General features: G+C 65.5%; 111 protein-coding genes (1 of these 111 cut by a window edge). 51 read left to right on the top strand and 60 right to left on the bottom strand.

The annotated features are described in order from the left end of the window. From HNE04_RS28535 to HNE04_RS11945, 3 genes are all read right to left on the bottom strand, one after another. The coding region (locus HNE04_RS28535) for a DUF4372 domain-containing protein (protein ID WP_172219104.1) at positions 1–156 on the bottom strand (156 nt) is incomplete at its 3' end. Between the two features lie 158 nt (positions 157–314). Then, complete coding sequence (locus tag HNE04_RS11950; protein WP_328700312.1) at positions 315–608, bottom strand: hypothetical protein; 294 nt, start codon at positions 606–608, stop codon at positions 315–317. A gap of 27 nt (positions 609–635) precedes the next feature. Beyond that, positions 636–1,148 (bottom strand): hypothetical protein, encoded by a 513-nt coding sequence (locus HNE04_RS11945; RefSeq protein WP_172219103.1) that lies wholly within the window; start codon positions 1,146–1,148, stop codon positions 636–638. A 200-nt stretch (positions 1,149–1,348) separates the two neighbouring features. On the opposite strand from HNE04_RS11945, the gene HNE04_RS11940 reads away from it, so the two are divergent. Beyond that, entirely contained in the window at positions 1,349–2,038 is a 690-nt protein-coding gene (locus tag HNE04_RS11940) for a pseudouridine synthase (protein ID WP_172219102.1), read from the top strand. Between the two features lie 14 nt (positions 2,039–2,052). On the opposite strand, the gene HNE04_RS11935 is transcribed toward HNE04_RS11940, so the two are convergent. From HNE04_RS11935 to HNE04_RS11885, 11 genes are all read right to left on the bottom strand, one after another. Then, positions 2,053–2,829: an SDR family NAD(P)-dependent oxidoreductase gene (locus HNE04_RS11935; protein ID WP_172219101.1), complete on the bottom strand. Its 777-nt coding sequence runs from the start codon at positions 2,827–2,829 to the stop codon at positions 2,053–2,055. A gap of 82 nt (positions 2,830–2,911) precedes the next feature. Beyond that, on the bottom strand, positions 2,912–3,133 hold the full coding sequence (locus HNE04_RS11930; RefSeq protein ID WP_172219100.1) for a CsbD family protein: 222 nt from the start codon (positions 3,131–3,133) through the stop codon (positions 2,912–2,914). A gap of 97 nt (positions 3,134–3,230) precedes the next feature. Continuing rightward, positions 3,231–4,715: a sensor histidine kinase gene (locus HNE04_RS11925; RefSeq protein WP_172219098.1), complete on the bottom strand. Its 1,485-nt coding sequence runs from the start codon at positions 4,713–4,715 to the stop codon at positions 3,231–3,233. Positions 4,716–4,720: 5 nt separating this feature from the next. After that, positions 4,721–6,184, bottom strand: a complete 1,464-nt coding sequence (locus tag HNE04_RS11920; RefSeq protein WP_172219085.1) for an ATPase domain-containing protein — start codon at positions 6,182–6,184, stop codon at positions 4,721–4,723. Continuing rightward, complete coding sequence (locus tag HNE04_RS11915; protein ID WP_172219083.1) at positions 6,181–6,585, bottom strand: hypothetical protein; 405 nt, start codon at positions 6,583–6,585, stop codon at positions 6,181–6,183. The genes HNE04_RS11920 and HNE04_RS11915 overlap by 4 nt, the downstream gene beginning before the upstream one ends. A 130-nt stretch (positions 6,586–6,715) precedes the next feature. Continuing rightward, on the bottom strand, positions 6,716–7,414 hold the full coding sequence (locus HNE04_RS11910) for an SOS response-associated peptidase (protein ID WP_172219081.1): 699 nt from the start codon (positions 7,412–7,414) through the stop codon (positions 6,716–6,718). Next, positions 7,411–7,680 (bottom strand): hypothetical protein, encoded by a 270-nt coding sequence (locus HNE04_RS11905; protein ID WP_172219079.1) that lies wholly within the window; start codon positions 7,678–7,680, stop codon positions 7,411–7,413. The genes HNE04_RS11910 and HNE04_RS11905 overlap by 4 nt, the downstream gene beginning before the upstream one ends. Next, positions 7,677–7,934, bottom strand: coding sequence for a DUF3297 family protein (locus HNE04_RS11900; protein WP_172219077.1), 258 nt, complete (start codon positions 7,932–7,934; stop codon positions 7,677–7,679). Before HNE04_RS11900 ends, HNE04_RS11905 begins: the two co-directional genes overlap by 4 nt. Positions 7,935–7,968: 34 nt before the next feature. Beyond that, positions 7,969–10,278, bottom strand: coding sequence for a galactose oxidase-like domain-containing protein (locus HNE04_RS11895; RefSeq protein WP_172219075.1), 2,310 nt, complete (start codon positions 10,276–10,278; stop codon positions 7,969–7,971). Continuing rightward, a complete protein-coding gene (locus tag HNE04_RS11890; protein WP_172219073.1) occupies positions 10,275–11,357 on the bottom strand; it encodes a hypothetical protein in 1,083 nt (360 codons plus the stop codon). The genes HNE04_RS11895 and HNE04_RS11890 overlap by 4 nt, the downstream gene beginning before the upstream one ends. Before the next feature lie 38 nt (positions 11,358–11,395). Further along, entirely contained in the window at positions 11,396–12,157 is a 762-nt protein-coding gene (locus tag HNE04_RS11885) for a response regulator (protein WP_172219071.1), read from the bottom strand. Positions 12,158–12,318: 161 nt separating this feature from the next. On the opposite strand from HNE04_RS11885, the gene HNE04_RS11880 reads away from it, so the two are divergent. Both HNE04_RS11880 and HNE04_RS11875 read left to right on the top strand, forming a co-directional pair. Next, positions 12,319–13,287 (top strand): hypothetical protein, encoded by a 969-nt coding sequence (locus HNE04_RS11880; RefSeq protein ID WP_172219069.1) that lies wholly within the window; start codon positions 12,319–12,321, stop codon positions 13,285–13,287. Positions 13,288–13,304: 17 nt separating this feature from the next. Next, positions 13,305–13,511, top strand: coding sequence for a hypothetical protein (locus tag HNE04_RS11875; RefSeq protein ID WP_172219067.1), 207 nt, complete (start codon positions 13,305–13,307; stop codon positions 13,509–13,511). A 3-nt stretch (positions 13,512–13,514) separates the two neighbouring features. On the opposite strand, the gene HNE04_RS11870 is transcribed toward HNE04_RS11875, so the two are convergent. After that, positions 13,515–17,615 (bottom strand): PAS domain-containing hybrid sensor histidine kinase/response regulator, encoded by a 4,101-nt coding sequence (locus tag HNE04_RS11870; protein WP_172219065.1) that lies wholly within the window; start codon positions 17,613–17,615, stop codon positions 13,515–13,517. 202 nt (positions 17,616–17,817) lie between these two features. Here HNE04_RS11870 and HNE04_RS11865 point away from each other — a divergent pair, with 202 nt between their 5' ends. Continuing rightward, the gene (locus HNE04_RS11865) at positions 17,818–18,594 is read left to right on the top strand and encodes an alpha/beta fold hydrolase (RefSeq protein ID WP_172219063.1); all 777 of its coding nucleotides are present in this window, start codon (positions 17,818–17,820) and stop codon (positions 18,592–18,594) included. A gap of 13 nt (positions 18,595–18,607) precedes the next feature. Here the strand turns inward: HNE04_RS11865 and HNE04_RS11860 are convergent, their stop codons facing one another. Continuing rightward, positions 18,608–19,033, bottom strand: a complete 426-nt coding sequence (locus tag HNE04_RS11860; RefSeq protein WP_172219061.1) for a DUF4124 domain-containing protein — start codon at positions 19,031–19,033, stop codon at positions 18,608–18,610. Between the two features lie 161 nt (positions 19,034–19,194). Beyond that, the gene (locus tag HNE04_RS11855; protein ID WP_172219059.1) at positions 19,195–19,581 is read right to left on the bottom strand and encodes a DUF4148 domain-containing protein; all 387 of its coding nucleotides are present in this window, start codon (positions 19,579–19,581) and stop codon (positions 19,195–19,197) included. Between the two features lie 326 nt (positions 19,582–19,907). Here HNE04_RS11855 and HNE04_RS11850 point away from each other — a divergent pair, with 326 nt between their 5' ends. The 3 genes from HNE04_RS11850 (at position 19,908) to HNE04_RS11840 (ending at position 28,111) form a co-directional block, all read left to right on the top strand. Continuing rightward, positions 19,908–20,555 (top strand): response regulator, encoded by a 648-nt coding sequence (locus HNE04_RS11850; protein WP_172219057.1) that lies wholly within the window; start codon positions 19,908–19,910, stop codon positions 20,553–20,555. 220 nt (positions 20,556–20,775) lie between these two features. Then, entirely contained in the window at positions 20,776–22,362 is a 1,587-nt protein-coding gene (locus HNE04_RS11845; RefSeq protein ID WP_172219055.1) for a hybrid sensor histidine kinase/response regulator, read from the top strand. A 109-nt stretch (positions 22,363–22,471) separates the two neighbouring features. Then, the gene (locus tag HNE04_RS11840) at positions 22,472–28,111 is read left to right on the top strand and encodes an alpha/beta fold hydrolase (RefSeq protein ID WP_172219053.1); all 5,640 of its coding nucleotides are present in this window, start codon (positions 22,472–22,474) and stop codon (positions 28,109–28,111) included. Here HNE04_RS11840 and ylqF read toward each other — a convergent pair. Further along, a complete protein-coding gene (ylqF, locus tag HNE04_RS11835) occupies positions 28,024–28,965 on the bottom strand; it encodes a ribosome biogenesis GTPase YlqF (protein WP_172219051.1) in 942 nt (313 codons plus the stop codon). The genes HNE04_RS11840 and ylqF overlap by 88 nt on opposite strands. A gap of 47 nt (positions 28,966–29,012) precedes the next feature. Between ylqF and HNE04_RS11830 the strand changes: the two genes are divergently transcribed. Further along, complete coding sequence (locus HNE04_RS11830; protein WP_172219049.1) at positions 29,013–29,630, top strand: DUF938 domain-containing protein; 618 nt, start codon at positions 29,013–29,015, stop codon at positions 29,628–29,630. 46 nt (positions 29,631–29,676) lie between these two features. Beyond that, positions 29,677–30,564, top strand: coding sequence for a restriction endonuclease (locus HNE04_RS11825; protein WP_172219047.1), 888 nt, complete (start codon positions 29,677–29,679; stop codon positions 30,562–30,564). A gap of 6 nt (positions 30,565–30,570) precedes the next feature. On the opposite strand, the gene HNE04_RS11820 is transcribed toward HNE04_RS11825, so the two are convergent. Both HNE04_RS11820 and HNE04_RS11815 read right to left on the bottom strand, forming a co-directional pair. After that, complete coding sequence (locus HNE04_RS11820) at positions 30,571–30,954, bottom strand: DUF4148 domain-containing protein (protein ID WP_172219045.1); 384 nt, start codon at positions 30,952–30,954, stop codon at positions 30,571–30,573. 175 nt (positions 30,955–31,129) lie between these two features. After that, positions 31,130–31,546: a VOC family protein gene (locus tag HNE04_RS11815; protein WP_172219043.1), complete on the bottom strand. Its 417-nt coding sequence runs from the start codon at positions 31,544–31,546 to the stop codon at positions 31,130–31,132. A 186-nt stretch (positions 31,547–31,732) separates the two neighbouring features. On the opposite strand from HNE04_RS11815, the gene HNE04_RS11810 reads away from it, so the two are divergent. Beyond that, entirely contained in the window at positions 31,733–31,948 is a 216-nt protein-coding gene (locus HNE04_RS11810) for a hypothetical protein (RefSeq protein ID WP_172219041.1), read from the top strand. A gap of 15 nt (positions 31,949–31,963) precedes the next feature. Here HNE04_RS11810 and HNE04_RS11805 read toward each other — a convergent pair whose 3' ends face one another. From HNE04_RS11805 to HNE04_RS11795, 3 genes are all read right to left on the bottom strand, one after another. Further along, positions 31,964–32,149, bottom strand: coding sequence for a hypothetical protein (locus tag HNE04_RS11805; RefSeq protein ID WP_207717533.1), 186 nt, complete (start codon positions 32,147–32,149; stop codon positions 31,964–31,966). Positions 32,150–32,174: 25 nt separating this feature from the next. After that, on the bottom strand, positions 32,175–32,387 hold the full coding sequence (locus HNE04_RS11800) for a hypothetical protein (protein WP_172219039.1): 213 nt from the start codon (positions 32,385–32,387) through the stop codon (positions 32,175–32,177). A gap of 99 nt (positions 32,388–32,486) precedes the next feature. Continuing rightward, positions 32,487–33,449: an extracellular catalytic domain type 1 short-chain-length polyhydroxyalkanoate depolymerase gene (locus HNE04_RS11795; RefSeq protein WP_172219037.1), complete on the bottom strand. Its 963-nt coding sequence runs from the start codon at positions 33,447–33,449 to the stop codon at positions 32,487–32,489. Between the two features lie 69 nt (positions 33,450–33,518). Between HNE04_RS11795 and HNE04_RS11790 the strand changes: the two genes are divergently transcribed. Continuing rightward, a complete protein-coding gene (locus tag HNE04_RS11790; RefSeq protein WP_207717532.1) occupies positions 33,519–34,313 on the top strand; it encodes an SAM-dependent methyltransferase in 795 nt (264 codons plus the stop codon). Positions 34,314–34,320: 7 nt separating this feature from the next. Here HNE04_RS11790 and HNE04_RS11785 read toward each other — a convergent pair whose 3' ends face one another. Continuing rightward, positions 34,321–34,815, bottom strand: coding sequence for a BON domain-containing protein (locus HNE04_RS11785; protein ID WP_172219033.1), 495 nt, complete (start codon positions 34,813–34,815; stop codon positions 34,321–34,323). A gap of 44 nt (positions 34,816–34,859) precedes the next feature. Here HNE04_RS11785 and dbpA point away from each other — a divergent pair, with 44 nt between their 5' ends. The 8 genes from dbpA to HNE04_RS11745 all read left to right on the top strand — a co-directional run bounded on the left by dbpA (position 34,860) and on the right by HNE04_RS11745 (position 39,652). Then, positions 34,860–36,242: an ATP-dependent RNA helicase DbpA gene (dbpA, locus tag HNE04_RS11780; protein ID WP_172219031.1), complete on the top strand. Its 1,383-nt coding sequence runs from the start codon at positions 34,860–34,862 to the stop codon at positions 36,240–36,242. 53 nt (positions 36,243–36,295) lie between these two features. After that, positions 36,296–36,817: a PAS domain-containing protein gene (locus tag HNE04_RS11775; RefSeq protein ID WP_172219030.1), complete on the top strand. Its 522-nt coding sequence runs from the start codon at positions 36,296–36,298 to the stop codon at positions 36,815–36,817. Then, positions 36,772–36,903, top strand: coding sequence for a PAS domain-containing protein (locus HNE04_RS28530; RefSeq protein ID WP_172219028.1), 132 nt, complete (start codon positions 36,772–36,774; stop codon positions 36,901–36,903). The genes HNE04_RS11775 and HNE04_RS28530 overlap by 46 nt, the downstream gene beginning before the upstream one ends. An 83-nt stretch (positions 36,904–36,986) precedes the next feature. Further along, positions 36,987–37,310, top strand: coding sequence for a hypothetical protein (locus HNE04_RS11765; RefSeq protein ID WP_172219026.1), 324 nt, complete (start codon positions 36,987–36,989; stop codon positions 37,308–37,310). 50 nt (positions 37,311–37,360) lie between these two features. Further along, complete coding sequence (locus HNE04_RS11760; RefSeq protein WP_172219024.1) at positions 37,361–37,588, top strand: hypothetical protein; 228 nt, start codon at positions 37,361–37,363, stop codon at positions 37,586–37,588. Between the two features lie 101 nt (positions 37,589–37,689). Continuing rightward, positions 37,690–38,256, top strand: a complete 567-nt coding sequence (locus HNE04_RS11755; RefSeq protein WP_172219022.1) for a hypothetical protein — start codon at positions 37,690–37,692, stop codon at positions 38,254–38,256. Between the two features lie 66 nt (positions 38,257–38,322). Beyond that, positions 38,323–38,463 (top strand): hypothetical protein, encoded by a 141-nt coding sequence (locus HNE04_RS11750; protein ID WP_172219020.1) that lies wholly within the window; start codon positions 38,323–38,325, stop codon positions 38,461–38,463. 7 nt (positions 38,464–38,470) lie between these two features. Then, complete coding sequence (locus HNE04_RS11745; RefSeq protein WP_235964933.1) at positions 38,471–39,652, top strand: esterase/lipase family protein; 1,182 nt, start codon at positions 38,471–38,473, stop codon at positions 39,650–39,652. Positions 39,653–39,661: 9 nt separating this feature from the next. On the opposite strand, the gene HNE04_RS11740 is transcribed toward HNE04_RS11745, so the two are convergent. The 4 genes from HNE04_RS11740 to gshA all read right to left on the bottom strand — a co-directional run bounded on the left by HNE04_RS11740 (position 39,662) and on the right by gshA (position 42,720). After that, positions 39,662–40,216 carry an RcnB family protein gene (locus HNE04_RS11740; protein WP_172219018.1) on the bottom strand — a complete coding sequence of 185 codons (555 nt, stop codon included), beginning with the start codon at positions 40,214–40,216 and terminating at the stop codon, positions 39,662–39,664. A 109-nt stretch (positions 40,217–40,325) separates the two neighbouring features. Next, positions 40,326–40,577, bottom strand: a complete 252-nt coding sequence (gene infA / locus HNE04_RS11735) for a translation initiation factor IF-1 (protein WP_172219016.1) — start codon at positions 40,575–40,577, stop codon at positions 40,326–40,328. Between the two features lie 23 nt (positions 40,578–40,600). Next, positions 40,601–40,855 carry a hypothetical protein gene (locus tag HNE04_RS11730; RefSeq protein ID WP_172219014.1) on the bottom strand — a complete coding sequence of 85 codons (255 nt, stop codon included), beginning with the start codon at positions 40,853–40,855 and terminating at the stop codon, positions 40,601–40,603. Between the two features lie 311 nt (positions 40,856–41,166). Continuing rightward, positions 41,167–42,720 (bottom strand): glutamate--cysteine ligase, encoded by a 1,554-nt coding sequence (gene gshA / locus HNE04_RS11725; RefSeq protein ID WP_172219012.1) that lies wholly within the window; start codon positions 42,718–42,720, stop codon positions 41,167–41,169. A 197-nt stretch (positions 42,721–42,917) separates the two neighbouring features. Here gshA and HNE04_RS11720 point away from each other — a divergent pair, with 197 nt between their 5' ends. Continuing rightward, complete coding sequence (locus HNE04_RS11720; RefSeq protein ID WP_172219010.1) at positions 42,918–43,256, top strand: hypothetical protein; 339 nt, start codon at positions 42,918–42,920, stop codon at positions 43,254–43,256. A gap of 57 nt (positions 43,257–43,313) precedes the next feature. After that, entirely contained in the window at positions 43,314–43,784 is a 471-nt protein-coding gene (locus HNE04_RS11715) for an SRPBCC family protein (RefSeq protein WP_172219008.1), read from the top strand. Positions 43,785–43,788: 4 nt separating this feature from the next. Here HNE04_RS11715 and HNE04_RS11710 read toward each other — a convergent pair whose 3' ends face one another. After that, a complete protein-coding gene (locus HNE04_RS11710; RefSeq protein WP_172219006.1) occupies positions 43,789–44,460 on the bottom strand; it encodes an alpha/beta hydrolase in 672 nt (223 codons plus the stop codon). Positions 44,461–44,590: 130 nt separating this feature from the next. Between HNE04_RS11710 and HNE04_RS11705 the strand changes: the two genes are divergently transcribed. From HNE04_RS11705 to HNE04_RS11695, 3 genes are all read left to right on the top strand, one after another. Next, positions 44,591–44,953 (top strand): HPF/RaiA family ribosome-associated protein, encoded by a 363-nt coding sequence (locus tag HNE04_RS11705; protein WP_172219004.1) that lies wholly within the window; start codon positions 44,591–44,593, stop codon positions 44,951–44,953. Positions 44,954–45,113: 160 nt separating this feature from the next. Continuing rightward, positions 45,114–45,476 (top strand): PA2779 family protein, encoded by a 363-nt coding sequence (locus tag HNE04_RS11700; RefSeq protein ID WP_172219002.1) that lies wholly within the window; start codon positions 45,114–45,116, stop codon positions 45,474–45,476. 22 nt (positions 45,477–45,498) lie between these two features. Continuing rightward, positions 45,499–46,485: a PA2778 family cysteine peptidase gene (locus tag HNE04_RS11695; RefSeq protein ID WP_172219000.1), complete on the top strand. Its 987-nt coding sequence runs from the start codon at positions 45,499–45,501 to the stop codon at positions 46,483–46,485. A gap of 34 nt (positions 46,486–46,519) precedes the next feature. Here HNE04_RS11695 and HNE04_RS11690 read toward each other — a convergent pair whose 3' ends face one another. Further along, a complete protein-coding gene (locus tag HNE04_RS11690) occupies positions 46,520–46,894 on the bottom strand; it encodes a hypothetical protein (RefSeq protein WP_172218998.1) in 375 nt (124 codons plus the stop codon). 496 nt (positions 46,895–47,390) lie between these two features. Between HNE04_RS11690 and HNE04_RS11685 the strand changes: the two genes are divergently transcribed. Further along, entirely contained in the window at positions 47,391–47,825 is a 435-nt protein-coding gene (locus HNE04_RS11685; protein ID WP_172218996.1) for a DUF4864 domain-containing protein, read from the top strand. A 68-nt stretch (positions 47,826–47,893) separates the two neighbouring features. Here HNE04_RS11685 and HNE04_RS11680 read toward each other — a convergent pair whose 3' ends face one another. From HNE04_RS11680 to HNE04_RS11645, 8 genes are all read right to left on the bottom strand, one after another. Then, positions 47,894–48,271, bottom strand: coding sequence for a proteophosphoglycan ppg4 (locus HNE04_RS11680; protein WP_172218994.1), 378 nt, complete (start codon positions 48,269–48,271; stop codon positions 47,894–47,896). Between the two features lie 163 nt (positions 48,272–48,434). Continuing rightward, a complete protein-coding gene (locus HNE04_RS11675; protein WP_235964932.1) occupies positions 48,435–49,181 on the bottom strand; it encodes a hypothetical protein in 747 nt (248 codons plus the stop codon). Positions 49,182–49,252: 71 nt separating this feature from the next. Further along, on the bottom strand, positions 49,253–49,633 hold the full coding sequence (locus HNE04_RS11670; protein WP_172218992.1) for a hypothetical protein: 381 nt from the start codon (positions 49,631–49,633) through the stop codon (positions 49,253–49,255). Between the two features lie 182 nt (positions 49,634–49,815). Continuing rightward, the gene (locus tag HNE04_RS11665) at positions 49,816–49,995 is read right to left on the bottom strand and encodes a hypothetical protein (protein WP_172218990.1); all 180 of its coding nucleotides are present in this window, start codon (positions 49,993–49,995) and stop codon (positions 49,816–49,818) included. 128 nt (positions 49,996–50,123) lie between these two features. Next, entirely contained in the window at positions 50,124–51,269 is a 1,146-nt protein-coding gene (locus HNE04_RS11660; protein WP_172218988.1) for a methyltransferase, read from the bottom strand. Further along, positions 51,266–52,180: a DUF808 domain-containing protein gene (locus tag HNE04_RS11655; RefSeq protein ID WP_172218986.1), complete on the bottom strand. Its 915-nt coding sequence runs from the start codon at positions 52,178–52,180 to the stop codon at positions 51,266–51,268. Before HNE04_RS11655 ends, HNE04_RS11660 begins: the two co-directional genes overlap by 4 nt. Positions 52,181–52,198: 18 nt before the next feature. Beyond that, positions 52,199–52,714, bottom strand: coding sequence for a GNAT family N-acetyltransferase (locus HNE04_RS11650; RefSeq protein WP_172218984.1), 516 nt, complete (start codon positions 52,712–52,714; stop codon positions 52,199–52,201). Between the two features lie 76 nt (positions 52,715–52,790). Continuing rightward, positions 52,791–52,958: a hypothetical protein gene (locus HNE04_RS11645; RefSeq protein WP_172218982.1), complete on the bottom strand. Its 168-nt coding sequence runs from the start codon at positions 52,956–52,958 to the stop codon at positions 52,791–52,793. A 99-nt stretch (positions 52,959–53,057) separates the two neighbouring features. On the opposite strand from HNE04_RS11645, the gene HNE04_RS11640 reads away from it, so the two are divergent. From HNE04_RS11640 to HNE04_RS11630, 3 genes are read left to right on the top strand one after another with little or no spacing between them, the layout of a single operon-like run. After that, on the top strand, positions 53,058–53,771 hold the full coding sequence (locus tag HNE04_RS11640) for a c-type cytochrome (RefSeq protein ID WP_172218980.1): 714 nt from the start codon (positions 53,058–53,060) through the stop codon (positions 53,769–53,771). After that, the gene (locus tag HNE04_RS11635) at positions 53,768–55,036 is read left to right on the top strand and encodes a cytochrome c (RefSeq protein WP_172218978.1); all 1,269 of its coding nucleotides are present in this window, start codon (positions 53,768–53,770) and stop codon (positions 55,034–55,036) included. Before HNE04_RS11640 ends, HNE04_RS11635 begins: the two co-directional genes overlap by 4 nt. Positions 55,037–55,038: 2 nt before the next feature. Further along, positions 55,039–55,515: a protein-tyrosine phosphatase family protein gene (locus HNE04_RS11630; RefSeq protein ID WP_172218976.1), complete on the top strand. Its 477-nt coding sequence runs from the start codon at positions 55,039–55,041 to the stop codon at positions 55,513–55,515. Positions 55,516–55,522: 7 nt separating this feature from the next. Here the strand turns inward: HNE04_RS11630 and atpE are convergent, their stop codons facing one another. The 7 genes from atpE to HNE04_RS11595 all read right to left on the bottom strand — a co-directional run bounded on the left by atpE (position 55,523) and on the right by HNE04_RS11595 (position 60,763). Beyond that, positions 55,523–55,765: a F0F1 ATP synthase subunit C gene (atpE, locus tag HNE04_RS11625; RefSeq protein WP_172218974.1), complete on the bottom strand. Its 243-nt coding sequence runs from the start codon at positions 55,763–55,765 to the stop codon at positions 55,523–55,525. Between the two features lie 68 nt (positions 55,766–55,833). After that, positions 55,834–56,307, bottom strand: a complete 474-nt coding sequence (gene folK, locus HNE04_RS11620) for a 2-amino-4-hydroxy-6-hydroxymethyldihydropteridine diphosphokinase (protein ID WP_172218972.1) — start codon at positions 56,305–56,307, stop codon at positions 55,834–55,836. A 2-nt stretch (positions 56,308–56,309) separates the two neighbouring features. Next, positions 56,310–56,744 carry a glutaredoxin family protein gene (locus tag HNE04_RS11615; RefSeq protein ID WP_172218970.1) on the bottom strand — a complete coding sequence of 145 codons (435 nt, stop codon included), beginning with the start codon at positions 56,742–56,744 and terminating at the stop codon, positions 56,310–56,312. 2 nt (positions 56,745–56,746) lie between these two features. Then, on the bottom strand, positions 56,747–58,339 hold the full coding sequence (gene pcnB, locus HNE04_RS11610; protein WP_172218968.1) for a polynucleotide adenylyltransferase PcnB: 1,593 nt from the start codon (positions 58,337–58,339) through the stop codon (positions 56,747–56,749). Next, a complete protein-coding gene (locus HNE04_RS11605) occupies positions 58,336–59,022 on the bottom strand; it encodes an HAD family hydrolase (protein ID WP_328700311.1) in 687 nt (228 codons plus the stop codon). Before HNE04_RS11605 ends, pcnB begins: the two co-directional genes overlap by 4 nt. Next, entirely contained in the window at positions 59,019–59,693 is a 675-nt protein-coding gene (gene hda / locus HNE04_RS11600; protein WP_172218966.1) for a DnaA regulatory inactivator Hda, read from the bottom strand. Before hda ends, HNE04_RS11605 begins: the two co-directional genes overlap by 4 nt. After that, positions 59,693–60,763 (bottom strand): AI-2E family transporter, encoded by a 1,071-nt coding sequence (locus tag HNE04_RS11595; RefSeq protein WP_172218963.1) that lies wholly within the window; start codon positions 60,761–60,763, stop codon positions 59,693–59,695. Before HNE04_RS11595 ends, hda begins: the two co-directional genes overlap by 1 nt. A gap of 103 nt (positions 60,764–60,866) precedes the next feature. Between HNE04_RS11595 and HNE04_RS11590 the strand changes: the two genes are divergently transcribed. Together HNE04_RS11590 and HNE04_RS11585 are read left to right on the top strand one after the other, a co-directional pair. Further along, positions 60,867–62,054: an MFS transporter gene (locus tag HNE04_RS11590; RefSeq protein WP_172218961.1), complete on the top strand. Its 1,188-nt coding sequence runs from the start codon at positions 60,867–60,869 to the stop codon at positions 62,052–62,054. Between the two features lie 122 nt (positions 62,055–62,176). Next, entirely contained in the window at positions 62,177–63,001 is an 825-nt protein-coding gene (locus HNE04_RS11585; RefSeq protein ID WP_172218960.1) for a ParA family protein, read from the top strand. Here HNE04_RS11585 and HNE04_RS11580 read toward each other — a convergent pair. Next, positions 62,998–63,849: a SirB1 family protein gene (locus tag HNE04_RS11580; RefSeq protein ID WP_172218958.1), complete on the bottom strand. Its 852-nt coding sequence runs from the start codon at positions 63,847–63,849 to the stop codon at positions 62,998–63,000. The genes HNE04_RS11585 and HNE04_RS11580 overlap by 4 nt on opposite strands. Positions 63,850–63,905: 56 nt before the next feature. After that, on the bottom strand, positions 63,906–65,471 hold the full coding sequence (gene murJ / locus HNE04_RS11575; RefSeq protein WP_172218956.1) for a murein biosynthesis integral membrane protein MurJ: 1,566 nt from the start codon (positions 65,469–65,471) through the stop codon (positions 63,906–63,908). Positions 65,472–65,590: 119 nt separating this feature from the next. Here murJ and rpsT point away from each other — a divergent pair, with 119 nt between their 5' ends. Next, positions 65,591–65,893: a 30S ribosomal protein S20 gene (rpsT, locus tag HNE04_RS11570; RefSeq protein ID WP_172218954.1), complete on the top strand. Its 303-nt coding sequence runs from the start codon at positions 65,591–65,593 to the stop codon at positions 65,891–65,893. A gap of 110 nt (positions 65,894–66,003) precedes the next feature. On the opposite strand, the gene HNE04_RS11565 is transcribed toward rpsT, so the two are convergent. Beyond that, positions 66,004–66,318, bottom strand: a complete 315-nt coding sequence (locus HNE04_RS11565) for a DUF3579 domain-containing protein (protein WP_172218952.1) — start codon at positions 66,316–66,318, stop codon at positions 66,004–66,006. A gap of 218 nt (positions 66,319–66,536) precedes the next feature. On the opposite strand from HNE04_RS11565, the gene HNE04_RS11560 reads away from it, so the two are divergent. Both HNE04_RS11560 and argF read left to right on the top strand, forming a co-directional pair. Beyond that, entirely contained in the window at positions 66,537–67,730 is a 1,194-nt protein-coding gene (locus HNE04_RS11560) for an aspartate aminotransferase family protein (protein WP_172218950.1), read from the top strand. Between the two features lie 2 nt (positions 67,731–67,732). Beyond that, positions 67,733–68,650 (top strand): ornithine carbamoyltransferase, encoded by a 918-nt coding sequence (argF, locus tag HNE04_RS11555; RefSeq protein WP_172218948.1) that lies wholly within the window; start codon positions 67,733–67,735, stop codon positions 68,648–68,650. A gap of 15 nt (positions 68,651–68,665) precedes the next feature. Here argF and HNE04_RS11550 read toward each other — a convergent pair whose 3' ends face one another. Further along, the gene (locus tag HNE04_RS11550) at positions 68,666–69,028 is read right to left on the bottom strand and encodes a hypothetical protein (RefSeq protein WP_172218946.1); all 363 of its coding nucleotides are present in this window, start codon (positions 69,026–69,028) and stop codon (positions 68,666–68,668) included. A 165-nt stretch (positions 69,029–69,193) separates the two neighbouring features. Here HNE04_RS11550 and kynB point away from each other — a divergent pair, with 165 nt between their 5' ends. The 3 genes from kynB to kynA are packed head-to-tail and all read left to right on the top strand — an operon-like array spanning position 69,194 to position 71,935. After that, the gene (gene kynB / locus HNE04_RS11545) at positions 69,194–69,820 is read left to right on the top strand and encodes an arylformamidase (protein ID WP_172218944.1); all 627 of its coding nucleotides are present in this window, start codon (positions 69,194–69,196) and stop codon (positions 69,818–69,820) included. Next, positions 69,817–71,088, top strand: a complete 1,272-nt coding sequence (gene kynU, locus HNE04_RS11540) for a kynureninase (RefSeq protein ID WP_172218942.1) — start codon at positions 69,817–69,819, stop codon at positions 71,086–71,088. The genes kynB and kynU overlap by 4 nt, the downstream gene beginning before the upstream one ends. A 1-nt stretch (position 71,089) precedes the next feature. Next, entirely contained in the window at positions 71,090–71,935 is an 846-nt protein-coding gene (kynA, locus tag HNE04_RS11535) for a tryptophan 2,3-dioxygenase (protein WP_172218940.1), read from the top strand. Here kynA and HNE04_RS11530 read toward each other — a convergent pair whose 3' ends face one another. The 6 genes from HNE04_RS11530 to HNE04_RS11505 form a co-directional block, all read right to left on the bottom strand. Continuing rightward, a complete protein-coding gene (locus HNE04_RS11530; RefSeq protein ID WP_172218938.1) occupies positions 71,936–73,114 on the bottom strand; it encodes an FAD-dependent monooxygenase in 1,179 nt (392 codons plus the stop codon). It lies immediately after the preceding gene. 48 nt (positions 73,115–73,162) lie between these two features. Then, complete coding sequence (locus HNE04_RS11525; RefSeq protein ID WP_172218936.1) at positions 73,163–73,984, bottom strand: phosphate/phosphite/phosphonate ABC transporter substrate-binding protein; 822 nt, start codon at positions 73,982–73,984, stop codon at positions 73,163–73,165. Between the two features lie 125 nt (positions 73,985–74,109). Beyond that, a complete protein-coding gene (locus HNE04_RS11520; RefSeq protein WP_172218934.1) occupies positions 74,110–76,974 on the bottom strand; it encodes an aconitate hydratase in 2,865 nt (954 codons plus the stop codon). Between the two features lie 91 nt (positions 76,975–77,065). Further along, positions 77,066–78,253, bottom strand: coding sequence for a phosphoglycerate dehydrogenase (locus tag HNE04_RS11515; protein WP_172218932.1), 1,188 nt, complete (start codon positions 78,251–78,253; stop codon positions 77,066–77,068). Further along, on the bottom strand, positions 78,246–79,328 hold the full coding sequence (gene serC / locus HNE04_RS11510) for a 3-phosphoserine/phosphohydroxythreonine transaminase (protein WP_172218930.1): 1,083 nt from the start codon (positions 79,326–79,328) through the stop codon (positions 78,246–78,248). Before serC ends, HNE04_RS11515 begins: the two co-directional genes overlap by 8 nt. A gap of 104 nt (positions 79,329–79,432) precedes the next feature. Further along, entirely contained in the window at positions 79,433–79,837 is a 405-nt protein-coding gene (locus tag HNE04_RS11505; protein WP_172218928.1) for a hypothetical protein, read from the bottom strand. Between the two features lie 109 nt (positions 79,838–79,946). Here HNE04_RS11505 and HNE04_RS11500 point away from each other — a divergent pair, with 109 nt between their 5' ends. Continuing rightward, the gene (locus HNE04_RS11500; RefSeq protein ID WP_172218926.1) at positions 79,947–80,771 is read left to right on the top strand and encodes a helix-turn-helix domain-containing protein; all 825 of its coding nucleotides are present in this window, start codon (positions 79,947–79,949) and stop codon (positions 80,769–80,771) included. 50 nt (positions 80,772–80,821) lie between these two features. Continuing rightward, positions 80,822–83,032 (top strand): molybdopterin oxidoreductase family protein, encoded by a 2,211-nt coding sequence (locus HNE04_RS11495; protein ID WP_172218924.1) that lies wholly within the window; start codon positions 80,822–80,824, stop codon positions 83,030–83,032. Here the strand turns inward: HNE04_RS11495 and sbmA are convergent. Further along, complete coding sequence (gene sbmA / locus HNE04_RS11490; RefSeq protein WP_172218922.1) at positions 83,029–84,033, bottom strand: peptide antibiotic transporter SbmA; 1,005 nt, start codon at positions 84,031–84,033, stop codon at positions 83,029–83,031. The genes HNE04_RS11495 and sbmA overlap by 4 nt on opposite strands. A gap of 172 nt (positions 84,034–84,205) precedes the next feature. Between sbmA and HNE04_RS11485 the strand changes: the two genes are divergently transcribed. Next, entirely contained in the window at positions 84,206–85,018 is an 813-nt protein-coding gene (locus HNE04_RS11485; RefSeq protein ID WP_172218505.1) for a hypothetical protein, read from the top strand. Positions 85,019–85,074: 56 nt separating this feature from the next. Here HNE04_RS11485 and acnB read toward each other — a convergent pair whose 3' ends face one another. Genes acnB through HNE04_RS11465 form a run of 4 tightly spaced genes read right to left on the bottom strand, consistent with a single transcriptional unit; the run spans position 85,075 to position 90,273 of the window. Then, a complete protein-coding gene (acnB, locus tag HNE04_RS11480) occupies positions 85,075–87,660 on the bottom strand; it encodes a bifunctional aconitate hydratase 2/2-methylisocitrate dehydratase (protein ID WP_172218920.1) in 2,586 nt (861 codons plus the stop codon). A gap of 30 nt (positions 87,661–87,690) precedes the next feature. Continuing rightward, entirely contained in the window at positions 87,691–88,260 is a 570-nt protein-coding gene (locus HNE04_RS11475; RefSeq protein WP_172218918.1) for a hypothetical protein, read from the bottom strand. 37 nt (positions 88,261–88,297) lie between these two features. After that, positions 88,298–89,272, bottom strand: a complete 975-nt coding sequence (locus HNE04_RS11470; RefSeq protein WP_172218916.1) for an HpcH/HpaI aldolase/citrate lyase family protein — start codon at positions 89,270–89,272, stop codon at positions 88,298–88,300. A gap of 14 nt (positions 89,273–89,286) precedes the next feature. Beyond that, positions 89,287–90,273, bottom strand: a complete 987-nt coding sequence (locus tag HNE04_RS11465; protein ID WP_172218914.1) for a malate dehydrogenase — start codon at positions 90,271–90,273, stop codon at positions 89,287–89,289. Between the two features lie 190 nt (positions 90,274–90,463). Between HNE04_RS11465 and HNE04_RS11460 the strand changes: the two genes are divergently transcribed. The 12 genes from HNE04_RS11460 to leuB form a co-directional block, all read left to right on the top strand. Further along, complete coding sequence (locus HNE04_RS11460) at positions 90,464–91,255, top strand: GntR family transcriptional regulator (RefSeq protein ID WP_172218912.1); 792 nt, start codon at positions 90,464–90,466, stop codon at positions 91,253–91,255. Positions 91,256–91,364: 109 nt separating this feature from the next. After that, on the top strand, positions 91,365–91,799 hold the full coding sequence (sdhC, locus tag HNE04_RS11455; RefSeq protein WP_172218910.1) for a succinate dehydrogenase, cytochrome b556 subunit: 435 nt from the start codon (positions 91,365–91,367) through the stop codon (positions 91,797–91,799). A gap of 21 nt (positions 91,800–91,820) precedes the next feature. Next, positions 91,821–92,186 (top strand): succinate dehydrogenase, hydrophobic membrane anchor protein, encoded by a 366-nt coding sequence (gene sdhD, locus HNE04_RS11450; protein ID WP_172218908.1) that lies wholly within the window; start codon positions 91,821–91,823, stop codon positions 92,184–92,186. 3 nt (positions 92,187–92,189) lie between these two features. After that, the gene (gene sdhA, locus HNE04_RS11445; RefSeq protein ID WP_172218906.1) at positions 92,190–93,998 is read left to right on the top strand and encodes a succinate dehydrogenase flavoprotein subunit; all 1,809 of its coding nucleotides are present in this window, start codon (positions 92,190–92,192) and stop codon (positions 93,996–93,998) included. Positions 93,999–94,003: 5 nt separating this feature from the next. Continuing rightward, entirely contained in the window at positions 94,004–94,708 is a 705-nt protein-coding gene (locus tag HNE04_RS11440; protein WP_172218904.1) for a succinate dehydrogenase iron-sulfur subunit, read from the top strand. An 8-nt stretch (positions 94,709–94,716) separates the two neighbouring features. Next, on the top strand, positions 94,717–94,983 hold the full coding sequence (locus HNE04_RS11435) for an FAD assembly factor SdhE (protein WP_172218902.1): 267 nt from the start codon (positions 94,717–94,719) through the stop codon (positions 94,981–94,983). A 57-nt stretch (positions 94,984–95,040) separates the two neighbouring features. Then, positions 95,041–96,351, top strand: coding sequence for a citrate synthase (gene gltA, locus HNE04_RS11430; protein ID WP_172218900.1), 1,311 nt, complete (start codon positions 95,041–95,043; stop codon positions 96,349–96,351). A 102-nt stretch (positions 96,352–96,453) separates the two neighbouring features. Further along, entirely contained in the window at positions 96,454–97,401 is a 948-nt protein-coding gene (locus HNE04_RS11425; RefSeq protein WP_172218898.1) for a LysR family transcriptional regulator, read from the top strand. 28 nt (positions 97,402–97,429) lie between these two features. Next, the gene (leuC, locus tag HNE04_RS11420; RefSeq protein ID WP_172218897.1) at positions 97,430–98,851 is read left to right on the top strand and encodes a 3-isopropylmalate dehydratase large subunit; all 1,422 of its coding nucleotides are present in this window, start codon (positions 97,430–97,432) and stop codon (positions 98,849–98,851) included. A 14-nt stretch (positions 98,852–98,865) separates the two neighbouring features. Then, the gene (locus HNE04_RS11415; protein ID WP_172218896.1) at positions 98,866–98,997 is read left to right on the top strand and encodes an entericidin A/B family lipoprotein; all 132 of its coding nucleotides are present in this window, start codon (positions 98,866–98,868) and stop codon (positions 98,995–98,997) included. After that, positions 98,997–99,647 carry a 3-isopropylmalate dehydratase small subunit gene (gene leuD, locus HNE04_RS11410; RefSeq protein ID WP_172218895.1) on the top strand — a complete coding sequence of 217 codons (651 nt, stop codon included), beginning with the start codon at positions 98,997–98,999 and terminating at the stop codon, positions 99,645–99,647. The genes HNE04_RS11415 and leuD overlap by 1 nt, the downstream gene beginning before the upstream one ends. Before the next feature lie 13 nt (positions 99,648–99,660). Beyond that, positions 99,661–99,709: the beginning of a 3-isopropylmalate dehydrogenase gene (leuB, locus tag HNE04_RS11405; protein WP_172218894.1), read on the top strand. The gene runs 1,040 nt beyond the window's last position; 49 of the gene's 1,089 nt are visible here — the first part of the coding sequence; the start codon lies at positions 99,661–99,663; its stop codon lies beyond the right edge, outside the window.

Here is a 99,709-nt window from a genome sequence, read left to right as displayed (position 1 = left end):
CGAAGTCAGTTGCGCAAACATCATGCACAGCAACTGATCCCAATGCGAGAACTTCAGCGGCGCGTGCGAGCCCGAGTAACGCGCCACGCACCGATCAAAAACGGACCGCGGCAGATGCTCCTTCAATTGAGCAAATACCAGCTTGCCTTTGTGCATGGCCGCACCCCCGCAAATCCATACGAGTGTGCGGCTTCGGGAAGCTGAAATTCAAATCGACCCGGCCACGCCCGGCCGTTTAAATCAATCAAATCAACGACTTGCGATCCAAATGAGAACGCTTCTCCGGACAGTAGTGGGTCGAGCCCGCAATGACGTTACTTCGACGCCGACCCCATCTTTCCCTGAAGCACAGCCACCAGGTGCTGCTTGGCTTCGGCTAATTGGGCCTTGTCCGCGTCGTGGACTTTGCGAAAGAAGGCCGCGCATTCCGGGGACTTCGCCGCTTCGGCGTCCTTGATGTACTGGTCGTAGGCGAGCAGCGCCTGCGCCTTGTTTTGCATGAGCGTGATCCAGTCATACGCGAGGTCGCTCAGCGGATGCGGATCGGAGGACTTTTCCTGCATGGCAGTGCCTTTCTTGATGGAAGTAAATCGAAGGGGGCGCGTCACCGCGCCCCCTTCATTTAAGACTGGCCCTTAGCGGCCGTCGCGGTCCGAGTCGCCCGGTATCGCCCTTTCGGCGGCGTTGCTCAAGCGGTGCCACGCATCGCGAGTTGCATGCTTGGCATGTTCCCACTCCAGGGAGGAGCGGCCACGCACGTTACCCCAGTCGCGCCCCAGTTCCGGTTCCACCTCGTCGAACGACCGGTCCGGATACTTTGAGTACGCGTCCATGCCGTAGCGGTAGGCGGGTTGGTATTCGTCATAGCTAGCGCCACTCGTAATATACGGACGCGACGAATAGTTGTCGCGCCAGTACGTGTCCTCCAACACCGGGTCGGCCTTCATGCGGCCGGCAACGGCCCCCACCACTGCCCCGACGGCGGCGCCGACCACGGCACCGACTGGACCGGTCATGCCTCCGGCCGCAGCACCCGCGGCTGCTCCACCGGCAATGCCGCCGGCTGCACCGCCGACCACCGCGCCGACGCCGCTCTTGGCCACGGGGCGATCCTTATCCTTTTGCAGGTCAGGTTTGCGATCGTTCATTTAGGAAGTCCTTTCGTGATGCCACGCTCCGCCTAGGGTCTATCGACCCGCGGTTGAGTCATGGCTGGTTGCTAGTGCCCTCACCATAGAACCAGATCGGGGGCACACACCGCGGCGTTCTTCCTCCATCGCCGCAGGTGATGGCCTACGCGGTGTCAGCGAGTACCGACATGCGCGCCGGTTGAGCGTAAGCTCCTTAAATGCCCGACGCGCTTCGCATCCTGCACATCGACACCGATCTTGTCGCCATCGACAAACCCGCCGGGCTGCTGGTGCACCCCAGTTTGCTCGACGCGCACGAGGAGCGCACGGCGCTTCAGCTCCTGCAGCATCAGCTCGATGAGCGGCTCTTCCCGCTGCACCGCCTGGACAAGGCCACCAGTGGCGTGATGCTATTCGCGCGCAACGCGCAGGCGGCGCGTGAGTGGGGCAAGGCTTTCGAGAGCGGTGTGGTGCGCAAGCAGTACCTCGCGCTGGTGCGGGGCTGGCCCGCGGAATCCGGCGAAATCGACTACGCACTCGCGCGCGATCCCGAATTGCCTTCGGCCGGCCAGCAACGCGTGCCGGCCATCACGCGCTTTCGCCGCTTGCAGTGTTTCGAGTGGCCTTTTAGAGTGGACAAAGGCGCCCACCCGAGCAGCCGCTATGCGCTGGTCCAGGTCGAGCCGCTGAGCGGTCGACGCCACCAGATCCGCCGGCATTTCAAGCACATTTCGCATCCCCTCGTGGGCGACACCACCCACGGCAAGAGCGCGCACAACCGCGCCGTGGCGGCGTGGCTCGGTGTGCAGCGGCTCTGGCTGCATGCGGCCAGCGTGGAACTGCCAAACGGCTTGCGCGTGGAAGCCCCTTGCGGGCCGGAGTGGGCGCCTCTGCTCGTGCGCACTTAGACACCCACCCCTGCTCAAAACTTCGTGTAACCGCCGTCAATCAGGAACTGTTCGCCCGTCGCATACGCCGAGGCTTCGCTGGCCAGGTACACCGCGATCCCGCCAAAGTCCTCGATGCGCCCCCACCGGCGCGCGGGAATGCGTGGCAATACGGACTCCGCGAACTTGGGGTTCTGCACCGCCTTCTCTGTCATATCGGTCTCGATCCATCCCGGCAGGATGGAGTTGACCCGGATGCGGTACCGCGCCAGTTCCACCGCCAGCGCCCGCACCATCGATGTCACCGCGCCTTTGGAAGCGCCGTAGTGGCTGTTGCGTGCGGCGCCCTCCACCGCGGCGGTGCTGGCGGTCGCGACGAGGGATCCGCCCTGCCCCTGCTGAATCATCTGGCGGGCGGCGGCGCGGAACGTGAGGAACACGCCCTCGACATTCACCCGCTGCACGCGGCGAAATTCCTCCAGGCTCATGTCCTGCAGCACCGTCCCCTTGCTGGAGACGCCCGCGTTGGCGAAACATGAGTCCACCCGGCCAAGGGCTGAGACGGATTGTGCGAATGCGGCCTCGACCTGCGCCTCGTCGCCCACGTCGCACACGAAGGCATGCACGCGCGATGCATCGCCGCAATCCTGCGCGAGCTGGGCCTTGGCGCGCTGGGTCTTCTCGGGGTTGGAGCCCCAGATGGCCACGGCAGCGCCAGACGCCAATAGAGCACTGGCCATCCCGTAGCCGATGCCGCCGTTGCCCCCGGTGATCACGGCCGTGCGGCCGCGCAAGTCGAATGGTTGATACATGAAAGTCCTTGAGGATAGACACGCAGTATTTCAGCGCTCGCCCACACCTTCAAGCTTGACCTGTCCCGTGCCCGACAGCGGACTAGCTGTGCTTCGAATTCTTCAGCACATCCCTTACCTTGCCACAGGCAGTCAGCAACTTTCCCTGCCCTTGCTTGAGCAGGCCCTTGGCTTTTTGGTCGGCGCTGCCAATCGTCTTGCCAATGTGCTCTTGCACTCTACCCAGCGCACTCCTCCATGCGCCCTTGATTTGGCTTCCATTCATGCTGTCTTTCTGGTTGATGAACAGGCCGAACTGACTCATCCATCCATGCAGGGTGCGCCACTCGTCCGTGCAGAGCTGCCATCAAATCGCCTGAATACGGCGGGCGCGCTGTCCTACGGCGCTTTCGCACCACGTTTCAGGCGACGCGCAGCAAGGGTAGTGTCAAGGTGAAGCGGCTGCCCTGGCCCCGGCCTTTACTTTCGGCGGTCACCTGGCCGCCATGAGCCTGCACCAACTCGCGCACCAGGCTGAGGCCGATCCCCAGGCCGGAGCCGTCGAAAGATGTCGCGCGGTGTTCCTGCATGAAGGGATCGAAGATATGCGGCAGCGCTTTGGCACTGATCCCGATGCCGTTATCGGTGACGCTGATGGCCAGCGTCCCCTCGCTCGCCGTGGCAGAGACTTCGATGCTGCCGCCATGTTGCGTGTATTTGCACGCATTGCTGATCAAGTTCGACATGACCTGGCAGAGGCGGAGCCTGTCCCCATTGACGGTGAGCTCACCAGGCGGGAGTTCGACGTGCAACTGTTGCAAGCGGGCCTCCACGGCCGGACGCAGGTCCGACACCACTTCACTGATCACGCGGGCCATATCCATGCGATGGATATCGAGTCTGAGCTTGCCCGTGCTGACGCGCGTCATGTCCAGCAGATCGCCCACCAGTCTTGTCATGAGCGCCACTTGCCGCTCGATCACGCCCTTGACTATCGGCATCACGGAAGGCTCCGCGGCGCCTTCCGTAGCCAGCATTGATGCGGCCATGGTGATGGGGCCCAGAGGCTGCCGCAACTCATGGGCAACTACGCCCATGAGTTCGGTCTGGCGCCGGTACGCCAATTCAGCGGCGTCCTGCAATTGTTGCGAGCGCAGCGCAGCCAGCAGCAGCTGTTCGTTGGCCTCCCTGCGATGCTCCGCCGTGCCCGGATCCCCATAGGGCGCTACCGATCCGCTGATTCGACGCAGCCACTCCGCGGTCCGCAGCGCCAGGCTGCGCTCTTTGGTGGCCGCCTCATCCCTGAAGAAATAGCTGCCCACGCCGCGCCGCCTGGCGTTGTACATGGCCGCGGTGGCCCGATCGATCAGTGCGTCGCCGTCGTTTCCATCGTCCGGAAAGACGCTGATGCCGATGCTTGCTCTCAAGCTCACTTGCTGGCCGCCCACCTGGCCCGGCAAGGCCATCGCGGCGACGATCGAATCGGCCACCGTCAGGGCATCGCGGGCGTGCGACAGGTCCGTCAACAGGATCAGGAATTCATGGCTTCCCTGCCGGCTGACCGTATCCGAGCCGCGCACGGCCGAAGCCAGCCGCTGCGCCGCCAGCTTGAGCACCTGCTCGCCGCGGGCGTGGCCCAACGTGTTGTTGATGTCCTCGAGGTTGTCCACGCTCACGAACAGCAGGCCCAGCTTGGAGAGCTTTCGCCGTGCGACGGCAAGCGCATGGGCGAGGCGGTCGAACAACAGCGCGCCGTCGGGCTGCTCCGTCAGAGCCTCGATATGCGGCGACCGGGCCAGATCCCGGAGAGCCTGCGCGGCAGCAGCAGCTTCATCCTGCGCGCGAATCACCGCCAGCACCAATTGTTGGTTGGCCTCCAGGAGGTGAGCGGCGCGGGCGGCGTCCATCTTTGCTAACTGGTGGGGGCAGCGCGACCGCTCTTGCGGGTCGGCCGGCCGCCCAACAGGCCTTCTTCACCCGGCAGCATCTCGCCGATGCGGATGCCTTGTGCATCGATGGTGTAGGCCCGCAGTTCGTCCGAATGCCCGCTGTCGCGCACCTTGATCACGGCCATGACGCGGCGCAGCCGGCTATCCACCTCGATATAGCGCTGCACGATGATCGCGTCGGTCAGGAAGGCCGTGCCGTAAGGGCTGAAACGCAGGTCGGTGTAGCGATCCTCCAGCTCCGACGTCAACAGCACCGTCACCCCCTCCTGGGCCAACGCACTCACCAGGCGGAGCATGGATTCACGGAAATCTTCGCGGAAGGTGGGCGCCAGCGCCACTTCGAACGCGGAGAGTGAATCGATCACCACCCGCGTTGCATTGAGGCGCCGGATTTCCTTGATGAGCAGCATCACGATCTCGTCGATCGACAGGTCGGGCGCCCGGCTGTCGACCAGGCTGACCCGCCCGCTCTTGATCAGCTCTTCCAGAACCGGGTTGCGCGACCGGTTGGCGCGCTGTTCGAAAACCGCGATCACGCCGGTTTCACCTTTGCGCGCGCCCTCTTGCAGGAAGCTGGCCGCCAGGATGCTCTTGCCCGACCCGGAGGGGCCGGCCACCAGCAGCGAGTAGCCGCGCGGCAACCCGCCGCCCAGCATCTCGTCCAGGCGATCCACCCCCATGAGCACACGGCCAGAGGCCTGAGGACGCGCTTGGCTGCGCGGGGGTGGGGCCGCAGCACTGGCCGGCGGGAAAACCTCGACGCCGGCACTGCTCAGGCGGAAGGTATGCACGCCCGCCAGGGTGGGCTGGCCGCGCATCTTCATGACCTCGATCTTGCGGACCATGGAGTTGCGCTGAACGCTCTGGTGCAGCCAGATCAGGCCATCGGACACGGTGAACACCGGATTGGTGGCGGTGTCGGCGGCGTATTCGCCAATGAGAAAGGTGGTGGCCTGCCAGCTCGTCATCAGCACGCCCAGCTTCTGCATGAACTGCTGCAAGGTGCTGTCCGTGCCGCCGGCCAGCGCCACCGAGCGGAACGAGTCCACGAAGACGAATGCAGGTGCATGGGACTTGACCTCGGCGGCAATGCGCTCTAGCACCTTGTCGAGGTTGCCTGTCATGGTGTCCGGGCCAAGGTTCACGAAGTGAATGCAACGATTGACCCGCGCCATGTCGAAGAATTCGAATTGCTGCTGGTAGCGCAGCATCTTCAGGGGCGGCTCGCCCAGCACCGTGAGGTAGAGCGCCGGGCGCTCGGGCGTGGCCAGCGCGAACATCATCTGGTGCGCCAGGGTGGTCTTGCCGCAACCGGGCAGGCCGGCAATGAGATTGAACGAAAACTCGGGCAGGCCGCCGCCCAGGACTTCGTCCAGGCCGGGCACGCCCGTTGCGAGGCGATTGATGGTCACTTTTTTGGCCGTCATGATGTTGTTGTGTCCTGTCCAGAGGTGCCGGCTGGCGATGGGGCCCAGAGGGGGCCGAGCAGGCGCTCGGCGAGCGGAGCACCCACCAGGCTGGCGAGCAGTTCCATGAATGTGCGAAGCAAAGTTGCGCTGGCCTCGGGGACTTCAGCGGGGTCCCGGGCGGCCAGCAAGGCCGCCCTGAGCGCGGGCAGGTCCAGCACATCCGGGCTGCGCTGATGGTCCAGCCACGGGTGGGCTTTCAGGCTCAGGAAAAGGCTGCGGTGATAGAGCGCGGCAACCCCAAGGTTGCCGATGATGGGGGCAAGCGCCGCGTCGATAGCCTGCCATTGCGACACGGCTGCATCCGCAAGCCTCGCATTATTTGCACCGTCACCCGAGCGATCCTCGAGGGGCACCACCATCTATCTGCACCCGAACATGTTGCGTCCTACCCTGGGAGCATGAAGAGCCCGATGTTAGCCGCTCAGCTCTGTATTTGTTGTGCGCTACCGCACAAGAATTGCAAAACAATCCGGAATACTGGGGGCGCGCCTAAAACAACCGCCCAGTCTCCGGCGGCTCGGGCTTCCTCGGCTTGGCCGTGCTCACACTGCTCGCCTTGGGTGCCCGCGGCGGTAGCGGCAGCGGCTCGCCTAGCAGCGGTCCCGTCCACTGCTTGAGAAAACGCTTGGCCTCGTCCACAGGGCATGACAGCCACTCCGCATAGTCGCTCGGGTGCAGGATGACCACCATGCGCTTCTCGTCCTCTGGCTTTTGGAAGCGCTTGATGAACGGGTGGTCGTCGGCGTTCACGGTGAGCATCGAGAAACTGTACACATCGCGCCCGGTCTTGAAGTCGCGCCACTGGGTGTAGATGCCGGCGACGCCGAAGGGCACGTAGCCTTCCTGGTAGACGGCCCAGCGCTCGGCCTTGCCGCCTTCATAGTTCGGCTCGTACAGCGCTTCGGCGGGGATGATGCAGCGCTGGCCGTTGGCCCAGGCATCGCGGAAGCTGGGCAGCCGGTCCACGGTTTCGCTGCGGGCGTTGTAGGTGCGGCGGCCAAAGCCCACCTCGCTGGCAAAGTGCGGCAACAACCCGAACAGGCCGTCGTTCACCACGGGCACTCCGCTTTCGCCGTCTTTCGCCAGGCGGATGAAGGGAGCGACGTTGATCGGGAACGTGTCCGCGGGGTTCTCGTCACGGTCGCGCTCCACGCCGAAGTACGAGAGCAGCCGCGCGCGACGGGTCACTGGGACGTAGTTCGCGCACATTTGCAGCCGTCCCTCACCGCACCGACTCCCACCACGCCGTCGACCGCCAGGACCGGCAGCGGTGCCGGAGGCTCGCGCACCTCGTCACCGGAAAACTGGCGCGCCATGTAGTCGCCGAGCGACGCCAGGCTGGTCGGCGTCTCGGGCTCGAGGTTGACGAAGCGGCCATCGCGGTACTGGGGATTGGCCATCGCGCGCTCCAGCCGCGCTCCGCGAACAAACCAGCGTGCAACCCTGGATCTCATCGATAAAACGCCTCCACCTTCCCCTTCAAGGTGATCAACAGCGGCTTGCCCTTGCGGTCCAGCGTCTTGCCCGCCGGCACCTTGACCCAGCCCTCGCTGATGCAGTACTCCTCTACATCGTGGCGCTCTTTGTCGTTCAAGCGGATGCCGATGTCGTGCTCGAACACGGCGGCGATGTGATGGGGGCTGCGCGGGTCCACGGACAGACGGTCGGGCAGCGCGGGGCGGTCTTGGGCAGGAGTGGCTTCGGTCATGGGCGTATTTTGCCCTCCTGCCCAACCTCAGGGCTCAGGGGCATGTGGTGAGGTCCCAGTAGTTGGGGGTCCACTCGGGCGGCGAGTTCACATTCCACACCGAGTCACCCACCACCTTGGCTATGTAGTACTTGCCCAGCCTCGTCACCTTCTCGCCGCCCACATAGCGTATGTTGGGGTTCCACTCGGGATAGGGCACGCAGCTCGTGCCGGATCCGATCGTCGCCGTCACTCCCTTGTTGGCGTCCATCGTCAGCGTGCACGTTGTCGCGGTGCCGGTACACGCGCCGCCCCAGCCGGCAAATACTCCGCCGCTGCTGGTAGAAACGGTCAACGTGACGCTGCTTCCGCCGGCGAACGCGGCACTGCAGGTGGCGCCGCAACTGATGCCGGCCGGGTTGCTTGTGACCGACCCGTTTCCGGACGCAGTGCCGTTCCGGGTGACCGACAGCGTGAAGTTCGTGCTGGACCCACTCGGCGGGCATGTGGTCAGGTCCCAGTAGTTGGGAGTCCACTCCGGAGCCGAGTTCACGTTCCACACCGAGTCGCCCACCACCTTGGCGATGTAGTACTTGCCCAGCCTCGTCACCCTCTCGCCGCCCACATAGCGTATGTTGGGGTCCCACTCGGGATAGGGAACACAGCCCGTCCCGGACCCGGCCGTCACCGTGAATGGCAAGGTGCCCGTCGCGGTGCCCGAAGGATTGATCACCGAGACCTGGGCGGTCCCCGCGGCCGCGATGTCCGCGGCGGGTATGGCGGCTGTCAACCGCAAGGCGCTGACATAGGTGGTCGGGCGGGCGGCGCCATTCCAGCGAACCGCCGCGCCCGAAACGAAGTTGCTGCCATTCACGGTGAGCGTGAAAGCCGGCCCACCTGCCGTCGCGTTGCTCGGCGAGAGCGAGCTCAATGCGGGCGGCGAAGGCGGCGGAGGCGGGGCAGAGCCGCTGATCTGCAGGATGCTGGCGACAGACGGAACACCAGTACCGTTGACGATGAACAGCATGTAGTGCCCGGGCGGCGCCAGGTTGGCATTCGCCGGGGTGGTGATCTCCACCGTGCCTGTGCCGCGCGTGAACTGCAGTGCGTTCAGGCGCTGGTTCATGTCGAACGCATGCGTGGGGGACCCCAGCCGGATCAGCGTTACCTTGCTGATGCTGGCTGCATCCGGGCTCTGCACGGTGAATCGCTGGCCCCACCCGATGGACGCCGGCGCGCCACTCATGGTCGGGCGTGCGCCCTTGAACAGGTACGGCGGGGAGAAGACTTCGATATCCGTATAGCCATCGCCGCCGTTGGTCATCACGCGGCCGTCGGGCAGCAACATGGCCGCAGAGTGGTACAGCCGGGGCACCGATGCGCTGGCCAGCGTGGTCCAGGCCTCGGTGGCAGGGTTCCACAGCTCCGCCGCGAACACGGGGGTCGTCGCATTGTTGTGCCCGGGGCCGGATGTGCCGCCGGTAGCCAGCACCGTGCCGTCCGGCAGCAATGTGGTGTTGAGGTGCCGGCGCGCGAACTTCATCGGCGCGACGGAGCGCCACGCCGGCTTGCCAACGTTCAGGTTGATGACCTCGGCGGTGGCGGTGGGCGGGCTGGAGCCGCCTCCCACCACCAGGATCCGCCCGTCGGCGTACATGGCGGCGGAACCGTAATCGCGCCACCCGAACTTGCGCGTGGCCACCGTGGACCATGAGCCCGTGCCGGTCGTGTCCAGCCAGCGGGTGATGTTCGACGGACCGACGTCGATCACCCTCCCGTTCGGCGCCAGGAACATCATCGGGTACAGGGGCTGGTTCAGCTGCGCGTTCGTCAAATTGCGCCAGCTGTTCGTCGCCGTCTGGTACACCTGCGGAAGCGGATTCACGCCAATGGAGGTGTCGATCTGGCCGGAAACCACCAGCACGTCGCCGTTCGGCAGGGTGGTCAAGGTCGGATACCAGCGCCCGGCATTCATGTCGGGCACGGCAGTCCAGCTATTCGTGGCCGGGTCGTAAATGGTGGTCTTCGCCAGCCCCACGAAGTCCGCTATGTGGCCGCCGGCGATGAGCACCCGTCCGTCGTACAAGAGCGTGTGCCCCGCACAGAACAGGTCATAGCCGACATGGGGCGGAATGGTGATTGCTTGGGTGACCGGGTCCCAGATCCGCTCGACGCTGTCTCGGCCCCATATCAGGACCTTGCCGTTGGGCATCACCACATTGTGTACGGGCGCCTGGGGAAGGTTTTGCAGTTTGGTCCACTGGCCCGTCACGCTGGCTTGCGCATTCGCGGCACTGGGCGACAGGAAACAGGCTGCGCCCAACAGGCCTGAGAGTGCGGCGACAGAACACTTGCGCAAGTTCATAGGCCGCCTCCCGAACGAATGAGCAGGAATACGCGGACTGGAAGATCGTGCTCGTCCTCATGCGAGTGCGGGCCCGCGCCGTGCCCGGCCTCGGCGTCGTGCCCCGTTGCGATGATGGCGCCGGCGTTGTTGATGCCGACTGCCTTGGTCAGCACGAATGTCGACGGCGGGATAAGGCTGTTCAGGTCCTGGATCGCACCGCCGCGCGCCCACAGCACTGCCCGGCTTTCGGAGGTTCCCACGACGTCCCCGGCGCTGTTGGATCCGAAGGCCTGGCTGAAACTACCGCCCGGCAGCGTGCCGAGATCGACGACCCCGCCAGTGCCGGGCCACAAGGTCGCTCGGCGCGCCCCAGGTGCATTTGCCGAGTAGCCGACGACGTCTCCGCGCGCATTGATCGCGCTGGCTTCGCCTGTGCCGTGGCCGGCAAGCAGCAACAGTTCCCTGGGCGCCTGCCCCCTTGGCCACAAGATCGGGCGGTGGCCGGCGGCGGTGCTCGCAACGCCCGCAACCTCCCCGCGCTCATTGATGCCGGTGGCCCGGGTGCTCGAGGAATCTGGCAAGCCGGGCAACGCGATGGGCGTGCCGTTGGCATCCCACATCACGGCGCGTTGGCCGCCCGGCCCGCTGGAAAAGCCGACGGCCTGGCCGAGGTTGTTGATCCCATAGGCCGCGCTGGCGGTGTCGCCGCTGAGCGGCGGCAACTCCCTGGCCGCCCCTGACTGCGTGCTGGTGAATGCACGCAGGGCCGTGTCCGTGTTGGAATTGCCCACCAACCCGCCGTTATCGTTCAGCCCGTAGACGGTCGTGTCGTCGCTCTCGGGCAGCCCGGTGATCTGCCGTGGGGCCCCGGCTCCGAACAGAATCCCTCTTCGCTGGCCGCCCGCGCTGCTGCTTGGCCCGGCCAATGTGCCCCCTCCAACACCCGCGCCCGCCGTGTTGGGCCCGTGGACAACCGCCGCGTTGCCTTGCGCCAACGTGGCAAGGTCAACAACCCTGTATGTTTGAGCAATCGCGCCTGCGCCGAACAGCAGCAGCATCGCGGGAATGAGAAGCGGGTATCTCTTATGCGAATTCATACGCTCTCCTTCCAACTCGGGGCAAACGGAAGACTTCCCTAGCTGGTATTCGGAATGAACATGTAGCCGGCGTTACGCACGGTCCTGATACAGCGCGGCTCGCCGTTCGGATCGGGCTCGATCTTGCGGCGGAGCCGGCCGATCCGGATGTCGATCGAGCGGTCGAACGGCTCCCATTCACGGTTGCGTGTGCGCAGCAACAGCTGGTCGCGCGACAGCACCCGGTTGGGATTGGCCAGGAATGTCGTGAGCAGGTCGTATTCCATCGCCGTGATGGTGACCTCCTCGCCACCGACCTCGAACATGCGACGGGACTCGACATCGATTTCGCAGCGCCCGAACCGCTGGCGCCGAGGTTGCTGTTGCTGTTGTGCCGGTTGCTGCTCCTGCCCTGCCGCGGCCTGCTCCTTGCCCTCTGGGGACGGCTTGACCTGCAGCCTGCGCAACACGCTCTTGAGCCGGGCCAGCAGCTCGCGCAGGTCGAACGGCTTGGCGATGTAGTCGTCCGCACCCAGCTCGAGGCCGACCACCCTGTCCACCAGGTCACCGGATGCCGTCACCATGATGATGCCGACCTCGTAGTGCTCCCGCAGGTACCGCGCAAGGACCAGCCCGTCCTCTCCGGGCAGGCGGATGTCGAGTAGCACGGCATCGGGAAGCTCATGCTCGATCTGCTCGCGCATCTCGGCACCGGTGGCGGCCTCGCCGACCGAGTAGCCGTGTCCTTCGAGGTATTCACGCAGCAGCGAACGCACCGACGCGTCATCGTCGACTACCAGCAGTCGCGTACGTGCATCCATCCGGAAATTTTGCCGCAGCGGATTCGCTATCACCAGCCCCAATACATGGCCGTTACAAAAACCGGCCAAGGTGGCTACACGACGGTGGCTGCCTGACGTGCCGGAGATACCGGCTTTTTCCACACTTCCTTTCTCTCAATCTAAGCGTGGAAAGGACAGCCATGAACACCATCTCTACCACCGAACGCTACGCCCGCGTCATAGAAGTCTCCAAGCGCGTGCGATGGGAAATCGAGCGCGACGTCATCCGAGGCCGCCGTTTCGACTACACCAAAGCCTTCATGCCGAGCGGCCTGTCGCTGGTCAATGAGCTGGCGTTCCTGACACCGGCCGACAAGCGCTTGTTCAGCCAGGTGCAGGGCCGCACCTATGCCTACCTCTTCAGCCTGGTCGAGCGATTCATCAGCGCCAAGGTGCTGGACATCAGCAAGGATCATTGGTTCGGCGACCAGGTGGCGCTGGAAGCTCTGGTGCGCATGACCGACGAAGAGATCAAGCACCAGGAAATGTTCCGCCGCCTGGAAGCGCAGATGATGCTGGACATGCCGGAGGGCTACCGGCTGACAGCCGACCCGAACGCGGTGGCACACGCCGTACTGGGCAAGAGCACCTGGGCCGTGCTGGCCCTGACGCTGCACATCGAGTTGTTCGTGCAGGCCCACTACCGCGCCAGCATCGCGCCGCAGGACAACCTGTCCGAGCTATGGAAAGACGTATTCCTGTTCCACTGGAAGGAAGAGTCCCAGCACGCCATCCTCGACGAGATGGAGCTGATCAAGGAGGACGGCAAGCTCGACGCCGAGCAGCGCTCCGCCGCGGTAGACGACCTGATAGCGCTGGTCGGTGCGGTGGACGGCGTGCTGCAGGCTCAAGCCCAGGCGGACGCCCGCTATTTCGCGCAAGCCGCCAGCATGCGGTACTCCGAGGCGCAGCTCGAGCAGATCAACGAGAAATTCCTCAAGGCCTATCGCTGGCAGTACATCGTCTCCGGCGTCATGGAACCGCGCTTCCAGAAGATCCTGTTCGGCCTGATCGACGAGCCGCAAGGCATCCGGATCAAGAACGCGCTCGCACCGCTGACCTACGCCGTTCCGGATCAGCCTGAAATGCCATTGCCCCTTGCAGCCTGAACCCATGGAGGTGAGCCATGATCTTCTATGTCATCCAGAATTCGGTGCGAGTGCTGATACAGCACCTCGCCGACCGCTGGCACCATGCCGCCGCGCGACGCGAATTCGCGGGCCTGGACGCGTCCACCGTGCGCGACCTCGGGATGAGCCGTTCGGAGTTCGATTCCTACTGGGCCGAGTCCCATGGGTTGGCCGAGCCTACCCGCGTGCGCACGAAGCCCTGACGCTCACGGGCTGGCGGGGACGCGGGGCCCGATCAGCTCGCTGAGCAAGTGGCGCAGCGTGGCGCCGTCGACGGGTTTGCGCAGCAGCGCGCTGGCGCCGCAATCGGCCAGTTCCCGCTGGCCGATTTCCGAGGCATTGCCCGTGTAAACCAGAACCGGCAACGCGGGACGGTACCGCGTTGCCTGCTTCGACAGCGCAAGGCCCGTCATACCCGGCATCGTCTGGTCGGTCAGCAGCAGGTCGAAGTCCTCGTCGCTCGAGGCCAGGCGCTGGGCCGCGGCCCGCGGGTCGTGCTCCAGCACCACCTCGAGTCCCCATCCGGTCATCAGGCTCACCATGTAATCGCTGACGATGGCCTCGTCCTCGACCAGCAGCACCCGCCCGTGAAGCGGCGCAACGGCAGGCGCGGCAGCCGGCGCCGGCGCCACCACGTCATCAGCTTGCTCCGTCTCCTGCGCGGCAGCCGGCAGCAGCACCCGGAATGCCGATCCCTCCCCGGGTGTGGAAATCACCTCGATATGGCCACCGTGGTCATGCACGATCCCATGGACCATCGCCAGGCCCATGCCGGTACCCCGGCCGACCTCCTTGGTCGTGAAGAAGGGCTCGAACATCCGCTCCATCACATCCCGCGCCATGCCGCGGCCGTCGTCTGCGACCTCGACCCAGACCCAGCGCGTGCCCTCCAGCGGCGCGCTGCACGAAGCGCAGTGCCCTGAAGCGGCCGAGTACCCGATGCGCACGCGGATGGTCCCGTGGCCGTGGATCGCGTCGCGCGCGTTGATGCACAGGTTGAACAGCACCTGTTCCAGCTGTACCGGATCCGCCACCACCGGCGGCACCGCCCCTTCGCATCCATCGACCACCTCGGGACATGCCACCGCGATCGAGGAAGGCAGGTTGGGACGCAGCAGCTGCAGGGCCTGCTGGGCCACCGGCCCCGCCGCCAGCAGGCGTCTTTCACCGCGCCGGGGTCGCGAGAACGCCAGCAGTTGCGCCACATGGTCCCGGGCCCGCTCGGCCGCGAGCCGGGCTTGTTCGAGCTGCCGCGCCAGAACCGGGTCTTCGCATGGCTTCGGACGCTCCTGCGCCATGGCGATGTAGCCGAGCACGCTGGTGAGGATGTTGTTGAAATCGTGGGCGATGCCGCCCGTGAGCTGGCCGATCGCCTCCATCTTCTGCGCCTGGCGCAGTTGCCGCTCGAGTTCGCTGCGGCGCTGTTCAGCGGCGTGGCGGTCGGTGATGTCACGCGTGGCATACAGCACATGCGGCCGGCCGCGGTACGTCATCGGCGTGCCGCGCACCTCGCATTGCAAGGTCGAGCCGTCCTTGCGCGTAGCCGTGATCTCGAATCTCAGTTCCTGGCCCGCCACTGCAAGCTCGTGTTGCGCGCGATGGCGGGCCCGCACGGCGGGGTCGGCCTGCGTCAACACGTGGTCGGAGGACATGACCTCCTCGCGGGTGAAGCCGCTCATCGTCGTGTAGGCCGGGTTGACCTCGACAGCGCGGAAATTCCCATCGCGCAGCACCAGCGCGTCGGCCGAAGCATTGAAGATCGCGCGGTACTGTTCTTCACTGGCTCGCAGGGCGTGCTCGGCACGCTTGGCCTGGGTGATGTCGCGGCCGATATACAGCACGTGCGGCTGGCCGCGGTGCAGGATGGGTACGCCGCGCAGTTCCAGGTCGTAGCGCCGGCCATCCCGCCGTATCAGCTCGGTGTCAAGGCCGATCGCCTCGCCGGCAACCGCCTTCTTGTGGAGCGCAAGGATCGTCGGCACCACCGCGGGCGGATTCGCCAGCACGCGGTTCACGCCCAGCACTTCCGCGCGGGAGTAGCCACTCATCGCCTCGTAGGTCGCGTTGACATCGACGATGCTGAAATCGGCGGCGCGCAGCACCAGCGCATCCGCCGAGGCATTGAAGATCGCGCGGTACTGCTCCTCGCTGTCACGCAGCGCCTGGTCCGCGCGCCGCCGTTCGGTGATATCGCGCAGGTGCCCCACGAAGATTTTTCCCTCGGGCACGGCCGCGACGCTGATGGCGACCTCCACCGGAAGTTCGCTGCCGTCCGCGCACAGTGCCGTGGCCTCCACCAACCTTCCGCCCGTGGGCGCGTCGTGCGCGCTGAAAGTCTCCAAGGCGCGGATGTGCGCGGCACGGTGGCGTTTCGGCATAAGCACATCCGCCAGCATCCGGCCGAGCACATCCTCACGGCGGTAGCCGAACACCCGCTCGGCCGCCGCGTTGAATTCGACGATCCGGCCTTCGCTGTCCATGCTGACGACGCAATCGAAGGCGGCCTCGACGGTCGCGCGCAAGCGGGCCTCGCTACGCTGCAGTTCGCGCTCGCGGCGGCGCCTCTCGCTGATGTCGCGCACGACCGTCAGCGCATGCGGCCGGCCGCGGTGCGCGAACGGCATGACCCGCAGGTCGGCGTCGAAGGTGGTGCCGTCCGGCCGCAGCACGACGGTTTCGATGTGGGTGGTCTCGCCCTCCAGTGCGCGCCGCACCAGCCCGAGCCGCTCCCGAACGTACGCATCGGGCAACTTGCGAGGGAAGGTCCGGCCGATGGCGTCCTCGCGGCGGGGAATGCCGTAGAGGGCGAGCCCGGCCGGGTTGACGTCCGCGACGCGCAGGTTTTCGTCCCACAGGAACAGGCCGTCCAGCGAACTTTCGAAGATGGCCCGGTACTGTTCCTCGCGCTGGCGCAGATCTTCCAGTGCCTGCTTCTGCGCCGTGATCTCGCGGGTGAAAGCCAGGATATGCGGCCGGCCGTCGATCATGGCCGGCTTGAGCCGGACCTCGTCCCAATGCAGGGTGCCATCCTTGTTGCGGCGCTGCCATTCGAACGGCGGGTAGCTGCCCTGCTTCGCCATCTGCAAGTGACGCATCGCCTCCTCGGCCGTATACGGAAACATGCCCGAGCTGGTGTCGGCTGCGGAACTGCGGCGCAGCTCGTCATGGGTGTAGCCGTAGATCTCGCAGGCCTTGGCATTGACGTCGAGCACGGCGCCCGTGTCCCAGTCGTGGATGAAGATCGCATCTTCCGATGTTTCGAAGATGGCGCGGTAGCTCGCCTCGGAACGCTGCAGCGCTTCGCTGGCGCCCAGCCGCTCCACCTCCGCCGCGGCGCGGACCGCGAAGATCTTGAGCATGGCTTCCACGCGGTCCACCTGCATCAGCGGGCGCCGCGAAGCCACCGACACCAGGCCCAGCGGCGAGCCGTCGAGCGCGACAAGTGGATGGCCCGCGTAGCTTTCGGTTTGGTGCAAGGCAATGTCCGGATCGTTGGGAAATAGTTGCTGCAGACACGAGGGGTAGGCCTGGAAACGCTGCCCGAGCACGGTCTGACAGGGCGTCCCGGCGAGTTTGTACGTGACGTCCTGCACGATCTCGCCGTCGTTGTACATGGCCAGCACGCGCAGCGAATCCGGCTGCGCCGCTCCGTAGCGCGCAATGAAAGCCACTTCGACATGCAGGATGGTCGCCAGGAGGCGCACGAGCTCCTCGAAGACCGTTCCGCTGCGCGAGGCCGAGACCGCCAGCGCCACCGCGCGCAGGGCCTCGTCGGTGCGCCCGCGCTCGATTTCCGCGGAGGCCCTGCCGGCAACGATCTCGAGCATCGCTTCGGCATGGCCCGCATCGCCTTCGGCAATAGGCTCGGGGTCCATCGCCACCAGCAGACCCAGCGACTCGCCCGCACTGTCGTTGAGCGCAAAGGCAGCGGAGGAGTCCATGCCCTCGCTGGCGAACAGCGAGTCGCGAGCTAGCTGAGTGAGCAGTCCCGATTCAATGAACTGACAGGAGCGCCCAGCCACTGCGGCGAACGGCGAGCCTTGCAGCGGGCAAGAAAAATTGGGCAGCATCTGGCCATGCAGACAGACGGCCAGCGTGCGCATCATGCTGCGCGAGTCGTCGGCGTACACCGCCACGAAGACCATGGCCGCCTGCAGGCTGGCCGCGAGCTCGCGCACGAGGTCCGCGAACAGGTCCGGCCCGGCCGGCCGGGCAACTGCCAGGGCGACCCGGCGCAAGGCCTGCACCTGAGCCTGCGAAATAGCCTCGGCGCCGGCGGGCGCAGGCAGCGACGCGTGCGTGCTCATGGCATCAGTCTACGGCGCGGAGTGCGTGCCTGGGCCGGAATTTCCTGCCGGATACATGGCGGATACACGCCGGTTGCAAACCCAGGTGCGGGTCGCAAACCGGCTACCAGGCCATGCTGCGGGAAAGCCGCGGTGTTACCTGCCCCGGCCATGCTTGGCTCACGCTCGATAGGAGCGTTTCTTTCGTCAGGAGTCACCTACCATGCACACCATGATCGGACTCCACTGCAGCGCCAGCAGCGGCCGCCAGTGGGATGCCTACAGCCAGCTGCTGCCGGCCGGAATGCGGCTGATTGCGCCCGAGCTGACGGGCTATGGCCCCGGCGAGCGCTGGCCGTCGGGCACGCCGGTCGACCTCGACACAGAGGCGCGCCGGCTTGCACCGCTGCTCTTCTCGACAGCCGGCGCAGTGCATCTGGTGGGTCACTCCTATGGTGGCGCCGTGGCGCTGCAAATGGCGCTGCGCTGGCCCGACCGCATCAAGACACTGACGCTGTTCGAGCCGGTTCGCTTTGCTCTGCTGTTGGCCGATCGCGATCACGAAACCATCGGCCAGACGATCGTCAGCGTCGGGCGCCGCATCGGCTGGCATGCGCTGTCGGGAAGGCTGGAGGAAGCCGCCGCCTTCTTCGTGGACTACTGGTCTGGCCCGGGCGCGTGGGCCGGCCTGTCCGCCACGCGCCGCCGCGGGATCGCCGAGCGCATGCACAAGGTGCGGGCGGAATTCGAGGCGCTGTTCGCCGACGTGGTGCCTGCTTCGGCGTATCGCAAGCTGGAAATGCCGGTGCGCCTGATCACCGGCAGCGCCTCCCCGCTGCCGGCGCGCAAAGTGGTGGACCTCATTGCCCGCCAGTGCACCCAGGCCGAAGTCGTGCGGCTGGACGGCGTGGGCCATATGGGGCCGGTCAGCCATCCGTCCGTGGTGGCGCCTCAGCTCGCCTTCCAGCGCCACGAAGCGCAACTGGCACTGGCAGCGTGAGGAGCCGGACGCGTCAACACCCCAGCTGGCCGAATCGCTTCCTGCTTGCTGCAAGCGCCGCTTCGGCCTTCAGGACTTCGGCTTTGTCGGGATTCTTCATGCTCGCTTCCTCGACGGGCATGCGCGTATCGATCCTGGCGCATTCGTCGCGATCCGTCGCCAGCAGGCGGGCCCTGCGGCGCCGCTTTTCGAACTGCTCCGTGCTCTCACCGGCCATGGGACGCATGGATCGCGCCAAGGCGCGGTTCTGCTCGATCCGCCCGATATCGACTTCCTTCGGGTTCGGCTTGACGGGCACCGGCGCCTCGTCGGCGTTGAGGACCCGCTTGGAACAGGGGCGCTCGGTGTACACCACCGAGCCCCTGGACCAGCACTTGTAGACCTGTTGTTGCGCGCTCGCCGGCGACCCGGCCCCAAGGCACATAAGCGCACTCAACATCCAAAGATTCGACTTCAAAGACATGGCTCTTTCCCAAACTGATGAGCTAGAGCCTACACAGGGCGGACGCCGGCGACGGTTTCCAATTGTTCGCAGCCCGTGCTTGCGCGATTCATCGTCGCCAGGGTGCAACAGCGTCGGGCTGCGGTGAAGTCAAGCCTTCAGCGTGTCTGCCCCATCAGGATGCGGTCGTTCATGCGGCGCGGCACCGACGCGAAGTAGGACGAGCCGCTGTCTTCGGCGTTGAGCGCGTGCACTTGGTCCCGGGCGGCGAGGTATTCGGCCGTCGCTTGCGCGCGCGTGAAGTCGCTCATGGTCTGGGGCGCGTGGTTCATCCGTGAGGACCACGCAAGGGACGCGATGTTCGGGGAACGGGATGGCCCCATGACTTCCGCCTGCACTTCGGCGCGGGTCTTGCTGCTGACGAACGGCGTGTTGTCAACAGTGATGTCGTCCGCGTGGGCACGGCTTGAAGCAATCGCGACGAAGGCGAGCGCCGCAGCGGCCGTCGTGGTGACGGAGAGTGTGGATGCGAGGTGGCGGTTCATGTCGATCTCCTTTGAGCGGGGTTACTGTCTCGGTCATGACGGGTCGCTCAATGTCCGTCTGCCGGTCTGGTGAACCGAACTTCCCTTGGTCGCGCCGGCCCAGCGCTTCTTACACCTTCACGCGTCGACTTGTGCGGTGCGGCACGTCGACCGCCGGGAATGGGCAAAGTATGGAGAGCGATCGCGAAAACGCTATTGCACTGGCGTCTAGCCGCAAGGAGCCTTTCGACTAATCCATCGGCCTACTCAAATGGCCATTCGTCCAGTTGTCATCCGCAACTCCAGGACTATCATTCGCTCCAGCCCTTGCAGGCATTGAGGCATCAATGCATATCCTCATAGTCGACGACCACCCGCTCTTTCGAGAAGGGCTGAAGACTCTTCTGACTGCGCTGGAACCGGCCGTACGGATATCAGACGCCGGCACCGTTGCGCAGGCCATCGCCCTTTCGGCAGGGGATGCACCCGACCTGATCCTGCTCGACATGAACCTCCCGGGGACAAGTCGACTGGACGCATTGCGGCAGGTCAAGGCCGCCCACGAGACCGCATCGGTTGTGGTCGTGTCCGCCGACGAAGACCCCGTGCTGATTCGCAGCGCGGTCGATGAGGGGGCCGCAGGCTACATCCCCAAGACGTCGGACGCTTCCCTGACCATCCAGGCCTTGCGCCTGGTGTTGGCCAACGGCATCTACCTCCCGCGCGCCGCATTGACCGCCGGCGGAGACATACGATCGCCGGCCAATTCCCCTAAAGCTGGAGCCCAGCCGGAATTCAGCGGGCGGCAGCTCGCCGTGCTGAAACGCCTGCTTCAAGGCAAAGCCAACAAGGTCATCGCGCGCGAACTCGATATCGCCGAGGGCACGGTCAAGGCCCATCTCGGGGCCATCTATCAGGCACTGGGCGTGAACTCCCGGGCGCAGGCGATGTATCGCGTCCACGAGCTTCACATGTTCGACAAGGTGCCTGGCTGAGGACGCCGTGAAAAAAAAGGACACCTCAGCCCAACGCATCGGCAACGACCTGCCCGATGAGTTGATACAGCTGTTCGCTCGCCAGGGCAGACGGGTCCCGGTACCTGTCTTCCTGTGTTCGCTGTTGCTGGCTTCAATGGCCTGGAGCCAACTCGGCGGCTGGCTGCCGTGGCTCTGGCTTTCGGCGGTTGCGCTCATCCTGGCCGTTCGCTGGAAGGTATTGGGCAGCCTGCCCGACGCGACTTTAACGCCGCGCGACAAGCTGCGTGTCGCTGTGCTGCTGAGCGGTATCAATGGCTTGGTCCAAGGCGCATCGATCGGCTTTGCCGTTGCGCTCGACACGCCGGAGCGTGCGGTGCAGTCCATCGTTCTGCTGGGCCTTTGCGCAGGCGCGGTCGCGACCACGGGCGGATACCGGCCGGCGTTCGTTGCGTTCATCGCACCGACGCTCCTGCCGTTGAGCGCGATGTGGGCCCTTGGGGCACCGGGCGTTCCGCACCGCTGGGTCGAATACTCCACCGGCGCCCTCATCCTTGTGTTCGGCATGGTGTTGCTGTCGCTCGCCGAGGACGCGTTCCGGCTGCTCAAGGAATCGTTTCACATTCGGCAGGAACAGATCGTCCTCAACCAGCAGCTTCGCTCGGCGCTCGACGACGCCGAGGCCGCCAATCGCGCCAAGACACGCTTTCTGGCGTCGGCGAGCCACGACCTGCGCCAGCCTATGCATACGATCTCGCTGTTCAGCGCCGCCTTGACCATGCAGCCGCTGGACAACGCGACGCGCCAGATCGCGATACACATGGACACCGCATTGCAAGCCCTGAGCGTGCAACTCGACGCGCTGCTCGACGTGTCCAAGCTCGATGCCGGTGTCGTGCCGGTGCGCAAGACAACCTTCTCGCTGTCCGGATTCCTCGCGCGCCTGGAGGATGAATACCTTCCCCTGGCAAGCGCGAGAGGCCTGGTCCTCGCGATGCGATGCCCGCGCGACGCCTCGTGCGAGACGGATGAAGTCCTGCTCGCCCGCATCCTCAGAAACCTGCTGGAAAACGCCATCAAGTACACGCCGCGAGGCGAGATCGCGGTTCGTGCGGAGGCCGCCGCGGACCATTGGGTCGTCAGCGTCGAAGACACCGGCATAGGCATCCCCGAAACGGAACACCAACGCATCTTCGAGGAGTTCTACCAACTCGGCAATCCGGAGCGGGATCGATCGCGCGGCCTGGGACTGGGGCTTTCCATCGTGCGCCGGTTGGCGGAGCTTCTTGAACTCCGGATCGACATCTCGTCGTCGCCGGGCCGCGGGACCCGCTTCAGCGTCTCCGTGCCCCGCATCGAGCGTGCTCACACAGCGCTTTCCGGCATGGCGGCCACGGCCGGCGGCTTGCATTCGAGCCCCTCTCTCGAAGGTACCCGCGTGCTGGTGCTGGATGACGAGGAGGCCGTCCGCAGGGGCATGGAGACCTTGCTGCAGGCGTTCGGATGCCAGGTGCGATCGGCGGGTTGCATCGCTGACGCCGTCGAGCAGTGCCGATCCATGCAGCCCGACATCCTGCTGGTCGATCTGAGGCTCAGGGGTGACGAGAACGGCATCGCCGCCATCCGGCAGCTGCGCTCCACGCGCCCTGCCCTCCCGGCGATCCTCGTCAGCGGCGATACAGCGCCGGACCGCTTGAGGGATGCCCACGAGGCCGGCATTGCGATGCTGCACAAGCCGGTGTCGGCGGAGACGCTGCACAGGGCGATTACTCATGAAATAAGTTCAGGGAGCAAGCGCCATGAGTCAGAAGCCACCGCCCACCAGTGAGGCCATCGGGGAAGATCGAGCGACACGCTGGCTGTCGCAGGGATTCGAAACGCTGATTGTCTCGCTGGACGGCGGTGCGGATCGCGCGGCGACGAGTATCGACTTCGACGTGGTGATCGTCGGCACTGGCTATGGTGGTTCCGTGGCCGCCGCCGAGCTCGCGAGGACACGCGGCACCAAACGCATCTGCATCCTGGAGCGTGGCGGCGAACACCTGCCCGGATCGTTCCCGTCGCGGATGTCGCAACTCGCCGGGCATGTGCGCTTTTCGACGAAGGAATCATGCCATCCGCGCGGGCGGCGCGAGGGACTCTTCGATGTGCGCGTCGGCGACGACCTGTGCGCACTGGTCGCCAACGGGGTCGGCGGCGGGTCCTTGATCAACGCGGGTGTGATGGAACTTCCCGATGCGGAGGTGTTCGCAGCGCCTCCTTGGCCGCAGACCTTCCATCAAAGCGCGACGATTGTCGATCTGTTCCAGCTCGGTGCCGTTCTCAGGCAGCGCCTCGGAGCGACGCAGACGATGAAGTCGGTCAGCGGGCCTGAGCCGCGCAAGTACACGGCGCTGGGCAAGCTGGCCGCGACAGGAACGGCCACGCCGCTGCCTGTCACAGTCGCTTTGACGGACGCGCCAGACAAGACGTTCCGGACGGCGGCGGGCATCAACGTCGATGCCTGCATTCGCTGCGGCAACTGCGCGACCGGTTGCAATTACAACGCCAAGCTCTCGCTCGACGTGACGCTGCTGGCCGAAGCCAGGCAGCACGGTGCCGAGGTGTTCTCGGGAGCGACGGTGCTGAAAGTCGAGAAACTCGCCAGCGTGGATGGGGCGCCGGCCTGGCAGCTGCACGTCGTCCACACGGACGAGGCGCTGCGACGCAGGCACGGGGAGCCGACCCTGGTTCGCGCCCGTCGCGTGATCCTTGCGGCCGGAACCTTCGGCTCCACGGAGATCCTGATGCGTTCCCAGCGCAAGGGCTTCGGCCTGTCGCCCAAGCTGGGCCATCAGGTATCTTCAAACGGAGACCTCATCGTCGCGGCCTACGGCGGCAAAGCGCCGGTGAACTGCGTTGCCGACGAAGACATCGATCCACGCTCCGTTCCGGCCGCCGACCAGATCGGGCCCACCATCACCGGGATGGTTGACCTTCGAAAGTCGGACGAGATGCTGATCCAGGACCTGGCCGTGCCCGGGCCCTTGCGTTCCATGCTCGAACAGACCGTGACCACCACGGCTGCGATTCACATGCTGGCCGAAAGCGACATGCAGCCGCACGACTGGGCAACGCGCGATGCCTGCGCCGTCGACCCTCAGGCGATACGCAACACGCAGGTCTTCGCCATCATTGGCCACGACAGCGCCGATGGCGTGATGAAACTCAATTCGAGCGACGAATGGGACAACGGCGACGGCGCGGCGACTATCCGATGGCCCGAATTGAGAAGCTATCCGCCATTGCTGGAACGGCATCGCAAGTTCGAAGCGCTGCTGCAAGACTCGGGTGTTGGCGCCCGGGCCTTGCCCAGCCCGATGTGGAGGCTGTTGCCGGAAAAACTCGACTATCTGTTCGACGGAAAGACCGGACCGCTCCTGACCGTGCACCCCCTGGGCGGCTGCCCGATGGGCGACGACTCGACTTGCGGCGTGGTCGACGACTGTGGCCGGGTATTCGATGATTCACGCAGCGGGGGGCGGCTGCATCACGAAGGTCTGGTCGTTCTCGACGGCTCGATCGTCCCGGCATCGCTCGGCATGAACCCGGCACTCACGATCGCGAGCCTTGCATTGCGAGCCATCGGGGCGCTGCGCGCGGACTGGGGCTACACGGAGGTCGGCGCAGGCGAGCCCCTGCGCGATCGTCCTTACTTCAAGAGGCCGCAGCCCGTCGAGCCGGCGCAGGACACGCTGATCGAGGTGACCGAACGTCTCTCGGGCCCGGTGGCCATCGAAGGGATGCCGCACGACTCGCATGTCGAACTGACGTTACGCTTCGACCCGGCTTCGATCAAGGACCTGACCTGCGGGACCGACGCCGCCACGCTCAAGCTACAGCCTGCCAACGGGCGTCTGCGAATCTTCTCGCCTCGCCCACCCGACGACACGGAAGCAGCTGACGAGAAAGCGCTCCTTGTCGCTTCGGTCACGGGCACCCTCAGGGTCTTCAGTCACGAAAAGTCATCGCCGATCGGGCGCCAGCTTCGCGCATGGTGGGCATGGCTGTGCAATCGGGGCCTGCGAGACAGCGTGTTGTGGACGATCGACAAACTCACCGGAAAGGGTCCGGCGCAGACTCGCGACCTGGGCATTTTCCAGGACGCGAAGGCGCGCCTGAAGAATTCGTGGGAATTGAGTTCCCGGGCCGGCGCCGTGCGTCTTTTCAAGTATGAACTGAAGACCGACGCAGTGCTCAGGTCGAGCGTGCCCGAGGATGTGGCGGACTCCTTCCGTACCGCCGCGATCAGGGGCGAGAAGCGGTTGACCTACTCCCGGCGCGCAAATCCATGGCGCCAGTTAATGGAGGTAACGCTCAAAACCTTTCCGCGCGCGCGCACAGCGGGCGCAGTCCTCGCGCTGGACACCGGCTATCTTGCCCGCCAGGGCGTTCCGCTGCTCAGGGTGGTGCAGCAGCAGGACAAGCCGAAGGCGCTCGTCGACATCGCCTCTCTCGGCTTGTATCTGGCTCGCGTGCTGGTCCATACCCATGCATGGAGTTTCAGGCAGCCGGACATACCGGAGCCCCGCAATATCCAGCGCCTTCCGGGTCGTGTTCCAGGCCTGCCCAAGCCCGTGGTTCATGAGTTTAAAGTGGACAAACCGCGCAACAACCTGCCCGTGAAGGTGCGGTTGACGCATTACCCGCGTGGCACGACGAAGCCATCCGAAGCCGCTCCTATCCTTCTGATTCATGGCTACAGCGCCAGCGGCACGACATTCGCACACCATGCGGTACGGCCCAACCTCGCCACAGCGTTATGGGACCACGGCCGGGATGTCTGGATCGCTGACATGCGCACGAGTGCCGGCATGCCGCACGCCAAGGAGCCTTGGGCCTTCGAAGAGGCCGGCATGGCGGACATTCCGGTGGCTGTGCATCAGGTCTGCACGCTGACAGGCGCGGAGAAGGTCGACGTATTCGCGCATTGCATGGGTTCGGCGATGCTCGGCATGGCGCTGCTCGGTTCCGAGTCGCAGCAGGAAGAACTTCTGCAACTCAGGCGCGACTTGCCGAACAGGATCAGGCGCCTAGTGATGTCGCAGGTCGCGCCTGCCGTCATCTTCACGCCCGAGAATGTATTCAGAGCGTACGCCATGCGGTACCTGAAGCACTATCTGCCGCTGCACGACTATGAATTTCGGCCCTCCCGCAAGCCCGGAACGGTCGATCGGTTGATCGACCTGGTGCTGGCCTCCCTGCCCTATCCGGAGAAAGAGTTCGATCGCGAAAATCCCCTCTGGCCGCCATGGCGGCGCACGCCGTGGGTCGGCACCCGACACCGCATGGACGCCCTCTACGGCCGCGACTTCAACGTCAATAACCTGCCGCCCAAAGTGCTGGACTACATCGACGATCACTTTGGCCCAATGAACGTCGACACGGTGTCACAGGCGATCCACTTTGCCAGGTACCGCACGATCACCAATTGCCGGGGCTTCAATGATTACGTGACGCCCGAAAGCCTGCGGGAGAAGTTCCGCTTCCCGATCCTGCATGTGCACGGGCAACAAAACGGGCTGGTTTCGGACGAGACGCCGACGCACTTCGGCAAGGTACTGAAGGACAGCGACCCGCGTTTCGGAGATCTGGATGCTTTCGAGCCCAAGTTGTACCGCGACGCCGGGCACCAGGATCTGCTGATCGGCAGCCCGGCTGCTGCCATGTTCAACAAGGTGAACGCCTTCCTCGATCAGGGCAGTGAGAGGTCCACCCCGAAATCGTCGGACATCAGGATCACATTCGAGTCGCATATGCCTGCCTATGGCGTTCGCCTGGACCCGTTCGCACCCGGCAAGGAGCGCCATTCGCTGGGCGACTATGGCCGGCGCGACGACCCGATCGCGGTCCTGCTGATCCCTGTCGCGGAACACGACGGGCGATATGTGCCCGTCGATGAAAAGGGGCCGGCGGTACCGACACCAGACTATCTCCGCGAAAACGTCGCATGGCGGGCCGTCCAGCCGGTGTCCCCTGGCAGGGAGAGGACGCGCTACACCTTCGATCTGGCCGGCTACGCGCCTCCTGCCCCCGCGAAAGGAATCCTGGTCCTCCTCACGTACAACCAGTCGCACGACATCGCCCCGGCGCCGCCCAGCTCGGGCGGCCGATCGCTTGACGAACTGGCAGTGAACTTTGCTTCCGGGGACTCCATACCGACCAGCGCCCTGGTCGATGGCATGGTGAGATCGGTTGAGCATACGCTCAGGAAGGCCGATAGCACCGACCTCGCCCTGGGCGTCGTACGGCCGCCGCCGCGCCCGAGCGTGTCGAAGCCACCGCCGACCACGCGAAGATTCGCGCTTGCGAGCTGCCATTACCCCGGCGGCCTGTTCGACCGGACACCGCCTGGCGCGGCACGAGACGCACCCCCCGGGCCCAGCGACGCCTCTTACATGCGCCTGCTCGAAGTGCTGGAAGGCGAGCGGGGCGATCAGGTGCCCGAGTTTCTTGTCCTGGCCGGTGACCAGATCTATGCCGATGCGACGGCAGGGCTCTTCGATCCGCGAGTGCTCGACGACCGGCACCGTCTTTCGTATGAGGCGTTTTTCGGGGCGCGCGGCCCCCGATCGGTTTTCTCCCGGCTGCCGGCCGTGATGCGGCTGGACGACCACGAGCTCGACGACAACTGGGAGCCCGACCCGCCAGGCGCGAATCAAAGAAAGGGTCAAGACAACGAATGCTTGAAGAAGTCAGGCATCCAGGAATTCCTTCGCAACCAATGCAACCGCGAGCCGGATCCGTCGGTGCCAGCAAAACTGTGGCATCAAACGCCCATGGCCGGATTCGAGTTCTTCTGGGCGGATGCGAGAACCGAGCGCACTCCCCGCACTGCAACCACCGTGGAGAGCGCCAGCCTGCTGGGAGAGCCCCAAAGCACGGACCTGGACAACTGGCTTGCAGACAGGAAAGTCAAAGGGCCGCGGTTTCTTGTCTCCGCGTCCCCGGTTCTGCCGCGTCGTCTTGAGGCGCGGGGCAATAGCATTGCGTCGTGCATCCGCTCGGATGCGTGGGAGGGCTACCCGGCGTCCCTGCATCGTTTGCTGGCCGGCGTATACAAGCGCGGGTCGGACGATGTGGTCTTCCTTTCCGGCAACGAGCATGTATCGAGCGTGTCCCGTATCGAAATCAGCAAGCTGGACGGCTCCCGCAAGGTTGCCGTCGCCCACTCGGTCCACAGCTCGGCGCTGTACGCCCCGTACCCATTTGCGAATGCCACCGCAGAGGACTTCGCGGGAAACGATGAGTTCACGTTTTCGCACGGCGGAGCCCGCTACCGTTGCAGTGTGACTACCTGGTTTCCGTCGCCGGGGGACGGGTTCGCAGTGCTTTCAGTCTCGCCCGCCAAACCCGGGTGGCTGGTTTCCGTCCGGTTCGACCGCGAGAACAAGGCCACCACCGACCCCGGCAACACGAAGGACTTTTGCATCAAGGGTGGGAGGCGCCATCACCTCTCCGGATTCGGCGCAGCAGTTCTCCGGCCCTTACCCGCCCTCGCCTCCTTCTTCGCCAGCCGCTGCGCATCCAGCAGCTGACCCGCCGCCAGCCACTGGGCGAACTCCTCGGGAGTCTCCAGCGTGATGCGCCCCAGGGTCGCGGCGCGGAACTCCGTGATGACGATTTCGGCCGCCTTCTGGGTGTTGATCTTTCCCTTGCCCAGGAGCGCGCCGCGCTGGCGTCCGACGGCCTCCAGCACTTCCTCGTCTTTCATCGCGGCCACGCCGCTGAGCTTGAAGCGCGCTTCGACCAGGCCCGCGTAGTGCCGGCGCAAGTAGTCCAGCAGCTCCAGCGCCACCTCTTCCTCGTCATACGCATTGCGGCCGATGGCCCCGCTGGCGGCCAGGTTGTAGCCGCTTTTCGCGACGATGATGCGCGGCCACAGCAGGCCCGGCGTGTCGTACAGGTAGAAGTCGTCGGCCAGCGTGATGCGCTGCTCCAGCTTGGTGATGCCGGCTTCGTCGCCCGTCTTGGCATGGCGCTTGTTGGACAGCGTATTGATCAAGGTGGACTTGCCGACGTTGGGCACACCGCAGATCAATACCCGCATCGGCTTGGCCATTCCGCCGCGCCCGGGCGCGAGCGCTTGGCAGGCAGGCGCCAGGCGCTGCGTGGCCGCGGCGTCGCTGGCCTGCAGCGCCACGGCGCGCGTGTCGGGCTGGGCGTTGTAATGCGCAAGCCACTGCTGCGTGCACTCCGGGTCGGCCACGTCCTGCTTGTTGAGGATCTTCAACGTCGGCTTGTGGCCGGTCATTTCGGCCAGCAGCGGATTGGCGCTGGAGCCGGGCAGGCGCGCGTCCAGCACCTCGATGACGACGTCGATGTCCTTGATGCGCTCGGCTATGGCCTTGCGCGTCAGGTTCATGTGCCCGGGGAACCACTGGATGGCCATCTGCGAGTGCTTTCTGTTCTGGGATGCGGCTGCTACTCTACTATCCCATGCCCACCCTGCCCCACAGCCCGGCCGCTGACCGCAACAAGCAGCCCATCCTCGACGTTCTGCGCCGGGTGCTGCCTGCCCGTGGCACGGCGCTGGAGATCGCTTCGGGCACCGGCCAGCATGTGGCCTGGTTCGCGGCCGCCCTGCCGGAATGGACCTGGCAGCCGACCGACGCGAATGCGAGCGCGCTCCCCGCGATTGCCGCCTGGGCGGCGCAGGCAGCGTTAACCAATGTGCGCCCGCCCCTGCTGCTCGACGTGATGGCGCCGCAGTGGCCCGCACAAGGCCCGCCTTTTACCGAGCCCTTCGACGCCATCTACTGCGCCAACATGCTGCACATCGCGCCATGGGCGACCTGTGCTGCGCTGATGCAGGGCAGCGCGGCGCACCTGGCGCCGGGCGGCGTGCTGGTCACCTACGGTCCCTACCTGGAAGACGACGTGCCCACGGCGCCGGGCAACCTGTCGTTCGACCGGAGCCTGCGCGCGAGCAATCCGGCCTGGGGCATCCGGCGGCTGGAAGACGTGGCGCGCGCGGCGCACCGCGCCGGCCTGGTTTTGCGCGAGCGCCACGCAATGCCCGCCAACAACCTGTTGCTGGTCTTCGAACGGTCCTGAACGGGCCGCGCCGTTGTCTAATGGCTGCGTAGTGCAAGGAGGATAGATGCGGACAAGAAAAACGGGGCAGGTCAAGAAGGACGCTTCGCGCAAGGTCCTGGCCATGGCCATATCGCTGCTGGGCATGGGCGTGCTCCTGCTGTCGCTTTCTCTCTCGCTGGGCTCCAGCCTGCTTGCCCCCGTGCCGTACGTCTTTCTTACCGGTTTTGGTTTGCTGGTGCTCTATGCCGTCTTGCGGCCTGCGCCCGATCGACATTCAGGGCAGCGCAACGAGCCGACTCTCTTCGGCAAGGACACCACGGTTTTCGCATCCCGCATGGATGGCGAAGGCGAAGAATCGGCCTTTCCTCCGCACCGCGGCGAGCGCCCGCCGGCCACCGACTGGAGCCCGCGCGTCTTCGAGGACATCGAATGGCGGCGGTTCGAAGCGCTGTGCGCCTCGCTGTTCGGGCAGGCGGGCTTCGAGACAAGGGCCCAGTCGCACGGCGCCGACGGCGGCGTGGACATCTGGCTGTATTCGCAGCACGCCGAAGGGCCAGCCGCAGTCGTCCAGTGCAAACACTGGCTCGGCAAGCCGGTGGGCGTCAAGGAGATGCGCGAGTTCTACGGCGTCATGGCTTCCCACAAGCTGCAGCGCGGCACTTTCGCCGCCACCTCGACCTTCACCGAAGAGGCGCGGCGGTTCGCCAAGGACAACGGCATCAGCGCCCTGGACGGCCAAGGCCTGCTGGCGCTGATTTCCACCCGCACGCCTGCGCAGCAGGAGTCGCTGCTGGCAATCGCCTACGAGGGCGAGTACTGGCGGCCCACCTGCGCGAGCTGCGGGGTGAAGATGGTCGAGCGTTCAGCCCGGGGCAAGAGCCGTCCGTTCTGGGGCTGTGTTCACTTCCCTGGTTGCCGCTTCACCCTGCCCGTGCGGGCACCTGCCGTGTGAGCGTGATCAGTGGGCCGAGCCACCCATTACGCGGGTGGAAGTTCCGTTGCTCCTGCTCATGGAAAAATACATCGAGCCGCTGTCTTCTCCGTTCAGCTGCCTGACTTCATCGCGTGATGCAGCGTACGCCGCCCTGGCCTGCGCGGGCGAATACGCGCTCCTGACCGGACTCAGGTTGTTGAATTGCATGGACCACTCGCTGGCCAGCTCTCTTGCCACCTGGGAGTTCTTGAGCAAGTCGGCGCGAACCTCGGCCCGGCTCAAGGTGCTGACGAAGGGCGTTTTCTCGATGGTGATGTCGTCGGCCAGGGCGTTGCCTGCAGCCATTGCCGCGGCTGCTGCGGCTGCAATCGCAGCGATGCGCAGCGCGGTTGCCAAATTGCGGTTCATGCGATTCTCCCCGAGCGTGGGTTGCCATTGGTGCAAGCGAGTCCGCTCGAAGCCCGCTTGTACTGCCAAACCGGGAAGGATTGATAGCCAAGCGGGCGAGCAATTTCAAGCGCGGGCAGAAGCATGCGGGGTCACGAGTGCGGCTCGCAACCTGCGTTGCAGTCTGGTTACCGATTTAAGACTGCTCGCCGCCGCCCACCATCCAAGGCGTGCCGAAGCGATCGGTGAGCATGCCGAAGGCCTCGGCCCAGAAGGTCTTGCCCAGCGGCATGATGACGGTGCCGCCATCGGCGAGCGCGTTGAAGATCCGCTTGGCTTCGTCCGGCTTGGGGTAGTTGAGCGACAGCGAGAAGCCGCTCATTGCCGAATGGGGTTGCCCCGGCGGTGAATCGGAGGCCATGAGGCGGCGGCCGTCAATGACCAGGCTGGCATGCATGATGCGCTTCTCCGAGCCGGGCGGGCCTTTCATCGGCTCCGGCGACTCGGCGTAAGTCATCATCATTTCCATCTTCCCACCCAGCGTGCGTTCGTAGAAGCGCATGGCCTCCGCGCAGGTGCCATCAAAAAAGAGGTAGCTGTCGAGTACGGGCATGTTGGATCTCCTGTTGAGTCGTTACGGGCGGGGTTTGGGGGTCGCCCGCACCTATGACGAACAATAGGTGCTGAAATCGACATCGGCCAAGTCGGCTGCCGTTGTCCGGCATGCTCATGAGTGTTTGGCTGACAGCGCACACGGCCGCGCATCGCTCAAATGGGTTTTTCTCTGCAAGGAGCAACGATGTCCCAGCACGCGATCATTCGCGGTGAGGTGTGTTTTCGCGCCGGCGACGGTGTGATGATGCCGATCCCACCCGGCCCAGTCGAGATCGAGGTGGCCGACGACAGCGTCACGCTCGGATGGACGGCCAACCACACGGCCGGTTCCACCGCGATCACCCGGGACGAATACGAACGGTATGTGGCCGAAGGCAAGATTCGCGTCGACAAAGAGTGACGCGAAACGTCGGCGCTAGCGGCTGGCTTTTCCGCGGCCCGAGCCGCTCTTCTTGCCGCCGCCGGTTTCCTTGTTGACGGTGGCCCAGGCGCGCGCTTCGGCTTCCTTCTCGGGAACGCCGCGCTTCTCGTAGCCTTCTTCTATGTGCTCGGCCTGGCGCTTTTGCTTGTCGGTGTAAGAAGACTTGTCACCCCTTGGCATGACTTACTCCGTACGCAGGCTCACTCTAGACGGGAGTCGAATCGTTGGCGGCTTCCCGTTGAACCAGGCCGGAAGCCTGCTCATCCGGCATGGAAAAGCCCCTGATGGGCTGGGCGATTGCCTGGTCCCGAAGCGACATCTGCTGCACCCACACCTTGTGGGCCAGCTCTTCGTCGTCCCGGTCGTCAAACCTGGAGATCCAGACGTCGGATAGGGGCTCAACTTTGTCACTGGACATACAAAACTCCCTTGGTTTGTGGCGTGATGTTAGATTGACTTCACATAACTTCACGTAGGACCGCGCCAACTCGATCCGTAGCTGTTGGCCTTCGCGACCCTACCTTGAGAACTGCCGCGCTGCGAACGCCCACAGCATCCGCGACGCATCGGGCCCCTGCCCATCGCTGTAGGGCTGGTTCGCCGCGCCGCCGCTCCATGCATGACCTAGTTTTCCCACTTCAACCAGTGTAGCCACAGTGCTGCTCCTGAGCTTGAAGTCCGTCACGGTCATGGGGTAGCGATTGCCGCGTTGCAAAGTGCGGACTTTGAGCGGGCTGGCCCCGGCTGCGTTGGCCCACACTTGCGCCGCCGCGTGGCCGTTGTTGGCCGCAACCACACGGTCCACGCCGCCGTGGATCACCAGCAGAGGCGGCCATAACGCCGCCATCGTCACGGGCGTGGCCAGGAGCGGCTTCACGGGGCGCAAGCCATGCATCGCGCCGACGGCGGAGATCGTGGAATGCGCCGTGCCGGGCGGAATGCCCGAGTGCATCATCACGGCCTTGAACCGCGCGGGATGGCGGGTGACGAGCAATGCGGCCATGCTGGCCCCCGCCGAGAGGCCGGCCACCGCGATGCGCGTGCGGTCTACCCTGTACAACAGGCACACCTGGTCGATCGCCTTCATGATGAGCTCGGCCTCGCCGTACGCACGGCCGGAGCGGGTGTCGAACCAGTTCCAGCAGCCCTGCGCATTGGCCAGCCGGTCCTGCTCGGGGTACAGCACCATGAAGCGCTCGCGCGCGGCGATGCGGTTCATTCGCGTGGACTGGGCAAAGCTCTTTGCATCCTGGCCGCAGCCGTGCAGCATCACCATCAAGGGCAGGCGCTCGCCCAATTTCACGTCAGGCGGCCGGTACAGCCGGTACCGGCGCGCGCCCGTGGCGCCCATGGCGATGCCCGCGATCCAGTCGCCGGCGCCTGCGGGCGCCTTGTTGGCCCGCAGCGCCGTGCGGGTCATGGCGACGAAGCTGCGCTCGAAGGTCTTGGCCCATGTGGATGTACGGATGCGTCTTGCCATGCTGTACCATTTTTAGCCATGTACGTGCCTTTGCGCCCACCTTTACTCTGCCTGGTTGCCGCTGTTGCATTGCTTGCACTTGCTCCGGGCGCGGCGCAGGCCCAGGACGAAGTGCCATTCATCACCACGCCGGACAACGTTACGCTGGAGATGCTGCGTATTGCCGACGTGGGGCCCGGCGATCACGTGATCGACCTGGGTTCGGGCGACGGCCGCATCGTGATCCTGGCGGCCAGGCGTTTCAATGCGTCCGGCCTGGGCGTGGAGATCGCGCCGGACCTGGTGCGGCAGAGCTGGCGCAACGCACAAACGGCGGGCGTCGCCGACCGCGTGACCTTCCGCGAACAGGACCTGTTCAAGACCGACCTGTCGGCGGCCACGGTGGTCACGATGTATCTGCTGCCCGAAGTCAACCTGCAGTTGCGCCCTGCACTGCTCGCGCTCAAGCCCGGCACGCGCATCGTTTCGCACGACTGGGACATGGGCGACTGGAAGCCCGACCAGACCACCGTCGTGCCTGTGCCTGACAAGCAAGTGGGACTGGAAAAAACCAGCAAGGTACATCTGTGGACGGTCCCGGCCAGGGTTCAGGGCCTGTGGTGTGGCGCCGGCTTGTTGCGCGGCACCAGCCTGCAACTCACGCAGCGCTACCAGGAGTTCGAAGGCACGCTGGCCCACCGGCAACGCAACCGCCAACTCGAGGGCCGCATAGTCGGCGCTACGCTGCGCGTACTGGGTGGCCGCGCCGGAGAACTGGTGTTGCAGGCCGATGGGGACGAACTGCAGATTGCCGCCGCCGGCGGACCGCTGGCCCTGGCGCAGGGCCAGCTATTCAAGCGCGCAGCCGCCGGCAATTGCGACTGACGGCCCGCTACTTGACGGGGGCGCCTGCGGGTCGGTAAAGCGGTTTGCCCTCGGTGCCGATCATGAGGTGGTTCACCACGCCCATCACGTCGTCCACCAGCAGCACGGCCTTCTCCATGGCTTCGCCCTGTTCCCGGGACTGGACGCAGCCCATCAACGTGACCAGCCGCCGCTCACCCAGCAACCAGACACTGGTGTTGTCGAAGCGGCCGTCCTGCTGCAGGTAGAGCACCGCGCGCGGGATGATTTCCTTGTCGTACAGGTAGGAGTTGGCCAGGCGGCAGCGGCCGGAGCGGTAGCAGCTACCGCCATGCTGAGAGCGCACATGGGCCTGGGCGCGCACTTCGGCCTGCGTCACCAGGGGGCCTTCCGGAACAGGGCAGCCCGGCATGGCCGCCGTGACCTGAACGAACGGATCGTCGAAGAAATTGCTTCGCTCCTGGGCCCTGGAAGGCAGACAGAGAACCAGAAAGAGCGGCAGGATATATATCAGCCGGATCATCGCGAGGCAAGTTTATCGCCGACGCCTGTTCTAATTGACAGGCTATGAGCACCTCTTTCGGCACACTGCCCCTCAATCCCGCCACCCTGGCAAACCTCGAGCGCCTGGGCTACCTCGCCATGACGCCGATCCAGGCGGCCAGCCTGCCGCCGGCGCTGCTGGGCAAGGACATCATCGCCCAGGCCAAGACCGGCAGCGGCAAGACAGCGGCCTTCGCCCTCACCCTGCTGGCCAACTTGAACGCCCGCCGCTTCGCGGTGCAGGCCCTGGTGCTTTGCCCCACGCGCGAGCTGGCCGACCAGGTCACCACCGAGATCCGCCGCCTGGCGCGGGCCGACGACAACATCAAGGTGGTGACGCTCTGCGGCGGCGTGCCACTGCGCGGGCAGCTGGCAACGCTGGAGCACGGCGCGCACATCGTGGTCGGCACGCCGGGCCGCGTGATGGACCATCTGACGCGGGAGAGCCTGAAACTCGATGCGCTCAACACGCTGGTGCTGGATGAAGCCGACCGCATGCTCGACATGGGTTTCTTCGACGACATGGTGACGGTGGCCCGCCAGTGCCCCAAGACACGGCAGACGCTGCTGTTCTCCGCGACCTATCCCGAGGGCATCGCCAAGCTCGCCGCCCAGTTCATGCGCGAGCCGGTCACGGTGAAGGTGGATGCCCAGCATGCGGGCGCGCAGATCGAACAGCGCTGGTACGAGGTGGAAGACAGGGACCGGGTGGGCGCGGTGAGCCTGCTGCTCAATCACTTCCGGCCCGCCAACGCGCTGGCGTTTTGCAACACCAAGGCGCAGTGCAAGAAACTTGTCGATGCGCTGAAGGCGCAAGGGTTCAGCGCCCTGGCGCTCTACGGCGAACTGGAGCAGCGCGAGCGCGACCAGGTGCTGGTGCGCTTCGCCAATCGCAGCTGTTCCGTACTGGTCGCCACCGACGTGGCCGCGCGCGGGCTGGACATCGCCAGCCTCGCCGCCGTCATCAACGTGGACGTCACGCCCGATTCCGAGGTGCACATCCACCGCATCGGCCGCACCGGACGCGCCGGCGAAACCGGCCTGGTGCTGAACCTGGTGAGCATGGACGAGATGGGTTCGGTCGGCAAGATCGAACTGCTGCAGGGCCGCGAGTCCGAATGGCACAAGCTCGACGAACTCAAGGCCACTGGCAAAGGTCCGCTGATCCCGCCCATGGTTACGCTGCACATCCAGGGCGGCCGGAAGGAAAAGATCCGTCCCGGCGACGTGCTGGGCGCGCTCACGGCCGACTTGGGCTACACGCGCGAGCAGATCGGCAAGATCGACGTCAACGAGTTTTCGACCTACGTGGCCGTGGATCGCGCCATCGGCCAAGAGGCCGCCGAGAAGCTCAACAATGGCCGCATCAAGGGCAAAAGCGTCAAGGTGCGGGTGCTGGACGAATAGCCAGACGCGCGTCCCGGCGACCCGCCATCATCGGCTCGCAGATCGAACAGGTGATGAGCGGCCGCGGATCCACCTGGCACGAGAATGCGCTGGTGCCGATCACGCGCAATGGCCGGCGCGAGGATGTCTATTGGACGTACGGCTATCAGCCCATCGACGATCCGCTCTCACCCACCGGAGTGGGCGGAGTGCTGGTGGTGTGCACCGAGGCCACCGAGGCGGTGCTGGCGCGGCGCCGGCTGGCCTTCGAGCGCGAGCAATTCGCGCAGCTGTTCGAACAGGCGCCCGCCTTCATGGCCATGTTGCGCGGGTCCGACCATCGCTTCGAGCTGGCAAACCCGGCGTACCGGCGGCTGGTCGGTGATCGCGATGTCATCGGCAAGACAGTGGCCGAAGCCCTGCCGGAGGCGGTGGATCAGGGCTACCTGGCGCTGCTGGACAAGGTCTATCGGACAGGTGAGGCCTATACGGCGGGGGGCAGGAAGATCGCATTCGAAGCCGCGCCGGGCGGGCCGGTGTCGAGCGCTATGTGGACTTCACCTACCACCCCATCAAGAATCCGGACGGCCACGTGACCGGGATCTTCGTGCAAGGGATCGACGTGACCGACCGGACCCTTCAGCCGGCTTCCACGGTCACTTTCAGCTTGGCCAGCGCGTGATCCTTTGTGTCCCGAAGAACGCGTACGAGACCGCAGGATGACTTCCTACATGGAGACAGGCCCAGCCGCAAAAAAATCGCGGGATGCAGGACCTGGCCTTTCGCACGCTGCTCTATCGCTACTTCTTCTTCAACTGGATGTTCAAGGACGTCAGCCAGGGAAACGTGCTCGAACGTGCCGCGGCGTGGCGCTACAACCAGCAGCAGGCCCGCTGGCTTCTCACCTACATGCGGCGATGGCTCTGGTGCGGCGCCGTGTTCTTTGCGCTGGGCAGTCTGGCCGAACTGCTGCTCAATTCGCCGGGCTTCTCCGCGTGCTTCTACATTCCCGCCTCCCTGAGCGTGCCCGTCAATGCGGTCATTGGCGTTGCGTGGCTAGGGCTGAAGGCATTGCCCGGCCCGTTTTGACCCCTTCGCGCGGCCGAGCTTGAGGTTGCCGCTCGCGGGAGGCGGCCGAGGTGGGCCGTCTGAGCTTTACCGATCAATTCTTCATCGGCAGTGTGATCGCCCAGAAACTCGCCCACCTGCGCAAGGTCTCCGTGGTGGTAGCTGGCGATCCGACCAGCTATCACAGCGAAACGGTGGCCCGCCGGGAAGGAGTGAGCCTGCGCAATTTCAACAGCGAGGGGGATGCCCTGACCTGGCTGTTGCAGGAGGTGGAGCAAAAGCTGCCTTCCTCGCCCTGAAATTTGCGGGTCGCGGCAATTGCGCCACATCCAGGTATTGGGGCTTGCGGTCGCCTGGAACATTTTGTTACTATCCCGATACCGCAGATTGGGAGCACGCCATGGGTTTCTTCTCCAAGCTTCTGGGCGATACGCCCGCCCCCGACCAGTCGGCGGCCAGACGCGAGCTGCTCCGCGTGGCTTTGCGCGACACTCTCAATCGCCACAACATCCCTGCCACCTGGATTCGCGCCGAGACGCTGGTGACCACTTCGCGCGGCGTGACGCACAAGGGCCTGCATTGGCGGCTCTTGATCAAGCATTGGCATCCGGAACTGCTGTCATATGGGGTGCCGTTTCAGCAGAGCCTGATCAACCGGCTCGTGGCCCTGGACGCCAGCGCCGCGACTTGGCTCATGGGCATCTCCTGGCAGTTTGCCTTGCCTGACGAATCCGTATGTCCACCCCTGCCGCAACGGGCTTGGGGGGCCGAACCGAAGGCCGCCGCACAACCGGCAAAGGCAGCCACCCCCTTGGTCGCGGCGACTACCGCGCCCGTACCGGCGGCCGCAGCTACCAGCGCCAAGGCCGACCTCGAGCAGATGTTCGCCGAGCGCGACGCGCAGCTCAAGCAAACGGCCGACGACGCGAGGTTCCAGAGCACCGAGCCGGCGGCGCTGTCGTCTTAGCGCAGGCTGCGCCGCCATGGTTGGTACTATCTGTCCCCATCAGATTGCAAACATTTCGGAGGAACCATGGCCAAAGGCGACCAACGCAGCAACAAGATGGCGAAGAAGCCCAAGAAGGACAACTCGCCGCCCAAGCAGGGCACATCCGACCGCCCTACCCCGCCGATGACGGCGGTGATACCCCGCGGCAAGCCCAAGACCAAATAAGCCCGCATTGGGCAAGCTTCCAAGGCCGCCTGCACGCGCGGTGGGCGAACTGCGCGGCGGCGTGAAGCTGGTGGTGGACGGCGTGCACGGCGTCACCGGGATCGTGGAGGCGATGCACTCGCGCATCGCCCGCGTGCCCCCTCCGCTGGGGCCCCGTGCCGACGCGCCGACGCGCGGCGTCACGGGCCTGGTTTACCGCAGCATCCACGGAACGACAGGCCTGGTGGGCAAAGGGCTCGATCTCGCGCTGGCAGGTGTCCAGGCATTGCTGAAAGCCGCTACCCAGGACCTGGCCGAAGAAGAGGCCATGCCGCGGCGCGACGCGGTCGTCTCCGCACTCAACGGCGTGATTGGCGATCACCTGGAGCGCACCGGCAATCCGCTGGCGCTGAAAATGGAGTTGCACCCGCGCGCAGCCGCCACGCCGCGCGCACTGCTGCTGATCCACGGCCTATGCATGAACGACCGCCAGTGGATGCGCAGCGGGCACGATCACGGCCAGGCACTCGCGCAGGCCTTGGGCTACACGCCCGTGTACGCCCGCTACAACACGGGCCGCCACATCTCGGCGAACGGGCTCGACCTGGCCATTGAACTGGAGCGCCTGCTGCGGGCGTGGCCGGTGCCGATCGAGAGCCTGGCCATCGTTGGCCACAGCATGGGAGGCTTGGTCGCCCGCAGTGCCGTGCACCAGGCTACCGAGGCTGGAATGGCGTGGCCGGACCGGCTTGGGCACTTGTTTTTCCTGGGGAGCCCGCATCACGGGGCGCCGCTGGAGCGCGGTGGCAACTGGCTGCACCGCGGACTGGGCATCAGCCCCTACGTGGCGCCGTTCACCCGCTTGAGCGGCTTGCGCAGCGCGGGCATCACGGACCTGCGCCACGGCAATCTGCTCGAAGGGGACGGCACCGGCGACCGGTTCACCCAGCGCGACACCCGCAAGCCCGTACCGCTACCCGCCGGGGTCGCGTGCTATGCGGTGGCAGGCACCTTGGGCGAAGGCGCAAGCGATGAATGGCTGGGCGATGGGCTGGTACCGCTGGCCAGCGCGCTGGGGCGCCATGCGAGGCCCACCCGGGACCTGCGCATTGCGCCCTCGCGCGCGTTTGTCGCGCGAGGCGTGAATCACCTGGACCTGCTCAGCAACCCGTTGGTCTACGAGCGATTGCGCCGCTGGCTGGCGGCGTGAAGGCGGTGGTCAGCTGTTCAGCAAGCCGACGATGATGTCGACGATGATGTTGTTTTGCTGCTGGACCAGCACGATGTCGTTGCCGATGCGCGCATAGCGGTAGCCGTACGGCGCGGGCGGCAGGTGCACCAGCACGGGCTGGGGCACCGAATAGACCGGCACGCCGGCGGGGAGGCGCTGGCCGACATCCCAATGGGCTTGGCCGGGGGGCATGCAGCCGTTGTGCTTCTTGGCCAGCCCCGGCGGGCAGCGGCGGCCGTCACCGTACTCCTTGACGTAGTACTCGCGGGCACGGGCACGATGCTGGTCGTTGAAATAGGTGCCGGCCTTGATCTCTTTGCGCTCACGCTTGGCAGCCTGCTTCTCGGCCTTGTCGCGCTGCTTGTCGGCGTGCTTGTCTGCCTTGGCCTCTTGCTTTTGCGCCTTGGCTTCCTGCTTTTGGGAATGCTTGTTGCCCTTGCCGGGCCCGTCGTCGTCCTTGTCCTTGGCGAAGCTGGGTGCCGCCATGCAGAGGGAGGCGATGGCCAGCGCAACGATGCGATGGGTAGGGGTGATTTTGGTCATGGTTTGCTCCAGGAAAGCCGTGAATATGCTCAACGGTTACCTTCGCTCCCCTGTTGACCGGGGGCTGTAGGACAAACCCCCGAACTACCGCTCAGCTGGTGCGAAAAGCTTAGCGCCGTGCCGGCGGGGGGCCGCTGCGGCCGGCGATGTGGCGGAACGTGATACGTCCCTTGGTCAGGTCGTAGGGCGACATTTCCAGCGAGACGTTATCGCCCGCGATGATGCGGATGTGGTGCTTGCGCATCTTTCCGCCGGTGTAGCAGATGACCTGGTGTCCGTTCTCCAGCGTCACGCGAAAGCGCGAGTCGGGCAGCACTTCGTCCACATGCCCCTTCATCTCGATCAGTTCTTCCTTGGCCATGGTATGGATCTCCTGTGCAGGGGTTAATGCGCGGCAAGGGCGGCGCCCTGAACGCTGGGATTGCGGTGGCCTACCCATTGCAGGCCTTCGGCGGTGGCATAGCGCACCGCAGCGACGTGGCTCTGGAACAGGCGGGTAAGGCGCAGCACGCGGTCGTGCGTGCCGCTGCCCGAGCCGGAGCGGATCGAGACCGAACAGGCGTACCAGCCGTTCGCGAGCAGTTTGGTCAGTGGCGAAATCAAGTACTTGCCTACGGTAATGTTGTCTTTGGAATTCATTGTTATTCGAGTGGGTCCTGCGGGCGCAACACTGCGGCCGCAAAAAGTTCGTGAAAGCCTGCCTTCAAGGCCAAGCCGGCGCATTTCGATCCCGGTGGCATGGCCTCGCACGGAGGGCCGGGACTGCGTCTTATGGGGAAGACCGGCTTGCTGGGGCCGGTGCTTGGGGCTTTGGGATGCCCTGGGAGACGCGGGCGCAGAGGTGATCTGGCGCGCCGGGGTAGAGTATTTTTAATTTGGCGCGCTCAATCGCCTGCGCAATCGAAGTCCCGATTGTACTCTGTTGGCGCGTTTCGTGCTGGGGAAACGCCTCAGACGGCCGCGAGCGCCGGCGCGATCGCGGCCTTGGTCAGGCCCAGCCGTTCGGGCGACACGTATTGCTGACGGTAAACCTCGAACGGCAAGGTGTCGGCTGTCTCTATGGCTCGCTGGTCCCCGACCGACTGCTCGCTGAGCGCCGCGAATTTGGCCTGCTGCGCCGCGCTGAACGGCAGCGCCAGCAGCTTGGCCTTGGTCTGGCGCGATTGCGCGCGCGTGAATCCGATGAAGGAATTGTCGAAGTCCTGCTCCATCACGGCCAGCACGCGGGCCGAGGGCAGCAGGTCGGGCTCTTGCAGCAAAGCCTGCGCCGCGCGCAGCGAATCCGAGTAGTCAGTGCTTTGGTGGGCTGCATCGAGCGAGGCTGCGATGGGGGCAAAGGCCTGCAGCAGTTCGGTGCCCCACTGCGTCAGTTCCACCTCGCCCTCGCCGCGCTCGAGCATGAGGCCCGGCTGGCGGCCGAACGCCGCTGTCTTGTGCTGGTTGCGGCCCAGCGCCACGATCTCCTGCGGCGTGTCGGGCGGGCTCTCCGAGAGCAGGCAATGCAACAGGAAGATGTCCAGGAAGCGCATGTTCTGCGCGGTGATGCCGATCGGAACGAACGGGTTGAGGTCGAGCAGCCGCACTTCCACGTATTCGACGCCGCGTTCACGCAACGCATGCAGCGGACGTTCGCCCGGCCGGATGACGCGCTTGGGCCGGATGGTCCCGTAGAACTCGTTCTCTATCTGCAGCAAGCTCGTGGCCAGCTGGTTGTATTCGCCGCCGGGGTTCGTGATGCCGACGGCTTCATACGCGGCATAGGGTTTGGTCAGTGCCTCCTGCAGCGAGGCGGCGTAGCCGTCCAGCCCGTTGTAGCTCACGGCCAGGCTGGCCTGCGCCTCGCTCTGGTAGCCCAGGCGGCCCATGCGCAGCGATGTGCCATACGGCATGTACATGGTGCCGTTTGCCAGCGTCTGCAGCTCGTGCTGGCGGCCCGCCACGAAGCTGGAGCAGACCGCGGGCGAGGCGCCGAGCAGGTACAGCAGCAGGAAGGCGTGGCGGCGGAAGTTGCGGATCAGCGCGAAATACTGCTCGCTGGAAACCTCGGGCAGCGACCAGTTGTAGTGGATACCGGAGATGGTTTGCATGCGCCGGCCGTAGCGGTGCGCCAGGCCCATCCGGTACACGCTCTTGGCGCGGCCCACGTTCGAAGAGCCGTAGCGGCCGATGGGAATGTTTTCGTCGGCCGGCAGGATGCACGGCATGCTGGAGACCCACAGCATTTCATCGGCCAATGCCCGGTAGGTGAACTGGTGCACCTGCATCAGCTCTTCCAGGCAGGTTTCCGGCGAGGCGTGCACGCCGGTGATCAGCTCCAGCTGCGCTTCGCTGTAGTCGGTGGTGATGTGCGGGTGCGTCAGCGCCGAACCCAGGGCCTGCGGGTGCGGCGTCATGGCCAGCCCGCCTTCGGTCGTGGTGCGCAGGCTTTCCTTTTCGATGCCGCGGCGTATGCCCTTCAGCCGGTCCGGCGGAATTGCGGCAAGGCGCGCCTGCAGGTTGCTCATGTCAACGAAAGCCTGTGGTGTCATGTATTGGGGCGGAAGGTAGCACGGCTTGCGATTTCTTGCTTTGACCCGGGACAAAGGCAAATCTGGTAGGAGCCGGGCTAGACCGCCGCCTCTAGAAAAGAGGGCCGAATTAGGTCGCCCGCACTAGCCGGGCTTGGGAAAATCAGCTGATCAACCCGCAACGGAGCCCATCCATGAACAAGTCCTTTTCCGCCAACGCCACCGACCTGATCGCCAACTTCGGCAATGCCGCCCATCATGCCATCGGCGTGTATCGCGAAGGCGGCGAGCGCCTGGCCGGCACGCTGGAGCAGCGTTGGAAGGCCGCCCTCAAGGAAACCAGCCCGAAGCTCACGCCCGAGACCCGCAAGAACGCGGCCCGCGCGCAAGAGGCTTTCAGCGGCTACTACGCCCGTGGCCTGGCACTGTCGGCCGACGGCGCCGAAGTGGTGATCGACACGCTGGTCGGCGCTGCCGTCACCGCGATCGAGCGCGCCGCCGCCTTCAAGGCCCGTACGCAGAACGCGGCCTGAGGCCGGCCGGGTGGCAAAATGCCATCCAAGCCAAAACAAAACAACAAGGAGACTCCCATGGCGCTGACCGTCAACATCGACCTGGGCTACGAATTCGAAGTCAAGGCCAAGGCCTCGGAAGTGTTCGAGGTATTGGCCGACGTGCCGACTTCCGTTTCGCACTTTCCCAAGGTGGAAAAGCTCACCGACATGGGCGGCGGCGTGTACAAGTGGGAGATGGAAAAGGTGGGCACCGCGCAGGTGAACATCCAGACCGTCTACGCGAGCAAGTACACCAGCAGCAAGGCCAAGGGCACCGTGGTCTGGACGCCGGTCGAAGGCGTGGGCAATGCCCTGGTGGGCGGCCACTGGAAGATCAAGGACCACAAGACCTCAACCGCCATCGAGCTCAAGATCGACGGTGCGATCACCCTGCCCTTGCCCGGCCTCATGAAGATGGTCGTGGCGCCGGTGGTCGAGGGCGAGTTCGAGAAGCTGGTCGACAAGTACATCGCCAACCTGATCAAGCGGTTCGGCGGCGAAGTCTAGGACCCTAGGGTTTCGCCAGCACCTTCAGCAGCCAGCGGTTGAGATCGGCGATCTCTTCCATGCACACCGAGTGCGCCATCGGGTACTCGTTCCAATCCACCGCATAGCCCAACGTGCGCAAGGCCTCGCACGAGGCCTTGCCGCGGTCGATGGGCACCACGTTGTCGTACAGCCCATGGGCCATGAAGATGGGCGTGAGCGCATTGGCGTCGCTGCGTTCGGCAGCGATGCTTTGCGCCAGCGGTAAATAGCCGGACAACCCGACGATTCCCGCGAGCCGCTCCTTGTGCCGAAGCCCGGTCAGCAGGGCCATGGCGCAACCCTGCGAAAAGCCGGCCAGGACGATGCGCTCGGCAGGCATGCCCCGTGCCTTTTCGCGTGCCAACAGTTCCTCCACCGAGCCAAGCGACAGGCGCAGCCCGGCTTCGTCCTCCCGCTGCACCAGGTCCATGCCCAGGATGTCGTACCAGGCCCGCATGCGGTAGCCATTGTTGATGGTGACGGGGATGACGGGCGCATGCGGGAACACGAAGCGCACCGGCCCGGCCGCGCCCAGGTCGAGTTCCTGGGCAATGGGCACGAAGTCGTTACCGTCGGCGCCCAGGCCGTGGAGCACAATGACTGTGGCGCCAGGCTGGGGGCCGGTTTCCGTTTCTATGGTTTCGAGTGTTGCCATTCTGATTCTCCGACGAGCGCCGAGCATACAGGCTGGCCCGGATCGTCCGACACGATCTTGGACTTCCTCCTACACAACCATTTGAAGCCCGCCCCCAAACTGAAACCACGCAATCAAAAGGACCCATCTCATGCTAGTACAAGTGAACACCGGTAATGGCCTCGAGAACAAGGAAGCCCTGGAACGCTGGGCCGACGAATTCTTGAACGAGGCGCTTGCGCGGTTCAATCAGGAAATAACAAGGATCGAAGTCCAACTCACCGACGAAAACAGCGTCAAGAACGGAGCGGCGGACAGGCGCTGCATGCTGGAGGCGCGGCTGAACGGCCACGCACCGCTGGCCGTCAACCATCACGCCGCCACCCAGGACGAGGCATTCCGCGGCGCGACGCAGCGGCTGATCAATCTGCTGGACCACACGCTCGGCAAGCTCGACCGCCACGAGCACCGCGCGCGCGAAACCATCCGCAAGGATCCCAGCATCGTCGAATAACTGTGCATTTTGTAGCGGTTTGTGACTGGGCGCCGCCCCTCGCAAACCCCCGGGGCAAAGGCCACACAAGCGGCGCGGGGACGCGTATATTGGTGTCGCGCCATAGTGGGTCTTGCCGCCGGCGCCTTACTTGCCCTAACCCCATCCAAGGAGCCTGAAGATGAGTTCAACGATGAAGAAGATGACCTGCCGTGCCCTGGTCGTATCCCTGCTTGCGCTGTCGTTCCAGACAGCCAATGCCGGAATGATCGGCGCGGACCAGGCGGCCGCGGCTGGTGCCGCGCAGACGGATCGCGGAATGGTGCTGAGCTATCTCAGCCGCGCCGAAACCGCCGCCCAGCTGCAGGCCCAAGGCATCGATCCGGCCATGGCACGTGAGCGCGTAGCTGCGATGACCGACCAGGAAGTGCGCACCATGGCTCAGGACATGCAGACGGCGCCCGCCGGCGCATTGAGCAGTGGTGGCTGGCTGGCGGTGATCCTGATCGCGGCTGCGGTCTGGTACTTCGCTTTCCGTAAGTGACGGTTCGCTGCGGATTGGCGGCGTGAGCAGTCCGCATCCCACAGCCCGCCTATGCGCGGGCTTTTTGTGCTGGGTGCTGCTGGCCTTGCTGGCCGGCTGCGCCCAGCTGGTCCCGCAGACAATCGGCCTGCGCACCGGCTGGCCGGAGGGCGTGGCGCAGACGGTGGAATTGAAGGCCGTGCCCTTCTTCCCCCAGGTGGAATATCAGTGTGGCCCGGCGGCGCTGGCCACCGTGCTTTCATTCAGCGGCGTGAGCATCACGCCCGAGCCCTTGGTGAGCCAGGTATACCTGCCCTCGCGCCAGGGCAGCCTGCAGATCGAAATGCTGGCCGCGCCGCGTCACTATGGGCGCGTTTCCTATCAACTGGCACCACGCTATGCCGATCTGTTGCGCGAGGTGGCTGCCGGCAACCCCGTGATCGTGCTGCAGGACGTGGGGCTGATGTTCACCCAGTGGCATTACGCCGTTGTCAATGGCTTCGACTATCCCTCGGGGACCCTGTACCTGCGCTCCGGCACCAAGGCTCGCCAGGAGATGCCGTTCACCGCGTTCGAGCGCGAGTGGATGAAAAGCGGCTACTGGGCGATGGTCGTGGCCCCGCCGGATCGCATACCGGTGACGGCGACCGAGCAGGGATGGATGGCCGCCGTGCTGGCCATGGCGCGAGCCGGCGACGGCAACGCTGCCGCCAAAGCCTACGCAGCCGCCCTCAAGCGCTGGCCGGACAACCTGCCGGCCGCCATCGGCCTGGCGAACCAACACCACGCACGCGGTGCATTTGCCGAGGCGGTGACGGTGCTGCGTGCGGCCCAGCAGAAGCACCCGCAGTCCGTCATCGTCATCAATAACCTGGCGCAAGCCCTGTCCGACCAGGGACGGCACGCCGAAGCGCTGGCCCAGATCGAAAAGGCCTCGGACCCCCAGAGCCCGTTCGCCGCCGAGGTGCGATCGACCCGCCAGCTGATCATGCAACGCATCGCCCAACAAAAAACCGGCAACCGCCCTTGAGCGGCTGCCGGTTCTGAACCGGGCGAGTCCTGCTTCAGTTCCGGTCGGCGCGAACGACGCGCGGAGCGGGAGCGGGCTCAGGCGCTGCCGGCGCCCCCATCGCGATGGTGGTGGTCGGCGGTTCCGCAGCCGGGGCAGCAGCCACAGGCTCAGGTGCGGGCGCAGCCGGCTCGGGCTGTACCACCGCCACTTCGGGCTCCTTGACGATGGTGGCCGTGCGCACTTCGCCCAGATGAACCAGCACACCGGTTTCGCCCATCGGCGTCACGTGGGTGCTCTGCTGGCCGGCCGCTATCGGGTGGTTGGTGATCATCGGATTGGGGGGTTCACTCTGTGCAATGGCAACACCCAGAACGGCGACGGTCGATACGCCGGCGACGAGGCCCGCGATTTTGGTAAGTGCACTCATGACAAACGCTCCTTGAAGTTCGGATTGGATTGAAACGCCAGCATCGGTGCCAGCTGTCTCCAAGGCTAGTGCTCGGGCGCGACCGTAGCGTCAGGCCCCACCAGTGATGCTTGTGGGACTATGTCCGGCAGCGATGCCCACTTGCGCCGACGCCACGATTGCAAGCACAACCGCGCCGTCATTGGGCCGGCCACGCAAGAGCTATCGTGACGGAAGTTGCCTACAGCTGGTCGAGCAGCCGGCTTGCTCTCTTGCCCCGAATGGCTGCCCACACTGCGAAAGTGCCGGCCGGGTTTCGCGCTACAACGACAGGTATCGGGCTTTCGCGCCATGCGAGAAACGTACGAACATTGTCCAGTGGGCCTGGCCGCATCCCCTCTTTCCGGCATCGCCGCGACGCGGTTGCAGCGTCCGACGCCTCCCGGCGCTTTCCGCCTACACCTTGGGCTTGGCGCGCGAGCGTACTCTGGATAGGCCGACCACCGGGAGACGCCAGATGAATACGTTCTTCACTCGCTTTTTCATGATGACTGCCATGGCGTTTGCGTTCGCCACGCAAGCCCTGGCTGGGCCGCTCCCGGAAACCGAGGCTAAGAAAATCCAGGGCGTCATCGTGGCCCAGCTCGAGGCCTTTGCTTCCGACGACGCCGAGAGCGCGTTCCAGACAGCGACGCCCGCCGTGCGCGAAGCCATCGGCAGTTCAGGCCGTTTCCTCGCAATGGTGCGCGGCGCCTATCCCATGGTCTATCGTCCGGCGTCAGTCACCTTCCACAAGCCCGAAGAGGATGAGGGGAGCGTGCTGCAATTGGTGGAGATCACGGACGACAACGCAAAGTCGTGGTTGGCCTTGTTTGCGCTCGAACGCCAGCCCGATGCAACGTGGCGCATCAGCGGCTGCGTGGTGGCCGAGAACAAGTGGCGGTCCGTCTGAAGCGCGGCGGCCGCACATAAGAAAAACCGGGCGCAAGGCCCGGTTTTTTCGTGTGACAGCTTCGGTGATCAGTTGCGATCGGCGCGCGCGGTGCGGCTGCCCGATGCCGCCGTGTCGGTCGAAGCGGCGCCGCTGGCGCCCATCGAGGTGCCCGTGGTGGAGCTGCCGCCCGTGGAGCCCGACATGGTGCTGCCGCTGGAACCGGTGGTGCTGCTGGCGCCTGCCGCGGTGCTGCCGCTAGTAGTGCTAGCGCCGGCGGCGGTGCTGCCGCCGGCAGGAGTGCCGGTGCTGCCCATGGGAGTGGTCTGGCTGCTTTGCTGGCCGGCGCCTACCGCCGGATCCTTCACAGCCGCATTCGGCGGATTGCCCTGCGCGATGGCAGAGCCGGCAATCGCCAGGGCTGCCAGGCCGGCGAACACGCCTTTGAATTGGGTCGATGCACTCATTTAGGAGACTCCTTTTATGTGTCTTGATGGAAATCGCCGGCCAAAACGCCAGCTGCGTCAAGGCTATGAGCTCGGCAAATTCACCGCGTCAGTGCAGACCATGAGTCTGTGTGGGACTAAGCCGCTCAACCACAAGTTACACGCGCTCACCCGCTGTTAGGGCTCAGCGCTGGGCGAGTTTCAGGCGCGCGTCCACGTCGTAGTACGCCGCGAAGGTTTCGGCCGGACTGCGGGTTTCCGGCAGGACGTAGATGACGGCCCCGCCAGCCTGCACCGCGGGCTTGAGGGTGTTTTCATAAAACTGCGGCGGCAGGTTGATGCAGCCAAAGGAAATGCGGTTGTCGTCCGGCGTCGGCGATGCCAGGCGTTCGAGGCGCTGTTCGGATTTCACGTTGGCTCGCACGCGATGCATGGACACCGCGGCGTCGTAGTCGACCCAGACGATGTCCTCACCTTTGGTGTTCATGCCAAGTTCGGCGATGAACCGACCGGCGGGCGTGGTTTTCTCTTCGGGCAATACCTGCGACAAGGGCTTGTCCCCGATGCCGGGAACTGAATTGTCGCCATGGGCCGAGCCCAACAGCGCGACGGAAGCTTCCTTGAGCTGCCCGCTGGGACTGAAAACGTAAACCTTGGCGTCCTTCTTGTCGACGATGACGAAGGACATCTTCTTGTGGTCGCGGGAGTCCACCACCCAATCCGCCACGCTGCGCGCCTCCGGGGATGGTTGGTGCGCGCCGAAATTGGCCCGCATCACGGCGTGACCAGGCGACTGCGGGGACTGAGGCCCTCGCGCCAACGGCGGCAGGATCAGCAGGAGTGCCAGTGCACCCAGTAGCAGGCCCTTCTGGAGCGCTTCGAAGAACTCCGAACGAGTGCTGGTTGTCGGCTCTTCCTTGGGTCGGGTCATCTAGTTGCCTTGTCGGTCGAAATCTCCATCGGGTCAGGAGATGGGACCCGATGGAGCCGCGAGGATGGGGTTTAGTTCCGGTCAGCGCGGGCCGTGCGGCTGCCACTCGTGCCCGAGGTGTCCGAGCTGGCCGTTCCGCTGGCGCCCATGGTGGTGCTGCCGCTGGAGCTTGGGCTCGCGGCGGTGGAGCCGCTGCTGGTGCTTGGGCTCGCGGCGGTGGAACCGCTGCTGGTGCTCGTGTCGGCGCTCGGAGCCGCGCTCGGAGTCGTGCTCGGAGTCGGCGTCGTGGTGCTGGAGGAGCCGGTGGCTGCGCCCGCAGCAGGCGACGCTGCGCCGCCCGAGGCAGACGAACCCGAGGTGCCTGAACCCGTGGTCTGGGCGATGGACAGGCCACCGATGGCCAGGGCCGCGGCCGCGGCCAGGGTCGTCAGGGTTTTCTTGGTTGTGGACATTGCTAACTCCTTGAATGGAAACCCCGAAGGGAAGTAGGTTGAAAAAAGAAGCCGGCGAAGCCAGCTGCTCACAGCCTACTTATCCATCCAGGCCGCAAAAAGTGGGGTTTTGCAGGCACAGCTTGTAGGACCGCAACTGTCACGAATTGCGGCTCAGTAAGGCCTTGGTAACTATTCGGTAACTAGTAAGGCTCTTTGAGGCCCGCCGGCGCTTCCTGGCCCCATCGCTCGATCTGCAGTGCCGGGTTGGCGCACTCGCAACCGAGGGGAATTTCGTCTTCGATCGACCATCGGCCTGCGTCGTTCCCAAACTCGTAGGAGCCGGAATTGATGATCGGGAGCGACTGTTGGGAACTGTTCATGAATCCTCCGCAGGTAGGTCAGCAGTGGACTCATCATCAACGGGCCGGCAAGCTCTGCTTATCCGCTGAATACCTGACCCAGCGTAGGAGTGCGCCTACTCTTGTGCTTCTTCGGTCGATTCACGTTTTCAGCGGGCGGCCAGCCGCCACAGGGAAGTGATTTCCTTCACCCGCGCCCCGTGCAAGGGATCGCTGGTGTCGCCGGCCTTGGGATGGCGCGGGCGCACCCCCTTGCGCGCCACCACGCGCAGCCCGGCCGCTTCGATCAGCGCGGGCAACTCCTCGGGAGTGCGCAGGCCCAGGTGCTCGGCCAGGTCCGAGAGAATGAGCCATCCTTCGCCGCCCGGCGCCAGGTGCCCGGCCAGCCCGGCGAGAAATCCGCGCAGCATGCGGCTGTCTTCGTCGTAGATGGCGTGCTCCAGCGGCGCGCTGGGCCGCGCTGGGACCCAAGGGGGATTGCAGACGACGAGCGGAGCGCGGCCCGGCGGAAAAAGATCGGCTTGCACCACCTCGACCTGGTCCTGCAAGCCCAGGCGCGCCAGGTTTTCGCGGGCGCAGGCCAGGGCCCGCGGGTCCTGGTCGGTCGCGACCACGCGCTCGACCCCGCGGCGGGCGAGGATCGCCGCCAGCACGCCGGTCCCGGTGCCTATGTCGAACGCCAGTTGCTTCGAAGGCAGCGGCGCCGCAGCCACCAGATCGAGGTACTCGCCGCGGACGGGGGAGAACACGCCGTAGTGCGGATGGATCCGGTTCCCCGGCGGCGCGCCCAACGCAGGTATCTCGACGCCTTTCTTGCGCCACTCGTGCGCGCCCACCAGGCCCAGAAGTTCACGCAGGGATGCGACGGACGGCTGGCCGTCGGGCGGGCCCCAGGCCTCGATGCAGGCCTCGCGCAGATCGGGCGCGCGGGGCAGCGCGATGGCGTAGTTGCCGTCCAGTTCTACCAGCAGCCTGCCCAGCAGGCGTGAGCGCTGGCCCTGGGCTTGCCGGTGCAGGTGAAAGGCCTCGAGAGCCGTTGGATGGGGCGCGGCGGCCTTGCACGACTTGCGATCGGCGCGGCGGGCCATCGCCTGCAGCAGCTGGCGGGCGTTGTGGAAGTCGCTGCGCCACAGAAGGCCCGCGCCTTCGCTGGACAGGCGATAAGCGGCATCGGCCGTCAGCGTGTCATCCACCAACTGCACGCGCTTGGGCGGTGCCACGCCCGCCTCGGACCGCCAACGCGCGGTGCGTTGTTCCCCCGCCTCACTCCACTGCAGGAGCGCCGGTTCGCTCACGCAGTCGCCTTGCGGCGCCCGAGCCGCTGGGCGAAAGTGACGACGCCCAGCACGATGGCGCCCGCCACGAGGCCTACCAGGGCGTCAAGCCCCATCGACACGACGACGCCCGCGCCGCCCATGCCTTCGGTCCAGTGCTCGATGGCATGGTGCAGCGGAGCGATGCCGTGCACGAGGATGCCGCCGCCTACCAGGAACATCGCCGCGGTGCCCGCCACCGACAGGGCCTTCATCAGCCAGGGGGCCGTGCGCAGGATCGCCGCACCGATGCCCCGGGCCGCGCCGCTGCCGCGGCGGCTGAGGTAGAGGCCGAAATCGTCCAGCTTGACGATGCCCGCCACCAGCCCGTAAACGCCGATCGTCATGAGGATCGCGATGCCGGCGAGCACAGCCACCTGCACGCTGAATTCGCTCTGCGCGACGGTGCCCAGGGTGATCGCGATGATCTCGGCCGAGAGGATGAAGTCGGTGCGTATGGCGCCCTTGATCTTGTCTTTCTCGATCACCCGCATGTCGATCGCGGGGTTGAGCAGGGCATGGGCCAGTTCCTCTTCGTGCGCCTCGTCGTGCGAGCGGCTGTGCAAGAACTTGTGGGCAAGCTTTTCGAATCCCTCGAAGCACAGGAAAGCGCCACCTATCATCAGCAGCGGCGTCACGGCCCAGGGGGCAAAGGCGCTGATGGCCAGCGCAGCCGGCACCAGGATGGCCTTGTTGATGAACGATCCCTTCGCCACTGCCCAGACCACCGGCAGCTCGCGCTCGGCGGAAACGCCGGCGACCTGCTGGGCATTGAGCGCCAGGTCATCGCCCAGCACCCCCGCGGTCTTCTTGGCCGCCACCTTGGCCAGGATCGACACGTCATCCAGGATCGTCGCAATATCGTCCAGCAGCGCGAGCAGACTCGAAGCCATGTGTTTCCTGCGGTGAGGTCAGTCGAGGGGCCGCTTGAGGCGGATTTCCTCGAGCTTGACACCGCCGAGGATTGCAGTTTTCGCAGTATTGAGTTCGCGCTTGAAGCCGGCGAGTTCGGCAAAGCGCAGCGCCCGATCGTTGCAAAGCGGGATCCACATCGTGACTTCGGTACATCCCTCTTCCAGGAGGCCTTCGCGCGCGGCGTCCCACAGCGCCAGGCCCGCGCCCTTCCCCCAGTGCGAGGGCTCCACGTACAGCGCCCAGATCTCGCCCGTGGTCGGCTTCGACTTGGGGTCGCGCGAACGGTCGAAACCGACGAAGCCGATCACCCGCCCGGCATCGAGCGCGACGTGCACCAGCGGCTCGCCGTATTCGATCGCATCGCGCCAGAAGGCGCGGCGCTTGTCGGCCGGCAGGCTTTGCGGCGCGGCAGGGGCCACGCCTTCATATGCGGCGTGGGAGGAGTTGGCGTGGACAGCGGCGACCGGCTCGGCGTCGCTGTCCACCGCGGGGCGGATCTCGTAGTTGGACATGGGCTGAAATCTATCTTCTTCGAATGCGCCGATTATGGCTGCCCATGAGCCGGCCGCTCATCACTGCGCCGGGCTTTCAAGAATTGCCCGCCGTGTAGGGGCTGCGCGGTATGTATTTGTGCTCGCCGGGCAGCGGCTCGGCCTTGGGATCGGGCTCGTGCTCGACCGCGTTGGTGCCGCGTTCCTCGTCGGTCGGCGGCGGCTGCTTGTCGTCAGCTTTCGGCGGGGGTTGCTTCGGGCTCATGTGTATCTCCGGTAGCGATAGTTCAATGTAGAGCGCATCCGGACGGCCGGTTGTAGGACTGCTCCGCGCACGGCCGTCCGTGGCATAGTCTTCGCAGTCATGAAGCACCTCATTTGCCTGTTCTTCGCCATCGCCGCCACGGCCGCGCCAGCCGCGACCGTGCCCGTGTTCGAGGACACCATGGCCCAGCGCACGCTCGCGTGCACGGCATGCCATGGAAAGGAAGGCCGCGCGGGCCCCGACGGCTACTACCCACGGATCGCCGGCAAGCCCACCGGCTACCTGTACAACCAGTTGCTGAACTTCCGCGATGGCCGACGCCACTATGGGCTGATGGCACGCCTGCTGGACCCGCTGTCCGACGCCTATCTGCTGGAAATCGCGCGCCACTTCGCATCGCTGGATTTGCCCTACGCGGCGCCGCAGGCCGCCACGGTGCCCGCCGCCGCGTTGGAGCGCGGACGGACGCTGGTCTTGCAGGGAGACGAGGCGGCCAAGGTGCCGGCCTGCGTGCAATGCCACGGCGCCGGATTGACCGGCGTGGCGCCGAATACGCCGGGCCTGCTGGGGCTTTCGCGCGATTACCTCAACGCCCAACTGGGCGCGTGGAGAACGGGGCAACGCCGTGCGCATGCGCCTGATTGCATGGCGCAGATCGCCCGTGAACTGCGGCCGGAGGATCTGGCGGCCGTGACCAGCTGGTTGGCGGCGCAACCGCTGCCGCCCGATACCAAGCCCGCGCTTTCGCTGCCGCAACCGCCCACCATCACTTGCGGCAGTGCGGCCCTGCCCGCAGGAAGGCAGCAGCCATGAGCCGTGTCCTGGGCGCCATCCTGCTGGGCGTGCTGGCGGTTGTTGCGCTGGTGCTGTTCCTGAACTTCCGGGGCGAAGGCCGCATCGACGACGCGCCCCCGCTGACACCGCCGTCAGGCGACACCGTGGCGCGCGGGGCCTACCTGGTGCGTGCGGGCAATTGCATGACGTGCCACACCGATCGCGGTGGCGCCGAATTCGCGGGTGGCCGGCCCATCCAGACGCCGTTCGGCACCGTGTACGCCAGCAACATCACGCCTCACAAGGCCACGGGCATCGGCGAGTGGTCTGCCTCACATTTCTGGCGGGCTCTGCACAACGGGCGCGCCAAGGATGGCCGCCTGCTGTATCCCGCCTTTCCCTATCCCAACTACACACTGGTCACCCGCGCCGACGCCGACGCGATGTATCACTACCTGCGCAGCATCCCGCCGGTCGAGCGCCCCAACATGCCCCATCAGCTGCGCTGGCCCTACAGCACCCAGACCGCGCTCGCCGTCTGGCGCGCGCTTTACTTCAGCCCCGCCCAGCACGAGGAGAACACGGGGCAGTCGGCCGAATGGAATCGCGGCGCCTACCTGGTGCGGGGCCTCGGGCATTGCAACGCCTGCCACAGCTCACGCAACGTGCTGGGCGCGAGCAGCGACATGATGGATCTCTCCGGCGGCCTGATCCCCATGCAGAACTGGTACGCGCCTTCGCTGGCCTCTCCCGCCGAAGCCGGCGTGGCCGACTGGGACCTCGCCGATATCGAGCGCCTGTTGCGAAGCGGGGTGGCGGCACGCGGCACGGTGCTGGGGCCGATGGCCGAAGTCGTGCTCCAAAGCACCCAGCACCTGTCCGCCTCCGACCTGCGGGCCACCGCGGTATTTCTCAAGGCCCTGCCGCAAAGCGCGGCCGGGGCGCCGACCCCGCCGGTGCCGATGACCACCCAGCTGGCGGAACGCGGCGCCAAGCTGTATGAGCAGCATTGCGCGCAGTGCCACGGCCCGAAAGGTGAAGGCATTGCAGGTGCCTATCCTGCGCTGGCGGGCAACCGCGCCGTCACCATGCCGGTGACGGCCAACCTGGTCCAGGTCGTGCTGAATGGCGGCTTTGCCCCTTCCACCGCCGGCAACCCGCGGCCCTTCGGCATGCCGCCTTACGCCACCTTCCTGAGCGACGCCGACGTGGCCGCTGTGCTCAGCCACATCCGCGGCTCCTGGGGCAATCGCGCATCAGCCGTGAGCGAGCTGGCAGTCAGCCGGCAGCGCGGCGGTTCGTAGCCATGGCATTGAGACCCGTAGCCCTGCCCCCGCAGGTGCCCGGCTCGCTTTGGCTGGGCTCCATGCCCGGCCGCTTCGAGACCTGGAGCGCCTTCGAGGCCCAAGCCCGGCAAGCGGGCCTGGCGCTGGTGGTCTGCCTCACACCGCGCCAGGAGCTGGCCGAGCTGTCGCCCGCCTACCATCGGGCGCTGGTCCAGGGCACGCTGCCGTTCCGCTGGATGCAGGCGGAGATGCGCAATTTCGGCGTGCCGGAAGACCCGGTGCAATTCCGGCGCGACGTGGGCCAGATCGCGCAGGCACTGCGCCAGGGGGATTCCGTCTTGCTGCACTGTGCCGCCGGCATGGGCCGCACCGGCAGCACGGCCGCCTGCGTGCTCAAGGCGCTGGGCCTGGACACCGAGGAAGCCTTGCAGCGCGTTCGCGACGCCGGATCGAACCCGCAGAACGCGCAGCAATCGGGGCTGGTGGACTGGTTCTAGCGCCGGACTACTTGGCGAAAGGGTTGGCGAAGACGAACATCATCGCCACGCCCACGCCGATCAGGAAGTTGGCGTCGATCAGGCCGGCCAGCAGGAACATCTTGACTTGCAGCGGCTCCATCATTTCGGGCTGGCGGACCGCGCCGTCGATGAACCGGCCGCCCATGGCGCCAATGCCCAGGCAGGCGCCAATCGCGCCCAAACCAATGATCAAGCCGCACGCGATGGCAATCAGGCCTGTGTCAGTCATAAGAACCTCCGTTTTGTTGACGAACTTTGCGATGGCTTGATGATCGGGCCGCCGCGTCATGCGGGCAATTACCCGGGAGGTAAGCGCGTGAGGCTCTGGCCGGCGACGGCCTGCAGCGAGCTGGCCGGAACGAGCTGGGGCGCGATCTCGGCCAGCGGCACCAGCACGAAGGCGCGCTGGTTCATCCTCGGGTGGGGGACTTGCAGTTGCGGGCTGTCGATGCGCGCGTCGCCATAGAGGAGCAGGTCAAGATCGAGCGTGCGCGGCGCGTTGCGATAGGGCCGCTCGCGCCCGGCCGCCAATTCCAGCCGCTGCAACTGCGCCAGCAGCTCAAGTGCGGTGAGCCGCGTCGCCAGCTCGGCCACGGCATTGATGTAGTCGGGGCCCTGGGAATCGACGGGGGCGCTGCGGTACAGCGACGACTGGCGCACGAGCCGCGTGCCGTCCAGCTCGCCAAGACGCGTGCATGCATCGCGCACCGCCTGCGCCGCGTCGCCGAGATTGGCACCCAGGGCCACGTAGGCGGTGAGCGCCTCGCGCATGCTTAGCGGTCGGGTCTCAGCGCGGCCCGATAGGACCCTGCGGAAAATCCCCGGATCTCGACGTTGGAACCGAGTAGCAAGGGGATGCCGCCCTTCTTGCCGGAGCGCGCGAACTCCGACATGCCTTCAGGTGTGTCGATATCCAGGTTCTGGTAGGGCACCTGGTTCGCGGCCAGCCAGGCCTGGGCCTGCCGGCAGTAGCCGCACCACTGGGCGCTGAACAGGCGCAAATGCCCGGGCGATCGCGCATTGGCGCGCGTGCCTCGTTGCTGGGCCAGGTTGCGCTCCATCTCGGCCTGGAAGGCCAGGACCTGAGCGGGCAGCGGCGTTTCGGAGAGCTGCTCGAGCGTCGTCGTCTTGTCGAGATTGCTGCTTTGTGCGGCGCCTGCCACCAGCAGCAGCAAGGCCCAGAGCCACGACAAGTGAAGACGCTTCATAGCTACTCCTGCGGTCCGGGAGCTGGCAGGGACTGACGCTCGCCGCCTTCTCCCGAGGGCTTGCGACGGCGGCGCCGGCGCTTCCTGGGCGCATCGCTGGAAATGCCGGCGTCATTCTCAAGCTCATTATCACCATCTGTGGGTGTTTCGGGGGCCGCGGCCAACACCGGTTGAGCAGGTTTGTCCATGGGACGAGGTGCCCGCACGACGCGGCGCTGGCCCTTGTGCTGCTCTTCTCGCAGTTGAGCTACCAGGTCTTCGCGAACGGCGTCGCTGGCCTGGCTGAACTCCTGCCACCAGTCGGCCAACACCACGTCGACCTCGCCCACGTCCGCGCGCAGCCGCATGAAGTCGAACGCCGCACGAAACCGCGGCTGGTCCACCAGGCTGAACGGCGTGTTGCCGGTGCGCTTGTCGAAGCGCGGCTGCATCATCCAGATCTCGCGCATGTCGCCGGCCAGCTTGCCGCGGCCGGACACGTCGCCGATGCGGGAATTGAACACCTCGTCGATCGCGTCTTGCAAGGCCGGGAACGGATGGTGCTTGCTCGCCAGCCGATCCGCCCAGCCGTCGCGCACGTCGGCCCAGAGCACGCAGGCCAAAAGGAAACTCGGTGCGACCGGTTTGCCTTCGTTCACGCGCCGGTCGGTATCCTGCAAGGCGGCATTGACGAAGGGCTGTTCGGCGCGCTCCACCACCACGTCGAGCAAGGGATAGATGCCGCGCGCCATGCCAAGCGCCTTGAGCTGCGCGATGGTGGCCAGCGAATGGCCGGTCTGCAGCAGCTTGAGCATCTCGTCGAAGAGGCGGCTTTGCGGCACGTCGGCCAGAAGCACCTGCGATTCGATCAGCGGCTTGGCCGTCTTCGCATCGAGCTTGAAGCCCAGCGGATTGAGCTTGGCGGCGAAACGCACGGCCCGGATGATGCGCACCGGGTCTTCGCGGTAACGCGTCAACGGGTCGCCGATCATGCGGATGGTGAGCTTCTTGGCGTCCTTGATGCCGCCGTGGTAGTCCACCACGGTTTGCGTCTCGGGGTCGTAGTACATCGCGTTGATGGTGAAGTCGCGCCGCGTCGCGTCTTCATGCTGCGGTCCCCAGACGTTGTCGCGCAGCACCCTGCCGGTGGAATCGACGGCGTGCTTCATGCCGGCGAGTTCGCTCTTGCTGGTCTTCTCGTTGCCCGCCACCTGCTCGGCGGCCGCGTTGTCCATGTAGGCGCGGAAAGTAGAAACCTCGATCACCTCGTGCTCGCGGCCGCGCCCGTACACCACGTGCACGATGCGAAAGCGCCTGCCGATGATGAAGGCCCGCCGGAACAGGCCCTTGACCTGCTCGGGCGTGGCGCTGGTGGCCACGTCGAAATCCTTGGGCCGCAAACCCACCAGCAGGTCGCGCACGGCGCCGCCCACGATGTAGGCTTCGAAGCCGGCTTCCTTGAGCGTGTGCACCACGTTGAGCGCGCGCTCGTCCACCAGCGACGGGTCTATGCCGTGCTCGTGGGGGCCCACCTCCTGGCGCTTGCCGAAGTTGGGCTTGCCGCCCTTGCCGCCCGGCGATTTCCCGAGCAGCTTGTCGATGAATTTTTTAATCATTTTTCCTTGAACAGATCGAGTATGCGCCAGCCGCGCTCATGGGCGATGGCGCGCAGGCGCGCGTCCGGATTGGTCGCCACGGGATGGTCCACCTTCTCCAGCAGCGCCAGGTCATTGATGGAATCGGAATAGAAGGTCGCCTCGACATCGCACCAGCCCAGGCCGCGCCCTGCCAGCCATTGCGCCATCCGCTCCACCTTGCCCTCGCGAAAAGAGGGCACGCCGGCGATTTCGCCGGTGAGCCAGCCATCCGCGCCGCGTTCGAGCTGCACGGCGATCAGCTCCTGGATCCCCAGGGCGCTGGCGATCGGCGCCGTGATGAAGTCGTTGGTGGCCGTGACCAGGACCATCTGGTCGCCGGCCGCTTCGTGCTGACGCAACAGTTCGAGCGCCTCGGGCCGGATGGCCGGGCGGATCACTGTGTCCATGAAGCGGGCGTGGGCAGCCTGGGCCTGGGCCGCCCCGCGCAGGCGCACCGCCTCGGTCGCGAACCGCACGTAGTCATGGACGTCCAGCGTGCCCGCCTTGTAATGCTCGTAGAACTCGTCGTTGCGCTCCTTGAACACCACGGGATCGGTCCAGCCAATGTCCTGGGTGAAGACGCCCCAGGCGTAATCGGAGTCCAGTGGCAGCAGCGTGTGGTCCAGGTCAAACAGCGCAAGACGGGTCTTGGAAATCGTCACTCGTTCTCCAGCATGGATTTGATGAGCGGGATGGTGATGGCGCGCTTGGTCTGCAAGGCGTAGCCGTCCAGCTGCTCCAGCAGTTGCATCAGGCTGCCGAGGTCGCGCGAGAAGCGCGTGAGCATGAAGTCCATCACCTCGTCGCCCAGGAACACGCCACGCGCGTCCGCGGCCTGGCGCAGCACCGCCCGCCGCTCGGTTTCGCTCAGCACCTGCAGCTGGAACACATGGCCCCAGCCCAGGCGCGTGCGCAGGTCTTCGCGCAGCTTGAGGTCGGCAGGCGGCAAGGCCCCGGCCGCGAGCACCCCGCGCTGCAGCGATTGCGCGTTGATGAACCAGTTGAACGCCGCGTGTTGCTGCACGGCCGTGTACAGATGCACGTCGTCGAGCAATACCACTGCCCAGTTCTCGCTGAAGTCAGGCGGCTCGGTGATGGACGCATCCAGCCAGCCGGCGGCGGCGCCCTGCTCCCGCAGCGACTCGGCCACGGCCTTGAGCAGGTGCGTCTTGCCGCTGGCGCTGGCGCCCCACAGGTAAGTGGGCACCGGCGAGCGGGTCGGGCTGCCCGCCCACAGTTGGAGATGCTTGAGCGCGGCCTCGTTGGGGCCGGCACAAAAGCCGGTCAGCGTGGGCCCGCGGGCCAGGCCGATGTCGAGCGCAATCTGCTTCATCAGTTCTGGTACAGCTTGCTGCCCATGTAGCCGTCACGCAGGCGGCGGATCGCGACGAAGAGGACGGCGCTGGCCGGCAGTGCCACCAGCACGCCCACGAATCCGAACAGCTGGCCAAACGCCAGCAGCGCAAAGATCACGACCAGGGGATGCAGGCCGATGCGCTGGCCGACCAGGCGCGGCGTCAGGTAGAAGCCTTCGATGACCTGGCCCGCCCCATACACCGTGGCCACCATGACCAGGGCCTTGATGGAAGCGAATTGGAGGACGCCCGCAACGATGGCGAGCACCAGTCCGATGCCGAACCCCACATAGGGCACGAACATCGCGAGACCGGTAAACACGCCGATCGGCACCGCCAGGTCCAGCCCGAACAGCGCCAGCCCGATGCTGTAGAAAGCAGCCATGGTCAGCATCACGAGCAGCTGTCCCCGCAGGTATTGCCCCAGCACCTGGTCCGCTTCGGTGGTGAACGAGTCCACGCTGGCGCGCGCGCGCGGCGGAACCAGTTCGAGCACCCGCACGACCACCTGCTTCCAGTCGAGCAGCAGATAGAAGAGCGCCACCGGAATGAGGACGGCATAGCCGACGACGATGAGCGCGACGCCGCCGCCTATCTTGAGGGACGAGAACACGGAACCGAGCGCCTCCTCGAAGTTGGCGCTCAGGTATCGGACCAGTTGCGCCTTGATGCTGGCGAGGTCGAGCGGCAGCGTGATGCCCAACTGCTCCAGCCAAGGCGCGATCGTCGCATTCAGCTTGTCGAACAGGAAGGGCAACTGCTCGCGGATCAGCGGCACTTCCTTGGCCATGATCGGCACCACCATCAGAAACAGCGACACCAGCGCCAGGATCAGCAGCAGTTCAACGATCGCCACCGCGATCACACGCGGCATGCGGCCCCGGCCGAGGGCATCGAGCCGGTCGACCAGCGGCGTGAGCGCATAGGCCAGCACGGCAGCGACCACGAACGGGGTTAGCACCCTTCCCAGCAGCCACAGCGCCAGCACGGCCAGCATGGCGATCAGCAACCAGGCTGCGGCGTATTTCTGAGTGGGCGTGAATTGCATTGCGGGTGGCGCGAGCGCGGGGCCGGACGCGGCGATGCGTGCCGAAGGTAAAATTAGGCAAATTCTATCGGGCCAGGCCCGGCGCGACCCCGCAGCACCTCAGATGCGTAATTCCTCCATCCCGCGGGCCGCGCCCTCGCGCTTGCCGGCGGGCATCTGGGTCCTGGGTTTCGTCAGCCTGCTCATGGACGTTTCGTCCGAGCTGATCCACAGCCTGCTTCCGGTTTTCATGGTCACCACGCTGGGCATCAGCGTGCTCGTAGTCGGCCTGATAGAGGGCCTGGCCGAAGCCACGGCGCTGATCGTCAAGGTGTTTTCAGGCGCGCTCAGCGACCATTGGGGCCGCCGCAAGCCTTTGGCGGTGCTGGGTTACGGCCTGGGCGCGCTGTCCAAACCCTTGTTCGCCCTGGCTTCGACCTCGGGCCTGGTGCTCACGGCGCGCCTGATCGATCGCGTCGGCAAAGGCATCCGGGGGGCGCCGCGCGACGCCCTGGTCGCGGACATCGCCCCACCGGCCATGCGCGGTGCTGCTTTCGGCCTGCGCCAGTCGCTGGACACCGCCGGGGCTTTCCTGGGGCCTGCGCTGGCCATCGGTCTGATGCTGCTCTGGGCGAACGATTTTCGCGCCGTCTTCTGGGTGGCCCTGATCCCGGCCGCGCTGTCTGTGGCCTTGCTGGTGGTGGGTGTGCGCGAACCCGCCCCAGCCGCGGCTGCGCGCCGGGGCAACCCGATCCGCCGCGAAAACCTGCGGCGCCTCGGCCGGGCCTATTGGGGGGTTGTCGCCATTGGGGCGATGTTCACCCTGGCGCGCTTCAGCGAGGCCTTCCTGGTGCTGCGCGCCCAGCAGGGCGGGCTGGGCCTGGCCTGGGCGCCCTTGGTGCTGATCGCGATGAACGTCGTCTATTCGGTGGGCGCCTACCCCTTTGGCCGGCTGTCGGACCGCATCAGCCATCGCGCCCTGCTCGCCTGGGGCCTGGCCGTTCTGATCGCGGCCGACATGTTGCTCGCCGCGGGCAACCGCGGACCCCTGCTGTGGGTGGGCATAGGCCTGTGGGGACTGCACATGGCCATGACGCAAGGCCTGCTCGCCACCATGGTGGCCGAGACGGCCCCGGCCGACCTGCGCGGCACCGCGTTCGGCTTCTTCAACCTCATGAGCGGCTTGGCCCTGCTCGTGGCCAGTGGCTTGGCCGGGTTGTTGTGGGACCGATGGGGCGCGCCGGCCACGTTCCTGGCCGGTGCGGCGCTGAGCGCGCTCGCGCTGGCGGCCCTTGCCTGGCGCCGGCGCTGAGCCCTTTCGACGTTGCCTTGCCACAAAACCGCTGGCGCACGGGCTTGCCCGGCGCCAAAGCTGGACGTGGCGCGCGTTCTGTTCCAAACTGTTTCTTCCATCGGCTCGACGGAAGCTTCTCCATGCCCGTGATCGCAGTCGTGAACCGCAAGGGCGGCAGCGGCAAAAGCACCTTCGCGGCGCATGTCGCGGCGTGGTGCGCGCGGCAAGGCCATTCAGTCATGCTGGGCGACGTGGACCGCCAGCAATCCAGCCGGGCCTGGCTGAAGCGCCGCGATGCCGCCCTGCCCACCATCGCCGCGTGGGGCATAGACCAGAAGAACATGCTGCGCGTGCCGACCGGCATCAGCCATGTGGTGCTCGACACGCCGGGCGGCATCCATGGGTTCGAGCTGGCGCGGGTAGTGATGTTCGCCGACGCCATCGTCATGCCCGTGTGTCCATCAATGTTCGATCGCGAGTCCGCGGCGGCCTGCCATGCCGAGTTGATGACCCTGCCCCGCGCCGCCAGCGGCCGTTGCCGGCTGGCCGTCGTGGGCATGCGCGTCGACGGACGGACCAACGCCGCGCAAACGCTGAGCGACTGGGCGCAGGGACTCGGCGTCCCCTATCTGGGCGCATTGCGCGAAACCCAGCTGTACGTGCGCAGCCTGGAGCGCGGCCTGACCATGTTCGACCTGGCACCCAGCCAGGCCGCCGCCGACCTGGCGCAATGGGAGCCGATCATCGACTGGCTGCGGCCCGTCCTGCAGCCGCTGCCGGGCGCCAGCACCCGCGAACCGATTTCCACGCAAGGTTCGGCGCAGGAATCGCTGCTCCACGGCTCGAGGTTCGCGGTTCTCTCCGGCGCGCGGGCTCTTAACCCGGAGCACTACATTCCCGTGCGAACGCTGCCGCAGGCGCCGGTCACCGAAGGGCCGGAGATCCCGCGTTTTCTGAAAGCCTAGTTGCGTGCGCGCCGCAGGTCGGCCACGCGATCGGCGATCACGTCGATATCCAGCGCGTCCTGCGCGTGAACCAGGTAAGTTTCCAGGTCGATCACTGCCAATGCCGAGTGGCCTTGCTCTGCATGAGCAAGGCCGCGGTCGCGGTACTCGGCCCAGGCGTCGGGCAACAAGATGACGAGCCGGTCCTGCACCGCGATGGCACGCTGCCAGTCTTCCTGGGCGTGGTGGATTTCCTTGAGGTTGCGCAGCATCCTGGCAATGATGTCGCGGCCCGGCGCGGCCTGCAGGTAAAGCCCCAGCGGCACCTCGAACTCGTCCACCAATCCGCTGCGCCGCTTGTAGGGCTCGAGCCGCTCGGCGAGTTCCTCGCGCGACAGCGATTGCCCGGTGAATGGATCGATCACCACCTGTCCCTTGGGCAGGTTGACCTTCACCATGAAATGGCCGGGGAAGCACACGCCCCGGGCGTGCAGGCCCAGGCCCTGCGCCAGTTCGATCCACAGCACAGCCAGGGAAATCTGGTTGCCGCGGCGGGTGCGCAACACGACGTTCAGGTAGCTGTTGTCGGGATCGCAGTAATCGTTGATGTTGCCGCCGAAGCTCAGGTCGCGAAAGAAGAACTGGTTGAGGGCGCGCAACCGTTGCAACGGCGCCGCATCGGCCGGCAATCTGCGCTTGAGGCGCGCCAGCAGCTGGTCGACGTCGCCGAGCACCTGCTGGACATCGAGGTCGGGATATTCGTCCTGGGCAATGCTGGCCGCCGCTTCGAGCAGGGGAAACTGGTCGTCGCTTTGGGCCAGCGAGCTGAAGTACTCGAGCGGCGTCGGAGCATTCAAATTCAGCAGCATGAGTTCTTTGTAATTGAGGCGCAGGCCGTCGTCAAGCGGCGCGCGCAGGCTGCGCGTCACCGCGTGACAAATTGCCGCAGCTTCAATCCCGCGGCCCAGATCGCTACAAAATAGATAGCGCCAGAACCAAGCAGCATCAAAGCCATGAGCCCGGCGCGCTCCCACCCCTGGGAGCGCATGGCGATCCACGGGAAACTGGCCGCGCCCCACATGAGGAAGACCGTGAGCAAGGCGGTGCCGGCCAGCACCTGAAGAGCAAACACGCCCCAGCCCGGCCCCGGGCGATAGCTGCCCCGCTTGCGCAGGCCCACCAACAACCAGCCGGCGTTGATCAGCGCGCCGAGGCCGATCGACAGCGCGAGCCCGGCGTGTTTGAGCGTGGGCACGAGGACGATGTTCAACAACTGCGTGATGACCAGGACGACGATGGCGATGCGCACCGGCGTGCGCATGTCCTGGCTGGCGTAGAACCCCGGCGCCAGGACCTTGATCGCCACGAGGCCCACCAGGCCCGCGCCGTAACCGGCCAGCGCCAAGGCGACCTGCGACACGTCGCTGTCCTTGAAAGCGCCATAGTGGAACAGCGTGGCGACCAGCGGCTTGGCGAACACGAGCAGGGCAGCGGATGCCGGAACGGCGAGCAGCACCACCAGGCGCAGGCCCCAATCGAGCATGGCCGAATAGCGCTCCGGGTCATTGCTGGCCCTGGCTCCCGCCAGCTGGGGCATCAGCACCACCCCCAGCGCGACACCCAGCATGGCCGTCGGAAACTCCATGAGCCGGTCGGCATAGCCCAGCCAGGTCACGCTGCCCGGCGCGAGCCAGGAAGCAATCTGCGTATTGATGAGGATGGAGATGTGCGCCACACCCACGCCCAGCAAGGCCGGAAGCATCATGCGCGCCACGTGCCGCGTGCCCGGGTCATTCCATGCGGCGCGCAACCGGGACCAGCCCAAGCCGATGCGCGGCAACAGGCCAAGGCGGTACAGCACGGGGATCTGCACGGCCAGCTGCAGCAGGCCGCCCAGCATCACGCCGCCCGCCATGGCGTAGATCGGCTCTATGCCCATGGATCCGAACCAGGGCGCGCCCAGCCAGGCGGCGGCGATCATCGACAGGTTCAGCAGCACTGGCGTCACGGCCGGCACGGCAAACCGTTTCCACGTATTGAGCACACCTGCCGACAAGGCCACCATGGACATGAAGCCGATGTACGGAAACATCCATCGGGTCATGAAAACGGCCGCCTCGAAGCTCTGCGGTTGCTGCTTGAAGCCGCTGGCCAGCGCCCAGACGAGCACCGGCGCGCCCGCGACGCCGATCGCGCAGGTGACCAGCAGCGACCAGGCCAGGACGGTGGCCACGCTGTCGATCAACCGTTGGGTGGCCTCATCGCCATCCTTTGCCTTGGAATGCGCCAGGGCCGGCACGAAGGCCTGGCTGAACGCGCCCTCGCCGAACAGGCGCCGGAACAGGTTGGGGATGCGGAAGGCGACGTTGAAGGCGTCGGTCAGCCCGGTGGCGCCGAAAGTCGCCGCCATCAGCAGGTCGCGGACGAGGCCGGTGATGCGTGACGCCAGGGTCAGCAGGGATACGGTGGAAGCAGCTTTGAACAGGGTCACCGGCGCGAGTGTAGCCCGCGCCCGGCGGGGTCATGAGGGTCGGCTGGAGCCCGATGGAGCTATGCGACTATAATGGAGGGCTTTGCTGGCATCATCCTCAGACACAAGGAACACATACTATGGCATCAGCCAAACCCAAGAAAAAGAACCCGCGCCTGGCGTCGGGCCGCAAGCGCGCACGCCAGGACGTCAAGCTCAACGCAGCCAACACGTCCCTGCGCTCCAAATACCGTACCGCCGTGAAGAACGTCGAGAAGGCCGTTGCTTCCGGTGACAAGGCCAAGGCGACCGAAGCGTTCGCCAAGGCGCAAAGCATCGTGGACACGGTTGCCGACAAGGAAATCTTCCACAAGAACAAGGCCGCTCGCGACAAGAGCCGCCTGTCCGCCAAGGTGAAAGCCCTGGCTACCGCGGCCGCCTGACCTTTCAGGCAAACAGCCCGCAGGCTCGAAAGGCCTGCGCCGTTTGAAACGGGTGCGCTGCCAGCAAAAGCAAAAAAGCCGTCGCAAGACGGCTTTTTTGCTTTTGGGCGCTACTTGGGCGGATCAGGGAGGAGGCAGGCCTCGGCCACCTGCAGGTCGTTGTCCTTGGCGAAATTCAGCACGAAATCCCAGGCCATGGGCTCGAGGTTGCGCAGTTCGCTGTTGACGACGACGGCCTTGACGCCACCGATCAGGGTGGGAATGCACCAGGGGGAATAGCTGAGGTGGCTGCCGGGTTGGGCGCCGCCGGGGCGGAACGAGCTCATGACCCCGGCCAGCCGCTCCGCCCAGTCACTGGGGCGGAAGATCTTGCCGGCGCGAGTTTGCCCGAGGATGAAGACTTCTTTGGCGCTGCTCGAAACCATTGGTGTAGTTGGTTTTTGGCACCGCGGGCCCGGGGATCGCCCACTGCTGCAGTGCACAAGTATTATATCTTATATAAGACCTGATCAAACTTTCAGCCAGCTGTCACGGCGCATCGCAGTGATGCGGAATTGTCAAACAACGCGCGCAACCTCTGTGCCTAAAATCGGGCCTCAACGGCTCACTCGCGTTGAGCCGAATTTTTTTGGAGATCTCTTAAATGGCAATGATCGAGGCTTCGTCGCCCCACACCATGAACACCTACGGCCGGGTGCCCATTGCGCTGTCGCATGGCCAGGGGGTCCGAGTGTGGGACGTGAACGGCAAGCAGTACCTCGACGCATTGGGTGGCATCGCCGTCAATACGCTGGGCCACAACCACCCCAAGCTGGTCCCTGCCCTGCAGGACCAGATCGCCAAGATCATCCACAGCTCCAACTACTACCACGTGCCCAACCAGGAAAAGCTGGCGGCCAAGCTGGTGGAACTGTCGGGGCTGACCAATGCCTTTTTCTGCTGCACCGGCCTGGAGGCCAACGAAGCGGCGATCAAGCTGGCGCGCAAGTACGGCCACGACCGGGGCATAGAGCGCCCGGAGATCGTGGTGTACGAGAAGGCCTTCCACGGCCGCAGCATCGCCACGCTCTCGGCCACCGGCAACGAGAAGGTACAGAAGGGCTTCGGCCCGCTGGTCGAAGGCTTCATTCGCGTTCCGCTCAATGACATCGAAGCGCTCAAGGCCGCGACCGAGGGCAACAAGAACGTGGTGGCGGTGTTCTTCGAAACCATCCAGGGTGAAGGCGGCGTCAACCCGATGCGCATCGAATACCTGCAGCAGGTGCGGCAGGTGTGCGACCAGCGCGAATGGCTGCTCATGATCGACGAAGTGCAGTGCGGCATGGGCCGCACCGGCAAATGGTTCGCCTACCAATGGGCCGGCATCAAGCCGGACGTGATGCCGCTGGCCAAGGGCCTGGGCTCGGGCGTGCCGGTCGGCGCGGTGGTGGCCGGGCCCAAGGCCGCCAACATCTTCCAGCCCGGCAACCACGGCACGACTTTCGGCGGCAATCCGCTGGCCATGCGCGCGGGGATCGAGACCATCCGCATCATGGAAGAAGAGGGTCTGCTGGACAACGCAGCGCGGGTCGGTGCCCACCTCAAGGGAGCGCTGGCGCGCGAGCTGGGCGGCCTGAAGGGCGTGACCGAGATCCGTGGCCAGGGCTTGATGCTGGGCATCGAGCTGGACAAGCCCTGCGGCGTGCTGACGCAGCGCGCCGCCGACAAGGGCCTGCTGATCAGCGTCACGGCCGATAACGTGATCCGCCTGGTACCGCCGCTGATCCTGACCGAGGCCGACGCCGATGAGATCGTCGCCCTGCTCGCGCCGCTGGTTCGCGAATTCCTCTCGCAGTGACCATGGCCCTCCAGCACTACCTCCAGTTCAGCGACCTGACGGCGGACGAATACGCCTGGGTCTTCGAGCGCGCGGCCGTCATCAAGAAGAAGTTCAAGGCGTACGAGAAGTACCACCCACTGGCGGACCGCACGCTGGCGATGATCTTCGAGAAAGCCTCGACGCGTACCCGCGTGAGCTTCGAGGCGGGCATGTACCAGATGGGCGGCAGCGTCCTCAACCTCACCACCACCGATAGCCAACTGGGCCGGGCCGAGCCGATCGAGGACACGGCCCGCGTGATCAGCCGCATGGTGGACATCGTGATGATCAGGACCTTCGGCCAGGACCGCATCGAGCGCTTCGCCCAATACTCGCGCGTGCCCGTGATCAACGGCCTGACGAATGAGTTTCATCCGTGCCAGATCCTGGCGGACATCTTCACCTTCATCGAGCACAGGGGCTCGATCAAGGGCAAGACAGTCGCCTGGGTGGGCGACGGCAACAACATGGCCAACACCTGGTTGCAGGCCGCTGATCTGCTCGGCTTCACCGTCCACCTGAGCACGCCCAGCGGTTACGAAGTGGACCAGGCCGTTGCCGGCATCCGCAGCAGCCAGAGCTACAAGGTCTTCAAGGACCCCATGGACGCCTGCCGGGGCGCCGATCTGGTGACCACCGACGTGTGGACCAGCATGGGCTACGAGGCCGAGAACGAAGAGCGCAAGAAAGCTTTCGCGGAATGGTGCGTCGACAGCGAGATGATGCGCATCGCCAAGGCCGACGCCCTCTTCATGCACTGCCTGCCCGCCCACCGCGGCGAGGAAGTCGAGGCCGACGTGATCGACGGGCCCCAGTCCGTGGTGTGGGACGAAGCCGAGAACCGCATGCACGCGCAGAAGGCACTCATGGAATACCTTCTGCTGGGCAAGGTAGCCTGACAGGCGCTGCGGGCGTCAATCCGCCGGGGCACCAAAACGCCCCACCCGCGGTGGCAGCTTGCCGAGCTTGATCAGCCGCGTTTCCACGGCAAACGGCGTGCGGCCCATGTCCAGGGCCAGCTGCTTCAGTTCCACCCCGGCGGCAAATGCGCCGCCCAGCTTGGCGTCCTCTTCCGCCGACCAGGGCTTGCCCGCATTGGGCGGCAATTCGCGCCGCACCCGGGCTGGCTTGCCCTGCAGCGCCTGCGAAACCGCGAACAACGCGCGGATCACCGGGGGCGCGTTGTAAGGGCTGTCCTCGGGCATGGCTTCGCCAGTGACGGGGTGGACGCCCTGGGCCAGGGTGTCGATGATCTGGTGCGCTGCTTGCAGTTCCATGATTCCTCCTGTGAAGTGGATGTACTGTATTTATATACAGTTACGAAGCAACGCGCCAGTCTCGACCGGGGTTGACTCAGCCCCGATGCTTGAAGCCTCAACTTTTGAGGTGCTGTTGGAATTAACCGACACCACGCAGGCGCGCCGCGGCGCACACTTTCTTCCATGAAAAGGATCTGGGATATCTCGCCCCCGGTGGCGCCCGGCTCGCCGGTATTTCCCGGCGACACGCCTTACGAGCAGGAGTGGTCGGCCACGCTCGCTCCCGGCTGCCCGGTGAACGTGAGCCGCATCACGCTGTCGCCGCATATCGGCGCCCACGCGGATGCGCCGCTGCACTACGACCCCGAGGGTGCTTCGATCGGGACCGTGGACCTGGCGCCCTACCTGGGCCCCTGCCGCGTGATCCACGCCATTGGCCGGGGGCCCCTGGTGCAATGGGAACACCTGCAACACGCCGTGCGCGAGCTGCCGCCGCGTGTGCTGGTGCGCACCTATGAGCGCATGCCTGTCGATCGCTGGGACGATGAGCTTGCGGCTTACGCCCCAGAGACGATAGAAAAACTCGCGACCCTCGGCGTGAAGCTGGTGGGCATCGACACGGCCAGCATCGATCCCGCCGAAAGCAAGACCCTGGACTGCCACCAGGTGATTCGCCGGCTGGGCCTGCGCGTGCTGGAGAACCTGGTGCTCGATGACGTGCCCGAGGGCGACTACGAGCTGATCGCCCTGCCCCTGAAACTCACGACGGCCGACGCTTCCCCAGTTCGAGCCGTGTTGCGCCAACTATGACGAGCTTGCAAGACTGCCGCGCGATGGACGCGCAAGACCCGCTGCGCCAACTGCGCGACCTGTTCACGCTGCCCGAAGGCGTGATCTACCTGGACGGCAATTCGCTGGGCGTGCTGCCCAAGGCCACGGCCCAGCGGGTGGCCCAGGCCATAAGCCAGGAATGGGGCCAGGGCCTGATCCGCTCATGGAACAGCGCGGGCTGGTTCGAACTGCCGCAACGCCTGGGCGACAAGATTGCGAAACTAGTGGGGGCCAGGTCGGGTGAAGTCGTGGCGACCGACAGCACCTCGATCAATCTCTACAAGGTGCTCAGTGCGGCGCTGCGCATCGCGCACGAGAGGGCGCCGAGTCGCAGGGTGGTGGTCAGCGAGCGGAGCAACTTCCCGACCGACCTGTATATCGCCCAGGCCCTCTGCAAGGAGCGCGGCTACAGACTGCAACTGGTCGACGACGAAGGCATCGAAGCCGCGCTGGGCGCCGACACCGCGGTGCTCATGCTCACCCATGTCAATTACCGCACGGGCGCCATGCACGACATGAGCGCCGTGACGCAAGCCGCACACCGGGCGGGCGCGCTCGCGGTATGGGACCTGGCCCACAGCGCTGGTGCCGTGCCGGTGGACCTGCACGGCGCCGACGCGGACTTCGCGATCGGCTGCGGCTACAAATACCTGAATGGCGGCCCCGGCGCGCCGGCTTTCGTCTGGGCGCATCCGCGCCACCTGGACCGCTTCGAGCAACCATTAGCCGGCTGGTGGGGCCATGCGGCACCGTTCGAATTCACGCCCGAGTACCGCCCTGCCGCCGGCATTGCCCGCTACCTGTGCGGCACGCAGCCCATCCTCAGCATGGCGGCGCTGGAATGCGGACTCGACGCCGTGCTCGCCACGCAAGCATTGGGCGGCATGGCGGCCCTGCGGACCAAGTCGCTGGCATTGACCGACCTTTTCATCCGGCTCGTCGAGGAACGCTGCGCCGGCCAAGGCCTCAGTCTGGCGACACCGCGCGAGCACGCCCAGCGCGGCTCGCAGGTTTGCCTGACCCGAGCCGAAGGCGCCTATGCCATCGTGCAGGCGCTCATCGCGCGCGGCGTCATCGGCGACTACCGGGCCGGCGATGCCATGCAAGCCGACATCCTGCGCTTCGGCTTCACGCCCTTGTACATCGGTTTCGAGGACGCATGGCAGGCGGTCGAGCATCTCAAGCAGGTGCTCGATTCCGGCGAGTGGCAGCGCCCCGAGTTCAACCAGAAACATGCGGTGACCTGACATGGAACCACGCAAACCCGAGGACATCGTCCGGGACGAAAAGGCCCAGCTGGACTTCAGCAAGTCCATGAGCTACGCCGACTACCTGCAGCTCGACGCCATCCTCAATGCGCAGAAGCCCCTCTCGCCGGACCACAACGAGATGTTGTTCATCATCCAGCACCAGACCAGCGAGCTGTGGATGAAGCTCATGCTGCACGAGTTACGCGCCGCCATCTCCGCGATCGCGCGCGATGAGTTGGGCAGCGCATTCAAGATGCTGGCGCGGGTGTCGCGCATCATGGAACAGTTGGTTCATGCCTGGGACGTGCTGGCGACCATGACGCCCCCCGAGTACAGCGCCATCCGGCCCTACCTGGGCAGCTCCAGCGGTTTCCAGAGCGCGCAATACCGCTGCATCGAGTTCGCGCTGGGCAACAAGAACGCGGCGATGCTGCAGCCCCATGCGCACCGGCCGGACCTGCTGGCCCAGGTGCAGGCGGCCTATGAATCTCCCTCCCTGTACGACGAGGCCTTGAGGCTATTGGCTGCCCGCGGCCTGGCGGTTCCTGCGACCCACACGCAACGTGATTGGACGCAGCCCTACGTCGAGAGCCTGGAAGTCGAACAGGCATGGCTGGTCGTGTATCGCGATCCCGATCACCACTGGGACCTCTATCAACTCGGCGAGGAGCTCACGGACCTGGAGGACGCCTTCCGGCTCTGGCGCTTCCGCCATGTCACGACCGTCGAGCGCGTCATCGGTTTCAAGCGCGGCACCGGCGGCACCGGCGGCGTGAGCTATCTGCGCAAGATGCTGGACGTGGTGCTGTTCCCGGAAATCTGGAAACTGCGCACCGACCTCTAATCAGCGATACAGCCAGGGCTGGTCCAACAACCGCTCGCCGAGCAGCCGCAGGGCCAGGTCCCGGCCGCGCTGCAACAAACCTGTGGCGTGGAAGACCCGTCCGTTTCGCCGGGCGCGAGCCTGCGTGCGCGCGCAGCGCTCCCAGCGGTTCAATGCGTAGCGGCGCAGCGCCAGCGGCACTTCCAGCCGCACGTCCGCCGACATGGCCAGGACGCGGCCCAGCTCCGCCGCATCTTCAATGGCCATCGCCGCGCCCTGCGCCAGATAGGGGCGCATCGGGTGCGCCGCGTCGCCCAGCAACGCGATCCGGCCACGCGCCAACTCATCGGGCCCGCGCATAGGGGGCCGGTCGTACAAGGCCCACAGCCGCCAATGCGGCATGGCCTGCACGAGGTCCCGCAGCGGCGCGCACAGCGGGCCCGCGGCGGCATACAGTTCGGCGGCCACAGCCGCCTGGTCCCAGTCGCGCGCCGACCCGGACGCGCCGCCCTGGACGATCGCCACCACGTTGAGCCGCTCACCGGCGCTGACCGGATATGCCACCAGGTGCATGCGCGGTCCCAGCCAGACGGTGACGTCCTGGCTACGCAGGGCCGCGGGCAGCTCTCGCTGCAGGACGAGTGAGCGGTACGCAAGGTGTCCGGTTGCGGCAGGGGGTGCGTCGGCAAAAACGTGCCCGCGCACAGCGCTCCAAAGCCCGTCCGCGCCCACCAGGGCATCCCCCTCCACTTCAAAATGGCCAGCGCCCACGCGCAGGCGCACAGCCTCCCCGGTGTCTTGCGTCGCCGTCACCTGGGCGGATAGCCTGAGATGGACGCTCGCTTCGCGCGCGGCGCCCAACAGCAGGCCTTGCAAGTCGGCGCGGTGCAAAGTGGCATAAGGCGCGTCGTAGCGTTTACTGAACGACGCGCCCAGGCGCATTGCCGCCAGCTCGGTGCCGTCGATCGCACTGCGCGCCGCCAATCGCTGCGGAATAGCGGCGATGGCAGCCAGTGCTCCTCCGAGGCCCCAAGCTGTCAGGACGCGGGTCGCGTTCGGGCCCAGCTGGATGCCCGCACCCACCTCGCTGAATGCGGGCGCCTGTTCATAGAGCCGCACCTCCCAGCCTGCGCGAGTGCATGCCAGCGCCGCGGCCAGGCCGCCTATGCCTCCACCCGCAACCAACGCCTGTTTTGTCATGGGCCCGATTCTGCCCCGGCTGGGCGCGCAGGGCGCGCTCGAACACGCTCACTTCACGCCGGTGGCGATCCAGCGGTTGACGGCGGTCAGGGCTTCCCCGTCGAACGACACGAAACCCTTTTTCTCGATGGTTTCCAATGTTCGCCGGCCCTTGTCGCTCTGGTCCAGCCCGACAAAATAGCCCTGCATCGCGGCCAGTTCGTCCGCCTTGACCTGCTTGGCCGCCAGGAGCAACTTCACCGGAACGGTCTTGCTGGAGAAAGCGATCTTGCCGCCGGCGGCGGTCCAGGCCTTGGCTACGGCGTCCGAGCCGGTCACGCCGACATCCACCAGCCCATGTTCGACCATGAAAGGGATTGCGTCCTGATAGCGCGTGGGGACATAGGCCACGGTCTCCGCGCCTTCTTTCAAGGACTCGCGCAGGGTGGTGCGAGCGAGCACGGAAGTGATCGAATCGGGGGAGGGAATGCCGACCTTCTTGCTCTTGAGATCGGCCAAGGCGCGAACTGGAGAATCGGCGCGCACCAGGAAATGGGCACGGTAATCGGTGAAGCCCTTGGTCAACGCCACCAGCTGGTAGCCGTTGGCGGCCATGCCATTCAGCGCAACGTGCGAAGGATGGATGTACGCCAGGTCGTAGCGCCCGGCTGCCAGCCCCTCGGCCATGGTCTTGTATTCAGGCACGGAGACGATGGTGACCTTCTGCCCCAGCAGCTTGGAGAGGTCGTCGGCCACCGGCTTGTATTTCTGCTGGATGTCAGCTTCGGACACCCGGTACGTCGCGCCCTCGTTCACCGCAAACACCATCGCCGTGCAGGGAATCGACGCGCACGCGAACACGGCGGCGAGCGCCGCTGAAAACTTCTTCATTTCGAACTCCTCAGGAATGGGCCCATCTCGGGGAGGGCCTCGTGATTGTGGGTAATGCCATTGTCCCGGACGCAGCACTGCGCTTGCCGCCCGATCCAATCTTATGATACTACCAATGCAATCCCTCAGGCCGCAAGCAACTGCCTGAGCACGAAGGGAAGAATCCCGCCGTGCCGGTAATAGTCCACTTCGATGGGCGTGTCGATGCGCAGCGTCACAGTGAGCTCCTGGCGGCTGCCGTCGGGCCGCGTCACCACCAGAGTCGCGTCGCTTTGCGGCCGCAACATGGGATCGGGGATGACGTCGACCAATTCCTCGCCGTTCAACCGCAGCGTCTGCCAGGTGTCGCTCCCCTTGAACTGCAAAGGCAGCACGCCCATGCCCACCAGGTTGCTGCGGTGGATGCGCTCGAAGCTCCTCGCGACCACGGCCTTGATACCCAGCAGCTGGGTGCCCTTGGCGGCCCAGTCGCGCGATGAACCGGTGCCGTACTCCTCGCCGGCGAAGATCACCGTGGGCCTGCCCTCGGAGATGTACTTCATGGCGGCGTCGTAGATGAACATCTTCCAGGGGCGGCCGTCGGGATCGCGGTAGAGCGTCATCCCGCCCTCCTCCCGCGAGCCGTCGGGGCCGGCCGGAATCATCAGGTTCTTGATACGCACGTTGGCGAAAGTGCCGCGCATCATCACCTCGTGGTTGCCGCGGCGGGCGCCGTAGCTGTTGAAGTCGGGCTTCTTCACGCCGTTGGCCAGCAGCCACTGCCCGGCCGGCGAGCTTTCCTTGATGGAGCCGGCCGGCGAGATGTGATCGGTGGTGATCGAGTCGCCGAACAGCGCCATGACGCGGGCCTCACGGACCGACACCTCACCGGCCGCGGCGGCCGGTTCCAGCGTGAAGTCCTCGAAGAACGGCGGCTGCGCGATGTAGGTGCTCTTGGGCCAGGTGTAGGTTTCGCCGCTGACGCCGCGGATGTCCTGCCACAGCGCGCCCGGCTCGGTCTTGACCTTGGCGTAGTTCTCGCGGAAGGCCTTGCCGTTCATCGCGAACTTCATCAGCTTGTAGATCTCGTCGCTGCTCGGCCAGATGTCGCCCAGCCACACGTCCTTGCCGCCGTGGCCCTTGCCCACCGGCTCGGTCATCAGGTCGCGCAGCACCGTGCCGGCGATGGCATAGGCCACCACCAGCGGCGGGCTGGCCAGGAAGTTGGCCTTGATATTGGGATGGATGCGAGCCTCGAAGTTGCGATTGCCCGACAGGACGGCGGCGCAGATCAGATCGCTCTTGGTGATGGCTTCGTTGATCTCGGTCGTCAGGTCGCCGGAATTTCCGATGCAGGTGGTGCAGCCGTAGCCCGCCAGCGCGAACCCCAGCTTCTCCAGGTAGGGCATCAGGCCCGCCTGCGTCAGGTATTCGGTGACGATGCGCGATCCCGGGGCCAGGGAAGTCTTGATGTGCGGCTTGACCTGCAGGCCCGCCTCCACCGCCTTTTTCGCGAGCAGGCCCGCGGCCAGGAGCACGCCCGGATTGGAGGTGTTGGTACAGCTGGTGATGGCGGCGATCAGCACGTCGCCGTGGCCGATGGTGATGTCTTCCGCCTCAACCCTTGTTGACGGCGCCTCGAACTGGGCGGATGCGAGGGTGGGCTTGTTGCCCTCCATCTCCATCACGGAGCGCGGCGCGGCCGGGGGCGTGGGCGGATTGGCCGGCACCTTGGGATCGGGCTGCTCGCCGGAGGGGTGCACTAGGTGGCGTGTCTGCAGCGTCTCGGCCGGCTGGTTGAAGCCGTTCTCTGCCTGTGGTTTGCTGAACAAGGTGGCGAACTGGCTTGCGACCTTGCCGATCTCGATACGATCCTGCGGCCGCTTGGGGCCCGCCAGGCTGGGCGTGACGTCGCCGAGGTTGAGACGCACGACCTGCGAATAGTCGATATCGCCCGCGCGCGGCACACCAAAGAGTCCCTGCGCCCGGAAGTAGGCCTCGAACGCCTCGATCTCGTCCTTGGTGCGGCCGGTGCCGTTCAAGTATTCGACCGTGCGTTCGTCCACCGGGAAGAAACCCATCGTCGCGCCGTACTCGGGCGCCATGTTGGCGATGGTGGCGCGGTCCGGCAGGGCCAGCGTGCGCGTGCCCTCGCCGAAGAATTCGACGAACTTGCCGACGACCTTTTCTTTCCGCAGGATCTCGGTCACGGTCAGGACCAGGTCGGTCGCGGTGCAGCCCTCGCGCAGGCGGCCGGTCAACTCGAAGCCGACCACGTCGGGCGTGAGCATGTACACAGGCTGGCCCAGCATGGCCGCCTCGGCCTCGATGCCGCCGACGCCCCAGCCCACCACGCCGATGCCGTTGATCATGGTGGTGTGGCTGTCGGTTCCGACCAGGGTGTCGGGATAGTAGACACCGTCCGCGCCCTTGAACACGCCGCGCGCCAGGTACTCCAGGTTCACCTGGTGGACGATGCCGAAGCCGGGCGGAACCACGCCGAAAGTGCTGAAGGCCTGCATGCCCCATTTCATGAACTCGTAGCGCTCGCGGTTGCGCTGGAATTCCAGTTTCATGTTCAGGTCGATCGCGTCCTTGGTGCCGTAGTGATCGACCATGATGGAGTGATCGACCACGAGATCCACGGGAACGAGAGGCTCGATCGCGCCGGCCCGGCGACCCATCCGCGACGCCACGCTGCGCATTGCCGCGAGGTCGGCCAGCAGGGGAACGCCGGTGAAGTCCTGCAGCACCACGCGCGCCACCACAAAGGGGATCTCTTCGGTGCGGTCGGCGTTGGGAAACCAGTTGGCCACCTGCCGCACGTGTTCGGGCGTGACCTTGTTGCCGTCGCAGTTGCGCAGCACCGATTCCAGCACGATGCGCATGGAGACGGGCAACCGTTCCACCTTGGGAAACTGCTGGGCAAGAACCGGGAGCGAAAAGAACTTGCCGGTCTTTCCGGAGGCGGTCTTGAAGGACTTCTGGGTGTTGGCGAAAGCGTGGGGCATCTCAACTCCGGTGTTATTGCTCTTGGCGCCATTTTGCAACCATCGGCCTTCACCCCGGAGCCGTTACGGTTCCTTTCAGTCCCCGGGCCTGCTAGTCCGCCTGGGGCAGGTACCGTACCGCCAAAACCCCCTCGATGCCCCTGAGCGCGGCGACGACGACGTCGCCCACGGCACTGTCCACGTCCACCAGGGTGTAGGCCATGTCTCCGCGCGACTTGTTGACCATGTTGTGGATGTTCAGGCCCGCCTGAGCCATGGCGGTGGAGATCTGGCCTAGCATGTTGGGCACGTTGGCATTGGCGATGGCCACGCGATAGCGCGACTCCCGTTCCATGCTGACGTTGGGGAAATTGACCGCGTTGGCGACGTTGCCGTTTTCCAGGTAGTCGCGCAGCTGGTCCGCCACCATGACGGCGCAGTTCTCCTCGGCTTCACGGGTCGAAGCGCCCAGGTGCGGCAACGCCACGACCTTGGGATGCTTGAGGATGTGGCCGCTGGGAAAATCGCAAACGTACCAGCCGAGCTGGCCGCGGCCGAGCGCGGCCAGGACGGCCGAGTCGCTCACTACGCCTTCGCGGGAGAAGTTCAGCAGCACGGCGCCGTGCTTGGCCAGCGAAACGTTCTTCTCGTTGACCAGGTCGCGCGTTGCTTCCACCAGCGGGACATGCAGGGAGATGAAGTTGGCGTTCTTGAGCACGTCGGCGACGCTGCCGGCCTTCTTCACCTGGGCCGGCAGGCTCCAGGCAGCATCGACGGTGATTTCGGGGTCATAGCCCAGCACATTCATGCCCAGCTTGATGGCGGCGTCGGCCACCAGGCAGCCGATCTTGCCCAGGCCGATGATGCCCAGCGTCTGGCCCGCCAGCTCGTAGCCGGCAAAGTGTTTCTTGCCGTCTTCGACTGTCTTGTCCAGGTCGGCGGACGCAGGGTCGAGTTGCTCGACGAAGCGCTGCGCGGGCGCAAGATTGCGCGCCGCCATCAGCATGCCGGCCAGGACCAGCTCCTTCACCGCATTCGCGTTGGCGCCAGGCGCGTTGAACACCGGCACGCCGCGCGCGCTCATCGCCTTGACGGGGATGTTGTTGGTGCCGGCGCCGGCGCGGGCGATGGCCTTGACGCTGGCCGGGATCTCCATGCCGTGCATGTCCGCCGAGCGCACCAGCACGGCGTCGGGGTCGGCGATGTCCTTGCCCGCGGTGTAGGTTTCCGCGGGCAGGCGCTTCAGGCCGTTCGGCGAGACCTGGTTCAGGACCAGGACCTTGAACAGCCTGTTAGCCATGTTGGGCCTCGAATTCCTTCATGTACGCAACCAGCGCCTTGACGCCCTCGATAGGCATCGCGTTGTAGATGGAAGCGCGCATGCCGCCCACGGAGCGGTGGCCCTTGAGCTGGATCATGCCCTTGGCCTGGGCGCCCTTGAGGAAGGCCTCGTCCAGCGAGTCGTCTTTCAGCTTGAAGGGCACGTTCATCAGCGAACGGTCATCCTTGGCCACGGGGTTGCGGTAGAAGCCGCTGTTGTCCAGGAAGTCGTAGAGGATCGCGGCCTTGGCCTTGTTGTGCGCTTCCATGGCCTTCAGGCCGCCCTGCTCCTTGATGTACTTGAGGACCAGCCCGGCGATGTAGATCGCGTAGGTCGGCGGCGTGTTGTACATCGAGTCGTTCTCGGCCTGCAGCTGGTAGTTGAATGCCGAAGGAGTGATCGGCAACGCGTGGCCGAGCAGGTCGTCGCGCACGATGACGACGGTGACGCCCGAGGGTCCCATGTTCTTTTGCGCACCCGCGTAGATCAGGCCGTACTTGCTGATGTCGATGGGGCGCGACATGATGTTGGACGACATGTCGGCCACCAGCGGCACCTTGCCGGTGTCGGGCGTCCAGTGGTATTCCACACCGCCGATGGTCTCGTTCGAGCAGATGTGCACATAGGAAGCCTCGGGATCGAGCTTCCATTCGCTCTGCTTGGGGATGGCCGTGAAGTGGCCCGCCTCGCTCGAAGCCGCCACGTTGACCTTGCCATAGGTCTTGGCTTCCTTGATCGATTTCTTGGACCATTCGCCGGTGTTGACGTAGTCGGCCTTGCCGCTCTTGCCGATCAGGTTCATGGGGACGATGGCGTTCTCGCCGATGGCGCCGCCCTGCAGGAACAGCACCTTGTAGTTGGCCGGTACGCCGAGCAACTCGCGCAGCAGGCTCTCGGCCTCGGCGTGGATGGAGATGAACTCCTTGCCACGGTGGCTCATTTCCATCACCGACATGCCCGAGCCGTGCCAATCGATCATTTCCTCGGCTGCCTTGCGCAGCACGGGTTCGGGCAGGGTTGCGGGGCCGGGGCTGAAATTGAATACGCGGGTCATGGGCTTTCTCTCTTGATGCTGGGAATGAAAAACCGGGCATGGCGCTCTCGGTAGCGCCAAAGTTCCACAGCATACAAGAAAGAAAAGCCCTCTTTATGGCCCCGTCATGCCCAGCCGGCCCGCGGGGCGCGGCGCAGGCCGAACCACTCCAGCTCGGCCAACGCGGCCACCGCCAGGGCGTGGACAACGACATAGGCTTGGCCGAGCGGCGTCAGGGCCGACGCATTCATCATGAACACCACCGCACAGGCCCCGACCCAGGCCCAGTTGGCGGCGATCAGCATGCTCACGCCGGCACGCGGGATCGGGTCGCAGGCGGCCAGATACGTTGCCATCGCCACGTAGACCAGCAGTGCAACGCCGCTCATCACCAGCACGCCATGGGGCACGCCCAGCAGTTCGGCCAGCAGGCCGGCTGCCAGCAGGTGCAGCAGGCTGCTCCCGGCCCCGGCCGCAGCGTCGGCCCGGAGCACGTTGCGAAGGAATTTGGGAGAAGCGAAGATGGACATGAGAAGCTCCTTTCGGTTTGAGAGGCCTCGATATTTCCCCCGCTGCGGCCGCCGGTCGATTACGCGCCAGGTAATAGGAGTTCGCCGGCGCTGGGCCTACGATGGCGCCATGAACACTGCGACCCACTCCGCTCACCGCCCGGCGCCCAGGCCTTTTGGCGAGCACCTGCGCCATTGGCGCCAGCACCGGCGCCTGTCCCAGCTGGACTTGGCGCAGGAGGCCGAGATTTCCACCCGCCACCTCAGCTTCGTCGAGACCGGCCGTTCGGTTCCCAGCCGCGAGATGGTGCTGCGCCTGGCCGAACGCCTGGACGTGCCGCTGCGCGAGCGCAATGCCCTGCTCGTAGCCGCCGGATACGCGCCCATGTACCGCGAACGCCCGCTGGATGACCCGGCGCTTTCGGCTGCGCGCCAGGCCGTGGAGCTGATCCTCAAGAGCCACGAGCCCTACCCGGCATTGGCGGTGGACCGGCACTGGAACCTGCTGGCGGGCAATGCCATGCTGCCGCACCTGATGGCGGGAGCCGATCTGGAATTGCTGCAAGGGCAGATCAATGTGCTGCGCCTGAGCCTGCATCCAAAAGGTTTGGCGCCGCGGATCGTGAATCTGGGCCAGTGGCGCAACCACCTGTTCGAGCGGCTTCGCCAGCAGATCCACGCCACCGGCGACAGCGTGCTGCAAGCTCTGCTGGAAGAGCTGCGCGCCTATCCCGTGCCCGAAGGCGCCGGCGACACCCACCTGGACGGCGAGCTGCTGGGCGTGGCCATGCCCTTCAAGTTCCAGACGCAATACGGCGTGCTCAATTTCATCAGCACCACCACGGTGTTCGGCACGCCGATCGACGTGACCTTGCAGGAACTGGCCCTCGAAACCTTTTTCCCGGCAGACGCAATGACGGGCGACGTTCTTCGAAAACTGATGTCGCCCGCGTGATCGCGCGCGGGCGGGGTATCGGGGAGGATGGGCAATCTGGAGACACCGACATGAGCGAAACCATCCACCACCGCATCTGCCCCCTGTGCGAGGCCTGCTGCGGGCTGGAACTCAAAGTGAACGAAGGCAAGATCGTCAGCATCCGCGGGCACGAGGCGGACGTCTTCAGCGCGGGCTACATCTGCCCCAAGGGCGTGGCCTTGAAAGACCTGCACGAGGACCCGGACCGCCTGCGCACGCCGCTGATCAAACGCGATGGCGAGTTCGTCGAAGCTACTTGGGACGAGGCGTTTGCCGAGATCGAGCGCAGGCTGCCCCCGGTCATGGCCGCACACGGCCGCGACGCGGTCGCCATGTCGCTGGGCAATCCGGCCGCGCACAAGATCGGCCTGCTCATGTACGGGCCGAAGCTGATGAAGGCACTGGGCACGCGAAGCATCTTTTCCGCATCCACGCTGGACCAGATGCCCAAGCACCTGTCCAGCGGCCTGGTGTTCGGCCATATGTTCAGCATCCCGATCCCCGACATCGTGCGCACCGACTACCTGCTGATGCTGGGCGCCAATCCGATGGCCAGCAACGGCAGCCTGTGGACCGTCCCCGATTTCCGCGGCAAGGCCAAGGCCTTGCGCGCGCGCGGCGGCAAGTTCGTAGTGGTCGATCCGCGCCGGACGGAAACCGCGGCGCTGGCCGATGAGCATCACTTCATCAGGCCGGGCGCCGACGTGTTTCTGCTGCTGGGCATGGTGCATACCTTGTTCGACGAGAACCTGGTGCGCCTCGGCCGTGTCGCGCCCCACGTCGACGGCGTGGATGCGGTGCAATCCGCGGTCCAGCCCTTCGCGCCCGAGAAGGTTGCCGATCGCTGCGGCATTCCGGCGGCGGACATCCGTCGCCTGGCCCGTGAGCTCGCGGCGGCACCACGCGCTGCTGTCTACGGCCGGATCGGCACCTGCACCCAGGAATACGGCACGCTGGTGAGCTGGCTGGTCGACGTGCTCAACACGCTGACCGGGCATCTGGACGAGCCCGGCGGCGCGATGTTCGCCAAGGCGGCCGCCTTCGCGGCCAATACGGCGGGCACGCCCGGCAGCGGGCGCGGTGTCATCACCGGCCGCCACAAGAGCCGTGTCAGCGGCGCGCCCGAGGTGTTCGGCGAACTGCCTATGACCTGCATGGCAGAGGAGATGGAGACCTCGGGGCCGGGGCAGATACGGGCGCTCATCACCATCGGCAGCAACCCGGTTCTTTCGTCGCCCAATGGCCTGCGCCTGGCCGCGGCCCTGGACAAGCTGGACTTCATGATCAGCATGGACATCTATGTCAACGAGACCTCGCGCCATGCCGACGTGATCCTGCCGGCTCCCTCCGCCCTGGAAGACAGCCACTACGACGTTGCGTTTCCCCAGCTGTCCTGGCGCAACCACGCGCGCTACAGCGCCGCGGTGTTCGACCTGCCGCAGGGCCAATTGCCGGAATGGGCGACGCTGCTGAAGCTGACGGCGATCGTGCAAGGCGGGGGCGCCAAGGCGGATCCGGCCCAGCTCGACGCTGAACAGTTCGGGCGCGAAGCCACCAAGCTGTTCGCCGACAAGGCGGCCGCCGTGATCGAGGCTACGGCCCACCTGAAGGGGCCATCGCGGCTGCTGGACATGGCCCTGCGCAACGGCCCCTACGGCGACGGGTTTGGAGCGACGCCGGACGGACTGAACCTGGCCAAGGTGCAGGCAGCCCCTGGCGGCATCGACCTCGGCGAACTCACACCGCGGGTGCCGGAAATGCTGCGCACGCCCTCGGGCAAGATCGAACTGGCGCCGCCCTCGCTGCTGGCCGACCTGCAGCGCCCGGCTCAGGACCTGGCGCGGCAGACCCCCTCCATGGTCATCATCGGCCGGCGCGAAGTGCGCTCCAACAACAGCTGGATGCACAACCTGCCGCTGCTGGCCAAGGGGCCCGAGCGCTGCACCGCGCTGGTCCACCCCGAAGACGCGCAACGCCTGGGACTGGCCGACGGCACGATGGCCCGCATCTCGAGCCGCGCAGGGAGCATAGAGGCCCGCGTCCAGCTGAGCGGCGACATGATGCCGGGCGTGGTGAGCCTGCCGCATGGCTGGGGCCACAACCTGGCAGGCACCCGCCTCTCGCTGGCAGCCAAGCGCCCGGGCGCCAACCTGAACGATCTGCTCGATGAGAACTGGCGCGACCCGCTGTCGGGCAATGCCGTGCTCAGCGGCATCGAAGTGGAGCTAGCGGTCGCCTAGGCGCGTTCGGGGAGTGCCGCAGCGGTGTCGGGCCGCTCGATCTGCTGTTCGAAAGCGCGCAGCCGCTTGTAAACGGAGATCAGCTCGATCACCGTGCTCCAGCTGAGCACCAGGAACTGGAACGCGCTTTCCACGCGCCCGAATGCGCGCACGATCTGCTGCATCACCCCCAGGGTGACGACGCCGCCGACCAGCGTGGGGGCCAGCGCAATGTAGGGCACCAGCACGCCGAACTGCAGGTACGACCACTTCGCCACGTCGAAATAGAGGTAGTGGAAGAACAGGCGGAAATAGTTGCGGCGCACTTCCCCGAACAGAGTGCCCGCCACCGGCTGTGACGCGCGGCTCGCGTCGTCCTCGCCGTAGACGAGCTCCTTGCGGTAGGCCGCCTCGACCCGTTGGTTCTGGAATTGCAGTCCCGGCAGCTTGATGCCCACGATCGCGAGGAGCACAGTGCCCGCCAGCGCAAAGCCGATCGCCACCCAGACCAACGAGTACGGCACCACTCCAAAAAACGGCAGCTCCGTGACCTTGGCCGACAGCGTCGCCAGGATGGGCAGAAACGCCGCAAGCACCATCAGGCTGCGCATGAAGTCCACGCCCAAGCCTTCCATGATGCTGGCAAAGCGCATGGTGTCTTCCTGAACCCGCTGCGCCGCCCCTTCGATATGGCGCAGCTTGTGCCAATGCTGCATGTAGTAGTCGTTCATCGCCGTGCGCCAGCGGAAGATGTAGTGCTTGACGAAGAAGTCCAGCACGACTGCGATGGTCACGTAGAGCATGGCGATGCGAAAGAACGTTGAGATCTGGCCCCAGTACTCGGCCATCGTGATCGTTCCGGGCTTGCCTAGCGCCTTCTGGATCAGGTCGTAGAAAGTACCGAACCACTCGTTGATCTGAACGTCCAGCTGCACCCGATACCAGGTGGCGAACAGGATCAGCGCCGTGCCCAGCAAGGACCACGGCAACCAGCGGCGCGAAAAAAAGAAGGATCGAAACATTGGCGCGTACCTCGCGTGTTGGGTTTGCAGGCATCGTAGCCGCTCGGCAGTGACTGGGGCGAATGGCTGTGTCAGGTTTTCCGGACGCCTGGACTCGCCGCAATCCGACCCCACTGATCAGCTGGCGCGAACACGATGGGGCGTTTGCACATCTTTGTTTCAGGAGCACATCGTGAAAGCGTTCAAGAGGAAATTCGGGTTGACCCTGCTCACAGCCGCGCTGGTGGGCTCACTGGGCGTGACATGGACTGACGACAGCTTTGCGAAAGGCGGTGGCGGTGGCGCCGGTGGTGGTGGCTCCGGCGGCGGTGGCTCCGGCGGCGGTGGTTCCGGCGGCGGCGGTTCCGGCGGCGGCGGTTCCGGCGGCGGCGGTGCTGGTGGAGCCGGGGGTGGTGATGGCGGCGGTGCTGGTGGTGGCGCTGGAGCGGGCGGCGGGGGTGCCGGTGGGGCTGGCGCCGGTGGCGCAGGCGCCGGTGGTGCTGGAGCGGGCGCCGGTGGTGCTGGAGCCGGCGGGGGTGGTGGCGCTGGGGGTGCCGGCGGCGCTGGTACTGGCGGTGGTGGTGGCGGCGGCACCGGCGGTGGCGGTGGTGCGGGCGGGTCTGCCGCAGGTACGGCGGCTTCCGGCGGCGGAGTCGGTGACGGCCCAGGCGCCGAAGGCCCTGGCTCCGGCGTGGCGCCAGCCGGCATGGCCTTCGTTCCGAGGCGAGCAAGGGCCACGGCAAGCACCGTCGTGCCTCAGCGCGCCGTGGTTGCTGCTCCGGCCGTGGCAGCCACTCCGGCCGTTGTGGCCACTCCAGCAGTGGTTGCGATTCCGGCTATCGTGGCCGCTCCCTTGCCAATCGTGGCGGAGACTTCGCCCGTGCCAGCCGCTCAGTTGCCAGTGGGAGAACCCCTTCCCGCCCCCGCGCCCGATACGACGTTCATGGGCGGCGCACCGAGCAGCAATCCGCCGGCCGGCCCCTTGCGCGCCCCGAGGGCCTTCTGAGCCCGCGCCCATAAAAAAAGCGGCCGCGAGGCCGCTTTTCTATGGATGGACTCGCTCTAGGCCGCGACTGTGTCGGCCTGGTCCTTGAACTCCTTGATCTGGTCGAAGTTCAGGTACTGGTACACGGTGCCGCTGGCGGCCGTGAGCACGCCCATATCCACCAGGTACTCTTCCTTCGTCGGGATGCGACCCAGCTTGGAACAGATCGAAGCGAGTTCGGCGCTGCCCAGGTACACGTTGCTGTTCTTGCCCAGGCGGTTGGGGAAGTTGCGGGTGGAGGTGGAGAACACCGTGGCGCCCTCCTTCACCTGCGCCTGGTTGCCCATGCACAACGAGCAGCCCGGCATCTCCATGCGAGCGCCGGCCGTGCCCAGCACGCCGTAATGGCCTTCCTCGGTCAGCTGCTTGGCGTCCATCTTGGTCGGCGGGGCCACCCACAGCTTGACCGGGATATCGCGCTTGCCTTCGAGCAGCTTGGAAGCCGCACGGAAGTGGCCGATGTTGGTCATGCACGAGCCGATGAACACCTCGTCGATCTTGGCGCCGGCGACCTCGGCCAGCGTCTTCACGTCGTCCGGATCGTTCGGGCAGGCCACGATGGGCTCGTGGATGTCGGCCAGGTCGATCTCGATCACGGCGGCGTAGTCGGCGTCGGCGTCGCCCTTGAGCAGCTGCGGATTCTTCAGCCAGGCTTCCTGCGCGGCAATGCGGCGACCCAGCGTGCGCGCATCCTGATAGCCCTGCGCGATCATCCAGCGCATCAGCGTGATGTTGCTGTTGATGTACTCGATGATGGGCTCCTTGTTCAGGTGCACCGTGCAGCCTGCGGCAGAGCGCTCGGCGGATGCATCGGACAGCTCGAAGGCCTGCTCCACCTTCAAATCGGGCAGGCCTTCGATTTCAAGGATGCGGCCGGAGAAGATGTTCTTCTTGCCCTTCTTTTCCACCGTGAGCAGGCCCTGCTTGATCGCGTAAAGCGGAATGGCGTTGACCAGATCGCGCAAGGTGACGCCGGGCTGCATCTGGCCCTTGAAGCGCACCAGCACCGACTCGGGCATGTCCAGGGGCATCACGCCCGTGGCCGCGGCGAACGCCACCAGGCCGGAGCCGGCCGGGAAGCTGATGCCGATAGGGAAGCGGGTGTGGCTGTCGCCGCCGGTGCCGACGGTGTCGGGCAGCAGCAGGCGGTTCAGCCAGCTGTGGATCACGCCGTCGCCCGGGCGCAACGAAACACCGCCGCGCGTGCTGATGAAATCAGGCAGCTCATGATGCATCTTCACGTCCACCGGCTTCGGATAGGCCGCCGTGTGGCAGAACGACTGCATCACCAGGTCCGCCGAGAAGCCCAGGCAAGCCAGGTCTTTCAGCTCGTCGCGGGTCATCGGACCGGTGGTGTCCTGCGAACCCACGGAGGTCATCTTCGGCTCGCAATACGTGCCCGGGCGCACGCCCTGGCCCTCGGGCAGGCCACAGGCGCGGCCGACCATCTTCTGCGCCAGTGTGAAGCCCTTCTTGGTGTCGACCGGTGCCAGCGGCAGGCGGAACAGCGTGGAAGGCGGCAGGCCCAGCGCCTCGCGCGCCTTGGCCGTGAGGCCTCGGCCGACGATCAGCGGAATACGGCCGCCGGCGCGCACTTCGTCGAACAGCACGTCGCTCTTGACCTTGAATTCGGCGATCACTTCGCCGTTCTTGAGCGCCTTGCCTTCGTAGGGACGCAGTTCGACCACGTCTCCCATTTCCATCCTGGAAACATCCAGCTCGATCGGCAATGCGCCGGCGTCTTCCATCGTGTTGTAGAAGATCGGGGCGATCTTGCCGCCAAGGCAGACGCCGCCGAAACGCTTGTTCGGAACGAACGGGATGTCTTCGCCGGTGAACCACAACACCGAGTTGGTGGCCGACTTGCGCGAGGAGCCCGTGCCGACCACGTCGCCGACGTAGGCCACCAGGTTGCCGCGCGAGCGCAGCTCTTCGATGAACTTCACCGGGCCGCGCTTGCCCTCTTCCTCGGGCGTGACGCCGGGACGCGGGTTCTTGTGCATGGCCAGCGCGTGCAGCGGGATGTCCGGGCGGCTCCAGGCATCGGGCGCCGGCGAAAGGTCGTCGGTATTGATTTCGCCGGAGACCTTGAAGATCGAGACCTTGATGCTTTGAGCCACTTCGGGGCGGCTGGTGAACCACTCGCCGTCGGCCCAGCTTTGCAGCACGGCTTTGGCGTGGGCATTGCCCTTGTCGGCCTTTTCCTTGACGTCGTGGAACTGGTCGAACATCAGCAAGGTCTTCTTCAGGCCTTCGGCGGCGACGCCTCCCACCTCGGCGTCGTCCAGCAAATCGATCAACGGACTGATGTTGTAGCCGCCCAGCATGGTGCCCAGCAGCTGGGTCGCCTTCTCGCGGCTGATGATCATGCATTTCTCGGTGCCGTGCGCCACGGCCGCGAGGTAGCTGGCCTTGACCTTGGCGGCATCGTCGACCCCTGCCGGCACGCGGTGCGTGATCAGGTTGAGCAGGAAGTCGGCCTCGGCGGTCGAGGGGTTCTTCAGCAGCTCGATCAGGTCGGCGGTCTGCTTGGCCGACAGCGGCAAGGGCGGGATGCCCAATGCGGCGCGTTCGGCGACATGGTCAACATAGGCTTGCAACATCGTTTTTCTCCGTTCTATCGAATTTGGGGGCTAGTTGGGCCCCGTCTTGGTGACCGAGTTGGGCGACGAAGGCGTCGGCTCCAGGATGCTCGGCAGCGGGTTGGTCTTCAGGGTTTCGGCATAGGTCAGCTGCGCCGGGCTCTGGCACTCGTCTGCCAGCCGCTGGCCCAGCTTCTGGCTCATCAGCATGGACTTGTTGCCCAGCTGCAGCCACATGGCGCCGCGCTGCGGGTCTTCCAGGCGGATCGCGCCGGTGCGGCTTTCCACCGGGTGCATGCGGAAGCGGTGGCCCTTGGTCGTGACGATGAACATGCCTTCACGCTTCATCGGGGTGATCTTCACGCTGGCGCCCAGCTCGCACGGGATCTCGCCGACATAGACCTTCTTGGACATTTCGATGTCGGCCTCGCTCAGCTTGATGCTGAGGTCGTCGTCGATGGGGGTGTTCTCTTCGACAGCCTTGCGTGCCGAGGGGGCCAGCTTGGCCTTGGGCGCCGGCTTGGCAGCGGGCGCAGCAGCGGGTTTTGCCGCGGGGGATGCCTGGGCCAGTGCCAGCGCAGGTGCGGCGGCGATGAGGACAGCGGCGAGCAGATTTTTCATGTAATTTAGTCTCCGAGGAAAATTGATGACGCGGGGCTTAGAACCAGCCCAGCACTTCTTCAGGGAGCTGCCTTCCGGTCCGGTGCGCCTTCTCCAACACCTGCCAGTAGTAGCGGTAGCTTGCCCTGTCCTCTAACTTACCCTGGAAACTGATCGGTGCCCAGTCGGCTCGGGCCGCGGCCGTGATTATTTTGCAAGCCGTGTCGGTTTCTTGAGCACTGGGCGCGAACGCTTCGAGAATGGGGCGGATCTGGTCGGGATGAATGCTCCACATCCGCGTGTAGCCCAACTCGCGCGCGGCCCTGCCCGCCGCCCGCGCCAGCGCCTTGGTGTCCTTGAATTCCGTCACCACGCCATGCGATGGCACCTTGCCTTGGGCATGGCAGGCCGAAGCGATCTCCAGCTTGGCGCGCACCACCAGCGGATGCGTGAACTGGCCTTCGATGCCCATGCCTTCCGAGGGGATCGCTCCGCCATGCGCGGAAACGAAATCCATCAGGCCGAAGCTCAGCGACTGCACGCGGGAATGTGCAGCGATGTCGAAGGCGCGGTGTACCGCCGCCGGCGACTCGATCAGCACATGCACGGGCAACCGGCCGGCGCCGGCAGCGTCCAGCGCCTGGCAGGCACGCTCCACGTCCTGCACCGACTCGACCTTTGGAACCATGATGTGGCACAGCTTCTTGCCGGCCTTGCCTGCAACGATGGCGATGTCCTGTTCGAAGGCGGGGTGGTCCACCGGATGAACGCGCACCGCGACCCGCGCCTTCTCGCCCGCCAGCAGGGCCAGCGCGACGACCAGGGCGGCATGCTCGGCCTCGCCGCCGACCGGCGCGCCATCCTCGCAATCGAGCGTGACGTCGAAAACGCAGGCGCCGAATTCCTCGGTCATCTCGGCCTGCAACTGCAGGCTCTTTCGCATCCGCGCCTCGACGCCGCTGTAATGGTCGCAAACCGGAAGGAAGCCGGCTTGCGCCTGGGCGCCGAGCAGAACTTCGCGCGGATGTTTCAACTAGTCCTCGTCAATCAGAGCAGGTGGGCCACGCCGGCCTGCTCGTCCTGCAGTTCCTTGAGCGTCTTGTTGATGCGTTCCTGGCTGAACGCGTCGATCTCCAGGCCCTTGACGATCTCGTACTTGCCGTCCCTGGTGGTGACCGGGAAGCCGAACATGATGTCCTTGGGGATGCCGTAGTCGCCGTTGGAAGGCACGCCCATGGTGACCCACTTGCCGTTGGAGCCCAGGGCCCAGTCGCGCATGTGGTCGATGGCGGCGTTGGCGGCGGAAGCGGCGGAGGACAGGCCGCGCGCTTCGATGATGGCGGCGCCGCGCTTGCCCACCGTGGGCAGGAACGTCTCGGCATTCCAGACCTGGTCGTTGATCATGTCCTTGACGGCTTTGCCACCCACGGTGGCAAAGCGGTAGTCGGCGTACATGGTGGGCGAATGGTTGCCCCACACGGTGAGCTTTTCGATGTCGCCGACCTTGGCACCCGTCTTGGCAGCAACCTGCGACAGCGCGCGGTTGTGGTCGAGGCGCAGCATGGCGGTGAAGTTCTCGCGCGGCAGGCTGGGCGCGCTCTTCATGGCGATATAGGCGTTGGTGTTGGCGGGATTGCCGACGACCAGCACCTTGACGTTGCGGCTGGCAACCTTGTCGAGCGCCTTGCCCTGCGCGATGAAGATGGCGCCGTTGATCGACAGCAGCTCGGCGCGTTCCATGCCGGGGCCGCGGGGGCGCGAGCCGACCAGCAACGCGTAGTCGGTGTCCTTGAATGCGGTCATCGGGTCGCTGTGGGCTTCCATGCCGGCGAGCAGCGGGAAGGCGCAGTCTTCCAGCTCCATCATCACGCCCTTGAGCGCCTTCTGGGCTTTCTCGTCGGGAATTTCCAGCAGCTGGAGGATGACGGGCTGATCCTTGCCCAGCATTTCGCCCGAAGCGATGCGAAACAGCAGGGCGTAACCGATTTGACCTGCGGCGCCGGTGACGGCAACGCGGACGGGCTTTTTGCTCATGGGGAAATCTCCGAAACGTTTAATGGAAACTGGGTCGGCTGCAGGTGCCGCACCCTCGCGCGAACCATGCTGACAGCCGGCGAGTTTACTCGCGAAAACCCTAGGGCGTCAATTTGTCTTATGTCTTATATAAGATATGATTCGACAAGTTTCAAGCTTTCATTCCCGCCCTGACCCAACCCTGACAGCGATGGCCCAAACGCCCTCCACTTCCACCGACAACGGCATTGCCGCGGCCGATGCACAGGTGCCGGCAACGCCCGCTTTCAGCCCGCTCTACCAGCAGATCAAGGCCCTCATCCTGCAAAGCCTGCAGGCCGGCGAATGGAAACCCGGCGAGGCCATCCCCAGCGAGATGGAACTGGCGGCGCGCTTTCGCGTGAGCCAAGGCACGGTGCGCAAGGCCATCGACGAACTCTCTGCCGAGAACCTGGTGGTTCGCCGCCAGGGCAAAGGCACCTTCGTCGCGACCCATTCCGAGCAGCACGTGCAGTACCGCTTCCTCAAGCTGATGCCCGACAGCGGCGACCGCGACAGCGAGGGTCCTGCCCAGCGTTCGGTACTGGAATGCAAGCGGGTGCGCGCCACGGCCGAGGTTGCCCGTTCGCTGGCGCTGCGCTCCGGCGACCCCGTGGTGCAAGTACGCCGCATCCTGTCCTTCGGCAGCGTCCCCACTATCCTGGAAGACCTCTGGCTGCCCGGCAATACCTTCAAAGGCATCACGGCCGACCAGGTCGCCGGCTACCAGGGTCCCACGTACGCGATGTTCGAGGTCGAATTCGGCGTCCGAATGGTTCGGGCCGAGGAGAAAATCCGCGCGGTGCTGCCCGACGCGCAGCAGGCGGTGCTATTAAAAGTAGAGCAGCAGATGCCGCTACTGAGCGTCGAGCGGGTGGCCTACACCTATAACGACGTGCCCATGGAACTGCGCCGCGGCCTCTATCGCACCGATACGCATCACTATCGAAATGAACTGAGTTAGAGGGGCATGATGAAACCTCTGTGTCAGCTTGTTGCGTTGCAATAGAATTTTGGGTTGTTCGCATTTCACCGAAAACAGCACGCATGCCTCCCCCCACGAAAGCCACCCCATGACAGAGCTTGCCAAAAAGCGGCCGGAATTTCGCAATATCAACGCGCTGACGGACCTGCCCTCCTACCGCCTGCCCGCCGCGGGCTGGGTTTCCATCCTGCATCGCGTCAGCGGCGTGCTGATGTTCCTGCTGATGCCATTCATCATCTGGATGTTCGACACCTCCCTCTCCTCCGAACTCTCGTTCGCCAAATTCAGGGCCGCCTTCAATAGCGGCCTTTGGTTTGTTCCGGGCTTCCTCATCAAGCTTGTCGCCCTGGCCCTCATCTGGGCCTTCCTGCATCACTTCATCGCAGGCGTGCGCCACCTCTGGATGGACGTGAGCCACGCAGCCGTGACCAAGGAATTCGGCGCGAAGTCGGCGCAGTTCACGCTGATCGCCAGCGTGCTGCTCACCCTGGTGCTGGGCGCCAAGCTGTTCGGCCTTTACTAGAACAACAAGGAGCACCAACAAATGTCAGTGAATTACGGCTCCAAGCGCATCGTCGTCGGCGCGCACTATGGCCTTCGCGACTGGCTCAGCCAGCGCGTCACGGCGGGCCTGATGGCCCTGTTCACCCTGATCGTGCTGGCGCAGGTCATCTTTTCCAGGGGCCCCATCGGCTACGACAAATGGGCCGGCATCTTCGCCGCCCAGTGGATGAAGGTGCTGACCTTCGCCGTCATCGTGTCCCTGTTGTGGCACGTGTGGGTGGGTATGCGCGACGTTTTCATGGACTACATCCAGCCGGTCGGGATTCGCCTCGCGCTCCAGATCTTCACCATCGTCTGGCTGACGGCGTGTGCCGGATGGGCCATTCAAGTCCTCTGGAGACTGTGAGCCATGAGCTATACCAACAAAGACATCACCCGGCGGAAATTTGACGTCGTTATCGTGGGCGCCGGCGGTTCCGGCATGCGCGCCTCGCTGCAGCTGGCGCGCGCCGGCCTGAACGTGGCGGTGCTCTCCAAGGTCTTCCCGACCCGCTCGCACACGGTTGCGGCGCAAGGCGGCATCGGCGCCTCGCTCGGCAACATGTCCGAGGACAACTGGCACTATCACTTCTACGACACGGTCAAGGGCTCGGATTGGCTGGGCGACCAGGACGCGATCGAGTTCATGTGCCGCGAAGCGCCCAAGGTCGTCTATGACCTCGAGCACATGGGCATGCCCTTCGACCGCAACCCGGACGGCACCATTTACCAGCGCCCGTTCGGCGGCCACACGGCCAACTACGGCGAAAAGCCGGTCCAGCGCGCCTGCGCCGCGGCCGACCGCACCGGCCACGCCATGCTGCACACGCTGTACCAGCAGAACGTCAAGGCCAAGACCAGCTTCTTCGTCGAGTGGATGGCGCTGGACCTGATCCGCGACGCCGACGGCGACGTGGTCGGCGTCTCCGCGCTGGAAATGGAAACCGGCGACCTGCACATCCTGGAAGCCAAGACCACCCTGCTGGCCACCGGCGGCGCGGGCCGCATCTTCGCCGCTTCCACCAATGCCTTCATCAACACCGGCGACGGCCTGGGCATGGCGGCGCGCGCCGGCATCCCGCTGGAAGACATGGAGTTCTGGCAGTTCCACCCCACCGGCGTGGCCGGCGCGGGCGTGCTGCTGACCGAGGGCTGCCGCGGCGAAGGCGCCATCCTCTTGAACAGCAACGGCGAACGCTTCATGGAGCGCTATGCCCCCACCTTGAAAGACCTGGCGCCGCGCGATTTCGTGTCGCGCTCGATGGACCAGGAAATCAAGGAAGGGCGCGGCTGCGGTCCCAACAAAGACTACGTGCTGCTCAAGCTCGATCACCTGGGCGCCGAGACCATCCACAAGCGCCTGCCCTCGGTGTACGAGATCGGCGTCAACTTCGCCAACGTTGACATCACCAAGGAACCGATTCCCGTGGTGCCGACCATCCACTACCAGATGGGTGGGGTTCCGACCAACATCAATGGCCAAGTCGTGGTGCAAAAGGGCGACGTGCACAACGCCGTGGTCAACGGCCTCTACGCGGTGGGCGAGTGTTCCTGCGTCAGCGTGCACGGCGCCAACCGCCTGGGCACCAACTCGCTGCTCGACCTGCTGGTGTTCGGCCGCGCGGCGGGCAACCACATCGTTGAATTCGCCAAGGGCAGCAAGGCGCACAAGCCGCTGCCCGCCGATGCAGCGGATCTCACGCTGGAGCGCCTCAACCGCCTGGAAAACACCAACTCCGGCGAATACGCCCAGGACGTCGCCAACGACATCCGCGCATCGATGCAGAAGCACGCGGGCGTGTTCCGCACCCAGGCCATGATGGACCAGGGCGTGGTCCAGATCGCTGCGCTGCGCGAACGCGTGAAGTCGCTGGCACTCAAGGACAAATCCAAGGTGTTCAACACCGCCCGCGTCGAGGCGCTGGAAGTCGAGAACCTGATCGAGTGCGCGCAAGCCACCATCGTCTCGGCCGCAGCCCGCAGGGAATGCCGCGGCGCCCACACGGTGAGCGACTACGAGCGGCCGGCGGACGATCCGGTCGCGCCGCTGGGCCGCGACGACGCCAACTGGATGAAGCATTCGCTCTGGTACAGCGAGGGCAACCGCCTGTCGTACAAGCCGGTCCAATTGAAGCCACTCACGGTCGAGTCGGTGCCTCCCAAAGTCAGGACGTTCTAAAAATCATGCAAAAACGCACTTTCCAGATCTACCGCTACGATCCCGAAAAGGACGCCAAGCCGTACATGCAGACCATCGAGATCGAGCTCGACGGCAACGAGCGCATGCTGCTGGACGCCCTGATGAAGCTCAAGGCGCAGGACCCGACGCTGTCGTTCCGCCGCTCGTGCCGCGAAGGGGTATGCGGTTCGGACGCGATGAACATCAACGGCAAGAACGGCCTGGCGTGCCTGACCAACATGCTCACGCTGAAGGACCCGATCATCCTGAAGCCCCTGCCCGGCCTGCCCGTGATCCGCGACCTGATCGTGGACATGACGCAGTTCTTCAAGCAGTACCACTCGATCAAGCCGTACCTGGTCAACGACAACATTCCGCCCGACAAGGAGCGCCTGCAGTCTCCCGAAGAGCGCGAAGAGCTCAACGGCCTGTATGAGTGCATCCTGTGCGCGAGCTGCTCGACCAGCTGCCCCAGCTTCTGGTGGAACCCCGACAAGTTCGTGGGCCCGGCCGGCCTGTTGCAGGCCTACCGCTTCATCGCCGACAGCCGCGACGAAGCGACGGCCGAGCGCCTGGACAACCTCGAAGACCCGTATCGCCTGTTCCGTTGCCACACCATCATGAACTGCGTGGACGTGTGCCCGAAGGGTCTGAACCCGACGCTGGCGATCGGCAAGATCAAGGAACTGATGGTGCGCCGCGCGGTGTGACGGATGAGATGGACGATGCACTGATCGATGAGCGGGCGCTCAGCAAACTCAAGTGGCGCTGCCGCCGCGGTTTGCTGGAAAATGACCTGTTCATCGAACGGTTCTTCGCACGGCACGAGGCCAGCCTCACGCTGAGGCAGGCCGCGGCTTTGAATGAATTGATGGATTTGGCAGACAACGACCTGCTGGACCTGCTGCTGAGGCGTCGGGAACCCGAGGGCGAGATAAATACAAGCGATGTGAGACAAGTGCTCGAAATGCTGCGAAGCCGATGACTTTGCGGGACAGATCTTCAGCTCTGTCCTCAACTGATTAAATTGAAGGAAATCGTTATGAAACTCGCCGACAACAAAGCCACCCTGTCGTTCAGCAACGGCAGCCCCAACGTCGAGCTGCCGGTCTATACCGGCAGCGTCGGCCCGGATGTGATCGACATCCGCAAGCTCTATGCCCAGACTGGCATGTTCACTTATGACCCGGGCTTCATGTCCACGGCCGCTTGCCAATCGTCGATTACCTACATCGACGGCGACAAGGGCGAGTTGCTGTACCGCGGCTACCCGATCGAGCAGCTGGCGACCCAATGCGACTTCCTGGAAACCTGCCACCTGCTGCTGTACGGCGAGCTGCCGGATGAAGCCGGCAAGAGGGACTTCACCAAGCGCGTGACCATGCACACCATGGTCAACGAGCAGATGCAGTTCTTCTTGCGCGGTTTCCGCCGCGACGCCCACCCGATGGCCATCATGACCGGCCTGGTCGGCGCGCTGTCGGCGTTCTATCACGACAGCACGGACATCAACAATCCAGAGCACCGCGAGATCTCGGCGATCCGCCTGATCGCCAAGATGCCCACGCTGGTGGCCATGGCCTACAAGTACAGCGCCGGCCAGCCCTACATCTACCCGAAGAACGACCTCTCCTACGCCGGCAACTTCCTGCGCATGATGTTCGCTACGCCCTGCGAGGAATACACCGTGAGCCCGGTGCTCGAGCGCGCGCTGGACCGCATCTTCATCCTGCACGCCGACCACGAGCAGAACGCCTCCACCTCGACGGTGCGCCTGTGCGGCTCCTCCGGCACCAACCCGTTCGCCGCCATCGCAGCCGGCGTGGCCTGTCTCTGGGGTCCCGCCCACGGCGGCGCCAACGAGGCGGCGCTGAACATGCTCTACGACATCCAGAAAGCTGGCGGCGTGGAGAAGATCGGCGAATTCATCAAGCAGGTGAAGGACAAGAATTCCGGCATCAAGCTGATGGGCTTCGGCCACCGCGTGTACAAGAACTACGACCCGCGCGCCAAGCTGATGCAGGAAACCTGCAAGGAAGTGCTGGGCGAGCTGGGCCTGCATAACGATCCCCTGTTCAAGCTGGCCATGGCCCTGGAGAAGATCGCGTTGGAAGACGAATACTTCGTTTCGCGCAAGCTCTACCCGAACGTGGACTTCTACTCCGGCATCGTCCAGCGCGCCATCGGCATCCCGGTCTCGCTGTTCACGGCCATCTTCGCGGCCGCCCGCACCGTGGGCTGGATCGCCCAGCTCAACGAGATGATCGGTGACCCCGAGTACAAGATCGGCCGCCCCCGTCAGCTCTACACCGGCGCCCAGCGCCGCGAGGTCCTGCCGCTGGCCAAGCGCTGATCCAGCGTCCCGGAAAGCCGGCCATCGCGTTATGCGATGGCCGACTTTGTCTTTGTAGGGGAAAATAGCGCTTGGCCATCGCTAGGTGCGATGGCAACCCCCATGAAGCCCTCGGAACGCACCTTCGCCCGCCGGATCGACCTCACCTCGCTGCAGCTCTTCGTGGCGGTGTGCGAGCTCGGTTCCATCGGCAAGGCGGCCGAGCGCGAATTCATCGCCGCCTCGGCCGTGAGCAAGCGCCTCTCGGATCTGGAGGCCACGCTCGAAACACCCTTGCTCTATCGCCACACGCGCGGCGTCGATCTGACACCGGCCGGCGAAAGCCTGCTGCATCACGCCCGCTCGGTGCTGTTCAGCCTGGAGAAGATGCAGGGCGAGCTCAGCGAATACGCCGACGGGGTGCGCGGCCACGTGCGCGTGCATGCCAGCATTTCCGCCATCGTCCAGTTCCTGCCCGAGGACCTGGGCGCCTTCATCAAGGAACATGGCGAGGTCAAGATCGACCTGGAAGAGCATCTGTCCACGGAAATAGTGCGGGCCGTGCAGGAAGGCGCCGCCGACCTGGGCATCTGCAACGCCATCGTGCTGGGCACGGGCCATGAATTGCAGACCCTGCCCTACCGGCAGGACCAGCTGGTGCTGATCGTGCCGCGTCGCCATCCTCTTGCCCGCAGGAAGGCGGTGGCCTTCGAGGACACTCTCGATTTCGACCATGTCGGACTGCATTCCAACAGCTCGATCCACCTGGCCATGCGGGACGCCGCGGCCGCGGCCGGCCGCACGATCAAGCTGCGCATCCACGTCACCGGGCTGGATGCCATGTGCCGGATGATCCACAATGGCCTGGGCGTGGGCGTAATGCCGCGCCGGGCCTTCGAGCTGATGCACGGCGTGGGCGACCTGGAGTGCGTCAGGCTCACCGACCCCTGGGCCCAGCGCAACATCGAGCTGGTCGCCCGCGATTTCTCGACCCTGCCTGTCACCGCCAGGCTGCTGGTCGACCACCTGAAGGCCCGGGCCGAAATCCCCGAGCCGGCGCTCGCGCAATAAAATCACCTTCTACGACTGGAAGTACCTCATGGGCAGAACTCTGTACGACAAGATCTGGGACGAGCATGTCGTCCACACCGAGGACGACGGCACCGCCATCCTCTATATCGACCGCCACCTGGTCCACGAAGTGACCAGCCCGCAGGCGTTCGAGGGCCTGCGCGAGACGGGCCGCAAAGTCTGGCGCGTGAGCTCCATCGTGGCGACCGCCGATCACAACACCCCCACCACCGGATGGGAGCGTGGCTACGACGGCATCACCGATCCGATCAGCAAGGAGCAGATCACCACCCTGGACAAGAACATCGGCGAATTCGGCTCGGCCGCCTACTTCCCTTTCCTGTCCAAGCGCCAGGGCATCGTCCACGTGATCGGCCCCGAGCAGGGCGCCACGCTGCCGGGCATGACCGTGGTCTGCGGCGACTCGCACACATCCACCCACGGCGCTTTCGGCGCGCTGGCGCACGGCATCGGCACCAGCGAGGTGGAGCATGTGATGGCGACACAGACCTTGCTGGCGAAGAAGGCCAAGAACTTGCTGATCAAGGTCGACGGCAAGCTGGCGCGCGGCGTCACTGCCAAGGACATCGTGCTGGCCATCATCGGCCGCATCGGCACGGCCGGCGGCACCGGCTACACGATAGAGTTCGCCGGGTCGGCCATCCGCTCGCTCAGCATGGAAGGCCGCATGACGGTCTGCAACATGGCCATCGAAGCCGGCGCACGCGCCGGGCTGGTGGCCGTGGACGAGAAAACCATCGAGTACGTCAAGGGCCGTCCGCTGGCCCCCACGGGCCTTGAGTGGGAGCAGGCGGTCGACTACTGGAGGACCCTGCACTCCGACTCGGACGCAAAGTTCGACACCGTGGTCGAACTCGACGCGGGCGCCATCATTCCCCAGGTTACCTGGGGCACCTCGCCCGAGATGGTGCTGGGCGTGGATGGCCGAGTACCCGATCCCGACAAGGAAAAAGACCCGAGCAAGCGCGACGCCATCGAACGCGCCCTGAACTACATGGGCCTGAAGCCCGGCAAGGCGCTGAGCGATATCTACGTGGACAAAGTTTTCATCGGCTCCTGCACCAATAGCCGCATCGAGGACATGCGTGAAGCCGCCGCGGTGGTCAAGAAGCTGGGCCAGAAGGTCGCGAAGAACGTCAAGCTGGCGATGGTGGTGCCCGGCTCCGGCCTGGTGAAGGACCAGGCCGAGCGCGAAGGCCTGCACGAGATCTTCAAGGCGGCAGGCTTCGAATGGCGCGAGCCCGGCTGCTCGATGTGCCTGGCCATGAATGCCGACCGGCTGGAGCCGGGCGAGCGTTGCGCTTCCACCAGCAACCGCAATTTCGAGGGCCGCCAGGGCGCGGGCGGCCGCACGCACCTGGTCAGCCCCGCCATGGCAGCCGCGGCAGCGGTGCACGGTCATTTCGTCGACGTTCGTCAATTTTCTTAAAAAAGGAAAACACCATGAAAACCATCGCCACCCTGCTCGCCCTGTCCTTCGCCCTGGCCCTGGCCGGCTGCAATACCTTTCGCGGCCTCGGCCAGGATGTCCAGAAAGTCGGCGACAAGATCGAAGATAAGGCGTCGCGCAAATAATGCAGAAATTCACCGTACACAAGGGGCTCGTCGCCCCGATGGACCGTGAGAACGTCGACACCGACGCGATCATCCCCAAGCAGTTCCTCAAGTCGATCCGCAAGACCGGTTTCGGCGTGAACCTGTTCGATGCCTGGCGCTACCTGGACCCGGGCGAGCCCGGCCAGGACCCGGCCAGTCGCAAGCCGAATCCCGACTTCGTGCTGAACCAGCCGCGCTACAAGGGTGCGTCCATTCTGCTGGCGCGCAAGAACTTCGGCTGCGGCTCGTCGCGCGAGCACGCGCCCTGGGCGCTCGACCAGTACGGCTTTCGCGCCATCATCGCGCCCAGCTTCGCCGATATCTTCTTCAACAACTGCTTCAAGAACGGCCTGCTGCCGATCGTCTTGTCCGAGTTGCAGGTCGCTGCGCTCTTCAACGAAGCGCTGGCCTTCCCGGGCTACCAGCTCACCATCGATCTCGAGCGCCAGGTCATCGTCAAGCCGCAGGGCGAAGAGCTGGCTTTCGACGTCCAGCCTTTCCGCAAGTTCTGCCTGACCAACGGCTTCGACGACATCGGCCTGACCTTGCGCCAGGCCGACAAGATCAAGGCCTTCGAAGCCGAACGCCTGGCCAAGAAGCCCTGGCTCGCCCACACCCTCAGCCGCTAAGGCTCGCACAAAAATGAAAATCGCAGTTCTGCCGGGTGACGGCATCGGCACCGAGATCGTGG

This window comes from Caenimonas soli, assembly GCF_013155545.1.
Lineage (GTDB): Bacteria > Pseudomonadota > Gammaproteobacteria > Burkholderiales > Burkholderiaceae_C > Ramlibacter > Ramlibacter soli.
Note: the sequence above shows the minus strand (reverse complement) of the source record. Positions and strands in the feature narration are given on the sequence as shown.

Coding starts and splice junctions, on each gene's coding strand:
- HNE04_RS11945 (WP_172219103.1), bottom strand. CDS start 1,148: ATGAACGATCGCAAACCTGACCTGCAAAAGGATAAGGATCGCCCCGTG.
- HNE04_RS11940 (WP_172219102.1), top strand. CDS start 1,349: ATGCCCGACGCGCTTCGCATCCTGCACATCGACACCGATCTTGTCGCC.
- HNE04_RS11935 (WP_172219101.1), bottom strand. CDS start 2,829: ATGTATCAACCATTCGACTTGCGCGGCCGCACGGCCGTGATCACCGGG.
- HNE04_RS11930 (WP_172219100.1), bottom strand. CDS start 3,133: ATGAGTCAGTTCGGCCTGTTCATCAACCAGAAAGACAGCATGAATGGA.
- HNE04_RS11925 (WP_172219098.1), bottom strand. CDS start 4,715: ATGGACGCCGCCCGCGCCGCTCACCTCCTGGAGGCCAACCAACAATTG.
- HNE04_RS11920 (WP_172219085.1), bottom strand. CDS start 6,184: ATGACGGCCAAAAAAGTGACCATCAATCGCCTCGCAACGGGCGTGCCC.
- HNE04_RS11915 (WP_172219083.1), bottom strand. CDS start 6,585: ATGGTGGTGCCCCTCGAGGATCGCTCGGGTGACGGTGCAAATAATGCG.
- HNE04_RS11905 (WP_172219079.1), bottom strand. CDS start 7,680: ATGAGATCCAGGGTTGCACGCTGGTTTGTTCGCGGAGCGCGGCTGGAG.
- HNE04_RS11900 (WP_172219077.1), bottom strand. CDS start 7,934: ATGACCGAAGCCACTCCTGCCCAAGACCGCCCCGCGCTGCCCGACCGT.
- HNE04_RS11895 (WP_172219075.1), bottom strand. CDS start 10,278: ATGAACTTGCGCAAGTGTTCTGTCGCCGCACTCTCAGGCCTGTTGGGC.
- HNE04_RS11890 (WP_172219073.1), bottom strand. CDS start 11,357: ATGAATTCGCATAAGAGATACCCGCTTCTCATTCCCGCGATGCTGCTG.
- HNE04_RS11885 (WP_172219071.1), bottom strand. CDS start 12,157: ATGGATGCACGTACGCGACTGCTGGTAGTCGACGATGACGCGTCGGTG.
- HNE04_RS11880 (WP_172219069.1), top strand. CDS start 12,319: ATGAACACCATCTCTACCACCGAACGCTACGCCCGCGTCATAGAAGTC.
- HNE04_RS11875 (WP_172219067.1), top strand. CDS start 13,305: ATGATCTTCTATGTCATCCAGAATTCGGTGCGAGTGCTGATACAGCAC.
- HNE04_RS11870 (WP_172219065.1), bottom strand. CDS start 17,615: ATGAGCACGCACGCGTCGCTGCCTGCGCCCGCCGGCGCCGAGGCTATT.
- HNE04_RS11865 (WP_172219063.1), top strand. CDS start 17,818: ATGCACACCATGATCGGACTCCACTGCAGCGCCAGCAGCGGCCGCCAG.
- HNE04_RS11860 (WP_172219061.1), bottom strand. CDS start 19,033: ATGTTGAGTGCGCTTATGTGCCTTGGGGCCGGGTCGCCGGCGAGCGCG.
- HNE04_RS11855 (WP_172219059.1), bottom strand. CDS start 19,581: ATGAACCGCCACCTCGCATCCACACTCTCCGTCACCACGACGGCCGCT.
- HNE04_RS11850 (WP_172219057.1), top strand. CDS start 19,908: ATGCATATCCTCATAGTCGACGACCACCCGCTCTTTCGAGAAGGGCTG.
- ylqF (WP_172219051.1), bottom strand. CDS start 28,965: ATGGCCATCCAGTGGTTCCCCGGGCACATGAACCTGACGCGCAAGGCC.
- HNE04_RS11830 (WP_172219049.1), top strand. CDS start 29,013: ATGCCCACCCTGCCCCACAGCCCGGCCGCTGACCGCAACAAGCAGCCC.
- HNE04_RS11825 (WP_172219047.1), top strand. CDS start 29,677: ATGCGGACAAGAAAAACGGGGCAGGTCAAGAAGGACGCTTCGCGCAAG.
- HNE04_RS11820 (WP_172219045.1), bottom strand. CDS start 30,954: ATGAACCGCAATTTGGCAACCGCGCTGCGCATCGCTGCGATTGCAGCC.
- HNE04_RS11815 (WP_172219043.1), bottom strand. CDS start 31,546: ATGCCCGTACTCGACAGCTACCTCTTTTTTGATGGCACCTGCGCGGAG.
- HNE04_RS11810 (WP_172219041.1), top strand. CDS start 31,733: ATGTCCCAGCACGCGATCATTCGCGGTGAGGTGTGTTTTCGCGCCGGC.
- HNE04_RS11805 (WP_207717533.1), bottom strand. CDS start 32,149: ATGCCAAGGGGTGACAAGTCTTCTTACACCGACAAGCAAAAGCGCCAG.
- HNE04_RS11800 (WP_172219039.1), bottom strand. CDS start 32,387: ATGTCCAGTGACAAAGTTGAGCCCCTATCCGACGTCTGGATCTCCAGG.
- HNE04_RS11795 (WP_172219037.1), bottom strand. CDS start 33,449: ATGGCAAGACGCATCCGTACATCCACATGGGCCAAGACCTTCGAGCGC.
- HNE04_RS11785 (WP_172219033.1), bottom strand. CDS start 34,815: ATGATCCGGCTGATATATATCCTGCCGCTCTTTCTGGTTCTCTGTCTG.
- dbpA (WP_172219031.1), top strand. CDS start 34,860: ATGAGCACCTCTTTCGGCACACTGCCCCTCAATCCCGCCACCCTGGCA.
- HNE04_RS11775 (WP_172219030.1), top strand. CDS start 36,296: ATGAGCGGCCGCGGATCCACCTGGCACGAGAATGCGCTGGTGCCGATC.
- HNE04_RS11765 (WP_172219026.1), top strand. CDS start 36,987: ATGCAGGACCTGGCCTTTCGCACGCTGCTCTATCGCTACTTCTTCTTC.
- HNE04_RS11755 (WP_172219022.1), top strand. CDS start 37,690: ATGGGTTTCTTCTCCAAGCTTCTGGGCGATACGCCCGCCCCCGACCAG.
- HNE04_RS11750 (WP_172219020.1), top strand. CDS start 38,323: ATGGCCAAAGGCGACCAACGCAGCAACAAGATGGCGAAGAAGCCCAAG.
- HNE04_RS11740 (WP_172219018.1), bottom strand. CDS start 40,216: ATGACCAAAATCACCCCTACCCATCGCATCGTTGCGCTGGCCATCGCC.
- infA (WP_172219016.1), bottom strand. CDS start 40,577: ATGGCCAAGGAAGAACTGATCGAGATGAAGGGGCATGTGGACGAAGTG.
- HNE04_RS11730 (WP_172219014.1), bottom strand. CDS start 40,855: ATGAATTCCAAAGACAACATTACCGTAGGCAAGTACTTGATTTCGCCA.
- gshA (WP_172219012.1), bottom strand. CDS start 42,720: ATGAGCAACCTGCAGGCGCGCCTTGCCGCAATTCCGCCGGACCGGCTG.
- HNE04_RS11720 (WP_172219010.1), top strand. CDS start 42,918: ATGAACAAGTCCTTTTCCGCCAACGCCACCGACCTGATCGCCAACTTC.
- HNE04_RS11715 (WP_172219008.1), top strand. CDS start 43,314: ATGGCGCTGACCGTCAACATCGACCTGGGCTACGAATTCGAAGTCAAG.
- HNE04_RS11710 (WP_172219006.1), bottom strand. CDS start 44,460: ATGGCAACACTCGAAACCATAGAAACGGAAACCGGCCCCCAGCCTGGC.
- HNE04_RS11705 (WP_172219004.1), top strand. CDS start 44,591: ATGCTAGTACAAGTGAACACCGGTAATGGCCTCGAGAACAAGGAAGCC.
- HNE04_RS11700 (WP_172219002.1), top strand. CDS start 45,114: ATGAGTTCAACGATGAAGAAGATGACCTGCCGTGCCCTGGTCGTATCC.
- HNE04_RS11690 (WP_172218998.1), bottom strand. CDS start 46,894: ATGAGTGCACTTACCAAAATCGCGGGCCTCGTCGCCGGCGTATCGACC.
- HNE04_RS11685 (WP_172218996.1), top strand. CDS start 47,391: ATGAATACGTTCTTCACTCGCTTTTTCATGATGACTGCCATGGCGTTT.
- HNE04_RS11680 (WP_172218994.1), bottom strand. CDS start 48,271: ATGAGTGCATCGACCCAATTCAAAGGCGTGTTCGCCGGCCTGGCAGCC.
- HNE04_RS11675 (WP_235964932.1), bottom strand. CDS start 49,181: ATGACCCGACCCAAGGAAGAGCCGACAACCAGCACTCGTTCGGAGTTC.
- HNE04_RS11670 (WP_172218992.1), bottom strand. CDS start 49,633: ATGTCCACAACCAAGAAAACCCTGACGACCCTGGCCGCGGCCGCGGCC.
- HNE04_RS11665 (WP_172218990.1), bottom strand. CDS start 49,995: ATGAACAGTTCCCAACAGTCGCTCCCGATCATCAATTCCGGCTCCTAC.
- HNE04_RS11655 (WP_172218986.1), bottom strand. CDS start 52,180: ATGGCTTCGAGTCTGCTCGCGCTGCTGGACGATATTGCGACGATCCTG.
- HNE04_RS11650 (WP_172218984.1), bottom strand. CDS start 52,714: ATGTCCAACTACGAGATCCGCCCCGCGGTGGACAGCGACGCCGAGCCG.
- HNE04_RS11645 (WP_172218982.1), bottom strand. CDS start 52,958: ATGAGCCCGAAGCAACCCCCGCCGAAAGCTGACGACAAGCAGCCGCCG.
- HNE04_RS11640 (WP_172218980.1), top strand. CDS start 53,058: ATGAAGCACCTCATTTGCCTGTTCTTCGCCATCGCCGCCACGGCCGCG.
- HNE04_RS11635 (WP_172218978.1), top strand. CDS start 53,768: ATGAGCCGTGTCCTGGGCGCCATCCTGCTGGGCGTGCTGGCGGTTGTT.
- HNE04_RS11630 (WP_172218976.1), top strand. CDS start 55,039: ATGGCATTGAGACCCGTAGCCCTGCCCCCGCAGGTGCCCGGCTCGCTT.
- atpE (WP_172218974.1), bottom strand. CDS start 55,765: ATGACTGACACAGGCCTGATTGCCATCGCGTGCGGCTTGATCATTGGT.
- folK (WP_172218972.1), bottom strand. CDS start 56,307: ATGCGCGAGGCGCTCACCGCCTACGTGGCCCTGGGTGCCAATCTCGGC.
- HNE04_RS11615 (WP_172218970.1), bottom strand. CDS start 56,744: ATGAAGCGTCTTCACTTGTCGTGGCTCTGGGCCTTGCTGCTGCTGGTG.
- pcnB (WP_172218968.1), bottom strand. CDS start 58,339: ATGATTAAAAAATTCATCGACAAGCTGCTCGGGAAATCGCCGGGCGGC.
- hda (WP_172218966.1), bottom strand. CDS start 59,693: ATGAAGCAGATTGCGCTCGACATCGGCCTGGCCCGCGGGCCCACGCTG.
- HNE04_RS11595 (WP_172218963.1), bottom strand. CDS start 60,763: ATGCAATTCACGCCCACTCAGAAATACGCCGCAGCCTGGTTGCTGATC.
- HNE04_RS11590 (WP_172218961.1), top strand. CDS start 60,867: ATGCGTAATTCCTCCATCCCGCGGGCCGCGCCCTCGCGCTTGCCGGCG.
- HNE04_RS11585 (WP_172218960.1), top strand. CDS start 62,177: ATGCCCGTGATCGCAGTCGTGAACCGCAAGGGCGGCAGCGGCAAAAGC.
- HNE04_RS11580 (WP_172218958.1), bottom strand. CDS start 63,849: ATGCTGCTGAATTTGAATGCTCCGACGCCGCTCGAGTACTTCAGCTCG.
- rpsT (WP_172218954.1), top strand. CDS start 65,591: ATGGCATCAGCCAAACCCAAGAAAAAGAACCCGCGCCTGGCGTCGGGC.
- HNE04_RS11565 (WP_172218952.1), bottom strand. CDS start 66,318: ATGGTTTCGAGCAGCGCCAAAGAAGTCTTCATCCTCGGGCAAACTCGC.
- HNE04_RS11560 (WP_172218950.1), top strand. CDS start 66,537: ATGGCAATGATCGAGGCTTCGTCGCCCCACACCATGAACACCTACGGC.
- argF (WP_172218948.1), top strand. CDS start 67,733: ATGGCCCTCCAGCACTACCTCCAGTTCAGCGACCTGACGGCGGACGAA.
- HNE04_RS11550 (WP_172218946.1), bottom strand. CDS start 69,028: ATGGAACTGCAAGCAGCGCACCAGATCATCGACACCCTGGCCCAGGGC.
- kynB (WP_172218944.1), top strand. CDS start 69,194: ATGAAAAGGATCTGGGATATCTCGCCCCCGGTGGCGCCCGGCTCGCCG.
- kynU (WP_172218942.1), top strand. CDS start 69,817: ATGACGAGCTTGCAAGACTGCCGCGCGATGGACGCGCAAGACCCGCTG.
- kynA (WP_172218940.1), top strand. CDS start 71,090: ATGGAACCACGCAAACCCGAGGACATCGTCCGGGACGAAAAGGCCCAG.
- HNE04_RS11530 (WP_172218938.1), bottom strand. CDS start 73,114: ATGACAAAACAGGCGTTGGTTGCGGGTGGAGGCATAGGCGGCCTGGCC.
- HNE04_RS11525 (WP_172218936.1), bottom strand. CDS start 73,984: ATGAAGAAGTTTTCAGCGGCGCTCGCCGCCGTGTTCGCGTGCGCGTCG.
- HNE04_RS11520 (WP_172218934.1), bottom strand. CDS start 76,974: ATGCCCCACGCTTTCGCCAACACCCAGAAGTCCTTCAAGACCGCCTCC.
- HNE04_RS11515 (WP_172218932.1), bottom strand. CDS start 78,253: ATGGCTAACAGGCTGTTCAAGGTCCTGGTCCTGAACCAGGTCTCGCCG.
- serC (WP_172218930.1), bottom strand. CDS start 79,328: ATGACCCGCGTATTCAATTTCAGCCCCGGCCCCGCAACCCTGCCCGAA.
- HNE04_RS11505 (WP_172218928.1), bottom strand. CDS start 79,837: ATGTCCATCTTCGCTTCTCCCAAATTCCTTCGCAACGTGCTCCGGGCC.
- HNE04_RS11500 (WP_172218926.1), top strand. CDS start 79,947: ATGAACACTGCGACCCACTCCGCTCACCGCCCGGCGCCCAGGCCTTTT.
- HNE04_RS11495 (WP_172218924.1), top strand. CDS start 80,822: ATGAGCGAAACCATCCACCACCGCATCTGCCCCCTGTGCGAGGCCTGC.
- sbmA (WP_172218922.1), bottom strand. CDS start 84,033: ATGTTTCGATCCTTCTTTTTTTCGCGCCGCTGGTTGCCGTGGTCCTTG.
- acnB (WP_172218920.1), bottom strand. CDS start 87,660: ATGTTGCAAGCCTATGTTGACCATGTCGCCGAACGCGCCGCATTGGGC.
- HNE04_RS11475 (WP_172218918.1), bottom strand. CDS start 88,260: ATGAAAAATCTGCTCGCCGCTGTCCTCATCGCCGCCGCACCTGCGCTG.
- HNE04_RS11465 (WP_172218914.1), bottom strand. CDS start 90,273: ATGAGCAAAAAGCCCGTCCGCGTTGCCGTCACCGGCGCCGCAGGTCAA.
- HNE04_RS11460 (WP_172218912.1), top strand. CDS start 90,464: ATGGCCCAAACGCCCTCCACTTCCACCGACAACGGCATTGCCGCGGCC.
- sdhC (WP_172218910.1), top strand. CDS start 91,365: ATGACAGAGCTTGCCAAAAAGCGGCCGGAATTTCGCAATATCAACGCG.
- sdhD (WP_172218908.1), top strand. CDS start 91,821: ATGTCAGTGAATTACGGCTCCAAGCGCATCGTCGTCGGCGCGCACTAT.
- sdhA (WP_172218906.1), top strand. CDS start 92,190: ATGAGCTATACCAACAAAGACATCACCCGGCGGAAATTTGACGTCGTT.
- HNE04_RS11440 (WP_172218904.1), top strand. CDS start 94,004: ATGCAAAAACGCACTTTCCAGATCTACCGCTACGATCCCGAAAAGGAC.
- HNE04_RS11435 (WP_172218902.1), top strand. CDS start 94,717: ATGGACGATGCACTGATCGATGAGCGGGCGCTCAGCAAACTCAAGTGG.
- gltA (WP_172218900.1), top strand. CDS start 95,041: ATGAAACTCGCCGACAACAAAGCCACCCTGTCGTTCAGCAACGGCAGC.
- HNE04_RS11425 (WP_172218898.1), top strand. CDS start 96,454: ATGAAGCCCTCGGAACGCACCTTCGCCCGCCGGATCGACCTCACCTCG.
- leuC (WP_172218897.1), top strand. CDS start 97,430: ATGGGCAGAACTCTGTACGACAAGATCTGGGACGAGCATGTCGTCCAC.
- HNE04_RS11415 (WP_172218896.1), top strand. CDS start 98,866: ATGAAAACCATCGCCACCCTGCTCGCCCTGTCCTTCGCCCTGGCCCTG.
- leuD (WP_172218895.1), top strand. CDS start 98,997: ATGCAGAAATTCACCGTACACAAGGGGCTCGTCGCCCCGATGGACCGT.